This is a genomic window from Solibacillus faecavium (genome assembly GCF_014836905.1).
Classification (GTDB): domain Bacteria; phylum Bacillota; class Bacilli; order Bacillales_A; family Planococcaceae; genus Solibacillus; species Solibacillus faecavium.
Window position 1 is genome coordinate 1 of sequence record NZ_JACSPZ010000005.1, and the last position, 115,343, is coordinate 115,343.

104 protein-coding genes, 1 tRNA gene, 1 riboswitch and 1 other annotated feature (1 of these 107 running past the window's edge) are annotated in these 115,343 nt (G+C 36.9%); of the genes, 17 read left to right on the plus strand and 88 right to left on the minus strand.

What is annotated here, in order from left to right; translation table 11 throughout:
• Window positions 1-93 precede the first annotated feature (93 nt).
• The 12 genes from H9635_RS11625 to H9635_RS11680 all read right to left on the minus strand — a co-directional run bounded on the left by H9635_RS11625 (window position 94) and on the right by H9635_RS11680 (window position 15,105).
• Window positions 94-1,596: a T7SS effector LXG polymorphic toxin gene (locus tag H9635_RS11625; protein WP_225231286.1), complete on the minus strand. Its 1,503-nt coding sequence runs from the start codon at window positions 1,594-1,596 to the stop codon at window positions 94-96.
• A 55-nt stretch (window positions 1,597-1,651) separates the two neighbouring features.
• A complete protein-coding gene (locus H9635_RS11630; RefSeq protein ID WP_191700667.1) occupies window positions 1,652-2,101 on the minus strand; it encodes a DUF5085 family protein in 450 nt (149 codons plus the stop codon).
• The gene (locus tag H9635_RS11635; protein WP_191700473.1) at window positions 2,098-2,547 is read right to left on the minus strand and encodes a biotin carboxylase; all 450 of its coding nucleotides are present in this window, start codon (window positions 2,545-2,547) and stop codon (window positions 2,098-2,100) included. Before H9635_RS11635 ends, H9635_RS11630 begins: the two co-directional genes overlap by 4 nt.
• Window positions 2,548-2,560: 13 nt before the next feature.
• Window positions 2,561-3,346: an ABC transporter ATPase gene (locus H9635_RS11640; protein ID WP_191700474.1), complete on the minus strand. Its 786-nt coding sequence runs from the start codon at window positions 3,344-3,346 to the stop codon at window positions 2,561-2,563.
• 19 nt (window positions 3,347-3,365) lie between these two features.
• Window positions 3,366-4,937, minus strand: a complete 1,572-nt coding sequence (locus H9635_RS11645; RefSeq protein WP_191700475.1) for a ribonuclease YeeF family protein — start codon at window positions 4,935-4,937, stop codon at window positions 3,366-3,368.
• Window positions 4,937-5,239: a YwqI/YxiC family protein gene (locus H9635_RS11650; protein ID WP_191700476.1), complete on the minus strand. Its 303-nt coding sequence runs from the start codon at window positions 5,237-5,239 to the stop codon at window positions 4,937-4,939. The genes H9635_RS11645 and H9635_RS11650 overlap by 1 nt, the downstream gene beginning before the upstream one ends.
• A 49-nt stretch (window positions 5,240-5,288) precedes the next feature.
• Complete coding sequence (gene essA, locus H9635_RS11655) at window positions 5,289-5,729, minus strand: type VII secretion protein EssA (protein ID WP_225231287.1); 441 nt, start codon at window positions 5,727-5,729, stop codon at window positions 5,289-5,291.
• A gap of 70 nt (window positions 5,730-5,799) precedes the next feature.
• Window positions 5,800-8,523 carry a type VII secretion protein EsaA gene (esaA, locus tag H9635_RS11660; protein WP_225231288.1) on the minus strand — a complete coding sequence of 908 codons (2,724 nt, stop codon included), beginning with the start codon at window positions 8,521-8,523 and terminating at the stop codon, window positions 5,800-5,802.
• Between the two features lie 17 nt (window positions 8,524-8,540).
• On the minus strand, window positions 8,541-13,013 hold the full coding sequence (gene essC, locus H9635_RS11665; RefSeq protein WP_191700479.1) for a type VII secretion protein EssC: 4,473 nt from the start codon (window positions 13,011-13,013) through the stop codon (window positions 8,541-8,543).
• Between the two features lie 69 nt (window positions 13,014-13,082).
• Complete coding sequence (essB, locus tag H9635_RS11670) at window positions 13,083-14,411, minus strand: type VII secretion protein EssB (RefSeq protein WP_191700480.1); 1,329 nt, start codon at window positions 14,409-14,411, stop codon at window positions 13,083-13,085.
• Window positions 14,412-14,423: 12 nt separating this feature from the next.
• Complete coding sequence (locus H9635_RS11675; protein WP_191700481.1) at window positions 14,424-14,663, minus strand: EsaB/YukD family protein; 240 nt, start codon at window positions 14,661-14,663, stop codon at window positions 14,424-14,426.
• Between the two features lie 148 nt (window positions 14,664-14,811).
• Window positions 14,812-15,105 carry a WXG100 family type VII secretion target gene (locus H9635_RS11680; protein WP_191700482.1) on the minus strand — a complete coding sequence of 98 codons (294 nt, stop codon included), beginning with the start codon at window positions 15,103-15,105 and terminating at the stop codon, window positions 14,812-14,814.
• A 305-nt stretch (window positions 15,106-15,410) separates the two neighbouring features.
• Here H9635_RS11680 and H9635_RS11685 point away from each other — a divergent pair, with 305 nt between their 5' ends.
• A complete protein-coding gene (locus tag H9635_RS11685) occupies window positions 15,411-15,746 on the plus strand; it encodes a YwqH-like family protein (protein WP_191700483.1) in 336 nt (111 codons plus the stop codon).
• A 41-nt stretch (window positions 15,747-15,787) separates the two neighbouring features.
• Here the strand turns inward: H9635_RS11685 and H9635_RS11690 are convergent, their stop codons facing one another.
• From H9635_RS11690 to H9635_RS11705, 4 genes are all read right to left on the minus strand, one after another.
• A complete protein-coding gene (locus tag H9635_RS11690) occupies window positions 15,788-16,849 on the minus strand; it encodes a YkvI family membrane protein (protein WP_191700484.1) in 1,062 nt (353 codons plus the stop codon).
• A 192-nt stretch (window positions 16,850-17,041) separates the two neighbouring features.
• Window positions 17,042-17,695: an SIMPL domain-containing protein gene (locus tag H9635_RS11695; RefSeq protein ID WP_191700485.1), complete on the minus strand. Its 654-nt coding sequence runs from the start codon at window positions 17,693-17,695 to the stop codon at window positions 17,042-17,044.
• 195 nt (window positions 17,696-17,890) lie between these two features.
• A complete protein-coding gene (locus H9635_RS11700; protein WP_191700486.1) occupies window positions 17,891-19,033 on the minus strand; it encodes a cation:proton antiporter in 1,143 nt (380 codons plus the stop codon).
• A gap of 195 nt (window positions 19,034-19,228) precedes the next feature.
• Window positions 19,229-19,912, minus strand: a complete 684-nt coding sequence (locus tag H9635_RS11705; RefSeq protein WP_191700487.1) for an SGNH/GDSL hydrolase family protein — start codon at window positions 19,910-19,912, stop codon at window positions 19,229-19,231.
• A gap of 359 nt (window positions 19,913-20,271) precedes the next feature.
• Between H9635_RS11705 and H9635_RS11710 the strand changes: the two genes are divergently transcribed.
• A complete protein-coding gene (locus tag H9635_RS11710) occupies window positions 20,272-20,751 on the plus strand; it encodes a DNA polymerase III subunit alpha (RefSeq protein ID WP_191700488.1) in 480 nt (159 codons plus the stop codon).
• A 160-nt stretch (window positions 20,752-20,911) separates the two neighbouring features.
• Here H9635_RS11710 and H9635_RS11715 read toward each other — a convergent pair.
• From H9635_RS11715 to H9635_RS11765, 11 genes are all read right to left on the minus strand, one after another.
• Window positions 20,912-20,985: transfer RNA gene (locus H9635_RS11715), tRNA-Arg, on the minus strand.
• A 178-nt stretch (window positions 20,986-21,163) separates the two neighbouring features.
• Window positions 21,164-21,664 carry a metallophosphoesterase family protein gene (locus H9635_RS11720; RefSeq protein ID WP_191700489.1) on the minus strand — a complete coding sequence of 167 codons (501 nt, stop codon included), beginning with the start codon at window positions 21,662-21,664 and terminating at the stop codon, window positions 21,164-21,166.
• A gap of 114 nt (window positions 21,665-21,778) precedes the next feature.
• On the minus strand, window positions 21,779-22,372 hold the full coding sequence (locus H9635_RS11725) for an XTP/dITP diphosphatase (protein WP_191700490.1): 594 nt from the start codon (window positions 22,370-22,372) through the stop codon (window positions 21,779-21,781).
• Complete coding sequence (rph, locus tag H9635_RS11730) at window positions 22,369-23,124, minus strand: ribonuclease PH (RefSeq protein ID WP_191700491.1); 756 nt, start codon at window positions 23,122-23,124, stop codon at window positions 22,369-22,371. The genes H9635_RS11725 and rph overlap by 4 nt, the downstream gene beginning before the upstream one ends.
• A gap of 125 nt (window positions 23,125-23,249) precedes the next feature.
• The gene (gene racE / locus H9635_RS11735; protein WP_191700492.1) at window positions 23,250-24,050 is read right to left on the minus strand and encodes a glutamate racemase; all 801 of its coding nucleotides are present in this window, start codon (window positions 24,048-24,050) and stop codon (window positions 23,250-23,252) included.
• Window positions 24,051-24,066: 16 nt separating this feature from the next.
• Window positions 24,067-24,510: a MarR family winged helix-turn-helix transcriptional regulator gene (locus tag H9635_RS11740; RefSeq protein WP_191700493.1), complete on the minus strand. Its 444-nt coding sequence runs from the start codon at window positions 24,508-24,510 to the stop codon at window positions 24,067-24,069.
• Between the two features lie 73 nt (window positions 24,511-24,583).
• Window positions 24,584-24,805: a helix-turn-helix domain-containing protein gene (locus H9635_RS11745; RefSeq protein WP_191700494.1), complete on the minus strand. Its 222-nt coding sequence runs from the start codon at window positions 24,803-24,805 to the stop codon at window positions 24,584-24,586.
• 69 nt (window positions 24,806-24,874) lie between these two features.
• Complete coding sequence (locus H9635_RS11750) at window positions 24,875-25,318, minus strand: acyl-CoA thioesterase (RefSeq protein WP_191700495.1); 444 nt, start codon at window positions 25,316-25,318, stop codon at window positions 24,875-24,877.
• A gap of 169 nt (window positions 25,319-25,487) precedes the next feature.
• Complete coding sequence (gene sdhB / locus H9635_RS11755; protein ID WP_191700496.1) at window positions 25,488-26,264, minus strand: succinate dehydrogenase iron-sulfur subunit; 777 nt, start codon at window positions 26,262-26,264, stop codon at window positions 25,488-25,490.
• Window positions 26,265-26,280: 16 nt separating this feature from the next.
• Window positions 26,281-28,026, minus strand: coding sequence for a succinate dehydrogenase flavoprotein subunit (sdhA, locus tag H9635_RS11760; protein WP_191700497.1), 1,746 nt, complete (start codon window positions 28,024-28,026; stop codon window positions 26,281-26,283).
• Window positions 28,027-28,118: 92 nt separating this feature from the next.
• Window positions 28,119-28,736: a succinate dehydrogenase cytochrome b558 subunit gene (locus H9635_RS11765; RefSeq protein ID WP_191700498.1), complete on the minus strand. Its 618-nt coding sequence runs from the start codon at window positions 28,734-28,736 to the stop codon at window positions 28,119-28,121.
• A gap of 271 nt (window positions 28,737-29,007) precedes the next feature.
• Between H9635_RS11765 and H9635_RS11770 the strand changes: the two genes are divergently transcribed.
• Complete coding sequence (locus H9635_RS11770; RefSeq protein ID WP_191700668.1) at window positions 29,008-29,424, plus strand: YslB family protein; 417 nt, start codon at window positions 29,008-29,010, stop codon at window positions 29,422-29,424.
• Window positions 29,425-29,549: 125 nt separating this feature from the next.
• On the opposite strand, the gene H9635_RS11775 is transcribed toward H9635_RS11770, so the two are convergent.
• The 13 genes from H9635_RS11775 to zapA form a co-directional block, all read right to left on the minus strand.
• Entirely contained in the window at window positions 29,550-30,782 is a 1,233-nt protein-coding gene (locus H9635_RS11775) for an aspartate kinase (protein WP_191700669.1), read from the minus strand.
• Window positions 30,783-30,874: 92 nt separating this feature from the next.
• Window positions 30,875-31,053, minus strand: a riboswitch (Lysine riboswitch).
• 34 nt (window positions 31,054-31,087) lie between these two features.
• Window positions 31,088-32,878, minus strand: a complete 1,791-nt coding sequence (gene uvrC, locus H9635_RS11780; RefSeq protein ID WP_191700499.1) for an excinuclease ABC subunit UvrC — start codon at window positions 32,876-32,878, stop codon at window positions 31,088-31,090.
• A 98-nt stretch (window positions 32,879-32,976) separates the two neighbouring features.
• Entirely contained in the window at window positions 32,977-33,291 is a 315-nt protein-coding gene (gene trxA / locus H9635_RS11785; protein ID WP_191700500.1) for a thioredoxin, read from the minus strand.
• A gap of 171 nt (window positions 33,292-33,462) precedes the next feature.
• Window positions 33,463-34,440, minus strand: a complete 978-nt coding sequence (locus tag H9635_RS11790; protein ID WP_191700501.1) for an electron transfer flavoprotein subunit alpha/FixB family protein — start codon at window positions 34,438-34,440, stop codon at window positions 33,463-33,465.
• 58 nt (window positions 34,441-34,498) lie between these two features.
• Window positions 34,499-35,272: an electron transfer flavoprotein subunit beta/FixA family protein gene (locus H9635_RS11795; RefSeq protein WP_191700502.1), complete on the minus strand. Its 774-nt coding sequence runs from the start codon at window positions 35,270-35,272 to the stop codon at window positions 34,499-34,501.
• 60 nt (window positions 35,273-35,332) lie between these two features.
• Window positions 35,333-36,106: an enoyl-CoA hydratase gene (locus H9635_RS11800; protein ID WP_191700503.1), complete on the minus strand. Its 774-nt coding sequence runs from the start codon at window positions 36,104-36,106 to the stop codon at window positions 35,333-35,335.
• A gap of 15 nt (window positions 36,107-36,121) precedes the next feature.
• Window positions 36,122-36,703 (minus strand): TetR/AcrR family transcriptional regulator, encoded by a 582-nt coding sequence (locus H9635_RS11805; RefSeq protein ID WP_191700504.1) that lies wholly within the window; start codon window positions 36,701-36,703, stop codon window positions 36,122-36,124.
• A gap of 103 nt (window positions 36,704-36,806) precedes the next feature.
• Window positions 36,807-38,498: a long-chain-fatty-acid--CoA ligase gene (locus H9635_RS11810; protein WP_191700505.1), complete on the minus strand. Its 1,692-nt coding sequence runs from the start codon at window positions 38,496-38,498 to the stop codon at window positions 36,807-36,809.
• A 445-nt stretch (window positions 38,499-38,943) separates the two neighbouring features.
• Window positions 38,944-39,357, minus strand: a complete 414-nt coding sequence (locus tag H9635_RS11815) for a DUF350 domain-containing protein (RefSeq protein ID WP_191700506.1) — start codon at window positions 39,355-39,357, stop codon at window positions 38,944-38,946.
• Between the two features lie 68 nt (window positions 39,358-39,425).
• Window positions 39,426-41,789 carry an endonuclease MutS2 gene (locus H9635_RS11820; RefSeq protein ID WP_191700507.1) on the minus strand — a complete coding sequence of 788 codons (2,364 nt, stop codon included), beginning with the start codon at window positions 41,787-41,789 and terminating at the stop codon, window positions 39,426-39,428.
• Window positions 41,790-41,803: 14 nt separating this feature from the next.
• Window positions 41,804-43,519, minus strand: coding sequence for a DNA polymerase/3'-5' exonuclease PolX (gene polX / locus H9635_RS11825; RefSeq protein ID WP_191700508.1), 1,716 nt, complete (start codon window positions 43,517-43,519; stop codon window positions 41,804-41,806).
• 183 nt (window positions 43,520-43,702) lie between these two features.
• The gene (locus H9635_RS11830; RefSeq protein ID WP_191700509.1) at window positions 43,703-44,242 is read right to left on the minus strand and encodes a CvpA family protein; all 540 of its coding nucleotides are present in this window, start codon (window positions 44,240-44,242) and stop codon (window positions 43,703-43,705) included.
• Window positions 44,243-44,247: 5 nt separating this feature from the next.
• The gene (zapA, locus tag H9635_RS11835) at window positions 44,248-44,508 is read right to left on the minus strand and encodes a cell division protein ZapA (protein ID WP_191700510.1); all 261 of its coding nucleotides are present in this window, start codon (window positions 44,506-44,508) and stop codon (window positions 44,248-44,250) included.
• A 264-nt stretch (window positions 44,509-44,772) separates the two neighbouring features.
• Between zapA and rnhC the strand changes: the two genes are divergently transcribed.
• The gene (rnhC, locus tag H9635_RS11840; RefSeq protein WP_191700511.1) at window positions 44,773-45,705 is read left to right on the plus strand and encodes a ribonuclease HIII; all 933 of its coding nucleotides are present in this window, start codon (window positions 44,773-44,775) and stop codon (window positions 45,703-45,705) included.
• Between the two features lie 38 nt (window positions 45,706-45,743).
• On the opposite strand, the gene H9635_RS11845 is transcribed toward rnhC, so the two are convergent.
• Together H9635_RS11845 and H9635_RS11850 are read right to left on the minus strand one after the other, a co-directional pair.
• The gene (locus H9635_RS11845; protein ID WP_191700512.1) at window positions 45,744-46,115 is read right to left on the minus strand and encodes a VOC family protein; all 372 of its coding nucleotides are present in this window, start codon (window positions 46,113-46,115) and stop codon (window positions 45,744-45,746) included.
• Window positions 46,116-46,211: 96 nt separating this feature from the next.
• Window positions 46,212-47,735 carry a DHA2 family efflux MFS transporter permease subunit gene (locus H9635_RS11850; protein ID WP_191700513.1) on the minus strand — a complete coding sequence of 508 codons (1,524 nt, stop codon included), beginning with the start codon at window positions 47,733-47,735 and terminating at the stop codon, window positions 46,212-46,214.
• 229 nt (window positions 47,736-47,964) lie between these two features.
• On the opposite strand from H9635_RS11850, the gene H9635_RS11855 reads away from it, so the two are divergent.
• Window positions 47,965-48,858, plus strand: coding sequence for a TetR/AcrR family transcriptional regulator (locus tag H9635_RS11855; protein WP_191700514.1), 894 nt, complete (start codon window positions 47,965-47,967; stop codon window positions 48,856-48,858).
• A 63-nt stretch (window positions 48,859-48,921) separates the two neighbouring features.
• Here the strand turns inward: H9635_RS11855 and H9635_RS11860 are convergent, their stop codons facing one another.
• Both H9635_RS11860 and H9635_RS11865 read right to left on the minus strand, forming a co-directional pair.
• A complete protein-coding gene (locus H9635_RS11860; protein ID WP_191700515.1) occupies window positions 48,922-50,367 on the minus strand; it encodes a DEAD/DEAH box helicase in 1,446 nt (481 codons plus the stop codon).
• A 22-nt stretch (window positions 50,368-50,389) separates the two neighbouring features.
• Window positions 50,390-51,283: a LysR family transcriptional regulator gene (locus H9635_RS11865; RefSeq protein ID WP_191700516.1), complete on the minus strand. Its 894-nt coding sequence runs from the start codon at window positions 51,281-51,283 to the stop codon at window positions 50,390-50,392.
• Window positions 51,284-51,435: 152 nt separating this feature from the next.
• Between H9635_RS11865 and H9635_RS11870 the strand changes: the two genes are divergently transcribed.
• A complete protein-coding gene (locus H9635_RS11870) occupies window positions 51,436-52,626 on the plus strand; it encodes a coenzyme F420-0:L-glutamate ligase (protein WP_191700517.1) in 1,191 nt (396 codons plus the stop codon).
• Between the two features lie 49 nt (window positions 52,627-52,675).
• On the opposite strand, the gene H9635_RS11875 is transcribed toward H9635_RS11870, so the two are convergent.
• The 4 genes from H9635_RS11875 to H9635_RS11890 form a co-directional block, all read right to left on the minus strand.
• Window positions 52,676-53,563 (minus strand): glycine betaine ABC transporter substrate-binding protein, encoded by an 888-nt coding sequence (locus tag H9635_RS11875; RefSeq protein ID WP_191700518.1) that lies wholly within the window; start codon window positions 53,561-53,563, stop codon window positions 52,676-52,678.
• A 1-nt stretch (window position 53,564) separates the two neighbouring features.
• Complete coding sequence (locus H9635_RS11880; RefSeq protein WP_191700519.1) at window positions 53,565-54,428, minus strand: ABC transporter permease; 864 nt, start codon at window positions 54,426-54,428, stop codon at window positions 53,565-53,567.
• Entirely contained in the window at window positions 54,421-55,620 is a 1,200-nt protein-coding gene (locus H9635_RS11885; RefSeq protein WP_191700520.1) for a quaternary amine ABC transporter ATP-binding protein, read from the minus strand. The genes H9635_RS11880 and H9635_RS11885 overlap by 8 nt, the downstream gene beginning before the upstream one ends.
• 251 nt (window positions 55,621-55,871) lie before the next feature.
• A complete protein-coding gene (locus tag H9635_RS11890) occupies window positions 55,872-56,498 on the minus strand; it encodes a TrkA C-terminal domain-containing protein (RefSeq protein ID WP_191700521.1) in 627 nt (208 codons plus the stop codon).
• A gap of 319 nt (window positions 56,499-56,817) precedes the next feature.
• Here H9635_RS11890 and H9635_RS11895 point away from each other — a divergent pair, with 319 nt between their 5' ends.
• Window positions 56,818-58,203: an amino acid permease gene (locus tag H9635_RS11895; RefSeq protein ID WP_318245212.1), complete on the plus strand. Its 1,386-nt coding sequence runs from the start codon at window positions 56,818-56,820 to the stop codon at window positions 58,201-58,203.
• A 153-nt stretch (window positions 58,204-58,356) separates the two neighbouring features.
• The gene (locus H9635_RS11900; RefSeq protein ID WP_191700522.1) at window positions 58,357-58,899 is read left to right on the plus strand and encodes an ECF transporter S component; all 543 of its coding nucleotides are present in this window, start codon (window positions 58,357-58,359) and stop codon (window positions 58,897-58,899) included.
• 293 nt (window positions 58,900-59,192) lie between these two features.
• Here the strand turns inward: H9635_RS11900 and H9635_RS11905 are convergent, their stop codons facing one another.
• Window positions 59,193-59,732, minus strand: coding sequence for a hydrolase (locus tag H9635_RS11905; protein ID WP_191700523.1), 540 nt, complete (start codon window positions 59,730-59,732; stop codon window positions 59,193-59,195).
• A 126-nt stretch (window positions 59,733-59,858) separates the two neighbouring features.
• Here H9635_RS11905 and H9635_RS11910 point away from each other — a divergent pair, with 126 nt between their 5' ends.
• Entirely contained in the window at window positions 59,859-60,335 is a 477-nt protein-coding gene (locus H9635_RS11910) for a nucleoside-diphosphate sugar epimerase (protein ID WP_191700524.1), read from the plus strand.
• A 55-nt stretch (window positions 60,336-60,390) separates the two neighbouring features.
• Here H9635_RS11910 and pheT read toward each other — a convergent pair whose 3' ends face one another.
• The 7 genes from pheT to H9635_RS11945 all read right to left on the minus strand — a co-directional run bounded on the left by pheT (window position 60,391) and on the right by H9635_RS11945 (window position 69,822).
• A complete protein-coding gene (gene pheT / locus H9635_RS11915) occupies window positions 60,391-62,796 on the minus strand; it encodes a phenylalanine--tRNA ligase subunit beta (protein WP_191700525.1) in 2,406 nt (801 codons plus the stop codon).
• A gap of 17 nt (window positions 62,797-62,813) precedes the next feature.
• A complete protein-coding gene (gene pheS / locus H9635_RS11920) occupies window positions 62,814-63,851 on the minus strand; it encodes a phenylalanine--tRNA ligase subunit alpha (protein ID WP_191700526.1) in 1,038 nt (345 codons plus the stop codon).
• Between the two features lie 526 nt (window positions 63,852-64,377).
• Window positions 64,378-64,607: a binding site (T-box leader), on the minus strand.
• A gap of 68 nt (window positions 64,608-64,675) precedes the next feature.
• Window positions 64,676-64,957 carry a cytochrome aa3 quinol oxidase subunit IV gene (gene qoxD, locus H9635_RS11925; protein WP_191700527.1) on the minus strand — a complete coding sequence of 94 codons (282 nt, stop codon included), beginning with the start codon at window positions 64,955-64,957 and terminating at the stop codon, window positions 64,676-64,678.
• A gap of 3 nt (window positions 64,958-64,960) precedes the next feature.
• Window positions 64,961-65,560, minus strand: coding sequence for a cytochrome (ubi)quinol oxidase subunit III (locus H9635_RS11930; RefSeq protein WP_191700528.1), 600 nt, complete (start codon window positions 65,558-65,560; stop codon window positions 64,961-64,963).
• Window positions 65,560-67,524 (minus strand): cytochrome aa3 quinol oxidase subunit I, encoded by a 1,965-nt coding sequence (gene qoxB, locus H9635_RS11935; protein WP_191700529.1) that lies wholly within the window; start codon window positions 67,522-67,524, stop codon window positions 65,560-65,562. Before qoxB ends, H9635_RS11930 begins: the two co-directional genes overlap by 1 nt.
• 36 nt (window positions 67,525-67,560) lie before the next feature.
• The gene (qoxA, locus tag H9635_RS11940; RefSeq protein WP_191700530.1) at window positions 67,561-68,451 is read right to left on the minus strand and encodes a cytochrome aa3 quinol oxidase subunit II; all 891 of its coding nucleotides are present in this window, start codon (window positions 68,449-68,451) and stop codon (window positions 67,561-67,563) included.
• 609 nt (window positions 68,452-69,060) lie between these two features.
• Window positions 69,061-69,822: a TrmH family RNA methyltransferase gene (locus tag H9635_RS11945; RefSeq protein WP_191700531.1), complete on the minus strand. Its 762-nt coding sequence runs from the start codon at window positions 69,820-69,822 to the stop codon at window positions 69,061-69,063.
• A 128-nt stretch (window positions 69,823-69,950) separates the two neighbouring features.
• Here H9635_RS11945 and sspI point away from each other — a divergent pair, with 128 nt between their 5' ends.
• On the plus strand, window positions 69,951-70,160 hold the full coding sequence (gene sspI / locus H9635_RS11950; protein ID WP_191700532.1) for a small acid-soluble spore protein SspI: 210 nt from the start codon (window positions 69,951-69,953) through the stop codon (window positions 70,158-70,160).
• 267 nt (window positions 70,161-70,427) lie between these two features.
• On the opposite strand, the gene argF is transcribed toward sspI, so the two are convergent.
• Window positions 70,428-71,393, minus strand: coding sequence for an ornithine carbamoyltransferase (argF, locus tag H9635_RS11955; RefSeq protein ID WP_191700533.1), 966 nt, complete (start codon window positions 71,391-71,393; stop codon window positions 70,428-70,430).
• Between the two features lie 296 nt (window positions 71,394-71,689).
• On the opposite strand from argF, the gene H9635_RS11960 reads away from it, so the two are divergent.
• The gene (locus tag H9635_RS11960) at window positions 71,690-72,142 is read left to right on the plus strand and encodes a CoxG family protein (protein ID WP_191700534.1); all 453 of its coding nucleotides are present in this window, start codon (window positions 71,690-71,692) and stop codon (window positions 72,140-72,142) included.
• A 76-nt stretch (window positions 72,143-72,218) separates the two neighbouring features.
• On the opposite strand, the gene H9635_RS11965 is transcribed toward H9635_RS11960, so the two are convergent.
• The 3 genes from H9635_RS11965 to H9635_RS11975 form a co-directional block, all read right to left on the minus strand.
• Window positions 72,219-72,743, minus strand: a complete 525-nt coding sequence (locus tag H9635_RS11965; RefSeq protein ID WP_191700535.1) for a 4'-phosphopantetheinyl transferase family protein — start codon at window positions 72,741-72,743, stop codon at window positions 72,219-72,221.
• Between the two features lie 286 nt (window positions 72,744-73,029).
• Window positions 73,030-75,987: an amino acid adenylation domain-containing protein gene (locus H9635_RS11970; RefSeq protein WP_191700536.1), complete on the minus strand. Its 2,958-nt coding sequence runs from the start codon at window positions 75,985-75,987 to the stop codon at window positions 73,030-73,032.
• Between the two features lie 113 nt (window positions 75,988-76,100).
• Window positions 76,101-77,846, minus strand: coding sequence for a methyl-accepting chemotaxis protein (locus H9635_RS11975; protein WP_191700537.1), 1,746 nt, complete (start codon window positions 77,844-77,846; stop codon window positions 76,101-76,103).
• Between the two features lie 532 nt (window positions 77,847-78,378).
• Here H9635_RS11975 and H9635_RS11980 point away from each other — a divergent pair.
• Window positions 78,379-80,046 (plus strand): sensor domain-containing diguanylate cyclase, encoded by a 1,668-nt coding sequence (locus H9635_RS11980; protein WP_191700538.1) that lies wholly within the window; start codon window positions 78,379-78,381, stop codon window positions 80,044-80,046.
• Between the two features lie 51 nt (window positions 80,047-80,097).
• Here the strand turns inward: H9635_RS11980 and H9635_RS11985 are convergent, their stop codons facing one another.
• Window positions 80,098-81,186: a M42 family metallopeptidase gene (locus tag H9635_RS11985; protein WP_191700539.1), complete on the minus strand. Its 1,089-nt coding sequence runs from the start codon at window positions 81,184-81,186 to the stop codon at window positions 80,098-80,100.
• 90 nt (window positions 81,187-81,276) lie between these two features.
• Window positions 81,277-81,759 carry a dUTP diphosphatase gene (locus H9635_RS11990; protein WP_191700540.1) on the minus strand — a complete coding sequence of 161 codons (483 nt, stop codon included), beginning with the start codon at window positions 81,757-81,759 and terminating at the stop codon, window positions 81,277-81,279.
• Window positions 81,760-81,849: 90 nt separating this feature from the next.
• Here H9635_RS11990 and H9635_RS11995 point away from each other — a divergent pair, with 90 nt between their 5' ends.
• Complete coding sequence (locus H9635_RS11995; RefSeq protein WP_191700541.1) at window positions 81,850-82,230, plus strand: sigma-w pathway protein ysdB; 381 nt, start codon at window positions 81,850-81,852, stop codon at window positions 82,228-82,230.
• Between the two features lie 48 nt (window positions 82,231-82,278).
• Here H9635_RS11995 and H9635_RS12000 read toward each other — a convergent pair whose 3' ends face one another.
• From H9635_RS12000 to H9635_RS12095, 20 genes are all read right to left on the minus strand, one after another.
• On the minus strand, window positions 82,279-82,869 hold the full coding sequence (locus tag H9635_RS12000) for a peroxidase-related enzyme (protein ID WP_191700542.1): 591 nt from the start codon (window positions 82,867-82,869) through the stop codon (window positions 82,279-82,281).
• A 208-nt stretch (window positions 82,870-83,077) separates the two neighbouring features.
• Entirely contained in the window at window positions 83,078-83,347 is a 270-nt protein-coding gene (locus tag H9635_RS12005) for a DUF1294 domain-containing protein (RefSeq protein WP_191700543.1), read from the minus strand.
• Window positions 83,348-83,425: 78 nt separating this feature from the next.
• Entirely contained in the window at window positions 83,426-83,785 is a 360-nt protein-coding gene (rplT, locus tag H9635_RS12010; protein WP_191700544.1) for a 50S ribosomal protein L20, read from the minus strand.
• Window positions 83,786-83,861: 76 nt separating this feature from the next.
• Window positions 83,862-84,062 (minus strand): 50S ribosomal protein L35, encoded by a 201-nt coding sequence (rpmI, locus tag H9635_RS12015; protein WP_036156293.1) that lies wholly within the window; start codon window positions 84,060-84,062, stop codon window positions 83,862-83,864.
• A gap of 35 nt (window positions 84,063-84,097) precedes the next feature.
• Complete coding sequence (gene infC, locus H9635_RS12020; protein ID WP_191700545.1) at window positions 84,098-84,601, minus strand: translation initiation factor IF-3; 504 nt, start codon at window positions 84,599-84,601, stop codon at window positions 84,098-84,100.
• Between the two features lie 534 nt (window positions 84,602-85,135).
• A complete protein-coding gene (thrS, locus tag H9635_RS12025; protein WP_191700546.1) occupies window positions 85,136-87,067 on the minus strand; it encodes a threonine--tRNA ligase in 1,932 nt (643 codons plus the stop codon).
• A gap of 523 nt (window positions 87,068-87,590) precedes the next feature.
• On the minus strand, window positions 87,591-88,532 hold the full coding sequence (gene dnaI / locus H9635_RS12030; RefSeq protein WP_191700671.1) for a primosomal protein DnaI: 942 nt from the start codon (window positions 88,530-88,532) through the stop codon (window positions 87,591-87,593).
• 2 nt (window positions 88,533-88,534) lie between these two features.
• Window positions 88,535-89,899 carry a replication initiation and membrane attachment family protein gene (locus tag H9635_RS12035; RefSeq protein WP_191700547.1) on the minus strand — a complete coding sequence of 455 codons (1,365 nt, stop codon included), beginning with the start codon at window positions 89,897-89,899 and terminating at the stop codon, window positions 88,535-88,537.
• Window positions 89,900-89,918: 19 nt separating this feature from the next.
• Window positions 89,919-90,386, minus strand: a complete 468-nt coding sequence (nrdR, locus tag H9635_RS12040) for a transcriptional regulator NrdR (RefSeq protein ID WP_191700548.1) — start codon at window positions 90,384-90,386, stop codon at window positions 89,919-89,921.
• Between the two features lie 275 nt (window positions 90,387-90,661).
• Window positions 90,662-91,681, minus strand: coding sequence for a glyceraldehyde-3-phosphate dehydrogenase (locus H9635_RS12045; protein ID WP_191700549.1), 1,020 nt, complete (start codon window positions 91,679-91,681; stop codon window positions 90,662-90,664).
• Window positions 91,682-91,864: 183 nt separating this feature from the next.
• Window positions 91,865-92,461: a dephospho-CoA kinase gene (gene coaE, locus H9635_RS12050; protein WP_318245213.1), complete on the minus strand. Its 597-nt coding sequence runs from the start codon at window positions 92,459-92,461 to the stop codon at window positions 91,865-91,867.
• A 12-nt stretch (window positions 92,462-92,473) separates the two neighbouring features.
• Window positions 92,474-93,346, minus strand: coding sequence for a bifunctional DNA-formamidopyrimidine glycosylase/DNA-(apurinic or apyrimidinic site) lyase (gene mutM, locus H9635_RS12055; protein ID WP_191700550.1), 873 nt, complete (start codon window positions 93,344-93,346; stop codon window positions 92,474-92,476).
• Between the two features lie 12 nt (window positions 93,347-93,358).
• A complete protein-coding gene (gene polA, locus H9635_RS12060; protein WP_191700551.1) occupies window positions 93,359-95,989 on the minus strand; it encodes a DNA polymerase I in 2,631 nt (876 codons plus the stop codon).
• Between the two features lie 534 nt (window positions 95,990-96,523).
• Entirely contained in the window at window positions 96,524-98,206 is a 1,683-nt protein-coding gene (locus H9635_RS12065; RefSeq protein ID WP_191700552.1) for a methyl-accepting chemotaxis protein, read from the minus strand.
• Between the two features lie 56 nt (window positions 98,207-98,262).
• Complete coding sequence (locus H9635_RS12070; protein ID WP_191700553.1) at window positions 98,263-99,429, minus strand: ATP-grasp domain-containing protein; 1,167 nt, start codon at window positions 99,427-99,429, stop codon at window positions 98,263-98,265.
• A gap of 224 nt (window positions 99,430-99,653) precedes the next feature.
• Window positions 99,654-100,094, minus strand: a complete 441-nt coding sequence (locus tag H9635_RS12075; RefSeq protein ID WP_191700554.1) for a DNA polymerase I — start codon at window positions 100,092-100,094, stop codon at window positions 99,654-99,656.
• Between the two features lie 164 nt (window positions 100,095-100,258).
• The gene (gene hflC / locus H9635_RS12080; RefSeq protein WP_191700555.1) at window positions 100,259-101,332 is read right to left on the minus strand and encodes a protease modulator HflC; all 1,074 of its coding nucleotides are present in this window, start codon (window positions 101,330-101,332) and stop codon (window positions 100,259-100,261) included.
• Window positions 101,329-102,300: an FtsH protease activity modulator HflK gene (gene hflK / locus H9635_RS12085; protein WP_191700556.1), complete on the minus strand. Its 972-nt coding sequence runs from the start codon at window positions 102,298-102,300 to the stop codon at window positions 101,329-101,331. The genes hflC and hflK overlap by 4 nt, the downstream gene beginning before the upstream one ends.
• 246 nt (window positions 102,301-102,546) lie before the next feature.
• Window positions 102,547-104,085, minus strand: coding sequence for a two-component system histidine kinase PnpS (pnpS, locus tag H9635_RS12090; RefSeq protein ID WP_191700557.1), 1,539 nt, complete (start codon window positions 104,083-104,085; stop codon window positions 102,547-102,549).
• On the minus strand, window positions 104,085-104,795 hold the full coding sequence (locus H9635_RS12095) for a response regulator transcription factor (RefSeq protein WP_191700558.1): 711 nt from the start codon (window positions 104,793-104,795) through the stop codon (window positions 104,085-104,087). Before H9635_RS12095 ends, pnpS begins: the two co-directional genes overlap by 1 nt.
• A gap of 357 nt (window positions 104,796-105,152) precedes the next feature.
• On the opposite strand from H9635_RS12095, the gene H9635_RS12100 reads away from it, so the two are divergent.
• From H9635_RS12100 to H9635_RS12110, 3 genes are read left to right on the plus strand one after another with little or no spacing between them, the layout of a single operon-like run.
• The gene (locus H9635_RS12100) at window positions 105,153-105,926 is read left to right on the plus strand and encodes an ATP-binding cassette domain-containing protein (protein ID WP_191700559.1); all 774 of its coding nucleotides are present in this window, start codon (window positions 105,153-105,155) and stop codon (window positions 105,924-105,926) included.
• 13 nt (window positions 105,927-105,939) lie between these two features.
• Window positions 105,940-106,878, plus strand: coding sequence for a sulfonate ABC transporter substrate-binding protein (locus tag H9635_RS12105; protein WP_191700560.1), 939 nt, complete (start codon window positions 105,940-105,942; stop codon window positions 106,876-106,878).
• 11 nt (window positions 106,879-106,889) lie between these two features.
• Entirely contained in the window at window positions 106,890-107,657 is a 768-nt protein-coding gene (locus H9635_RS12110) for an ABC transporter permease subunit (RefSeq protein ID WP_191700561.1), read from the plus strand.
• Between the two features lie 50 nt (window positions 107,658-107,707).
• Here the strand turns inward: H9635_RS12110 and mdh are convergent, their stop codons facing one another.
• The 3 genes from mdh to citZ form a co-directional block, all read right to left on the minus strand.
• Window positions 107,708-108,646 (minus strand): malate dehydrogenase, encoded by a 939-nt coding sequence (gene mdh / locus H9635_RS12115; protein WP_191700562.1) that lies wholly within the window; start codon window positions 108,644-108,646, stop codon window positions 107,708-107,710.
• Window positions 108,647-108,872: 226 nt separating this feature from the next.
• Window positions 108,873-110,135 (minus strand): NADP-dependent isocitrate dehydrogenase, encoded by a 1,263-nt coding sequence (gene icd, locus H9635_RS12120; protein WP_191700563.1) that lies wholly within the window; start codon window positions 110,133-110,135, stop codon window positions 108,873-108,875.
• A gap of 79 nt (window positions 110,136-110,214) precedes the next feature.
• Window positions 110,215-111,330 (minus strand): citrate synthase, encoded by a 1,116-nt coding sequence (citZ, locus tag H9635_RS12125; RefSeq protein ID WP_191700564.1) that lies wholly within the window; start codon window positions 111,328-111,330, stop codon window positions 110,215-110,217.
• Between the two features lie 261 nt (window positions 111,331-111,591).
• Here citZ and H9635_RS12130 point away from each other — a divergent pair, with 261 nt between their 5' ends.
• The gene (locus H9635_RS12130) at window positions 111,592-112,560 is read left to right on the plus strand and encodes an AI-2E family transporter (RefSeq protein ID WP_191700565.1); all 969 of its coding nucleotides are present in this window, start codon (window positions 111,592-111,594) and stop codon (window positions 112,558-112,560) included.
• Here the strand turns inward: H9635_RS12130 and H9635_RS12135 are convergent.
• The 3 genes from H9635_RS12135 to pfkA form a co-directional block, all read right to left on the minus strand.
• A complete protein-coding gene (locus H9635_RS12135; protein ID WP_191700566.1) occupies window positions 112,544-112,933 on the minus strand; it encodes an FxsA family protein in 390 nt (129 codons plus the stop codon). The genes H9635_RS12130 and H9635_RS12135 overlap by 17 nt on opposite strands.
• Window positions 112,934-113,042: 109 nt before the next feature.
• Window positions 113,043-114,803, minus strand: coding sequence for a pyruvate kinase (gene pyk, locus H9635_RS12140; protein WP_191700567.1), 1,761 nt, complete (start codon window positions 114,801-114,803; stop codon window positions 113,043-113,045).
• Between the two features lie 27 nt (window positions 114,804-114,830).
• Window positions 114,831-115,343: the 3' portion of a 6-phosphofructokinase gene (gene pfkA / locus H9635_RS12145; RefSeq protein WP_191700568.1), read on the minus strand. It continues 447 nt past the right edge of the window; the window shows 513 of its 960 coding nt (coding positions 448-960); its start codon lies off the right edge, out of view; the stop codon is at window positions 114,831-114,833.

The following is a 115,343-nucleotide window of genomic DNA, read 5'->3' on the forward strand; positions in this document are numbered from 1 at the left end:
GTTGACACTCAAGCATCATACAAGAGGGCTTTTTTTATTTCAAGTCCCCGAAAATGTTTCTAACAGGAATGCTCCTTATACATCTTTACAATTTTAATCTCCGAAATAATCGTCGGTCAAGTCTTCACCTTTATGACTTCTATTAGAAGAAGGTAATTCAGGTCGGTAATGGTCTGGATTATTGTGCTCATCTAGAAACTCTTTTCTTGAGATACCTCTTTCTTGGGCACTCTGTTGATGCTTTCTAAATTCGTATCCTGGTTTATGTCCCATATCCCATGGTTCTTCTTTCTTCATTACTTTCTCAGTAACTGGGTCTATTACTTCACCATCTGCACCTTTGGCTTTTTCCCAAGCTTTATCCCTAACACCTTTTCTATAACCTGAAGGACGTCTATATGTTTTGTCAATTTTAGCCGTACCCTTATCAACAACCTCATCAACATCACTCTTCTTAACAACCTCACCCACATTACTATCTACAATTTTATCAATCGCTTTCGGGATTTTCAAAACTTTTCCTACTGGAATGAAGGATGCTAACGCAATTCCTTTATCTAGTAATGATGCATCTTTGTCAGCGAGCGTGTTCACATCGTCCAATATTAAGAAATCCAACAAACCTTTTCCGACTTTTGTAGCGCCACTTCCGACATCTCCTAGGAAATTAAGAAAACCATTCCCCTCATCTTTCACATTATCTACTGTTGTGGCTGTAGTGGAAAGCTCTTTTGCGATTTCTTTTTCTTTTTGCTTCATAAATGAAACGAAATTTGTTGAAACCATTGCGCCGCTGAGACCGAAAGTACCTAAAGGCTGTTGACCGGTTAGATAAATACCCGAAAGTGTGTAAGGATTCGCCCCTCCGATTCCTCCAGGATTAAATAGTGGATTCATATTAATCACTTGATCCAGCGATTGCGTTCGATAGGCCAGTGCAATCATTAACGGATTCTGACTAGCGAATGACTGCCATTGTTCTGCTGGGAAGTTAACATCTGTTACCCCTTCTGTCATCATCGTTTCTATGTTGGTAATCCATGTTTTCATGTGCATCAGGTCTGTTTGAATTGTCGTTAATGCATCGGTTTGGGACCCATCGAATTCAATCAGTTTTTCAACGGTTTCGTCCCGATGGCGTTTCGCGTCATGTACACCCAGATGGACTTCACTATCATCCAGTTTTGGCAAGCTCACGATATCTGACACTTGGTCCATGATATTATTGGTTTCGTCTGTTAGCTCTTCTGTCACTTGTTTGGCTCGGTTTAAGCCTTGCTCGATTTCGCCTTCCAATGCTGCTTGGCGAATAAAGCCTGATGAATCCGGTTCAAGTGATGAAAGGGCTGTTTTCATCTCTTGAAGAACACTAGTAAAGCTATTTTTAAAGGTATTGAAAAATGTGAGGAATGGCAAATGGCAACTCTCGTAATATGCACGTAATGCTTCTCCACCTTGACCTTTTAGCGATTCTTCTAATTGTGTGAGACCTTGAACAGCACTTTCAATTTGTTTCATTTCACTTTCCAGGCGGGTTAACTGATTAACAGTTCTTTCAAGTCCTTGCTGAAACTCATTTACATTCAATACCTTCAATTTATCACCATCTTTTTAATAGTTCCATCTAAATTGGCCAACCATTAATTATTAATTACCTTACTCCTACACTCATTTCCGCATATACTGTACCAGAATGGCTGCGCTTGTACTCCACAAAGATTGGGCTACTTTGATTAAAATTATTTTTTTGTAAGTGTTCCACTAGCTCCCAGTACTTCTCCTGAGACTGCGCATCAAATTCGTTCGTAATCCTTGTCATAAGCATGCGATTGACTGAAAAATAGCTTCTAAAATTGACATCTTCAGCAGCTTTCAAATCCGAAACATTGCTTTCCTCTATAGAACGGAATATTTCAGCTGTCATTACAGGAGCAGTAGGATCACTTATAATAGAAAAGAACATCGTGTCTTGAATATGAAAACCATTGTTTGAGAGAATTTGATCAAAATCCGCAAAAGCCAGATCAATTTCTTCTGGCACGAAGTTATAATATTTAGAAGCTACATTCCGGTAAGAAATTTGGTGATTTTCTACAATCATTTCACTTCGCTCCATTCTTTTAACGGGACGTATAAATCAATTAAATATTCTCCGTAAACATCCAATAGTACGCAAATGAATGAATTATCTACTGATATATTCTCAGTTGCTGCATAACTTTTGATTTTCTGGATAGCTGTACTAAAATCTTCCTCTTCCTGTGCCTGGCGCATTAATAGCGCTTTTTCTATACTAAATTGGTGGATATATTCAAAATCTGTAATACCTTCTTCAAATTCCACGGCATCATTTATCGGTAAATAATATGTGAACAGGCCTTCATTATCTTTTTCTTCTTCATAGGAAAAAAATACAGGACCATTTTGATACACTTCATGATTTAATGGGAAATCTTCTAAAATCTTAATCCCTTCTAGCCAATTTTCTTTTTTATCTCTTACTTGAAATGTAATTAAATGATCGAAATGTAAGCTGCGAATATCCATTAAATCCAGCCTCCTAATTATGTTTAACTTTTCTATTATTTTTAGCTACTCTTTCCGTGTACAAATAGCCACTTATATCAAAATTAAAGCTTTTAAAACGAATTTTACAATAAAGAATAACGAGCTGTTCGGGCAAGACAAAAATCAATGTGTAAAAAAGACCAAATGGTAAAAAAACAAACATTACTGTATCAAAGAAATCAGAAGATCCCATTTTCATTACGTATTGGATAATAAAAACAAGACTAATACTGCCGATTATTGCAATAGGGATATAAGATTTCGTTTCAAATTTTCCGCGCATTTCATCACTTTTAGATCCTTTGCGATAATAACCTTTCTGAAGGAGTATATAAAATCGAATAAACGTTGCGAGAAATAATAATACACCGATTGTAAGTGTAATCCATGTTAAGTTAACTAGAGATTCAACTGTTGCATCATCACTTTCTCCTAGATAAAAAAGCGCAGATAGGTAGAAAAAAACTGTGAAATTTTGAGTGACTATAATAGATAAGAAATACTGTACCTTCTCCGCTCTTTTAAAAACAGCTGGTATCGCAAAAACAACGGATAATAAAATTAAAATTGCTGTCAACCACATATGGATTGTTTGAATACTTTCGAAATTTGGATAGATTGTGTACTTACCAGCAACATAATAAGTAAGATAAAATACCAATGCCTGTATGAACATACCTAATATCAACACAGTAGCTAATGAATTTGGGCTTTGTCTACCAGATTCCAGCGGTCCTCTTAATACAGCGAAATCTTCTTCTGATAGTTTTTTTAACATGAGGTGAAGCCTCCTATTTTTAACGGAACCAGCCCTTTATTTTATCCATGGCCGATTCCCCTGTTTCTTTATCTTTTTTATTTAACAAACCATTGATAAATATACCAGCTGTAACACCAATTGCAGTCCCAACACCGGGAATAGGAACAGCTGCAGTGAAAAGTGCAACACTGGCAGCCTGAACCGCACCGCCGACTGCTGTATCTATCGCTGTATCTCTTATGGCACTCTTATGCAGGTCTCCGCCTGATAACCCGGCATCTTTCGCATTATGATAGTTAGCATAATAGTTGAATCCGGCTGAAATGGGCGCTAATCCCTTTGTAATTCCTTTTGTAAAACCATTCGTGAAGATACCTTTCACATCTACAATATCTTTAAATGATTTCCCGGCACCCGCCGCTGCTGCCTTACCGACAGTTTTTGCCTTTTCAGTAATACTTGCTTTATCATTCCAGTACTTAAGGGAAGAGTGGTCCTTTAATGCGGCTTCTCCCACTTTTGACCAGCCGGATTGCCCCTTCTTTTGTGTGCCGAATTTTAAAATTGCACTGTTATTAGCTTGCTGCTGATGGTGTTGCGGCTTCCATGGTTTGTCCCCTTTTGGTAGTTTATAATTTAGCTCTCTTAACGCTCTTGCATCTGGAGTAACCCTCAAATAGTGAAGTGCCTCTTTACTAGCACGTAAACGGTAAGCAGGTCGACCAGTACGTGTATCACGTACTAACTCCATTTTCAAACCACCCTTTTTACCCGCCATAAACATTCCAAAGCTTTCAACTGCTCCATTTAAAGCCGTATTAAATCTCCTAAAATTACCTGTGTCTTCCTTATATCCCATAATTGTTTCATCAGCTGATGAGACATTACCGGTCTGCTCTCCAGGTGCCCCTTCTGTTACTCCATCTAATGGGTTGGTTCTACTCGTTAACCCCGTAAGAAGCGCTGTCGTTGAAGCATACTGTGCCCAAAGCTCTTTAGGGAAATTCACATCTGTTAAGCCTTCCGCTATCATCGTTTCCAAATCTTTAATCCATGTATTCATTGCTAAAAAGTCACTCTCAACAGCTGTCAGAGCGGACGTTTGGCTATTGTCAAATGTATTTAGATCTTCTACTGTTGTATCGCGATGCTTTTTTGCTACCTGAATTTCATTATGAACTTCGGAATCATTTAATTGCGGAAGCGATACAATATCTGAAACGCTACCTATTATTGTATTTGTTTCATTTGTTAGGCTTTCTGTAATTTGTTTTGCATTGTTCAAACCTTGCTCCACATTATTTTCAAGGAATGATTGTTGAATATAACCATTACGATCAGGTTCTAGGCTATCAAGTGCTGACTGCATTTGCGTAAGAATATCCTGGAAATTGCCTTTAACTAAATAGAAAAATTGCAAAAAGGGCACATGACAGTCCTGATAATATGCTCGTATTGCACTGCCGCCTTGCCCCTTTAATGATTCCTCAAGCTGAATTAGCTCTTGAATGGATGTTTCAACTGTTTTCATTTCTGTCTCAAGTCTTGTTAGCATAGTTAGATTTCGTGAAATACCACTGTGGAAATTACTCGAATCTAGTATTTTCATTAATCTATTAGCCTCCTCGGACCAGAAACGGTGCCATTAATATTCGTCGAAATACGTTGATCCTGCTCCTTCATATATTGAACAGAATTTCTTGTAGTCTGAATATTATTTTGCAGCACCATCTGGTAACTTGTTAAGATTTGCTCTAATTGTATAGAGAGCTCGTTTAACTTTGTTACTACATCTAATGTATTTCCTTCAATTGGAAGTTCTGCAGTAGGCTTAAGTGATGAAGCTGCATTTTCAATCACAGATAGCTGTTCTTCTACATCCGCATAGACGATTTTCACTTCATTTGACAAATGTACTCTCTCCTTTCTAATGGAATCTAGACATTACTCCTACCATTTCTTATTTTTTCTCACTTTGCACCATTTTAGGTACAAGCCAAATTAGCACAACTAAAATACTTACTATTAATATACCAATATAAATAATTCGTAAATTTTTACTTTTACTTTGGTTAATGGTCGTTGCATTTGAAACTTGTTCTTTAGCAGCATTTAATTCGCTTGAAAATAATTGATATTTTGTTGATTCGTAAGCAATTGTTTTACGGTTTTCAAAGTTATTAATAAAGAGTTCTTCCTTTATTTTTTCATTGGAGTTTTTATCCTTTGGCAGGAAATCCAGTTTTTTTTGCTCTTCTCGAATATTTTTGCGAATCTCTAATAAAGCCTCATTATGAAGGTATTCCTTATTATGTTTAAACTCTTTTTCTTTATATTCGTTTGGATTCAATTTATACAGGTCGGTAGATGCATAGACAGTCATTCCAACTTTTAAATCCAACGGGAAGCTGGTTTCAAATATGAATCCAGCTCCCCAAATTAGAGATAAACTAAAGAAACCAACTATTACCTTACATTTCATACATAGGTTCCTCGTCTTGTTCATTGGAACGGTTTTTGATTTTCCCTGCGATATACGGTATTAATGCAGACACTCCAATAATCACCAATAGAACGATACTTGCAGGGATAATTAATGATTCCGGACCGTATTGAATCGATAAATAAACTTTTGACATCGGATCTTCATAATCTAGATTCGAAGCTAACAATGTCAACATTGGTGTTACGAAAAACGCGATCACTGCCACACTTACAAACCAACCGATTAAAGGTCCAATCGAGAAGCTTGCAAAAATAATTGTCGATACAGCAGCTAATAATAATATAGTGAAAATCGTCCACTCGATTGTTCCTGTTTCATTTAGAGAATAAATTTCCATGCCGTAAATACTTATAATCAACCCGACGATTAAGTTTAATAAAGAGAATAACGCGATACGTACGCCCGGTTTGTTATTGTTGAAATAGTAGCAGAAGTAGCCGATTAATAAACTACTAATTAATACAATGACAAGGACGATGACTGGCGGTACTTTATTCTCTTCTACCGTTGCATTTAAGCTAGTAGATGTAAGCGGAGTTGATAAATGATCATATATATGCCCATTTCTTTGTCCATCCACAAACGCATTATTTAATACGTTATGAATATCATTTCGGTATTTTTCTGTTGTACTAACGTTATCATTCCACTTATTATTTAGTTCATTTGTATCTGCGTTTACATTAGCTGCTTTTGCATATAAATCATTTGTAACGAGCATGATGTTATCTTGATTATCCATAATGCTGTTCATTGAGTTACTCATTGCTGTTAAGTTTTGAATAATACTATGTTGATTTGAAACTAATGCATTGCCGTCTGCAGGTGGTACTGAAAATACTGTGGAACCCGATATAAATGAATCCAAGCTTTTCTGCATATTGTTAGCACTTGTCTCAACAGCCTGTATTTGTGATGAAATTGCCTCATAGTCAGAGTCAACTTTTGCCGTATACTCTGTAAAGAAAGATTTAACATCTTCCTCTAAACTTACTAACTGTTCCTGGGAATCCGGAACCCCTTGTTGTAATTCATTTAGAATGCTTGAACCTTCATTGTTCATAACTAAAAGGTTATTTACACTTAAGTTTGTCTTTAAAATGGTTTCGTATTGCGCTAATGCCCCGTAATATTCCATGAGCATTGCTGTATTGTTACTATCAATAGTTTTAGAGAAAACACTTCTTAGCCTTTCCTTTTTCGCCCCATTCATCAATGGTGAATTCATAATTTCAGATTCTTTCCTCTTTACTTCTTCTACAATTGTGAATTCATTTATTTCAGGCTTCAGCTCATCTCCTTTGGCGTCTTCCTGAGATTCTTGAGACTCGATTAACTCCTCTTGCAGTTGTCTTTCTTGCTGTTGAATTTGATTAATATTTGATTCAATTACAGTTATCTGAGAAGACAGCTGTGAAAGTTGATCATTTACAGCTAGAATTTCTTTATTAGAATTTTCATCATTTATTTCAGATGTATTTCCCGAAGCAATGACTACTTCTTCTTTCACTGAATTAATATTTTGAATTAAGCTTATTAATTTATCTCTTTCAGAATCTAATGCTGCAATTTTAGAGGATGCGATAAATTGGCGCGTATTGTTTTTTACTTCTCCACTTTTTCTAGCCTGTATTGGTTGTACTTGACTAGGTGAACTAGTATTTAGCTGATCTTTTAACGTAATTAATTGATTTTCATATTGAACAAGTAATTCGCCTTCCACTTGATTTAAAAGGTCGATAATTTCCTCTCTCTGTTTAACGACCTGGCTAGTTAAGTTGTTTACACTCTCCTTATTTTTTGCCAGTTGTTCTTCAAGCATTTGGACGTTCTCATTAATGCTATCGTTGTGATCAATCAAATAATTTTTTGTTTCATTATATCGAGGTTCCTGATCATTTTTCATAAAGACTACTGAAAGCAAACTTTCCTGCTGTAGTGGCTGTAATAGCTGTTGTTGGGTCGTATGATATTCTTTGTAGTCATTTACATAAGATACAAATTGGGATAATAGCACTTCAAATTCTCCAGCTTCCTGAATACTTCCATCGATTGGAGTCCCACTTACAGTTGAAGCTAGATTTTCTAGCATTTGTTTTTGATTTTCAATATCCCCTACTACGCTCGCTAAATTTGGACGGTAAAATTCCGATATTGTATTTAAAAATTCTATTTCCTTTTGCAAAATCGTATCAAACTCATTACGTACCTTCTCTAAATCTTGAGATACATAACTCCAGTAAAGAGTAGCGATTTTCCCATTGACACGTGCAGTCGCTTTATCAATTTCACGTAAAACTTTCTCACGATTTGCTGCATTTAATTGACCGCCAACTGTATATTTAAATTCAGCCTTAACTGGTTGTTGTTCCTCATATGTCATAATATTTTTCGAAAAATTTGATGGAATATAGACGATTGCATCGTAATCTTGACCCGCCAACCCTTTTTCAGCAGCGCTACGACTCACAACAGACCAGTTGAAGTCAGAGTCTGTCGTGAGAACAGTCGCTACCTCTTTTCCGAATTCCAGTGCATTTTCTTCCTTTTCTGCACCTGTATCTTCATTTACAACAGCGATATTTTTCGTTCCATTTGATTCATCAAAAAACGGATTTTCACCTATTGCAAAGAAATAAATAATCGGGGCTCCGATAATCAAAATCATGACGATTGCAATTTTTAACATTAACCTCTTTTGAGACGTCATGAGTATATCTTCCTTTCAACATCACATAGTGGGAGTTGTATTTTGATTTCTTTGTTATTTAAAACATAATAACCAAACCCTGCCTGGATCTCTTCTTCTTTACGATCGTAAGGAAGTGTGAACAATGTTTGATCGGACTTCTTCATTAATAAGACTGCTTGTCTAATTTGTTTAACCTCAGCCGACAGCGAATCATAGCCCTTCAAAATATCTGACGCATTGCCTGTAACGATAACGTTAAATCCTAAATAACTAGCATTCTTCATCAGTTTCACAATATGTTCCTGTAATCTAGTATCCATAGCTGCGTTGAATCGTGCAAAGTCATCTATTACAAATAATATTGGCTCAAAATTGAGTTCTGATCGATCACTGAAATTTGTATTAGTGTAGGTCATTTCGCGCGCCGCTAGCTCTTCTTCAATTGCGGTCAACCATTGCTCAACTTGATCCTTTCCTTCTAGTTGTGTCACCAACTCATTCTCTGTTAACGTAGCCAAGCCTCTGTCGAAAGAATCATATACAGCAATGTGTCTTAATCCCTTTTGCAGAGCGGTCGTTATAATTAGCTTTAATACATTTGTTTTTCCTTTTTGCGCTTGTCCGATTATTAAGCAGTGTTTATTTGTTAATAGATTAATTGCGACAGGTTGAACAAATTCTTCGTCCAGTCCAATTGGTAGAAATTGTGGTTGCCCTTCCAGCCGGACATACTCAGAAAACTTCGTTAATGTTAAGTCATTAGGAAGCATTGGAATAGGCTGTGGGGCAGCATACTCGTGGTACTTGGCCTTTAATGATTTAACTGTTTCTTTTACTGCTTCAAGCATTTCAAAATCATTTGCCCCATTAGCCGGCAGGAACATTTGAGAGAAATGTACTTCATCCTTCTTTATGATGGCTCTTCCAGGAATTGTTTCAGGAGCTAGATTTGTTTTACCCAGCACTGAATACGCCTCACTGTGGTCCATTAAGTAATGAACTATTTTCGTTTTTAAATTGTTCATTACTGCTTGGCGAATTGCTGAAATACGAGTCGCAGTAAAAATCATATAAATTCCTAATGATTGTCCATCCCTTACAAATTGATTGAAATTTGTTTCGAAATCGGGCATTTCATCTTTTATAAAGTCAAAATTTTCTACAGCAACAAAAATTAACGGAAGCTTTTTCTCTGCAACACTGTTATATAATTTAATGTTACCGACTTCCAACTGTTGCAATTGCTGTTTTCTCCGGATAATTTCTTCCCGGATCATTCTCATAAACTTTTCCATTTTCCGCTTTTCTTCCATTAAGAAGAAATCCGCAGTATGGGGAAGTTGTTTTAATGGAAGCAATGATCCATTCCCAAAGTCCATTAAATAATAATGCACTTCTTCGGGACTATAGTTCTGTGCGATAGTTAATAGTAACGTAAGCACTGTCGTAGATTTACCATAACCGCTTGAACCGAATATACCGATATTTCCATCTTCCATTACTTGATAGTAATAAGGCGTTTGTTTTTGTTTTTCCGGTTCATCAACTAAAGCGATCGCAATTTGATATCGCTCCTCCGAAGTGTAGGAATTATTATAAATTCTATCTTCAAGCGGTGATAACCATGGACTTCTAAGCTTTTTGACGCCTAATATATTTTGTGTTTCTTCAATTTTAGAAACAACCGCTTCAATTTCGGAAATTGACTTTTGCTTATTTTCCTTCGCTGCTATATTCGATAAAGGAATGAGCCCCAAATCGGTTACAATAGCTATTTCGTCTTCACCACCAGAATGTTCTGAAAGATAAGGTGCTCCACTCCAGGCCGACTGGAACAAATCATACACTTCATTATTTCCCACTTGTAAATAACCTCTACCTGTAACAGTGATTGATGCAGCATCCGTATTTTTAAGTATTTCTTTACTGTCCGACGCATCCTGAACTTTTAAGGCTATTTTAAAGCGTGCATTACTCCAGATTTGATCATCGATAACGCCACCTGGCTTTTGAGTAGCTAATATAAGGTGAACCCCTAAGCTTCTTCCGATCCGGGCTGCACTAACTAGTTCGCGAATAAAGTCAGGCTCTTCATTTTTTAATTCCGCAAACTCATCAGAGATTAAAAATAAATGAGGTAGCGGCTCTTCTGCGAGTTGTTGTTTGTATAAATCGGTGTAATCGTTAATATGCGTTACATTATAACGGTCAAACAGAAGCTGACGGCGTTTTAATTCACTTCGAATGGAAGCAAGCGCACGATTTGTAAAGTTTACACTTCCCTCTATATTTGTTATCGTCCCTAAAAGATGCGGTAATTTTTTAAACGGTTGTGCCATTCCCCCGCCTTTATAGTCAATTAGTAAAAATGCTACTTCATGCGGGTGGAAATGAACGGATAATGATAAAATGTACGATTGTAAAAATTCACTTTTCCCTGAACCCGTAGTACCAGCAAGTAAACCATGGGGTCCATGAGCTTTTTCATGCAGATTTAGGTAAACAAGATCATCTTTGCCTTTAAGCCCAATTGGTACAGCTAAAGATTGGGAAGATTTATTCTCTATCCATTTATGTGCGATATTTAATTCTTCTACTTCTCTTACACTCATCATTTCAAGGAATGTTACACTATCTGGTATGGAGTTTGTCATACCCGTTTGATGATTTAAGGTACGTAACATCCGTGAAAAGCGTTCATTGTTTTCCTTTTGGTGACTATCTAATGTAAACGGTATATTTACCGCCTTTTTGTTCTGAATTAAAATATCGCCCTCCGTATCATTTAAGTACCGGACGAGTGTGTATATATTGTCAGATAAGCTTTCCTTTGCATCAGTTGCAGTTATGACAGAAATATTTAAATGAGTATGGTCGCCTTCCAAGTACTCTAAAATGACGTGATCTGAGATAAGCTGTTGATTTGTAACAATAAACACCAAATGTGGAGTAAATTGAATTTGCTCTTTTTCCTCTTTCAAATCACGATCACGAACCATTTCATAAATGGAGGAAAGCAGCTGATCCCTCGTTTTTTCGTTATAAATGAGTCCCCTTGCATACATATTAGGTATATTAAAATGCGGCAACCACTTCATCCATTCAAACTGAGCATAATCTTCTTCATCAAAAATAAAAATAAAACGGAGATCATGATAACTATGAAAAAAGGCGAGTTGACCAATTAGCTGTTGTATTTCCTTTTTTACTACTCGATCCTTACCAATTAATCCAATCGGTCCTTTCGCTAAATTTGCGATAACTGGCATGTCAGCGATTTCTTTATACACTTTTTCAAGTTTCTGAGACTGCTCGATTAAATTATCCATTTCGCGATTGGCCATATCATTTGAATTTAATGAAATGGAAAAGCTCGACGGAACAATACCAGTTCCTAATCGAAACTGAAGAAAATCCTCACTTTCTACAGATCGTTCCCAAATTCGATCGGATATTTGATTTGTTAAATACTTCATCCGTTCAAACGTAGGAAAGTGAAATTCCATTGTGAACTTCTGTTTATCTGCCAGCTCCTGAAGTTCATGGCGTTTGTTCTCAAGATAAGCTGTGTACACACGGATTCGCTTTTCTTTTTTTCTTTTTTCGTTGCTGCGATCTTTAAAATATTGCACCGATGATGTAATTAATGTCATAACGAACATAACCATCGTAATTAGAATAAAGATTCCTCGCGGTTGAATAACGGCTACAATTCCCATAACAATCAACATTACAAGCGGCGGTAAAATTATTATCCACAACCCTCTACCTGAAGGATCATTTTCTTGCGAAGGAAAAGAAAGTGTTACTTTTTCACTCGGAAGCTCATATACCATCCTTGGAGTCCTTCTATAAATTGGATACTTTTTTTTCATCTCTGAAGCAGGTTCGATAATATTGGAAAGCGTTGAATCGAAGTTTTCAAAACTGCTAATTTCGAGTACGTCCTCTTCCAAAAGTCGAATAATCAAAAAAGGTGTGAATATAATATCCCCGATTTGTATTTCCTTACTTGCAAACTTTCTTTGACCATTTATATATAGGTGATTCTCATTTGATATTTCGAGGAGCCATTTTTTCTCTGCTCTTATTAGTGAGAACGACTGCGTATTTCCGTAATTTTCTTCCCAGAAAATGTCTGCTTCTTCAAACTTAGTTGAAAACAGAATTTCCTGTCTATTTCCAATGAAATAAGTATTGCTGTTTGTTACGGCTAGAAAGAGAATGATTTTCAGTTTTTTATTGCTATTTTCATCTTGCCATTCAAAAAATTGCTTCGGATTTACCTTCCCAAGCAGTTTTTCATGCTGTTTTACTGTAAAGCCAAAGGAATCTTCGGTAATCAGTAGTGAGCCATTTGTAAATGGTAAGTTTTGAATCGTCACTGTATGCGATGAATCGGGACCAACTGTAACGGTTTTACTTTTCAACTGATCCAGTTGTATCGCTTGGTAATAGTTATCATAAAAAAACAAAAGCGTACTCATTAAATCACCTTCTAATAGGGACTTTTACTACTAAATAGATTAGTGCTGGAATAACTTTATTAAATTCAATTATTTTTCTGTAGAATTATCCGCGCTTTCCGTATCTGTAGAACCCGCAGTGTCTTCCTTATTTTCCTCTGCGGTTGGTTTGTTGGTGCTTGGTTTTTCAGACTTTATTTTCTCATTTTTGTTTGAATCTTTATTACTAGAACTTGCTTCCTCTATTTCAAGTTCTTCTTTTAATTGTTCAAGCTGTTCAGTTACTTCCTCTTTTTCAGTTTGAATTTTATCTAGTAACTGCTCTCGTTCTTCATTTTCCAGATCGAGGTTTCCTTTTACAGTTTCCTCATAATGCAGTAAAGCTAGCATTATTAAATCCAAATCCTCGAGTTGTCGGGCTAAGGCTAAAGCTTCCTCTGCCTGTCCACGGCCAATATAAATCCAATATTTAAAATAATTTGGATCTGTCTGCAACGTTATTGTCTTTAAGACATTTTCTTTCTGCTCTTCGGTCAATGTTTCATTTACGATATAAGCAAGCGATAACTCATACTGTATAACTTTAGGCATATGCTCAATATCATAATTTGTCAGTTTATTAATTACTTCACTATAATCTCCTTGAAGATAGGAATTCTGAACCTCCACAAAAGCTTCTTGACGAGGTTGAAGTACTAGTGCCGAATATCCTGTATATGCTCCTAGAGGTATAAGTGCCAATAAAAGACCTGCAATACCGTAACGTACCCAGCTCCATTTTGTTTTTGAAACTGTTACTAGCTTTTTTTCTTCATTTTTCAGTAGAGTTATTTGTTTTTTTATCGTATCATTTAGTTCATTTTCATCCTTTGCACTCATTACCTTTTCAGCGATGGGACTAAGTTCAATAGATTGAGAGAACTGAATATATTGTTCGAATGTATATTTAGGATCAATTGCAGCAGCAATAAGCGCTTTCGTTTCATTCCAAATTCTGTTACTGTCTTTTTCATAGGGAGGAATACTTTCCTTCACCCCGTAATGTAGAAAATATGGCATTAAGCTTTCATCGATTAATACATTTTCCGGGCATACAATAAGGTGGAGCCGGTTAAATGAATGGCGGCTTTGCACTTTTAAAACTTGTGAAGCAAACATCCAGCGACTTAGTTCTTTTAATTTCCGCAATTCTCCAAAAGTCATATAATTGGATTCTTTTTTATAAGTGAAAATTAATTCATCATCTGTTAATGTGATACTTTTATTTATGAAAGGGTTATGTTCTTGTAATAGTGCAATTTCTATTTCATTTGCTAGTTTTATTTTTTCTTTTTGAAAAATAATTGTGATCTCATCTTGTTCAAACTTGAGGGTAGCCTCTAATTGCTTTTCTAAATAGGATAGTTTCTTTTTTGACATCTGCTTGACTCCTTACAAGATTTCTAGTCGATCACCTGTAGTAACACCACTATTTGCCAATAGGTCATTTCCGGATAATACGGTTTGTTTATTTACAATTCGAATCCAATAACCTTCCTTTGGAGGATATGTTATTGACTTTGCCTGCCATACAATATTGACCAACTCTTTGACTGAATAGGAATTTGACAGACGTAAATCAAAACACTCCTCACTATAGTTTTTTAAGTCTATAGATACCTCTATGTACATTTTATATTCACCTCATTCAATCATATTAAGGTTGACTAATTCAAAGTGAAAGTCGTTTTATAGGGAACAAATACAAAACTGTCCAGCAAATGAAAAGAGCGCCTTCATCTGAATACGACGCTCTTTAAATCTTAATTCTAGATGAAACTTAACTGCGAATTTGCCCTGCAATTTGACGATCTGCATCTGCAAGAGCATGTGCAGTATTTTTCAGTTGTACAGAAACATCCTGTAAAAGTCGTTGCATATCTTGAATTGATGGACGTAAAGTCGTGTATTGATCTGCAAAGGCGCGACTTGATTCACCTTCCCACATAGACTGTAATTCTTGAATCATATTATCTAATCGTGAAATTTGCTCTTCAACCTGTGCACTTTCAGTTCCATAACGATTGGACATTGCTTCTAACTCAGCTGGGGTTACACGAATAATTCCTGACATAAATTTCTCTCCTTTTTCTTGTTTATTTAGGTATAAATTGTAAAATATATCCTGCAATTAAATACCCGTATTTTAATTTTATAAACCAAAAAATAACAAGGTCAACAAGATTTGAGTAAAAAAGGAGTTTTATACTAATTTTAAATTAATAAAATAAGCAAACTATATCAGTTTAAGATTTTTTAATTGTGATATATTAATGAGGTATAGTTCGAATTGGAGTCATATTTTAGAACTTAAAACTAACTAAAATAGTTAATTTAAAAAGCTAATCCGCAAAAACTAATAGATTATGAGGTGACGAAATGTCGTTAGGATATTGGTATTCTGAGTTGAATAAAAAGCAAAGTCATTTAAACCGTTTGGAAACGTGCAATTGTCAATTAACAGGAAAGCAAAATGAATTTTCCAACAATAAGCACCTTATGACAAAACCTGAATTAACAACAATGACATGGAATGGAAGTTTAGCAACACGATTTGATGATATTCGAAACAACGGAATTCTTAACAGCTATGAAGCTATACAAAATATACAATTGAATAACGTATTTGCCGCACTGTCGGATATGATGGATAAAATTCGTCAAGAAATCGAATCAATTCGAGCAATTATTGCCCGCCTTGAAGCAGCAATTTAAGAGTTAAATTTACCTAGCTGAGGAATTCATCATTTTATTTTTTATATTTTTCTCTTGTTGGTACGTAAAATACGTATTTGCGCCAATACAATAGCCACTATTAACACCATCCCGAGGTAGCCCATAATGGTATACAGTTTACCGACTAATGTTGTAAAGCCTATGAGGCTAGCTGCAAAACCTACTAAACTAAGCAGTATCACAATGATTTTCATCATGAGATTTTCTTTCTTTACAATTCTTACTGCCAGTATATATAGTGTGCCTACCGCTGTACTGTATATCATTGCTAGTAAAACGATGGACATAATATTCCCTACTGTCGGATGAATTTGTTTTGCTAGCTCAAGCGTTGGCATATCCACGCCTGCCACAATATCCATTTTCGCAAAAAGAGCTAAATTAATGAGCAATATTAATAAGCCAAGTACTCCCCCTCCTAAAGCGCCACCCATTCTTGCTGCTTTTCTATCTTTTGTCGTTCCTCCCATTAAAATAAGCATAGCCGCCCCTGCAGCAATATTATATGAAACATACAATACCGCGCTCGTTAGCCAATGAGAGCTTGCAGATGGTTGTTTTTTAGCTATAATATTCAGCTCGCTTATTGAGTAATCGACTGTAAATAAAGAATAAATCAAAAGAATAAAAATAATGCCCAGTAAGTATGGCATTAATGCCGCAATCATGTTGATGATGCTATTCGCATTTAGTAAAAGTGTAAAAACTACTGCAAGAGTCATTAGCATACTTCCAAACGATGGCTCCATATTATACATTTGATTAAATGTAGCTCCTGCACCCGCGAACATAACAATCGCAATTCCAAATAATACAATAGAAATTAATACATCCAGCACCGGACCAAAAGCACGACCGCCAATGTAATGAATGCCCTCCTTATGGGAAGTTGTCTGCAATTCCGATCCGATTTGCGCAAGTGTCATGCCTAAGAAAGCAAAAATGGCCGCAGCAACAATACAACCAAACACACTTACTAGTCCAAAGCTTGTAAAGTACTGCATAATCTCCTGTCCAGAAGCAAAACCTGCACCGACTACCAAACTGACAAATGTACCTGCAATTTGTATACTCTTTTTCAATACGCACCTTCTTTATTTCACTTTTTATCATTGTTACTTTATGTATACAAAGGATCCAATCATGCTTTTTCATGAAAGAATAAGCAATACAAAATAAAAACCAAACTGAAAAAGTCCTTAACAGTTTGGTTCATTTCTATTTTTTATTTGATAGAAAACGGAATTTAAAATTAGAATATCTAACTTACTGCGCTAATACTGAAATTTGACTTTTACAGTAGCTGTTACTGTTATCAAACCTGGTTCAATCGGTGTAACAGCCTGTTGGTTACTTAGTTGAAGCATTTTGTATGGAATAGGAGTAGCAGTATTTGTCTCTTCAATTATTTCTATAGGTAACGGTTCTAAAGTTGCATGCATCGTTTCAGCCATTGATTTTGCTTTACCTAACGCGTCAATCAGGGCATACTGAAGTGCCTGACGATAGTAAGTATCTACGTGCTCTATTTTAAATTGTATGCCCGATACATGGTTCGCCCCATTTCGTGTCGCTGTATCGATAACCGTACCAACTTGATTAATATCCACTATTTTTACAGTAATTGCATTTTGAACTTCATAGCCTCTTAATACTTGTTTTCCATCAATATAGTCATAGGTTGGAAATATATTATAAGCTGACGTTTGCATTTCATCTCTCCGAATATTTAAATTCAAGAGCGATTCAATAACCCGATTCATAATAATCGCATTTTCATGTTGAGCAGAACTGACATTATCTCCTTCTGTACGCACTTCAATTTGAATTTGCGCATAATCTGGTTGAAGCGTTATTTCCCCATTACCCGAAACTGTCATTTCCCGTGAAGTAGGTAATGGCTGATACTTCATTTGTGGATAATACATACCTCCCACCTTTCTTCTAATGTTTTTAACATACTATGCGAGTTAGTATTAATTCATTTTTATTTCTGATCTTTTTAATCTAGGTGTGTAAAAAAAATACAATTTTTCTCCGGAGAGAAAAATTGTATTTTGTAGGATAATTGTTTTTCGTTTTGATTACTCACGGGCACGGCCTAATTATGTCCTGTCCTCTTCTTACTCTATGACAATTCTCTTGCCAAAAATTGCTTTTAGTAAAGGCGGAGTAACAATTGTCGTTACAATAATGACAATAATAACGGAAGTATAATAATTTGCTGGTAATAATCCCCCTTCAAGTCCCATTGCAGCTAATATAAGTGCAACCTCACCTCGGGAAACCATTCCTGCACCAACGCCCATCGATGATTTCGTATTGAATCCAGCTAATTTAGCACCTAATCCGGAACCAACAAACTTGGAAACAACTGCAATAATTGAAAATACGACTATAAACCCAATTTGATCTCCAATTCCATCGAATGAAACCGCTAATCCGATACTTACAAAGAAGAACGGTACAAAAATTCCATACGCGATAGGTTCAACTTTGTGCTCAATTTCTTTTTTAAATTCAGTTTGTGCAATGGCAATACCGGCAAAGAATGCACCGATAATTCCCGCTATACCTAAAAATTCTGCAAAGTATGATAAACCAAAGCAAATAATCAAACCTGCACTCAATATTGATTCTGTAACTCTAAATTTCTTAAATGCACGAATAAAATGTGGAATAAACCATTTTGCAAGTACGATTAAAATTGCAAAGAACAGTATTTTTTTCCCTATTAATAATCCAATATTCGTATCCGAACCTGCAAAGAAACTCATTGCAATGGCAATTAAAATTACGACTACTATATCATCCAATACAGCAGCGCCCAGTAACGTTGAACCTTCTTTACTATTTAACCAACCTAGTTCACGCAGTGCTTGAACAGATATACTTACAGATGTAGCAGAAAGCAATAGTCCAATAAAAATAGATTCTCCTACAGACATTCCGTAGTATTGGGCTCCCGCGTAACCTAAAATAATCGGTAAAATAATACCGCCTAATGCAACATATATCGCTGCCTTTTTATTTTTATTCATTTCCTGAAGATCTGTTTCAAGTCCTGCCAAAAACATTAATAATAAAACTCCAATTTGACTAAATACTGTTAATAATTCTGTATCGTGAATCCATCCAAGTAATGCCGGCCCTAGAATGATACCAACAAGTATTTTTCCCAATACTGATGGTTGGCCTAACCTAGCAGCTAAGTGCCCTGCCAATTTTGTAGCAAATAAAATAATAACAATTTGTAAAATAAACATAAATTTCCCCTTTCAATGCAAAAAAGACAAGGAGGTGCCGTAGCTGACTACGACTCCACCTTGTCTTGCATTTATTAAATTTATTGTTCCTGTCTATATATTAATATATCATCTATTTTAATTGCAAGTAATGATTAATTATTTTTCATAAAAAATTACACATTTCGACAAAATACTTCATTACCGCACTTCATTTTAATCACTGTAAAGCAAGCGTTCTATTTCAGCCGTATATATGTCTGCAACAAGTTGTGCCCCAGTACTATTAAGGTGTATACCATCTAACGTAAGATGTAGCCCTCGTTTTTTGGATTTTTTATCAATCCTTGAAGGTTTCTTATAAAAAAGAACGTCGGTCATAACACTCAATACTTTTGTGCTGATGTAATCCGAGCTATTCACTGCTGAAAGATGATTCAGGAAAGCTGATTGGATATCTAGAAAACCAACATTTGTCTGTTTATGTGCTATGGATTGGATAAGGTGATTCAATTCTTTAATTTCATTATTGGGAGCATTATTAGTATTTTCACCAACTACAGTCGGGGTAACTGTTACGACTTTATTTGACGATTCTATAACTAGCGCTAAGACTTTCTCATAATAAGTCTGAAATTCATCATAATCTTTCGCAACCGGCTGCGCTTGAACGCTAAGCAGTTTTGAATAGACATCATTTACCCCAATCCATATGAAAGAAAGATCATAATCATCCCTTAACTTTTTTTCTAAAAGGCGCGTATATAAACTTTTCACTGTTTCCCCTGGTTTACCAAGGTTAACAAAAGTGATATTTGGAAATTTATCTTCTAATATCGTATGAAAAGGAACCCCTGGACGACCTGCAGTTAAACTGTCACCGATTAAAGCAATTTTCATTTTGTATCCCTCCTCTTAATACATTAGCTGTTTTTAGCGGCTCTTGTTCAAAGTTTTATCTAACTTATTCGTATTAGCCAATTCTTCTAATCAATTATATTCCATTTAACGGAAAATATAATTAACTCCCCTTTTCTATATCGTGGCACAATTCAATAAATCGCGAAAGAAGTTGGAAAAACGAATTGAATGTTATACCAAGGCGAAAAGCGTTAATCATCTATAAAAGGTGCTCTATAATTATTAAGTATTTAATCCGTCATATTCGACATATGTTAATTTATGAAACGAATAAAAAAAACCTTTTAAGGTTAGAATACTCATAATTTATAAATCAATGTAAAAAGGATGATTATTAAATGAGTGTTATGGTACTAGACAACAAAAGAATTCTTCTAAAAGGAATTAATAGGTACGAGATAAATTCTGATGAACTATATCATAGAAATGATACAGAAGAGGAACGTTTTTTTTTCATATTGCTCAATCAGGATGAACTTTGGAGTGAATATAGTTTCAAATATTTATATATTGAGATGCGTGATGGCAATTTATATAATTTTTATTCTGATAAAAAATTAGACTTTTTAATGAAACAAATGGCTGAATATTTTACAGAAATGGGCATTGATAGTGAAGTAGAAGACTGTATTTATGATCAAATTTCTAATAGTTATGATATTAGTGAAGAGTTAGTAGAGATACTTGAAGAAGATGAGGACCTAGAACAAGCTGTTGAAAGTTATGTAAGAATTAGAGATGCATTCACATTCATATTAGTTAATGAAGACATTTCAGCTATAGCGAATAGATTGGATAATGCTTTTGGAGTGATATAAGCATTAAATCGACCTAAATACTGTTTGTTGTTCTTCATTAAAGATTCCGATTAAATACGTTTTAAACGATCAGTCGTACCTTCTTTTTGTAAACACAAAAAAACCTCCTAACATTAAGTTAGAAGGTTAATTCGACGTGGTCTAAACCACAAATTATATACGTCCCCAGTAGGATTCGAACCTACGACCGCACGCTTAGAAGGCGTGTGCTCTATCCAGCTGAGCTATGGAGACAACTGCTTCAATAACGTAATTGGTATTAAAGACAATTTTTATTATATGGTACATTAACTAGAAAGTCAACAATCAATTTTATAAAAATTATTATTCAACTAAAATAAAATTCACTTTCCAGTGGCGACTATAAAAAAGTGAAGCCCCCTTGATAAAAAGTGGACTTCGCTTCTTCAATCTAACGTTCAAAAAACATTTTATCGATTAAATTATTATTATCATCATAGCAATCTAAAGTAAAATGGGTAGGAGTAATTGTTAGAGTAACAAAAGATTTTTCTTTAATGCCCCGGGGCTTTAATAAGCTACCTGGATTAATAAACAAAGTATCTTCTATATACTCCGCGGCTAACACATGTGAATGACCGAAGCACACTATTTGGGCACCAACTTCCTGAGCCCGATAGACTAACTTCATCGGAGAGTTTTTCACATCATATAAATGTCCATGTGTCACATACACACGGTCTCCATTTACTTGGAATAGAATCTCCTCTAAATAATTCGGATCATGGTCACAGTTGCCTTTCACACGCTCGATTTCTTGCATCGATGGATGGGTATACGGTAATTCGCTATCACCACAATGGATTATTTTATATGCGTCTGGATGGTAGCCCTTTACACGTTCAATGATATCCTCGTCACCATGTGTATCACTCATTATCAATAGCTTCATTTCGTAACCACATCCTTTCCATTTATATACATATTGTGACAGGAATGAATCAAAAATTCAATCGTTATTGCACAATTCTATTAACAGTTGTTTACAATGCAAGAAAAGTACTACTTATTTAAGAAATTCAGCTAACTGTAAAGCAAGCTTGCGAATCGCATTACCACGGTGTGATATAGCGCCTTTTTCTTCGGCTGAAAGTTCAGCCATATGCTTTTCTAAGGCAGGTACATAAAAAATCGGGTCATAACCAAAACCGTTAGTTCCCTTCTTCTCATGCGCAATCACACCTTCACATGTTCCAAATACCGTCTTCGTTTCTAAATTAGGACCTGCAATCGCCAACGCACAGCAAAAACGAGCTGTACGCTCATCTTCCGGTACATCTTTCATGTTTTCCAGTACTTTTACCATGTTCGCCTCATCGTCATGGTCTCCAGCATAGCGTGCAGAATAGACACCCGGTTCACCATTTAATGCATCTATAGCTAAACCGCTGTCATCTGCAATCACAATTTGCCCTAATAGGTTGGCTAATGTCTCCGCCTTTAAAATCGCATTTTCTTCAAATGTTGTTCCTGTTTCTTCAATTTCCACATCTGGTGCTACATCAAACATTGTAACAACCTTATAGCCGAATGGTTCAAAGAGCGCTTCAAAGTCTTTTGCTTTACCTTTATTTTTCGTTGCAATGACTACCTGTTTCATTTTGGTTCCACCTTCCCAATCAGTTGTGCGATTTCACCTAAAGTATTTTTTTGAATAATAATCAATTCTGAGATTCCTGATTCGCCTAAATCAAGCAGTTCATTCAACTCTGAACGAGTAAATGTCGATTCCTCTCCTGTACCTTGTAATTCAACAAATTCGCCAGCACCTGTCATGATAATATTCATATCGACTTGGGCTGCTGAGTCCTCAATGTAGTTTAGATCCAATACTGCACCAATTTCAGCTAGTTTCCCTACACTTGTAGCAGCTAAGTAATCAGTCACAGGGAATTTTGCGAATGGTTTTTCAGCATCTAATTTGGCTATCGCTTGTGTCATCGCTACAAATGCTCCAGTAATCGAAGCTGTACGAGTTCCACCATCGGCTTGAATAACATCACAGTCAATCCAAACTGTTTTTTCGCCTAATGCCTCTAAGTCTACAACAGCGCGCAATGCACGGCCGATTAAGCGTTGAATTTCCATTGTGCGACCACTTACCTTCCCTGCAGAGCTTTCACGGCGTGTGCGTTGCTCTGTAGCGCGTGGTAACATTGAATATTCAGCCGTAATCCAGCCTTTACCTTGTCCACGTAAAAAACCTGGTACTCTTTCTTCTATCGTAGCTGTACAAATTACTTTCGTTTGTCCAACCGTAATTAGTACCGAGCCTTCCGGATGCATTAAATAATTATTTTCAATTTGAACTGGACGTAATTCATTCACAGCTCGTAAGTCATGTCTAGTCATTCTTGACCTCCTCAATTTGTTCGCGCACTAATCTTAACACACTTTCAGAACGGTCAAAAGTGTAAACGCAAGACATAGAAGGAAAAAGGCCCAAATTAGACAAAATGCCTAATCTGAACCTTTAATTACTTTTCAAATGTAATTTTGCGTATATCCAGTTCATCATTCTCCAACCAACGTTCTGCAATGGAACGGAAAATCGGAACAGAACCGGAAGCATATAATATATGTTTTGGTGGTTCCACATCTGTACGCAACTGCCCTTTATAGCTTAAAATTGCTTCGACATCTTTGGCAGTTTCTTCAGCAGATGACAAAACATGAACATGTGGACCAACTGCTGCTTCAATTTGTTTTTGTAAAATAGGATAATGTGTACAGCCTAAAATGACTGTATCAAATCGCTCATCTTCCAATGGCTTTAATCCTTTTGCGACAAGATCATATGAAAACTGACCTTCATACTCGCCACTTTCAACAAGAGGAACAAATGTCGGACAGGCGAGTGGAATAATCGTTGCTTTTGTTGCTAACGATTTTACCGCCTGTTCATAAGCGCCACTTTTAACCGTGCCTTCTGTTGCGAGTACTACTACTTCATTACGCTTTGTCTTTTTTATTGCAGCTCGTGCCCCAGCATTAATTACACCTAGAACAGGAAATGGCATATGCTTTTGTAAACTTTCCAATGCAACGGCTGTCGCAGTATTACATGCTATGACAAGCATTTTCACATTTTTCTTTTCAAGTACTTTTGCCATTTGCCATGTAAAATTACGTACCTCTTGTTTCGTGCGAGGTCCATATGGACAGCGCGCCGTATCACCTATATAGTATATTGTTTCATTTGGCAATAGCTCCATAATCGCTTTTGCCACTGTTAAACCGCCAACTCCAGAATCGATTACACCAATTGGGGCATTCACTTGTACCGCCTCTATCCTATTTCATTAATAAATGTAGTTTTTGTAAAGTTCGTGATAATTGCTCGAATTCTTCTTCGTTAAATTCCTCTGTAATATCCCGTAAATAATCTTGACGCTTAAGAATCACTTCTTGAATAATTCGCTCGCCTTCGGATAAAAGATGAATACGTACAACACGGCGGTCATTTTCGTCACGCACACGTTGTACCAATTCATTTTTTTCCATCCGGTCTACTAAATCCGTCGTTGTCGAAAAAGCTAAATACATCTTCGTCGACAAGTCACCAATCGTCATATCACCAGATTCATGCAACCATTGCAATGCAATAAACTGCGGTGGGGTAATTGTATAATTGCTTAGTATTTCGCGACCTTTTTGTTTAATTAAGTGTGAAATATATCTTAATTCTTTTTCTAGGATTGCTACAGATTCAGAGCTATGTGTGCTGTGATCTTTCATCTACTCCATTCACTCCTCGATGCGTTTCATAGTTCTATTTTGAAGTTTTTTTTGTGAAATAGCAAGTCTTCAATCAGTATATTGACAATTCTTGAAGTCTTAACAGCTCCAGAATTGCTTGAGTACGACTTGATACACCCAGCTTTTGAATCGTATTGGAAATATGATTTCGAACAGTTTTCTCACTAATACCTAACTTTGCCGAGATTTCCCGAGTTGAATAGTCCTTTATTAAAAGCTCAAAAATTTCGCGTTCTCTTTTTGTTAACAGCGAACGATGCTGCGGACGATTCATTTTGCAACACCCTCCTATCTTCTTCCTTGTACATTATGTCGAATATACAAAGCAGGTGAGGGCATTTAACTATTTCCCGAGCAATAATTTTTTTTGGTCCTCTAATAAAGGGACACCTTTCCCCGTATTATGATTCAATTGTACAAGCGTTCCACGTGCTGTGTAGCATATTTCATCTTTTTTATTCGTCACCATATAATGCAAATCAAGTGATGATGTTCCGATTGATGCCGTTTTAACGAAAATTGTCAATTCCTCATCAAAAAACACTTCCTTCAAATAATCACATTGAATATCTGCTACTACAAACATACTTGTATCATCTGATCCTTCTATGAAATTAAAACCCATTGCTTTAAAGTACTCAATTCTTGCATACTCTAAATATGCAAACACTTTTGTATTATTTACATGACCATACATGTCTGTTTCCGAAAAGCGGACACGTACTTTTGTCGAAAAAGAAAATCCAGCCATCCACTCTTTCACATCTTGAATATATGTAGCTCGCATAAAAACATCCCCCTTTTTAAATAAATCATCATCCCCTGATAATGAATATGCATTCATTATAGCATAATTTGTAATTTCTTTTAAATACGAGAGCACGATAAAAGGAGTTATTCATACAGAAGTAAAAAAAAGACTCCCACCAAAGCGGGAGTCTTTTAAATCTATTAGATTAGTCAACCATATGGTCAGAACCGAAGAAGTTCTTGAACATTTGAACTGTTGTTGCACGGTTAAGTGCAGCGATAGATGTTGTTAAAGGAATTCCTTTTGGACAAGCAGCTACACAGTTTTGAGAGTTACCACAGTTTGCAAGACCACCGTCGCCCATAATTGCTGCTAAACGCTCGTCTTTATTCATTGCACCAGTTGGGTGAGTGTTGAATAAACGAACTTGTGATAATGGTGCTGGACCCATGAATGAAGCTTTTTCAGACACGTTTGGACATGCTTCCATACAAACACCACAAGTCATACATTTAGATAGCTCATATGCCCATTGACGTTTACGCTCAGGCATACGTGGACCTTCACCTAAATCATAAGTTCCATCGATTGGTACCCATGCTTTAACTTTCTTAAGTGCATTGAACATGCGCTCACGGTCTACTTGTAAGTCACGTACAACTGGGAAAGTTTTCATTGGCTCTAGGCGAATTGGTTGAGTTAATTTATCTACTAATGCTGAACAAGATTGTTGTGGACGTCCGTTAATAACCATTGAACATGCACCACAAACTTCTTCTAAACAGTTCATATCCCAAGTTACTGGTGTCGTTTTTTGACCGTCAGCAGTAACAGGGTATTTTTGAATATGCATTAGCGCAGAGATAACGTTCATACCTGGACGGTAAGGAACTTCAAACTTTTCAACGCGTGTAGCACCGTTCTCACTATCTTGACGAACGATTTCTAACTTAACTGTTCTTTCAGTATTTACTGTTTCCATTTTTTAGTTCCCCTTTCTACGCTGAGTAGTCGCGTTTACGTGGTGGAATTAACGAAACGTCTACTTCTGCATAAGAAATAATTGGTTCGCCCGTTGCAGGGTCGAACTTCGCCATAGTTGTTTTTAAGAAGTTTTCATCATCACGTTCTGGGAATTCTGGCTTATAGTGAGCACCACGAGATTCGTTACGTAATAATGCACCCTTAGTCATAACTTTAGCTAAATATAGCATGTTCTTTAACTGACGAGTGAAGTGGGCACCTTGATTCGACCATTTTTGAGTGTCGTTAATGTTGATGTTTTCCCAACGCTCTTGTAGCTCAGTTAATTTCGCATAAGTTTCTTCTAATTTTGCGTTCACACGTACAACAGTCATGTTGTCAGTCATCCACTCACCTAGCTCTTTATGAAGTAAGTAAGCGTTTTCTGTACCATCCATGTTTAAGATAGCTTCCCATTTTTCTGTTTCTTCTTGTACGCGGCGAGTGTAGATTTCTTCTGGTAAATCTTCAGCATGCTTTTGAAGTCCTTTAATGTACTTCACAGCATTTGGTCCCGCAACCATACCACCGTAAATTGCTGATAATAGTGAGTTAGCACCTAAACGGTTTGCACCGTGTTGTGAGTAATCACATTCACCCGCAGCAAATAATCCAGGGATTTCAGTCATTTGGTCATAGTCGACCCATAATCCACCCATTGAATAGTGAACTGCCGGGAAGATTTTCATCGGTAATTTACGTGGGTCATCCCCTACGAATTTCTCGTAGATTTCAATGATACCACCTAATTTAATATCTAATTCATGTGGATCTTTGTGGGATAGGTCTAAGTATACCATGTTTTCGCCATTAATACCCAGTTTTTGATTTACACACACATCAAAAATCTCACGTGTCGCGATATCACGTGGTACTAAGTTACCGTAAGCAGGGTATTTTTCTTCTAGGAAGTACCATGGCTTACCGTCTTTATAAGTCCAAACACGTCCACCTTCACCACGAGCAGATTCTGACATTAGACGGTTTTTGTCATCGCCAGGAATTGCAGTTGGGTGAATTTGAATCATCTCACCATTTGAATATGTTGCACCTTGTTGATAAACAATCGATGCAGCAGAACCTGTGTTAATAACAGAGTTCGTTGTTTTACCGAAGATAATACCAGGTCCACCAGTAGCCATAATAACTGCATCACCACGGAATGAACGGATTTCTTCGCTTTTTAGATCTTGTGCTACGATACCACGGCAAACGCCTTCATCATCAAGCACCGCACCAAGGAATTCCCAGTGCTCATATTTTGTAACTAAACCAGCAACTTCTTGAGCACGAACTTGCTCATCTAGTGCGTATAATAATTGTTGACCTGTTGTAGCACCAGAGAATGCTGTACGGTGCATTAACGTACCGCCGAAACGACGGAAATCAAGTAAACCTTCTGGCGTACGGTTGAACATTACACCCATACGGTCCATTAAGTGGATAATTCCAGGGGCTGCATCACACATACCCTTAACTGGTGGTTGGTTCGCTAAGAAGTCTCCACCGTAAACTGTATCGTCAAAGTGGATCCATGGAGAATCCCCTTCACCTTTTGTATTTACTGCTCCGTTAATTCCGCCTTGTGCACATACAGAGTGTGAACGTTTTACTGGAACTAACGAGAATAATTCAACTGCAGTACCAACTTCAGCTGCTTTAATCGTAGCCATTAAGCCTGCTAAACCGCCACCAACGACGATTACTTTACTCTTTGCCATGATTATTTCTCACTCCTCATTAATTGCTAATTACTTTTACTCATAATTCATCTGAACTGTCTTAATAACTGTATATTAGTGGTCAAGTTAAACTAAACAGCGAATGAAATGATAGCTGCAACACCTATGATTGCTAAAATTACGAAGAATAATAACGTAACATAAGTTGTAATCTGTTGAGATTTTTTAGACTGTGTAATACCCCAGCTCACTAAGAATGACCATAGACCGTTCGCTAAGTGGAATGCTGCTGATACGATACCGACAATATAGAATGCCAACATTAATGGGTTATCTACGATTTCTACCATCATATCGAAGTTAACTTCAGCGCCAAATGCTTTTTGAACACGCGTTTGGAAAATGTGCCATGCAATGAAGATTACAAGGAAGATTCCTGTGAAACGTTGTAAAGCAAACATCCAGTTACGGAACGTGCTGAAACGACCCGTATTGTGTGTAGATGTAAATGCAATAAACACACCATAGAATCCGTGGAACATTAATGGAATATAAATAATAATCCATTCCATTGCTAACAATAACGAGTGCGGAACTAATTCCATCATACCTGTTGCGTTATTGTAAACCTCTTCACCACCAACTGCAGTGAAGTTCAAAGACAAGTGGAACACCAAGAACAACCCGACAGGAACTACACCTAATAACGAGTGTAAGCGGCGCCATAAAAATTCACGATCTTTCGACAAAACTGTTACCCCCCTTAGTACTTGAAATACACAAGTGCAACGCCTCAAATTTGTAAACGTTGTGTTATTGACTGCGCATTTCATCATGGTACAATATTATGACATGTCCATTGTACTCTCAACAGATACTAGCGTCAAGGTAACGAGGGATATTTTATAATCATTTTAAAGACGGATTTTTGCTATATTAAGTCCAGTTTTTTCTACTTATAACTATTTTCTTCCTGAAAGAATGAAAATTATAAGAAAATTTATGAAAGAGGTTTTTAATATGGAGGGGTACAAAATGAAAACGATTCCAAGTTTTGGATATGAAATCCTTCGCGATCATCTTCTACCATCGATTTTAGGTAAGCATGAGGAAGATGTTTTATATTGGGCAGGGAAAGAACTAGCACGTAAATTTCCGCTATTTTCCATGGATGAGCTTCCTTCATTTTTCGGGGAGGCCGGCTGGGGTCAGTTAATTTTGGAGAAAGAAATAAAGGATGAACTTCATTACATACTTATGACGACCGAGGAAATGTCGATTAATATTGAGCAACGCTGTTTTCGTTTAGAAGCAGGCTTTTTAGCTGAGCAAAAGCAAAAACAACTTGGCTATTTAACGGAATGCTATGAAGAAAAAATCGAAAAGAAGAATTACGTCAAATTCATTTTAAAGTGGGATTTAAAAGAGAAGATTTGAGCGTAAATAAAAACTGCTGCTTTTTAAAAGCTAGCAGTTTTTTAGTTTCTTTAACATAGAAATATAGTTATATCATTCTTGATTACCACTAGTAAAGACTCTCCACTCTGTCTCGTATCTTTATTTTAAGAAGCGGGAACTTCTTTCATTGCTATATTAAATTCCTCATGCAAAGCATTGGCAGCGCGCACCATTTCTTCTTGTGGCACAACGACCGACACTTTTATTTCAGATGTGCTAACCATTTTAACCGGAATATGCTCACGTCCCAGACGCGCAAACATACGTGCTGCGACTCCAGGGTTTGAAGTCATTGCTGATCCAATAATCGATACTTTAGCCAATCCGATTTCAAAATCTGCAAAACTAAATCCAAGTGACAATTTACTCGACTCTAATACACGTAAAGCATCAGCAAATTCTTCTTTTGAAATTGTAAAAGAAATTGTAGGCTTAATCCCGTCAATAACTGCCTGCACAATAATATCAACATTAATATCATTTTCCGCTAAAACACTAAATACTTCGGCTAATGACGCTGTTTCATATGAATCATATCCGATCGTTAAACGAATAATATCAGATTCATATGCCACCCCGCGCACAAGTAAATTTTTTTCCATGTCTACATCCCCTTTTATTAATGTACCTTCTACGTCTTCGGTAGCTGAGCGTACAACGATTGGCATATTGTAATTTTTTGCAAGCTCAACTGCTCGAGGATGCAAAATTTTGGTACCTAAATTGGAAAACTCCAACATTTCATCATATGAAATTACAGATAATTTCGTAGCATCCTCCACTAGCTGCGGATCTGCCGTATAAATGCCTTCTACCGTTGAATAAATATCAACACGTTCCGCATTTAAGGCGATGGCTAATGCAACGGCGGAAGTTTCAGAACCGCCTTTCCCCAAAGTCGAAATGTTGTCTGTGTATGTTATTCCTTGGAATCCTGATACAACAACGATCTCTCCTAGTTCAAAATGTTTTTCAAAACGCTTATTAACTATAGAATCAATTCGGGCATTTCCATATTTTTCATTTGTTTGGATACCTGCCTGCCAACCGGCAAGTGACACTGCTTTTCCCCCATGCTCCTGAATTGCTAAAGCAAGAAGGACGCTTGTTATCTGCGCTCCCGTAGAGATTAATGCATCCATTTCACGCTTCGACGGTTCATGAGTAATTTCCGAGGCAAATTGCCGTAAATTTTGACGAATGGACGTCATCGAAGAAACGACAACGACTAAGTTTATGCCACGACCTTGCTCTTTTATCACCTTTTTTGCTACCTGTACTATTTTTTCTGTTGTTGCCAACATTGGTCCACCAAACTTTACTACAACTGTCTGCAATGTCTTCCACCCCTTATTTTTTTCCATCAAAAAAGCGACCTTCCATATGTTCATGGAAAGTCGCCGTCAATACAAATAAAAGTTTATATGTTTTTCAGGATAGCTCTCCAGAACATAAAGTTCTGACAATCTTACATTTCTTAAATGCAAAACCAGCAAAACACGTGAACAATACGTATTTCACTTCGGCAGAATTCCCTTTCAATTGCTGTCGCTGGAATTGTTCTTCCTCGAGCAATTTACTCTTAAATACTGCACCTCTATCGTTTATTAACTATTGAATTGTCTTTTATAGTAACACAACATTATTCTTTATTCAATGATGCTTCGTGAAAGTGACGATAAATTACTTCTGCCAATTTGGCAGGAACCCCGGCTTCTTGCAATTGTAACTCTGTTGCTTCCCTAATTTTTTTTACCGATCCAAAATGCTTCATAAGTTGCTGTTTACGTTTCGGTCCTATACCCGGAATGCCATCAAGAACGGATGTAATTGCATTCGTCTGATGTTGCTGACGCAAAAATGTAATGGCAAATCGGTGTACCTCATCTTGTATACGTTGCAATAAGTAAAAACCATCACTTGTCCGTTTTAAAGGTACAACTTCTGGTGGAGCGCCAAATAACAGTTGGGATGTGTTATGCTTATCGTCTTTTGCAAGACCTGCTATTGGAATCATTAATCCTAGCTCATCTTCTATTACTTCTCTTGCAACCTCCATTTGTCCTTTTCCTCCATCGATTAGGATTAAGTCCGGTAATGGCAAGCTTTCTCGTAATACCCGCGTATAACGGCGCCGAATGACTTCTTGCATCGCCCCATAGTCATCATGTTTTGCGGCTTCTCGTGTTTTATATTTCCGGTATTCCTTTTTTGCAGGCTTCCCGTCTACAAACACAACCATTGCAGAAACAGGATCAGCACCATGCATATGACTATTATCAAATGCTTCGATACGAAGTGGTAATGGAATTTGCATAGCTTCGGCAAGTGCTTCACAAGCTCCTACTGTACGTTCTTCCTGACGCTCAATTAACTGGAATTTTCCATGTATTGCAATATTGGCATTTTTCATAGCTAAATCGACCAGCTCTTTTTTTGTACCGCGCTTTGGTGTCTGCACCTTTACGTTTAAAAGCTTTTGCAAAATCGTACCATCAATCGTCTTTGGTACAAAAATCTCTTTCGGCAGTAAATGATGTGGCTGCTCGTAAAATCGTCCGACAAATGTTAAAAATTCTTCTTCTGCCTCGTTATATATAGGGAAAATCGATACATCACGTTCAATTAATTTTCCTTGCCGTACAAAAAATACTTGTACACACATCCACCCTTTTTCGACAGCATAGCCAAATACATCCCGATTGCTTAAATCATCCGATACGATTTTTTGCTTTTGCATAACCTGCTCGATATGTGCAATTAAATCCCGGAATTCCTTCGCCCGTTCAAATTCCAGCTTTTCGGCTGCATCGAGCATTTTTTGCTGAAGATCTTTCTGTATTTCTTCGACACCACCGTTTAAAAACTTTGAAATTTCACCTATCATTTCATCATATACTTGTTTTTCAATTTCTTTTACACAAGGTGCTAAGCATTGCCCTAAATGATAATACAGGCATACTTGATTTGGCAGATGTGTACATTTACGAAGTGGATATAAACGATCGAGCAATTTCCGCGTTTCATTGGCCGCATACGCGTTTGGATAAGGCCCAAAATATTTTGCCTTATCCTTTTTTACTTTCCTTGTCGTTATTATTCGAGGGTAACGTTCATTCGTTATTTTTATATAAGGGTATGTTTTATCATCTGTTAGCTTTACATTATATTTCGGATCATGTAATTTGATCAAATTCAGTTCAAGTATAAGCGCTTCGAGATCACTTGAAGTTACAATATATTCAAAGTCCTCTATTTCACTGACTAATCTGGCTGTTTTACCATCATGACTTCCCGTAAAATACGAACGCACTCGGTTTTTTAACACTTTTGCCTTGCCGACATATATAATCGTCCCTTGACGGTCTTTCATAATATAGCAGCCGGATTCATTCGGTAATATTTCTAGCTTTGCTTTAATATTTGCATTCATATTCTCACCTATTGGATATGTCATTCACTTTATTTTAACTGATAGTCCCATAAGAAAAAAGCCGTACACCTTATTAGGCATACGGCTTTGCAAATTGATTATTTGTTGTCGTTAATAAAGTCGATTAAAGCTTCTTTTGGCATGAAGCCAGCAGTTTTTGCTTTTAATTCACCATCAACAAATAATAATAATGATGGGATTGACATGATTTGATAATCAGCAGCAGTGCCTTGGTTGTTATCTACGTCAACTTTTACGATTTTTACTTCGTTACCGATTTCTGCATCTAATTCTTCAAGAACTGGAGCAATCATTTTACATGGTCCGCACCATGCTGCCCAAAAGTCTACTAAAACTGTGCCGTTTGAAATTTCCTGTGGGAAAGTTTGATCTGTACCGTGTACAATTGCCATAATAAAATAGCCTCCTTAAATAACATCTGGTTGTAGTATAGCATGTTTTGCCATTTAAAAAGTAGTAAAATGCTTGGGAATATAAACAGATGACATTTTACAGTAGTTTTTCATATTGTTTGCACTTATTTTGACATAAAAAGCTCCCCTCAAAACGAGGGAAGCTAGTCATTATGCGTTTACTTTAAGTGCTTTAAACTCTTCGATTAACATTGGTACTACTTCAAATAAATCGCCTACAATACCATAGTCCGCTACTTTGAAGATGTTTGCTTCCGGATCTTTATTAATGGCAACGATTACTTTTGAATTCGACATACCAGCCATATGTTGGATAGCACCGGAAATACCAGCTGCAATATAAAGGTCCGGTGTTACAACTTTACCTGTTTGACCGATTTGTAATGAGTAATCACAATATTCAGCGTCACATGCACCACGAGAGGCACCTACTGCACCGCCTAGTAAATTAGCAAGCTCTTTTAATGGCTCGAACCCTTCTTCGGATTTTACCCCACGGCCACCAGCTACTACTACTTTTGCTTCTGAAAGGTCAACACCTTCTGTTGATTTACGGACAACTTCCTTAATGATTGTACGTAAATTTGTTATATCAACTGATACCGATGATACTTCACCAGAACGAGAACCATCTTTCTCTAAAGGCGCGATGTTGTTCGGACGGATTGTCGCAAAAATTACGCCGTCTTTAATTTTTACTTTCTCAAATGCTTTACCAGAATAAATCGGACGGATGAATACAGTATCATCGCCAGACCCTTCAATATCTGTTACATCCGAAATTAAACCGGATTGTAAGCGAGAGGCAATTTTTGGTGATAAGTCTTTACCTAAAGATGTATGACCGAAGACAATTGCTTCTGGGCTTTCTTGTTCAACAACCGCTAAAATAGCTTGGCTGTAACCGTCAGATGTATAATTTTTCAAGTGTGGATGCTCAACTGTAATTACGCGGCTTGCACCATAGGCAACTAACTCTTGAGCTAAATCCGTTACTGAATCCCCTACTAATAATCCTACTACTTCTCCACCGTCAGCGATTTGTGAACCTGCTGCGATTGCTTCAAATGTAACGTTACGTAAGCTCCCATCTCGAACCTCACCTAACACTAAAACTTTCTTTGTCATAAAATATCCCTCCATTACCATCTTCGTAAAAATTTTCGTTTCTCAAGTTGATATTCTATTAGATTACTTTTGCTTCACTATGAAGTAAGTTTACTAATTCTTTTACCTGCGCTGAAAGATCCCCTTCTAATACACGACCAGCTGCTTTTTGTGGCGGCAAGTAAATTTCAACTGTTTCTACTTTTACTTCAACATCGTCTTCATCGATATCTAAATCATCTAACTCCAACTCTTCAAGCGGCTTTTTCTTCGCTTTCATAATGCCTGGTAAAGATGGGTAACGTGGCTCATTTAACCCTTGTTGAGCTGTTACTAATAATGGTAAAGATGTTTCTAATACTTCAGAGTCACCTTCAATATCTCGTACAATTTTAACATTTGTCCCATCAATTTCTAAGTTTGTAACAGTTGTTACGTAATTAATTCCAAGTAAATCTGCAAGACGAGGACCTACTTGCCCTGAACCACCATCAATTGCAACGTTACCAGCTAAAATTAAATCTGCTACTTTATCTTTTAAATATTCCGATAGAATATAAGCTGAAGAATACTGGTCAAGCTCATCTAAATCATCTTCTGTATTAATTAATACCGCTTCGTCAGCACCCATTGCTAAAGCTGTACGTAATTGCTTTTCTGCATCTTCGCCACCGATTGTCACAACTGTTACTTTACCGCCTAATGCGTCACGCTTTTGAATTGCTTCTTCAATTGCATACTCATCATATGGGTTGATGATGAACTCAGCACCATCTTCTTGAATTTTACCGCCTGATACGACGATTTTTTCTTCTGTGTCAAAAGTACGTTTTACTAATACGAAAATATTCATAATCTAGACCTCCTAAAAGCTTTTAATTTAATCCCGTAAAAACGGGGCGGATACATTTGTTTACTTTCCTGTAAATACTGGTTCACGTTTTTCAATAAATGCATGGATACCTTCTTTTGCATCTTCTGAAACAAATACATCCCCAAAGCTGTTCGCTTCTGCATTTACACCATCATAGTAGGACGATGGTTTTGAATAATTAAGCATTTGAATAGCTGCCTTTAACGCAATTGGTGATTTCTTTGCAATTTTCTTCGCAATTTTTAAAGTTTCTGTCAGGAGCTCTTCATCAGAGAAAGCACGATTTGCTAATCCCCATTCTACAGCTTCCTTTCCAGAAATCGGATCGCTTGTGAACATCATTTCAGCTGCTTTCGCAACCCCTACATAGCGAGGTAAACGCTGTGTTCCTGCAAAACCAGGAATTAGGCCAAGTGATAATTCAGGAAGTCCAAGTTTTGCGGATTCAGTTACGAAACGCATATGGCATCCCATCGCAAGTTCTAAACCTCCACCTAATGCTGCACCGTGAATGGCAGCAATTACAGGTTTACTGAATGTTTCAACACGTTCAAAGACGTCCTGTCCTTTTTTTGCCAATCCCGTAAACTCTTCACCTGTCTGTACATTTGTAAATTCTTTAATATCAGCGCCGGCAGAGAAGAATCGTCCCTCACCATGGATGACAATGACGCGTACAGTTTCATCATTTTCAACAGCATCTAATAGTGCATTAACATCTTGGATTAAGCCTTGTGAAAGTGCATTGGCTGGTGGTCTTGAAATAGTAGCAATAGCTACCCCTTCTTCTACTTTCCAACTTAGAAACTCCATTTCTCTACATCCCCTTTATGCTTTTAATGCATTTAACAATAATCGCTGTATTTTTGGAGCTTGTTCCAATAAGTTGTAACGATTGTCATTCATTACCCATGTCGTTGTAATTTCATCGATTGTCCCAAATACCATTTGTCTTGCAATACGAACATCCATTGCTTGATTAAATTCACCGTTAAGCATACCTTCAATTAAAATTTGATCTAGTAAAATCAAGTATTCTTTTAGAATAGCATTAATTTTCAGTCTAATTTCTTTATTCGATTGCCGTAACTCAAGTTGAGTTACAGTTGCCAGATGTCGATTGCTTGATAAAACGTGTAAATGATTCTCAATCATCTTACATAACTTATCAGAAGCAGTATCTCCACTTTTTATTATAGCCTGTAAATTGTCTACGAATATACCCATTTTTTCCTGAAATACAGAAATTAAAATATCTTCTTTATTCTTAAAGTATAAATAGATTGTACCATCAGCTACTCCAGCCTGTTTTGCAATTTTTGAAACTTGGGCTTGATGATAGCCGTTTTCTGCGATTGCTATGACTGCAGCATCTACTATTTGCATGTATTTGGGTTTGTTTCGTTTCAAGCTGATCACCACCAAAAAAATATGAAAACATGAATGACCATTCATTCATGTTTTCATATTATAATTTGTTCTACATTCTGTCAACAGTTTGCTCTACAATTAATTATTTTGCTTCTTGCTGTGTCATTTTCTGTTTTTCTTCATCAATAAGTGTACGGCGTAAAATTTTGCCTACAGCTGTTTTAGGCAGTTCAGCACGGAATTCGTAAAAACGAGGTACTTTATAGGCTGCTAAATTTTTACGGCAAAATTCATTTAGCTCTTTGTCTGTAACTGACTTACCTTCTTTTAAGACAATATAGGCTTTAACTGTTTCCCCGCGATACGGGTCAGGAATACCTGCTACAACACATTCCTGAATAGCTTCATGCTCATAAAGGACTTCTTCTACTTCACGCGGATAAATATTGAAACCACCAGCAATAATCATATCTTTTTTACGATCTACAACATAGAAATAACCTTTATCATCCATATAGCCTAAATCACCTGTTAAGAACCAACCATCAGAAAATGTCATCGCAGTTTCTTCTGGGCGATTCCAATAGCCTTTCATTACTTGAGGTCCTTTAACGGCAATCTCACCAATTTCTCCTACCGGTAAAATTTCTGCTTCACCAGAACGTAAAATGACAGAATCAGTATTTGGCCACGGTAAACCGATAGAACCATTTATACGATTTTCCCAAATTGGATTGGCATGCGTAACCGGAGATGTTTCAGTTAAACCATATCCTTCTACTAAGCGTCCACCAGTCAACGCTTCAAATTTCTCTTGCACTTCTAATGGCAGTGGTGCCGAACCACTTAAACAAGCTTTTATGGACGACAAATCATACTTTGCTAAATCGGGATGATTCAATAAACCAATATACATCGTTGGTGCACCCGGGAATAGCGTTGGCTTTTGCTTATCAATTGTTTTTAAAGCCTGTTCAGCATCAAACTTCGGCAATAATACCATTTTGCCTTGCTGCATTACTGATAAAATGAGTACTGTCGTCATACCATAGACATGGAAGAAAGGCAGGATACCTAGAATCGATTCTTCACCTTTTTTACATTTGTACATCCATGCATCACACATCATCGTATTGGCAATCAGGTTTTTATGTGTAAGCATAACGCCTTTTGGATAGCCTGTTGTACCCCCTGTATATTGCAATAATGCCAAGTCATTTTCAAAATCAAAATTTAGCTCGATCTTATCCATCTTAGCCATTTTCATAACTTCCGTGAATAAGTGATTTGTGCCACTATGTTCAACTTTTACGCTAAAGCCATATTGCTTCTTTTGAATAAACGGATAGATTAAATTTTTTGGGAACGGTAAGTAATCTTTTATTCCTGAAACAATAACATTTTCAATACTTGTTTCATTCATTATCTTCATGACACGTGGATACAGAATATCCATTACTAAAATAACTTTCGCTCCAGAATCCGCCATTTGATACTGCAACTCTCGTTCTGTATAAAGAGGATTTGTCTGAACAACGATTCCACCTGCATACATCGTACCATAATAAGCAATTACAGCCTGCGGACAATTCGGTAACATGATTGCTACACGATCACCTTTCTCCACCCCTAGAGAACGTAAATAATTCGCAAACTTCATCGCTGATTCATATAACTCTTTATACGTAACCTCGCGCCCCATAAAGTGAATAGCAACTTTGTTAGGTAAAGACTCATATGCCTGCGTTAAAAATTGATGCACTGGAAATTCAGGCAGTTCCAGTGTATGCGGAACTTCTTCCGGATAGCTCGAAAACCAAACTTTTTCTGTCATAAAACTTCTCCCCTTTGCTAAAGCTTTACTTGTTTTTATTATTATAAGTAAAAAAGGAAATTCTTTCAAACTATTTTCATAGATTTCTACATTTTATTCTCGTTTATACGTTTATTTTCTCATTATTTATTTTTGATTTTATAGTATTATCGTAGCAGATTAACCATCGATCCCTCATTTAGTATAGAAATATACTTTTTCAGTAAAATTTTTAATATTCAAAATTTTATTTCAATGATTGTATTAATTATAGTATTGATTAATCATTTTTATGAATAACATAATATTCCAGTGAAAAATCCAACAAAAAAAGCAAACAAACTAACAGTTATGTTAGTTCATTTGCTCCTAAGCCTAAAGGGTCATCATGTAGTAAATACCGACTACGAGAAATATTATGCAGACGGCTATTAGTATTTTCGATAAAGTTTCCATATTTAAACTCCTAAGATATACTTGCTCCTATTACAAAGGATAAACCAAGTGAAATCGTAAATGAAATAAAACCTACCGAGCGATTATCTGCCGCTATTTCTTCGTCAACATTAAACTTCGGTGTTAGAAATTCAAATAAAAAATAGGCAAAAATCAGCAGTATAAAACCGAACAAACCCCAGCCCAGCATTTCAATAAAGGATGTATGCTGGTTAATGGAATATCTGAAAATATTGCACACACCTAAAATTTTCCCACCGGTAGCTAAAGCGACTGCAACATTCCCTTTTTTTATTTCATCCCAATTTTTATACTTTGTTACAACTTCAAATAAGATCATCGATACGAATAAGCAAAGGACTACGACACTAAAATAACCTGCCGTTTCTACGAGAGGATGGTGCCAAAAATTTGAACCTAGCAATCCATTTTACCCCCTTTAAATTTTCTTCCTATTACTAATATTAGCGGATAATTAAAAAGGAGCAACTATTATTTTAGTTCCACGACAGTTACACCAAAGCCACCTTCGCCTGCTTCACCGTAACGGAACGATTTAACACGCTTATGATTTTTCAGGAAACTTTGAATTCCTTGTCGTAATGCCCCAGTTCCTTTTCCGTGGATAATCGAGACGCGTGGATAATTGGCTAATAAAGCATCATCCAGATACTTTTCTGTGCGAATGAGCGCTTCTTCATATCGCTCTCCACGTAAATCAAGTTCCAACTTTACGACACTATTGCGATTTTTCACATTCATCATTGGGCGGGTAACCTGCTCTTTTTCAGGTTTCATATATTCTAAATCAGATTCAGGTAATTTCATTTTTAAAATACCAATTTGAACAACCCACTCATTGCCAGCCTTTTGAAGAATTGTCCCTTTTTGTCCGTAGCTTAATACTTTTACTTCGTCGCCTACTTGAAGGTTTTGCTTACGTTCTCGGGCTGCAACTGCCTTTTGCAGTACTTTGTTTTCGACTGGTGTTGCATTGTCCAATCGTTTTTTCGCCTCAATTAACTCATGCTCTTTTACAGTTAATGCTGCATTTTCTTTCATTTTTCTTAAATCTTCAATTACCGATTCGGCTTCTCTTTTTGCTTCATCAATAATTTTACGTGCCTTTTCTTTCGCCTTTTTCTCTAAGTTATCTTTTTTCTCATCATAAATTCGAAGGCGTTCTTCCAGTTCTGCACGAATCTGTTGAGCTTCTTCGAGTAAAATATGTGCTTCGTCCGCTTCACGCTCGGAGCGCAAACGGCTTTCTTCAAGCGACGCAATCATTGACTCAACTTCATGACGGTCTGTACCTGTGAATGATTTCGCATGGTCAATGATATTTGTTTTCAAGCCTAAACGTTTGGAAATTTCAAATGCGTTTGAACGACCTGGTACACCGATTAACAATCGGTAAGTTGGGCTAAGTGTTTCTACGTCGAATTCTACACTTGCATTGACAACTAATGGTCGGTTATATCCGTATGCCTTTAACTCAGGGTAGTGCGAAGTTGCCATAACACGTGCACCACGATTTACTGTTTCATCTAAAATGGCAATGGCCAGCGCTGCACCTTCTTGAGGGTCTGTACCTGCTCCAAGCTCATCAAATAAAATTAAAGACTTCTCATTAAACTTACTTAAAATATCTACTATATTAACCATATGAGAAGAGAATGTTGACAAGGACTGCTCAATCGATTGCTCATCACCTATATCTGCAAAGATTTGCTCAAATACAGCTAGCTCCGAACCGTCAAGAGCCGGGACTGGCAAGCCGCACTGTGCCATGATCGTACAAAGCCCCACTGTTTTCAAAGTAACCGTTTTACCACCTGTATTTGGTCCAGTTATTACAATTGCTGTCACATCACGCCCAAATTCAATTGTATTGGCAACTGCTTCTTCAATTGGTAAAAGAGGATGTCGGGAACGTATGAGGCGTGTATAGCCTTCATTATTCATCTTTGGCATTGTACATTTATTCGCTTGTCCATATTTCCCTTTTGCTAAAATCACATCGATTTCTCCAAGTAATTGTACAAGAACAAATATTTCATGTCCGACTTCCTGTACCTTTAATGTAAGCTCAGATAAAATGCGTTCGATTTCTGCCTTTTCTTTCACTTTTAGACGTTGCACTTCGTTGTTCGCTTGAATCACTGCATCAGGCTCAATAAACAATGTTTGACCCGAAGCAGACTGGTCGTGGACAATACCGCCATAATGTGAACGATACTCCTGTTTGACTGGGATTACGAATCGGTCATTACGAATAGTAATAATCGCGTCTGACAGCATTTTCGTTGCATTCGACCCACGTGTCAGACTTTCCAGCTTTTGACGTACTTTGGACTCTTCTGATCGCAATGACTGTCTAATCGAACGTAGTGTAGCACTTGCAGAATCAAGGACTGTCCCGTTATCATCAATACAATCATTAATTTCATGCTGTAATGCCGTCAATACAGGCATTTGTTCTTTCCGTTCGATAAAATGAGGAATGTCAATCGCATTCTCAGATTCAATATCTTCAATGAAATTACGTAAAATTCGGCTTGCACGAATTGTACTTGCGATTTCCATCAACTCCATCGGACTTAGCATACCGCCAATTTGAGAACGACGTGCATGAGGGCGTACATCAAAAATTCCACCCATCGGTACATTGCCTTTTACTCGTAAAATGGCTAAGCCTTCATCCATTTCCTCTAATAGTTCCACAACTGTATCATAGTCCGTTTCTGGTACTAGCTCATCAATCGCTTGTTTCCCTATAGAGTTTGTACAAAATACCGCTACTTGCTCACGCACTTTATGAAATTCTAGTGTTTTCAATGCTCGTTGTTCGATCATGAGAACACCTCCTATTACTTTTCTTTATTTTTTTTAATAAATGCTTCGAATTTTTCTTTAGACCATGTATTAACGATTAATTCTCTCTTTAACCATGCTTTTTGTGCATATTTAACACCAATATCCATGTAGCGCAATTGGTCAATTGCATGTGCATCTGTATTGATTGCGATTGGAACATTCTTTTCCATCGCTAACTGTAAAAACTCGATACTTAAATCTAAACGATAAGGACTTGCATTTAATTCTAATATTTTTCCATTTTCTGCTGCCCACTCAATTAAAAGGGGAACATCCGGATCGTAGCCTCCGCGCTGCCCTACGATTCGCCCAGTCGGATGTGCAATCATATGGACATATGGATTTTCAATGGCTGTTTTTAAACGTGCCATAATTTTATCCTGGGATTGTGTAAAACTCGAGTGAATGGAAGCAATCACAAAATCTAAATCTTTTAATACATCGTCACCAAAATCAAGAGTCCCATCTGGTAAAATATCCATTTCTGTTCCACGGTATAGTCGGAAGTCAGGGTTCGCTTCGTTAAAAGCATAAATATCTAGCTTCTGTAATTCTAATCGTTCTGGAGTTAAACCATTTGCTACTTTTAAATATTGTGAATGATCGGTAATGACAGCATATGAATAGCCCTTTTCAGTTAAAGCATGCCCCATCTCACTGACAGAATGCGCACCATCAGACCAAGTTGTATGCATATGCAGATCCGCGACAATATTATCTAATGCAACTAAGTCCTGAAGTTCATCCAAGCGATCAAGTTCCTTCCCGCTTTCCCGTACTGTTGGTGGGATAAATGGTAAATTAAAATGGGCAAAAAACGCTTCTTCTGTTTCAAAAGTTTCGATCGTACCATCCTCTTGTTCCACACCGTACTCACTAATTTTTTTCCCCATTGATTTAGCCAATTGACGCATACGCACATTATGATCTTTTGAACCTGTAAAGTGATGAAGTGCTGTTGCATACTCTTCTCGTTTTACTAGCCGGAAATCTACACTTACCGGGTCTTCCCGGTCTAAAATCACAGATACTTTTGTATCACCAGCAGCAACTGTCTCTAATATTGCCAGGTGTTTTAGAAGAGCCTCTCGAACAACTTCATATTCGTTAGTAGCCACGATAAAATCTATATCTTTACTTGTTTCCGCAACTCGTCGGAAACTTCCTGCCACTGAAAATAGCTCGACTTCAGGCAGGCTTGCCAAAAGCTCATTAATTTCCAATACTACAGGCTCAAGTTGCCAAATTGGTAACCGTTCTGCTCGGGTCCCAAAATTCTCAAGTTCCTTTAGGATCTTTTCTTCAGTTTTTGCCGCAAAACCAGCCAACTCACGTACTTTTCCTGTTTCACACGCTATCTTTAATGTTTCTGCATCGACAATGTGAAGCTCCTGATAAAGTTTCGCAAGTTTTTTTCCTCCTAAACCCGGTAATTTCATAAGCGGTACTAGTCCTTTAGGTACGGCTTCTTCAAGCTCCTTTAATACACCAGATTCTCCCGTTTCCATCAGTTCTGTAATAACTGACGCAGTACCTTTACCTATCCCTTTGATTGCAGTAATATCATCAATTTCACTTAGACTACGCTCGTCCGCCTCAAGGGCAGCTGCCGCTTTGCGGAATGCAGATACTTTAAATGGATTTTCTGCTTGTAGTTCCATATATAACGCAATTTTTTCTAAAGTACGAATAATAATTTTTTTGTTCATTAATAATTGCCTCCCCTTTAAAAAAGCTCCTCCCGAAAATCGAGAGAAGCTTTCGCATGATTTTCAATCCATTACATCCGGGTGCATTTGGCACCTAGACGTAGGTAAGTCAGCTGTTATTGTATATAGCAGCTGATTTTCTTCAAGAACTTCATACTGAATGTAGGACACTAGCTAAAAAAGTTAGTTTTTATAAATATACCACCAGTTTTGAAACATGCTCGTAATAATTGGCGTATGCTCCAACATCATTCCAGCTAGAATAGATCCGTCAATAATAGATTGGATGGATTCAATCGGCAGTAATGCAACGACATATAATCCAATAAATAAAATAAGGTACATTTCAACAAATCCAAGTACTGCGCCCAATAAATAGTTTAAAGAACTCAGCACAGGTAAATACGTTAAAAAATCAAACATTGAGCCAACAATTTGTAACGCTATTTTTACAGCAAAGAAAATGATGGCAAATGCAAATACGCGATAAAATGTACGATCGACATCAAGTGAGTCGAGTACTAATGTCATCGTTGCACCTTCTGTAAACCCTGGATACGGTATCCACAGTACAAATTTTTCTGCAAGCGGCTTATAATAAATTATGGCCACAACTAGGGCAATTATAAAACTACCGATATTTATTAATTGGACAACGAGCCCTCGTTTCGCTCCAATTATAAGGCTAATGATAAAGACAGCTAAAATAAATATATCTAACATGTATGTCAACCCTTCAATTGTTTCAATTGTTCTTCTAATTTTTCAAATTGTTTTTTTAATAGTAAATAATCATGAACTGAATTAACTGCTGTAAGTACAGCAAGTTTCGCTGTATCCAATGATGGATTATGTGCACCGATTTCCCGCATTTTGTCATCTACTATTGAAGCAACAAGACGCATATGACCCGATGATTCTGTTCCTACCATTTTATATGTATTGCCATATATTTCTACGGAAATGCGATTCTTCTCTTGCTCAGCCAAAATAATCCCTCCAGAAAGAATATGTAAACAGTACGAAAATACTTTTTCAATTCTTACTTAATGAAATGGTTAAAAGCAAACCCGATTGCTGTTATTTTATAAAACGATGCTATTTTCATATTGTACATCATATCATTTCCCATTTCACTATCGCAACACCATGACGTTAATGTTCATCGAAACATTAAATGAATTTGTTATTTCCCCTTTCTTTCGTCAAAAGTTATACTACTTAAAAATGAATGTTTTTTGAAAGGATTACTTATGACAAATATCGTTCTACTATGTAGTGCTGAACAACAGCAAACAATTAAACATTTCTATAAAGACGCAATCATCGAACGAAAGGCTCCTGGAGTTTTATTTGCAGTAAAACTTGCCGATACCGCAATTACCGCCTATAAATCCGGCAAAGTCATGTTTCAAGGCGCTGGTGCGGAACGGGAAGCTGCACGCTGGGGGCAAGTAAGTTCCCAAACTACGAAAAAAGTTTCCATTAAAGGGGATACGCTACCGGATAATTTTGCAGCATTATCGGTAATTGGTTCAGACGAAACGGGAACAGGAGATTATTTTGGACCTGTTACGGTGGCAGCAGTGTATGTTCCAGCCGACAAAATCGCACTCGTAAAGGAATTGGGTGTCAAAGATTCCAAACAATTAACAGACGACTATATGCGCAAAATTGCACCGGATTTAATGAAAGTATGTGCCCATAGCATATTGACACTTCGCAATGACAAATATAACGAAATCCAGGCACGCGGGTATTCCCAAGGTAAAATAAAGGCAATGCTTCACAATCAGGCTATCAAGCATGTCCTAACTAAAATAGCTCCCGAGAAGCCTGAATATATTTTAATAGATCAATTCGCAGAACGCGGGATTTATTACAATCATATTAAAAATGAGAAAGAAATTGTGCGGGAAAAAGTCCTGTTTTCGACAAAAGCAGAAAACCTGCATGTAGCTGTTGCAACAGCATCGATATTGGCAAGGTATGCTTTTTTAAAGGAAATGGATCGTCTCTCAAAGGTTACAGGTTTTCCCCTTCAAAAAGGAGCCAGTGGTAAAGTGGACGAAATGGCAGCAAAAATTTGGCTGAAATTTGGAGAAGAGACACTTCGTTCTATGACAAAGTGGCATTTTGCCAATACAGAAAAAGCACGTAAACTTCTCCAAAAAAGAAAGCAGTAACGAAAAAGAGCTGTGACCAATAGGCACAGCTCTTTTCGTTATTTCTCCATAACAGCAAAGTAATTTTCTTCATCATCGGCAAAGTTAAATACTTTACCAAAAGGCATTTCCATAAACTCTCCAACTGTAATTCCTTTAGTTTGATAGTCTCTATATAACTCATCTAAATTTTCAGCATAAAACATTAAAGAAGGTGTCGTTAAATTTAACTCGGGAGACATTTCCGCAATCTTCTTTTTATCATGTAAAACAATACTTGTTTGTGCATTTTCATTTGGCACTATTGTAATAATACGCATTCCATTATTAATATCAGAAACTACGGTAAAGCCTAATTTTTCAGTCCAAAACTTTTTTGATCGCTCCTGATCCTCTACATACAACATTACTTGCCCTATTTGTCCAATCATTTTTTTACTCCTCTTTTATAAAATATAATTTTACCAATTATATCAAATAAAAAACGGCAGGAGCAAAAAACTCCCGCCGATTGATCCGATTATTTATTATTTCTTTTGTGGCACTGGACCTGTATAGTCCTCACGTTTCGTCACGTCAACACGCTTAATAAATAATGCTAACACTAAAGCAACTACTGTTACAGCTGCTGCTACGAAGAAACTGAATGTAATGCCGTCAAGCATTGCTTGTTGCATTACCTGTGCCTGAACTTGCGCGATTTGCTCTGCTGTCGGTTGGACAGCAGATGAAGCATTTGCTTTAAGATCAGCCGCAATTTCTGCTGCACGTGTTTTTGTATGAGAGTTGAAGACAGTTACTAGGACAGCTGTACCAATCGCTCCAGCAACTTGCTGAGCTGTATTGTTCATTGCTGTACCATGTGGATTCAAACGGTTAGGTAATGCATTTAAACCGTTTGTCATAATCGGCATCATTACCATTGAAATACCAAACATACGAATTGTATATACCGAAATGATATATAAATATGATGAATCGACATCCAAATAACCTAAACCTACTGTCGCCAATGTTGTAATAGTTAATCCTATAACGGCTAGAATACGCGGTCCGAATCGATCGAATAACTTCCCGGTAATTGGTGACATAATCCCCATCATAATTGCACCAGGCAACATCATTAATCCTGCTTCAAATGGTTCGATTCCACGAACATTTTGTACATAAGCCGGTGTTAAAATCATCCCTGAGAACATAGCTACAGATAGTACCATTGATACGACAGAAGCCAATGCATACGAAGGGTATGTGTAAATTCGTAAATCTAGTAATGGTTGTTCTAAGTTGAATTGACGTACGATAAACCATGCTAAACCAATTGCCCCTGCAGCAATCGTACCCCATACTTCTATTGCTGACCAGCCAGCTGAACTTGCTGTACTGAAGCCGTATAACAATCCGCCAAAACCGATTGTAGACAATACAATAGAAAGTATATCGATTTTAGCATCACGATTTGGAAGGACATCTTCCAGTTTCCAAACTGCCAGTAAGAGTGATAAAACGGCAATTGGAAGAATCATTTTGAACAGAACGCTCCAGTCGTAATGTTCCACAATCCACCCTGATAGTGTTGGTCCGATTGCTGGTGCCAGTACCATAACTAAACCGAACATCCCCATTGCCTGCCCGCGCTTTTCAACCGGAAAACTAATCAGCATTACGTTCATTAAAATTGGTGCCATCGTTGCTGCACCAGCAGCTTGAATCATACGACCCGCTAGTAAAAGTGCGAAGCTAGGCGCAAATGAGGCCAATGCTGTACCAATAACGAAAATCGCCATCGATAAAATGAACAAAGGTCTTGTTCTGAACTTTGTAATTAAATATGCCGAAGCAGGAACCAATACCCCACTTACAAGCATATATCCTGTTGCTAACCATTGAACAGTTGAATAATCTTGAATATCAAACGCTACCATAATAGATGGTAAGGCTACGTTTAATAATGTGTTATTTAAAAATGCTACAAACGCCCCGACAAATAATACAGCAATCATTAAATATGGAGGTTTTTTAAATGTCTTTATATCTTGTGTTTTATCCATAAATTTTATTTCCCTTCTTTATACGTTCAAACTTCCTATTTCTATACTCGAACTATTTTATACTCGGAGTCCAATAAATACAACAATTTTATACTCTAAGTCTAAAAACATTGCTAATACGCGTTTCAGTCAGTAGAATAGGAGTATAAATCAGCGTATATAGAAATGTTTTTTTCTATTTATTTTTTATATGCACACTGAATCGGATATATTTATTTGGAGGAAACTCATGAATCAACGAAAAAGACAGGTGCTCGACAATGCATTACAGCTTTTTATTGAAAAAGGCTTCCATGAAACATCAATACAAGATATTTTGGACAAAGCACTTATTTCCAAAGGAACTTTCTATAATTATTTTTCTTCAAAAGTAGAATGTTTTACAGCAATTATGGAGCAAACCCGTTATGAAGCGAGCTTGTTACGCCATGAAATGCTATTAAACCAAGATAATACAGATGAAAATTTATTGTTGGAACAAATACTCGTACTTATGCAAATAAATAAGAAACAAAATCTAGCATCCGTGTTTGAAAATATTTTTCAGTCGAACGATAAGGAGCTCAGGGAATTATTAGAGCGCTATCGCTTACTGGAAATTGAATGGGTATCTAATCGGTTCACCGATATTTTTGGCGAAAAAGTACGCCCTTATACTCTTGAGCTCGCTATTTTGTTTTTTGCGATGGTGCATCATTTAACGTATTGTCATCGCTTATTTTATAAGGATATGATTGATCCGAAGAAGATTTTAAGGATTGCACTTCGCAATATTAAAGCAATTTACCCTTCCATGTTGGAAAATGGCGAAATATTAATTACTCAAGATGCTCTTCAACTAGTTGAGGAGAAAAAAATTTACCAATCGGTAACAAAGAGCGATTTAATTGAAAAAGTGCAAGGGTTTCTTGACCAGTTAAAATTGGATGCCGCAAATGGGGTAGGAGCTCAATTTACGGAAAGTATTCTAGATGAGCTACAGCGCGATGAATTACGTATTGCCGTCATTGAAGCATTGCTAAAACCATTTCGTGAAGCTTTTGCAAATACGCCTCATGCTGGGGAAAATGTCGAGCTCGCAAATTTATTATGGTTTTATATCAAAAACGCGGAAAATAATTAAACTTCCTCATAACAAATAAAAGTCGTATTGAACGTTATATAATGTTCAATACGACTTTTTAAACTATTTACCGCTCGTCGAAATATGCACTTTTAATTGCTTACCTTTTATTGGCGTTGTTTTCATCGCTTTTAATACGAGGTTGCCCTTCCCATTTAGAATTTCCACGAATGAGGACGTATCTAAAATTGTAATAATGCCGATATCTGCAGCAGTCATGCCAGGAATTTTTGCAATCGTCCCGACAAAATCAATGGCACGTAGCTTTTTCTTCTTACCGCCATTAAAGTAGAGCTTTGTAATGTTTGCATCAACCTTAGCATTCTTTTGTTTTTTCTTCTGTGGTCGACTTTGCATTTTTTTATCAAATGCTTCTGCCTTTGCTTCTACTTCTTCATGTGTCGGCAAATTCACTTTTGGAATTGTAAACCCAATCAATTCTTCAATTCCTGCTAAAAACTCATGTTCAAACGGTGTAATAAACGTGACAGCCTTCCCTTGCTTGCCAGCACGCCCTGTTCGACCTGTACGATGGACATAGGCTTCTTTTTCCATTGGTAAATCATAGTTAATCACTAGTGAAATGTTCTCAATATCAATACCACGCGCTGCAACATCTGTCGCCACTAAATAACGGAAATCCCCACGCTTGAAATCATTCATGACAAGTAAACGCGTAGACTGATCCATCCCGCCATGCAGTTTATCGACACTGTACTCACGGTCGTATAAATAATCATGGAGAGCATCAACACGGTCTTTCGTACGGCAGAAAATAATACATGTATCCGGATTTTCTACAACCGCAATTTTTTCTACAGCTGCTGTTTTCTCCTCATCGTGTACTTCTATCACAGCATGCTCAATTTTTGGAGCAGCCTCCTCTGAGTGTACTTCGATATCAATCGGAGCCTTTAAATAATTGGATGCAAGTTTTTTTATCGTATCTGGCACAGTTGCAGAAAACAGCATCATAACTTCACGATGTTCAACATGTGCTAAAATTGCTTCTACCTGATCAATAAAGCCCATGTTAAGCATTTCATCTGCTTCATCAAGAACTACATAGCGAATTTTATCCAGTTTTAACGTGCCCTTTTCAATATGATCCAATACGCGTCCTGGCGTTCCTACTGCAACATGTGTTTTTTGTTTTAGTTCATCTTGCTGATAACGGAATGGTTGCTTCCCGTACAATGCTGTCGCTTTAATACGTTTGTAGCGTCCAATATTTGTGAATTCTTCTTTTACTTGGACAGCTAGTTCACGTGTCGGTGTTAGTACGAGCGCTTGTGGCTTGTTTTCAATCCATTCTATATTTTCGCAAATTGGAATCGCGAATGCAGCAGTTTTTCCACTTCCTGTTTGTGCTTTTACGATTAAATCTTCGTCTTTTAAAGCATGGGGCAAAACCTTTTGCTGTACTTCAGTCGGTGTACTGTAATCCAAATCTTTAAGTGCACGCTGTAATTCTTGTGATAATGAATAGTCGTTAAAATTAGTTGTCATATTTATTCCTCATTTTCTTCTATTAATGAATGATTCCCGGATCAACAATAGCGATAAATTTTCTCGTTGCTTTTGAAAGTGAAACATTTTTTAAATGGACAACCCCTAAACTGCGCTTAGGAATTGGCTGTTGGAGCTCAATTTCATATAAAAGCCCTTTTTTTAAGTAGTCGGTTGCAAACTCTTTTGTTACGCTCGCGACGCCTAAATTGATTTTAGCAAATTCCAATACTAAATCATGAGAGCCCAATTCGAATTCAGGTGAAATTGTATAGCCTTGTTCTTTTAGATAGTTTTCCACATAATTACGGGAATTCGCCTTTTTTTCAAGAAAAATCAATGGCAGCTTCATAAGCATATCGAACCGAATCGGTTTTTTCGTTAAGTTTTTATATTTTTGTCCGCACACTAATATATCATGAATCTCCTTACAAGGGATAACTTGAAGCTGAGGATCTTGTATTGGCAGATTACAAATGCCTAAATCCGCTTCCCCAGACTTAATAAAAGCTAATATTTCATTTGTTGTACCGTTTAGAACCTTTAACTTAATGCCAGGATATTTAATATGGAATGCCTCTAAATAAGGCAGTAAAAAGTACCTTGAAATTGTATCCCCGACACCAATACGTAAAACGCCTGTACGCAAGTTTTTAAATTCGGCAATTTTTTCTTCCCCAGCGTCTAAAATACCAAGAGCGGAATTAACATATTCATGTAACAGCTCGCCTTCTTCTGTTAATGTTACCCCTTTTGGAGTTCTATTAAATAAAATGATATCAAGTTCTTTTTCAAGTTTTGAAATGGACTGACTAACTGCTGGCTGTGTCATGTATAACGCTGCCGCTGCCTTTGAAAAACTTTTATTTCGACTCACTTCATTGAAGATACGATAAGCTTCCAACTTTATAATCATATAACCCTCACTTATATCTGATATTAGAATTATTAATTTTACTTATATCACATGAACGGGTTATAGTAAATATTGTGAGATTTCTTAAGTTTTGTTTTATCGAAAGCAAAACCATTAAAATATAACTTACAGCTATTGAAGGAGAGATTATTTTGGAACGTGTAGTAGGAACGGTTGTACGAGGTCTTCGTGGCCCAATTATTAATGAAGGGGACGATATTGTTCAAATCGTTGTTGATACAGCGTTAAATGCAGCAAAGACAGAAGGCTATGCTATTGAAGATCGTGATATTGTTACTGTAACAGAGTCTGTTGTAGCACGTGCACAAGGGAACTACGCAAAAATATCAGATATCGCATCAGATGTACAAGCCAAATTTGGAGATGATACAGTAGGTGTTATTTTCCCAATTCTTTCGCGTAATCGCTTCTCAAACATTTTAAAAGGAATTGCAGGAGGTACAAAGAAAATCGTCCTTATGCTAAGCTACCCTTCTGATGAAGTAGGTAACCACTTAGTTACTTTGGATGAGCTTGATGAAAAAGGAATTAATCCTTGGACAGATGTGCTAACTGAATCTGAATTCCGTGGCCATTTCGGTTACAACAAACATACATTTACAGGTGTGGACTACATCGAATATTATAAAGAATTAATCATTGAACAAGGCGCTGAAGTTGAAGTAATTTTCTCAAACAACGCAAAAACGATTTTAGATTATACGAAAAATATTTTAACATGTGATATTCACTCTCGTTTCCGTACAAAACGTATTTTAAAAGCTGCCGGTGCAGAAAAAATCTACGGTCTAGATAATATTTTAGCGGAATCTGTGAACGGATCTGGTTTTAACTCTAACTACGGCTTACTTGGCTCGAACAAATCGACAGAAGATAGCGTAAAATTATTCCCGGATAACTGTCAACCAATCGTTGATGACATCCAAGCAAAAATTTTAGCTGCTACTGGTAAACTTGTAGAAGTAATGATTTACGGCGATGGAGCATTTAAAGATCCTGTAGGTCAAATTTGGGAGCTTGCAGACCCTGTTGTATCTCCTGCCTATACGCCAGGCCTTGACGGTACTCCGAACGAGATCAAGTTGAAGTATTTAGCTGATAATGATTTTGCAAATCTACACGGTGAAGCATTAAAAGAAGCAATTAAAGATTATATTAATAACAAAGAAGAAGATTTAACTGGTAATATGGCTGCTCAAGGTACTACACCTCGTAAGCTGACTGACCTTATCGGCTCATTGTCTGACTTAACTTCAGGATCAGGCGATAAAGGAACACCAATGATTTATATTCAAGGCTACTTCGATAACTACACAAAATAAAAAGAAAGCAGAATGGTCGCTATATCAGCTTCCATTCTGCTATTTTTTATTATTTTTCAATACCTTCTGTCCATTTATTCACACGGTCTTCATTGTTTTCAATCCATTTTTGGGCCGCTTCTTTAGGTTTAGTCCCTGAATAAATATCCAGCATTACTTCTTCTATATCTTCTGTAGTCCATTCAAAGGCATCTAAAATTTTAAATGCATCTGGTGCTTCTTGTTCTAGGTTTTGACGAACAAAAGTGTGAATACTTTCTTCCCCACCGAATACACGTTCAGGATCTTCCAAATATTTTAAATCGTAATTGGCAAATTTCCAGTGTGGGCTCCAGCCTGTTACAACGATTTCTTCTTCATTTTTAATCGCTTGCTCTAAAGCAACCGTCATCGCACCTGAAGAAGATGGTTGTAATGACCAAGATTCTAGGTTTGGATAAGTTTCTAACGCTCTTTCCGCAGCCGCAACTACTCCAGCACCTGCTTCAATACCCGTAATTGTTGATGCTGCTTCTGTCGACAGATCCGCAATCGATGCAACTTCCATATAGCTCGGTACAACTAAACCAATTTTTGCACCTTCTAAATTTGGCCCTAAATCCTCAATATCTGCACCATATTTTTCATATTGTGAAGCATGTGTTGCAGGTAGCCAGCCAGATACCATGGCATCTGACTCACCTTTTGAGACAGCCTCCCACATAATAGCATTATCTAAAGGTGTAATATCGACATTATAGCCAACACTTTCTAATACTTCTGCAACTACATACGTAGAAGCAACTTCTGAATCCCACTCAACATAGGCTAACTTAATTGAATCTAAATCTTTTGAAGCTGAAGTATCTTTTGTATCCGTTGTTTCATCTCCACATGCACCTAATAAAAGTGCTGCGCTCAGTGCAGTAGCTGCCGACATCCATTTGAATTTTTTCATTTTATTTTCCCCCATTTGATTTATCTTTATTTAAACTTTGTGTTAATCGGTCTACGATAATCGCAAAGATAACTAAACTAATACCCGCGACAAATCCGTTACCAATTTGTGCGCGTTGCAATGCTGATAATACTTCCCGACCTAATCCCGGTGCACCAATCATTGATGCAATAACAACCATCGATAAAGATAATAGTACTGTTTGGTTAATACCGGCCATTATAGTAGCTTTGGAAAGAGGTAGTTCAACTTTTAATAACTTTTGTGCAAACGTACTACCATAAGAGTCCGCTGCCTCGATTAAGTGCTTTGGAACTTGGCGAATACCTAAATTCGTGAAGCGTACAGTTGGTGGTAATGCGAAGATTACTGAGGCAAATACACCTGGTACGACACCAATTCCGAAAAATGCAACCGCTGGAATTAAATAAACAAATCCTGGCATTGTTTGCATGAAGTCTAAAATTGGTTTTAATATTTGTTCAACAATTTTTGATTTAGACATTAGTATTCCAAGTGGTATACCGATTACAATTGCAAGTAAACTTGAGAACAGTACAAGCGTAAATGTGTTCATAAGTTGATTCCATAGCCCTTGGTTTAAAATGAATAATAAACCTAGTATTGAGAAAATCGCTAAACCAAATCTTTTACCTGTTGCAAAAAATGCTAAAATAGCTACGATAATAATAAATACGTATGGTGGTATAGACGTCAATCCTGATGTGACGAGATCCATTAAGTCCGCACCATTATTTTGTATAAAACGGAATTGAGCTGAAAGTGTATCCGTAACTATGTCCATTAAGTCTTCTACTCTATCTGCTACTGGTATTGGAGTTCCAAAATTTAATAGTTTACTCATGATCTACACCTCCGTTTTTTTCAGAGGCTAATGACTCTAGTACTACACCGCGGATAAGTACACCGCGCAGTTTCCCCTCTTCGACTACAGCAACAGGTGTCGGAGAATCGGAAATAACCGATAAAATATCCTGTATGACTGTAGATGGTTCAACAATTGGCATATCATTGCGTAGAATCGATTGCAATGATTTTTCACCGGATTGCGCAAGCTCAAGTGCATCATTTGCAGTAATATAGCCTAAATACTTTCGGGCTTTATCTACTGCTAGCAGGACACTTACTTTATCTTCTCTCATACGCTGCAACGCAACTTTTGGCCCTTCATGATCAATTTGAATTGTCATTGGACGAATCATCGCATTTTCCGCCGTCAATACTTTCGAACGATCTACATCTTCCAGGAATGATCGGACATATTCATTTGCAGGGTTAGTCAAAATTTCTTCCCCTGTTCCTACTTGAATGATCTTACCATCCTTCATAATGGCAATACGATCGCCAATACGAAGTGCTTCATTCAGATCATGTGTAATAAAGACAATCGTTTTTTGTAAATTAGCTTGTAATTCCAATAGCTCATCTTGCATTTCTTTTCGAATGAGCGGATCAAGAGCAGAAAAAGCTTCATCCATTAAAATAATTTCTGTATCATTTGCTAACGCACGTGCAAGTCCTACACGTTGTTGCATACCACCTGATAATTGATCTGGATATTGATCTTTATAGGAGAGCAATCCTGCATTTTGTAAAGCCTTTTCTGCTTTTAATCGTCTTTCCTCTTTTGGAATGCCTCGGATTTCCAGGCCATACTCTGCGTTTTGCAAAATTGTACGTTGTGGGAATAATGCGAAGTTTTGAAACACCATGCTCATTTTTTCTCTTCGAACAATTTGTAAGCTCTTTTTATTCAAGTTTGTAATGTTCTGGTTATCTATATATATATCACCGCTTGTTGGTTGAATTAATCGATTTAACAGTCGTATTAATGTTGACTTCCCACTTCCTGAAAGCCCCATAATTACGAAAATCTCACCTTCTTCAATCGTTAAACTAGCTTCATATACACCTACAGTGGCATTTGTTTCTTTTAAAATCTGTTCTTTAGATTTTTCCTGCTTAACTAACTTCAATGCTTGTGATGTATTTTTCCCAAATACTTTCGTGACTCGTTCAATATTAATTTTCCCCATAATCCACTTCCTATAATTATAAATTTCTCACAAGTAACAACTCTTTTATTCTATCAGGTTGTTACAAGCAACAACTCCAATACTAATGAACGTTGTTACTTTTGTCAAATAAGAAGTATCCATTCGAAAATTTTCAGAAAGAAATAGTTTACATTAAACAGAAAAAACTACTACCGAACAAGTTTTCGGTAGTAGTTTGTTTTTATTACAAATATGACAAGCTTCACTAAAGCTAAATGAAAATGGTTACTTTATAGTTGTAAAAAGTGTTTCACATTTGAGTAGCATTCATCTTTACCAATAAAAAATAAAGTGTCTCCAGAAGAAATTGTAGCGTACGGACCAGGAGAAACAATTAGTTCATGATCCTTTTTAATGCCTATAATTGTTGCTCCAGTTTGTTGCCAAAAGTTAATTTCCCCAATATTTTTTGATAAATAAGGACATTGCTCTGTAATATCAATTTGAAAAGGAACAAAAGGATTAATGGATTGATATCTGCTTGTCCGATTAACCATCTCCTCTAGCGTATCCTGGAAGTTATTTAATTCATCAATTTGTTTGCCAATACTATCTGTTAATTGCTTTTGTAAATCCCGTATTGATTTTACTCCCTGCAATCGCTGAACGTAATTGGCGGCATTTTCGTACGAAACGATTACAACACCGCTTCCTTTTGTTGCTTCGACGATATTTAAATCTTGTAAAACGGCAATCGCTCTTCTCGCTGTTTCCGAAGATACATTGTATTGAGATGCTAATGATGAACGTGCATAAATTTTTTCTCCGACAATATATTTTTTTTCAACAATTTTTGCTGCTATATCCTCTGCAATCACTTGATACTTCGGCTGTTTAATTTGGATTTTTTTCTCCATTATTTGCACTCCTTTGTGCTAGGTTCAAAAGATGAGTAAATTTCAATATCTTCACTCTATCGAAATTATATCTGTTTTTTTCATAACCGCAAATTTACTTTTTAATATTCTTTATTTAAATAGTATTTATTTTACATAAAACTTTAAATATAAACAAATAATACTTTTATCTCTGTCATTTCATTCTCTCTTTAACACCATATTTTTCTGCTTTTAGAAAGGAAATCTCACTTTAACGCTTCAACTTGATAAACTTCTTTATTATTCCGATTAATGATGATAAAATTTTGATATTGTTAAATTAGAAATAGGTGAAATAGTGAAAAAATTATTTAGAAAAAAACCCATTGAGGACCTTTTGCATAAAAGCAATAATTTGCAACTCCCAAAAACATTAGGCGCATTTGACTTAATTTTACTCGGGGTGGGTGCAATTGTTGGAACAGGTATATTTATCTTGCCTGGAACAGTTTCAGCTCTACATGCAGGACCCGGGATTATATTTTCCTTTGTCATTGCAGCTATAGTGTGCGCATTAGCCGCGCTCTGTTATTCAGAATTTTCTTCAACTGTCCCCGTGACAGGAAGTGCTTATTCTTATAGTTATATCGTTTTCGGTGAAATCATCGCCTGGCTCGTTGGGTGGTCGTTGCTACTGGAATATGGACTCGCTACAGCGGCTGTAGCGACTGGATGGTCAGGTTACTTTATTTCCTTATTAGAAGGGTTAAATATTCACATTCCGTTAGCTTTAACCGGACCATTCAACCTGGAAGATGGCACTTATATTAACTTACCAGCAATTTTTATTATTTTTGTAATCGGAATTTTACTGACATTAGGTATGAAAGAGTCCGCAAGATTTAATGCATTATTAGTTGCGATAAAAGTAGGGGTTATTTTATTATTTATTGCTGTCGGGGTATTTTATGTAAAGCCAGAAAACTGGACACCTTTTTTACCATTCGGTATGAGCGGTGTATTTACTGGTGCAGCGCTCGTGTTTTTCGCTTACTTAGGATTTGACGCAGTGTCATCTGCAGCTGAAGAGGTTAAAAATCCACAGCGAAGTATGCCTATTGGTATTATCGGCTCCTTATTTATTTGTACATTGCTTTATGTCGTGGTTTCTTTAGTATTAACTGGTATTGTCCCTTACACAAATTTAAATGTGACAGATCCCGTTTCCTTTGCCATGCAAGTAATCAATCAGGAATGGGCAGCTGGCATTATCTCATTAGGTGCAGTGATTGGGATGATGACCGTTATTTTAGTAATGATGTATGGAGGCACTCGTCTATTAATGGCATTTGCCCGGGACGGTTTAATGCCTAAAATATTTTCACAGTTAAGTCCAAAGCGTAAAACCCCTGTGAAAAACACATGGTTTTTTACAATTGTCATTTCTTTCTTTGCTGGATTTGTTCCATTGGAAACATTAGCAGAATTAGTAAATATGGGAACATTAGTTGCCTTTATATTCGTTTCAGCTGGAATTTTGAATTTAAGAAAAAACAAAAACTTGCCGCCTAATGGATTTAAAGTACCGTTTTATCCTGTGTTGCCAATCGTATCGCTAGTTCTATGTATATTCCTCATTACACAGCTGTCAATGCAAACTTGGGCTGCTTGTGGTATCTGGTTCATAATAGGACTCATTATTTATTTCCTTTATGGAAAAAGAAAATCAACTTTAAATTCATAAAATGACCTAAGCCTTATGTTAAATGATCATTCATTTGACATAAGGCTTTTTTAGTGCAATCTGACCTTATTAAATTGTTTAATTTTGAACCTTTTAGAGATGTCAATATGTTGCTAAGATGATAGATAATTTCAAATAGAAGGAGAATTATCTATGCAAACAACAACAAGGTCTGTTTCTACCTCGTCAGACAAAACAAAAGATTTAATTATTACTAGCTTACTTATTTCTCTAGTCTTTATTGCTACATTCTTCATTAATATTCGATTGCCTATTGCAGCAAACGGCGGCCTCGTCCATTTAGGATCGGCAATGCTGTTTATAGTAGCGATAATATTTGGTCCGAAAAAAGGGGCAATTGCAGGAGCTTTTGGAATGGCATTGTTTGATATTCTATCTGGCTGGACATTGTGGGCACCCTTCACTTTTATTACACGTGGTATTCAAGGCTATATCGTAGGTAAAATTGCTACATCTAAGGGCAAAAATGGTGAGAGTTCGATTTATAATATCATTGCGATTTTTGTTTCGATTCCCTTTATGTTGGGCGGTTATTATATTTGTGAACGTGTGTTGTATGGAAATTGGATTATTCCGTTAGCTTCTATTCCCGGCAACCTTGTTCAAAATACAGTCGGACTTATTATTGCTATACCTGTTTGCATTGCATTGAAGAAGCTGTCGATTTTTAAATAATGAAAAAGAGCCTTGGACAAAACAAAAAATATCCATTTCCCCAAAGAAAAAATGGATATTTTTCTGCTTCTATCAAAATTGATTTCCGTTCCGGGGACGCTTTCCGGGGGCACGGCCTGAGCCTGTAGTCTCAGGCGTCGGTGCTCCTGCGGTTACTCGTCGCAAAATAAATTTGCTGTTCCCCCAGGAGTCGCCCCTTCACTCCAATCAATTCATATAGTATCAGTTTCTTAATAAGAATATTCCCTTATCCAAACAAATTTCTACTTATGTCCCAGGCTCCCTTCTCTCTATTATTTTACTAATTTACTGATTGCTTTAAAAACGTCGCCTTTTGCCACTTGCTGCATTTCAAATAAGGCCATTTCTACGCTTGTAACGGTAGCCCCAAGTTGTACCATTTTCTGAAGACCTATATTACTGTTAGCTGCAGTACGTGAAGACACACAATCCGCCAACACTTCCACCTCATAGCCATTAGCAAGTAAATGCGCAGCAGTTTGATAAACACAAATATGTGTTTCGATTCCCGCTAGTAGAATTTTTTTACGCCCTGTCTGCTCTAAAGCTCGTACAAATTCCTCTGTATCATAGGCACTAAATGTAATTTTTTCGATTGGTTTTTCATCAGTTAAATGCTCTGCAATACGTTCATCGGTTGGTCCGAGCCCCTTAGGGTATTGCTCAAGCCATAAAATCGGTAACTCGAGTAGTTTTGCTCCTTGTATCACATTGGCAATATTTTTTATGATAAATTCACTTTCATCAACAATTTGCGCCAATTTCCCCTGGATATCAATAAGTACTAGTACCGCTTCTTCTTTTTTAAGCATAAAAATTCCTCCCCTTTACATCATTCTACTATATTATACTGAATTTAATGGATAAAAGAATCCTATATGCTTCATTGAAACGAAATGGAGTACCATGTATAGTGAATATAGAAATGGAGGATTTACATGCTACGTCTTAGTTGGCTCATAAGTTTGGGCATTAGTTTATTTGGTGTAATGATTATTCAGCACTTTTTTACGGTTAAGCCAGATGATGTTGCCGATGGCGGTAATCTTGGTGCACTTGGTTTAGCACTTGTCGCACCATTTATATTATTAAGTTTATTTATTACATATCGTTTTTTTGTTGTAAGTTCACGCAATGCGAAAGATCATATAATACGCATGATTTACTTTATATTTGGCGTTGCACTGCTCGTCGTTTTAATTTTCTATGCAATTGATTTTAAAGATAGTGTGTATGCTTCCCTTGGAGGCGACACGACTACACCCGGCTCTACCATTTTTGGTTTTCCCATTTTAAATGAATATACAAACCATGTTTTTTTAAACTTTTACACATTTGGCATCATACATACAATTAGTGGTCTAATCGGCACAATTGTAGGAATGGTGAAACCAGATAAACAAATTCAACCATAAATAAAACCCGAATGCCTAAAATTGCTGCATTCGGGTTTTAAAATATTTTATGATATTATCGTACTTCCGCGCCAGCTTGTGCTAATGCTTTTAATACTTTATTATGTGCTGCGACTACTTCTTCGTCTGTTAATGTGCGCTCTGGGTCATAGTATGTTAATGAGAATGCTACTGATTTTTTACCAGCCGTCATTTTTTCCCCTGCATATACATCGAATACTTTTACATCTTTTAATAATGAAGTGCCTGCACCTTTAATAATGCTGACGATTTCACCTGCTGGAGTTGCTATATCCAGTTCTAATGCGATATCACGGCTCATTGCCGGGAAGCGCGGAATCATTGAATAAACAAGCTCTTCTTGCGTCGCACTTAAAATGGCATTCAAGTTTAATTCAGCCACATAAGTTTCTTTTACATCAAATGCTTTTTGTTCTTGCGGATGAAGCTGGGCAATGACACCCACTTTTTCGCCATCTAATAAAACATCAGCTGTACGACCAGGATGTAAGCCGTCTACTTGCGCTTTTGCATAGCCTACACGAGATGTTAAGCCTAATTTTGCAAATACCGCTTCTACAATACCTTTTGCAACGAAGAAATCAACGTTTTTCTTCTCGCCTTGCCATGTATTATCAATCCATTTACCTGTTAATACAAGTGCCAAGTGCTCTTCTTCAAATGGAAGTTCTTCCGCAGTTTGACCAAGGAATACAGAACCAATTTCATATAATGCCACTGTTTCTGCTTGGCGGGCTACGTTATAGCTTGCCGCCTCTACTAAGTGAGGAATTAAACTTTGGCGTAGTGTAGAGCGCTCTTCAGACATAGGCATTAATAACTTTGTCGTCTCTTCAGCTTTTAAAGCAAACTTTTGAGCATGCGCTGCTGAAGTTAAAGAATAAGTTACTGCTTGATAAAGACCGGCACCTTCCATAACGTTGCGTACAATACGGCGTCCTGCTTGATATGGCGTTAAGCGGCCAACTTGATCACTCGCCGGTAAGCTTACAGGAATCTCATCGTAGCCATACATACGTGCTATTTCTTCCACGATATCTTCCGGAATTTTAATATCCTGACGTCGTGTCGGAGCATCAATGATTAATAACCCATTAACTGCTTCCACATCAAATTTTAAGCGCTCTAAAATAGACAGCATATCCTCTAAAGATATCTTCATACCTAAGCGGCCATTAATGAAGTCAGGTGATACAACTACACGGGCTGGTGTCTTATCCAACTCATCAACTAGCACTGTACCTTCTAGTACTTCTCCTCCTGCTAATTCAGCAAGTAACTGTGCTGCACGTTCAGCAGCAGGAAGGACACGGTTTGGATCTACACCTTTTTCAAAACGTGCAGAAGAATCCGAACGTAAGCCGATTTCTTTTGAAGTACGACGGACAGATGCCGGGTTGAAGTATGCAGATTCGATTACTACTGTCGTTGTAGTATTTGATACTTCTGATTTAGCACCGCCCATAACACCTGCTACTGCTTCAGCTTCTTGACCATTTGTAATAACAAGGTTATGTGGTTGTAATTTACGTTCCTGATCATCAAGAGTCGTCATCACTTCGCCATCACGAGCCATACGTGTAACGATTTCACCAGTTGCTAACTTGTCATAGTCGAACGCATGTAATGGTTGACCGTACTCCATTAACACATAGTTTGTAATATCGACTACGTTATTATGTGGACGTACTCCCGCAGACATAAGCGCATGTTGCAGCCATAATGGAGATTCTTTTACTTCAATATTTTTCACAACTTTCGCTGCGTACATTGGGTTTGCTTCTTTATCTTCTACTGTTAATTTTAATACATCTGCCGCTTTTTCAGCTGAAGCTGTATAATTAATTTCCGGTAATTTTACATCTTGAGATAAAATTGCTGCTACTTCATAAGCAACACCAAGCATACTTAATGCATCCGAACGATTAGGTGTTAAACCAAGCTCAAGTACTGTATCACATAAGCCTAAAACTTCTAATGCATCCGCACCTGGCGTTGAATCTGAAGGTAAAACATAAATCCCTTCAGCATAAGCTTTTGGTACAAGGCGACCTTCAATGCCTAACTCTTGAAGTGAACAAATCATACCGTTTGATTCTTGACCACGTAATTTCGCCTTTTTTATCTTAATGCCTCCAGGTAATTTCGCACCTGGACGCGCTACGATTACTTTTTGACCTGCATCTACATTTGGAGCACCACAAACGATTTGTTGAAGTTCTTCTTCGCCAACGTCTACTTGGCACACATTTAATTTATCTGCTTCCGGGTGCTTTTCTTTTGATACAACATGACCCACTACAACATTTGACATGCCTAGTGAACGATCGATTACTGCATCTACTTCAATCCCCGCACGCGTAATTTTTTCTGCTAATTCATTTGCTTCTAAAGAAGAAATATCTACATATTGACTTAACCATTTTAACGAAACTAACATTTATATTGTCCTCCTTCTTACACTTCTGCCTGGTGGAATTGTGATAAGAAGCGCGTGTCATTTGTATAGAAATGACGAATATCATCCACACCGTATTTTAACATTGCGATACGCTCGGCACCGATTCCGAATGCGAAACCTGAAACTACCGTTGAATCATATCCAGCCATTTCAAGTACGTTCGGATGTACCATACCAGCACCTAAAATTTCGATCCAACCAGTTTGCTTACATACGTTACAGCCTTTACCTGAGCATTTATGACAAGATACGTCCACTTCTACAGAAGGCTCTGTGAATGGGAAGAATGATGGACGTAAACGAATTTCACGCTCTGCACCGAACATTCTTTTCGCAAGGGCATCCAAAGTACCTTTAAGATCGGACATGCGAATATTTTCACCAATTACAAGACCTTCAATTTGCATGAATTGGTGAGAATGCGTCGCATCGTCTGTATCACGACGGAATACTTTACCTGGACAAATTACACGAATCGGCTCGCCTTTTTTGGCTTCCATTGTACGTGCCTGTACAGGTGAAGTGTGTGTACGTAATAATGTTTCTTCTGAAATGTAAAATGAATCCTGCATATCACGTGCTGGATGGCCTTTTGGTAAGTTCATCGCTTCAAAATTATAGTAGTCTTTTTCTACTTCCGGACCTTCTACAATTTCGTATCCCATTCCTAGGAATAAATCTTCAATTTCTTCAATAACACGTGTTAAAAGATGGCGGTTTCCTGCACGTACTTTTGCACCTGGTAATGTTACATCGATCGATTCGTTTTCAAGCTGTGCTAAAATTGCAGCTTCTTCTAATACAGCTACCTTTTTCTCAAGCTCAGCTGTTACATTTTCACGTACTGTGTTTACAAGGGCACCCATTTTTGGGCGTTCTTCTGCAGAAAGTTTCCCCATTCCTTTTAAAAGATCCGTGATTGGTCCTTTTTTACCTAAGTACGCAACACGAACGTCGTTTAATGCTTTTAAATCGGCAGCGTCAGCAATTTTTGCTAATGCTTCTTGTTCTAATTGCTTTAATTGTTGTTCCATTTTACAAAGTCCTCCTTATTTAGTTAGAGAATAAAGTTAGCTTCTTCAATACGTTGATTTCCATTTCGGCGGACGCTTTCCACGGGCACGGCTCCAGCCTTCTCCCTCGCTTCGCTCAGTCCGGGTGCTTCCGCTCGTGCTGTTCCCGTAGGAGTCGCCGCCTACATTCCAATCAACTAAGTATCTCCAAAAACCACAAAATTCCTACTCATTAGAAATAGCGACATAGTGCCTGTTCTGAACCCGTTGCTTTCCGTTCCGGGCGAATGCTTTCCGCGGGCAAGAATTAGAGTCAAACTTGTTTGTCTCTAATTCTTTGCGCCGAGGATGGCGGTTATTTATTGCGGCCACCGCAGAAGCACCGTCACGCTTTTCCCACAGGATGCTCTGCATGTAGCGAAAGGCTTTAGCCGTCAGCTACACTCATCGCCCTCCACTTCAAGCAACTAGTGTTGGCTTTAATAAATTTACATATATGCACTATAATAATCACTATTTTTGAAAATAAAAAAACCTCGTCCCCTAAGAAAGGGACGAGGACGAGTTTCGCGGTACCACCCTAGTTATTGCTTTAAAGCAATCACTTCATTGGAGCTAACGACTATGTCTAGCCGGCAATCCTTTCACCACAAGTGGCTCCCGGATGCTGCTCGCGGGGTGAACTTCGCTATACAATTTGTTAGCAAGCTTTCAGTCATGGCTTGCATTCCCTAAAACAAATGTTGTATACCTACTCTTCCCGGTCAAAGCATTTCGTAATATATTCTCCAACTAGTTTAATGTATAACTGAATACTTTTCAACTAGCTGGAGAAATTTTAACGATTACATATCCCAGATTAGAATTAATAATGTACCTAAAATAGTAAGTACGATTAAACCAATACCGTAAATGATGTTTGAGTAGATAGCCCATTTGTCTTCTGTTTCACCAGCATGCATGAATACCATGAACTGTAAACCTGCTTGAATGAATGCTGTTACTAGCAGGATGATCATTCCAGTTGTGAATGACATATCTGTGAAGTAAACAAGCATTGCAATCACTGTTAAAATCAGTGAAAATACGAAGCCCATAATTTGGCCTATTGGAAAGAACTTTGCCATAGATTACATCATTCCTTTCAAGTAAATGAAACTGAAGATGAAGATCCAAACTACATCTAGGAAGTGCCAGTAAAGTGAGAATACGAATGCTTTACCCGCTGTTACTGAAGTCAGACCACGTTTAGCGATTTGAATCATAAGGAAGATACCCCAGAATAAACCGAATGTTACGTGAAGACCATGTGTTCCTAAAGTTGTCAATAAAATAGAAGTGAAGGCACTTACAGTAATACCTGCACCTACATGTGCATAGTGTACAAATTCATAAATTTCGACAGATAAGAATGCCGCACCAAGTAGTAATGTAATACCCATAAATGTCAACGTCGCTTTTTTACTACCAAGACGCATCGCATGAATGGCTAGACCAATTGTAAAACTTGATGTTAACAGGATGAATGTCTCTGCTAATACTGGAGTAATTTCGAAAATTTCCGCACCAGTTGGACCGTTACCTGTACGATCCACTAGTGTGAAGTATGATGCGAATAATGTACCGAATAACATAATCTCCGCACCTAGGAAAGTCCAAAAACCAAAGATTTTTAAGCTATTTTCTTCAGTAGAATACTCTAAAGGAACATTGTTATTTACTTTACCCATTATTTCGCACCTCCTTTTTTGTCATAGCTTTTTTCTGTTTCTTCTACTTCATGTTTGTGGATATGATAGCCATGGTCGTCCTCCATAGAACGGTAACCCATACAAGCTAAAATTCCGATTAAGCCGAAGATTGCCAAGTACCACATACTGAATACTAGAGCGAAACCAGCGATGAAGAAGAATACTGATAAAATAAATGTTTGACCTGAGTTATTTGGCATGTGAATATCTTTAATTTCACCTTTGAATAACTTCGTGCCGTTTTTCTTAGAATCCCAGAATGCTTCTGAAGTTGAATCAGTTACGTCTGGAGTAATTGCAAAGTTGTAGTGCGGAATTGGTGTATGTGTCGCCCACTCTAGACCACGTGCATCCCATGGATCTGATCCAATGTCGCGTGGAGAGTTTTTGAAACTGTACCAAATGTTCCATACAAGCATTAAGAATGAAACAGACATAATACCAGCACCAACGAATGATACCATGTTTAACATGCTGAATCCTGTTGATTCTGAATATGTGTACATACGACGAGCTTGTCCGTCTAAACCAGTAATATACATTGGAATGAATGCAAGTACGAAACCTGTAGACATTACCCAAACAGTAGCTTTACCGATACGTTCATTTAACATGAAACCAAACATTTTCGGCCAGTAGAACGTTAAACCAGCTAACATCGCATAAACAACACCAGGAATGATTACGTTATGGAAGTGAGCTACTAAGAACATAGTATTGTGGTATTGGTAGTCAGCTGCTGACATCGCAAGCATAACACCTGTTACCCCACCTAGTGTGAATAAAGGAATGAAGTGCATCGCATATAACATCGGCGTTGTCATTTCAATTTTCCCTTTATACATTGTGAATAACCAGTTGAAAATCTTAACCCCTGTTGGGATGGCAATAGCCATTGTTGTAATTGAGAAAATCGAGTTCGTGAATGCACCTTGCCCCATCGTAAAGAAGTGGTGAGTCCATACAGCGAACGAGAATACTGAAATTACGATCATAGACCATACCATTGAGTTATAGCCATATAAGTTACGACGTGAGAATGTCGAAATAACTTCAGAGAAAATACCGAATGCCGGTAAAATTAAGATATATACTTCAGGGTGACCCCAAACCCAGAATAGGTTGGCCCAAAGCATGTCCATACCACCGTCGCCGATAGTAAAGAACTTAGTATCAAATAGACGATCCATCGTACCCATAGCTAAAGCTACTGTTAATACTGGGAACGCAAATACGATAATTAAGTTTGAGATAAGCGCTGACCAAGTGAACATTGGCATTTTGAATAATGTCATACCAGGCGCACGCATTTTAAAGATTGTCGTTATGAAGTTAATACCTGTCAATAACGTACCAAGACCCGCGATTTGCAGCGAGAGCATGTAGTAGTTTGTACCAACGGATGTACTGAACTCATTACCCGCTAATGGGAAATAAGAAGTCCATCCTGAATCAGGTGATCCACCGATAATGAATGAGATATTGAATAATCCCATACCCATGAAGAATAACCAGAATGCTAAGTTGTTTAAACGTGGGAACGCAACGTCACGTGCCCCGATTTGTAATGGTACTAAATAGTTAAAGAAGAAAGTAATGAATGGCATTGCCATGAATAAAATCATTACTACCCCGTGAGTTGTAAATACTTCGTTATAGTGTTGAGCATCTAAGAAGCTGTTTTCTGGAACAGCTAACTGTAAACGCATCATTACGGCATCGACACCGCCGCGGAATAGCATTACTAAAGCGACGATTAAATACATGATACCGATTTTTTTATGGTCAACAGTTGTAATCCATTCACGCCATAAGTAGCCCCATAATTTAAAGTAAGTAACAACAGCTACTAACGCGATACTTCCTAAAACTATTGAAGCCATTGCGATATAAATCAAGGTACTTGGGTGTGGAACTGCAAACTGTGCAAAAAATTCCGACATAGTAGTTACTCCTTTCAAAAGTGCTTACTTTCAAAATTAATGTGAAGAGTGATCCTCTTCTTCTTTTTCATCATCTTCATCAGAAGAATCGTGGTTGTGTTCAGGAGCTGGTGAGAACTCTAAATGAGTACCTGTATAAGTTGACTTACCAAGATGACCTGGCTCCAATAATTCTTCAAACTTCTCTTCTGTTAGAGGTGCAGCCGTTTCATGAACTTCTGTTACCCACTCGTCAAATTCTGCTTGCGTTAAGGCTGTTACATCAAATATATTTTCTGCTGTACCACGACCTGAGAAGTTCGCGTTACGTCCCCAGAATTCGCCTGGATTATCAGCAGCTAAATGTAAAGTTGTTACCATGTCTGCCATCGCGTATTTCTGACCACCAAGTTGTGGAATCCAGAAACTTGTAATTGGACCGTAAGAATATAGTTTAAATTCAATTGCTCGTCCAGCAGGAATGTATAAGTAGTTTACTGTTTCAATCCCTTGCTCTGGATAGCTGAAATGCCATTTCCAGTTAGATGATGAAGCGTAAATTACTAATGGCTCCTGATCTTCGTATGCTTGAGGAACATTTTCTACAATATAGTTACTCTTTACAGATACGAACGATAAGAAAATAACGATAATTACAGGAATACCAATCATAATTGACTCTACAAGCCAGTGACCGTGAATGTGCGGTGGCTCATAATCTGGACTTTGTTTTGAAGCGCGGTATTTAACTAACATAAATACCATAATTGCTAATACTGCTAGAACAATCCCTGACATTAGATAAATTAATAACATTGTGTCGTCGGCTTGTCTTTGAGCTTGAGGACCTTTAGGATCAAGTACTGCTAACTTGTCGTTACAGCCTGCTAAAAGAATAGCTCCTAATCCCATGAAAGAGAGTAATGTTCCCTTCATATTTACTTTCATAGTTGGACTCCTTTCCAATTAAATAAAGCTTGTTAGATCTTGCTTAAGCGCTTTCATCTGAGAGCGAAAATAAAATAGTGAAAATAGTGCAATTCAATTGAATAAATTCACTTACAACTTTTAACACTATGCATATAGTGTTAAATATAATGGATAATCCCTCAATCCATCATTACCACGTTGGAATTTTAGATTGAAGTCCATAATTAACAGTTTGCACAATTTTTTCGAAAGCATTATTTTATTTTTTCGTGCGGAAACTTCAAGCGCTTGTCTAACCTACTTAGATTTTAGTTAAACAACAAATAAGTGTCAAAACATCAAATTGGAAAAAACCCTTATTTCTTACTATTTTCGAGCTTTTTTTAATTGGTATTTTAAAATAATAATGAAAAATACAGTAAAACTGCGCAATTGCGAGCGAATAAACAGCTCGATTTCAAAAATGACATTTCTATGAACATAATGAAGTAATTCTTTTGGGACTAATCAGAAAAATCCCTTTGCCCTATTTCACTGGATTTATTTACATAAAAATGCCTGTAAATACCAAAAATACAGGGGTTTCATAGCTGAAGATACTATGAAATCCCTGTATTTTTTGTTGTATTATTTAACAAATGCGTATAATAAAATTCCAGTAGCTACTGCTACGTTCAATGATTCTGCACCACCTAAAATTGGAATAATAACATTTTGGTCTGTTTTTGCCAAAATTTGCGGATTTATACCGCTGCCTTCATTTCCTACTATTAGTGCAAATGCATCGCTTTTTTCAATATCTCTGTAGGATATTGATTCTTCCAATGAAGTACCGTATACACGAACTCCATCTGCTTGTAAATTTTCAATCCACTCCATTAAATCTCCTCGGATAACAGGAATATGAAAATGTGAGCCCTGTGCAGAACGCAATGATTTCGGATTAAATGGATCAACACATCCTTTTCCTAAAATGACGGCATCTATTCCGGCTGCATCAGCAGTACGGATCATTGTACCGATATTGCCTGGATCTTGCACGGCATCGACTAAGAGAACTTTACGCCATTCATATTGTTCATCCTCTGAAATGGGGCGTTGTTTACAATGCGCAAATACACCTTGTGATTTTTCTGTTTCTGCAATTTCCTTTGCAACTGCATCGTTAACGTATACTATTGTTACTTCATCAATCGCCCATAATAAAGGCAAATCAACGCCTTCTCGAACAATAATTTGAACAATTTGCTCTTTGTGTTTTAATGCTTCCTCTACTAAATGGAAGCCTTCTACTATATATTCTTCAGTTTTCTCCCGCTCTTTACGCTGAGTAACGAGCTTCTTCCAATGCTTCACTAGACTGTTTTGTGTAGATTCGATTCTTTTCATAATTTCCCGTCCTTTTTCAGTACTCGAATTTACATTCTATCATAAATTTTTCGTAATCTATACCGCCATGCAATGTATAAAGTTGATAAATTGGTACAAAGTATGGGAAAAGGAGGTTTCATATTTATATGGATTTTCAAATTCGGCAAGCTATTACTGCAAACGTAATGGGTTCAGATGCAGCAGAATTTCAGGATATTGTTAATGATGCAATTGCACGAGGTGAGGAACATTTGTTACCTGGACTCGGTGTATTTTTAGAAACATGGTGGAAGAGCGCAAATGAAAATGAGCGCAATGAATTCACTAAAAAATTGGCCCAACAATTTGTTAATTAAAATTAGTATGTCCTATTATTAGTATATAAAGCGATTTTTAAATAAAAAACAAAAAGCAATCTGGCGTCTCCCAGATTGCTTTTACTATGTAGCGATGAAGCATTCCATCTTGAATACAAACATCACTTGTAGTCTTTTATAAATCGTCACAGCGTCTCCCGTTGTTATTCATATTGGACTACTACATAATTTGCTCGCCCTACCTGCTTGCAAATCTGTACGAAAGCAGATGTGCCTGCAACCCGCAGGACACCATCTCCTAGATCTTTATGCTAATAAAGATACTAAAACTGCTTTTTGAGCATGCAAACGATTTTCCGCTTGCTCAAATATATAGGAATTTGGTCCATCAATAACTGATGTCGCAACTTCTTCCTCACGGTGTGCCGGTAAACAATGCAAGAACATATAATCTGGCTTAGCATGCGCAACGAGTGCATCATTTATTTGATAACCAGCAAAGTCTTTTAATCGTTTTTCCGTTTCTTCTTCTTGCCCCATCGATGTCCATACATCAGTGTATATGGCATCAGCATTAGTTACAGCTTCTACTGGGTCATGCGTTACAAATATTGTCCCACCATTTTGGGAAGCAATGTATTGTGCTTTTTCAATAATGCTGTCGTTACATTCATATCCTACAGGAGTAGCAACGGATACATGCATTCCTACATGTGCAGCGGCAACAATAAGTGCATGTGCCACGTTATTGCCATCTCCAATGTATGCGATTTTCAATCCTTTTAGTTCACCTTTATTTTCGGCAATTGTTTCAAGGTCAGCCAATGCCTGGCAAGGATGATCGATATCTGTTAACCCGTTAATAACCGGCACAGTAGCATACTCGGCTAACTCTTCAACCATTGCATGGGAATTAGCGCGAATCATAATACCATCCAAATAACCGGATAATACTTTCCCAGTATCGGATATTGGCTCTCCGCGTCCAATTTGCATATCACGGGCATTCATATACATACCATAGCCACCTAATTGTTGCATGCCAACTTCGAAGGATACACGAGTACGAGTTGAGCTTTTTTCAAAAATCATACCGAGCGTCTTACCTGCCAGTAGACGTGGACATTTTCCCGCTTTAGTAATTAATTTTAGTTGTGTAGCGAGTTGAAGCAATTGCTTTACTTCCTCACTTGTATAGTCAAGTAGCGTTAATAAGTCTTTTCCCTTCAGACTTTCAACAGGCTTTAATTGAACCTCTTCCAATAATTTCATATAACACACCTCTGTAAGCTTTATATTGATTTTTATTATACATATGCATAATTATAAAATCAAGCGAATTAATATAAATTTTTATAATTAATTAAATTATTTAATAATTATATATATTCACTAATTAGACAGTTATAATGAAAAAATTACTCAAACGACAATTACATGCTTTACAGGTAGAAATTTATTAATTTACCATTGAATTTCCATTCACTTTTAAGCATAATATTTTAAAGGATTGTTTTTTGTGAAAATTCACTTAAAGCAAAAGTAAAGTATTATAAGGAGGAATCATTATGCCAAATGCTACACATACAGTTGATTTACCATTATCTAATCAAGTTACATGGGACTTTTTAAAGGATTATAATAATTGGGCACCATTAATGCCTGGTTATATAGCACACGAAGTACAAAATGAGTCTCAATTTACGTGGATTTATTTAGCGGATTTAGGCTTTACGAAAAAGACAATTAAGCTTCAGGTTGATATGAATGAATTTACCGAGCCATCGGATATAAAATTCGGCTTAAAGGGGCTATCCGATAACTTTGAAGGCAGTGGTTACTTTAAAATTCAAGAAAACAGTAGCGATAGTGTGCAGGTAACGGGAAGTTTGGATCTATCTGCAGGTGGATTTATGGGCATAATGATTAATTCTGTTTTAGAAACCTTCGTACCTCAAGCAACAAAAGATTTAATCAATTCCATTGAAGCAAAGCTCACTGAGTTACATAGTGTAAAGTGACTATAGTGTGAGGATAAAATAAAAAACATTAATTTTTTCCTTCCGAGAAAATTAATGTTTTTTACGTTAACTTCAATTACTCTATGTTATAGGATGTTGTATAATCCATTAAAATTTCAATTTCCTCATCAAATTCACTGCATATACTAATACATAGATTATTCATAAAAACTGTCTTTACAGTGAATTTCATCTTTTGGTAACTACTGAAATCACCCATGTTTTCATTAATCCCTTCCCCCGTACATTTTAAAATGGCTTCTTTCCTCGTCCAAATCTCAGAAAATGTCGTTCCTTCTTTTAATTTTTGTATTTCATCTTTATGCAAAATCCAGCCGTACAAATGCTCATTATAGATCAAATCATCTTTTTCTATATCGATGCCTACTTTACCTTTCTCACTTAATACATAGATTAACGTATCATCATTATGTGACCAATTTATAAAAGAAGAAGAATTTAAAATAAAAGGCTTCCCATTTGAATCTTTTTGAATAGCAACATTACCTAACCGTTCTTTTATTAATTCGGTCGCCCAAATTTCTTTTGGCTTGTTTTGATTTACTTTTGCTGCCCAATTACTTACTAAATATACTTTCACAATATGATATCTCCTAAAAAGGATGAGACTGGGACATAACCCCAAAATGCCATTTTTCTCTATGAGAAAAATGGCATTTTTTTGCTGGCGTAAAAATTGATTTCCATTCCGGGACGCTTTCCGCGGGCACGGCCTGAGCCTGTAGTCTCAGGCGTCGTGCTGTTCCCGCAGGAGTCGCCCTCCATTCCAATCAATTTTATAAATTATAAAATATCCGTTTTATAATAAGTGTCTTTTCCTTATCCAATGAAATTTCTATATCTGTCCCAGCCCCACCCCATGTTTTTTATGCGTATACAGCTAGTTTAATAAACTGCTGCTCTGAAGCATACTGAATTAATTTACCGATATACTCTTTTTCTATTTTAGGTAAATGCTGAATTTTAAGCAGCTTCATCGTTTGTTGACTATCAAACACTGCGTTTGTATCACTAGCACCGTCGCCATCCAATTGTGCAACAGCTAGGTTTTTAATTTCCTCACTCATACTATCACTTAAAATATAATCTTCATAAAATGCTGTTTCGACCATTTCAATTGATAAATCAAGCTCATTTAATATCGAAACGAATTGTGCAAACGGTATCGGATCTGGGTGACAAACATGGTATACACGTACTGTATGCTCGGCTGTCAATGCTGATTTCACTACTACATCCGCCGCAAAGTCAATTGGTGTGAAATCCACCATCCACTGAACATTTGGCGCTTTATTTACTAAAATCATGAGCTTTAGCATTCGATAAAATGCATTTTCATCAATATTGCTTTGGAAATGTCCATCACTATAACGACCTGCTAAGTTACCCATTCTATATACGAATACTTGCTTCCCTACTTTTGCCTGGTCCAAAATCCATTTTTCAGCCTTCATTTTCGTATCTGTATAAACACTATCCAACTGTAAATCTTCAGGGATGTTCGACATATCTTTTACGCTATTCCATTTTCCCTCTGTTAATAAATCCTGGACAACCCCTACAGTTGAAATATGGTGGAAAGTGATGTCTGCGTTTATATTTACCAGCTCGAATATATTTTTAGTCCCTTGTACATTTACTTTTTCAAAATGTTCCCGGTTTCCAAAGTGTCTCACATCTGCTGCAGAATGGATAATGGCGTCTATGTTGTTGGCCAGTTCTGTAAAGTCTTCTTTCGATAACCCTAAAAATTTTTTAGTTAAGTCCCCGCTAATAACTGTAATAAGCGGATTCGTATTACAGTTGAAGTATTTTTGCATTGTTTCACTTACTCGTTGCTCCGCATTCTCGCCGCGCACAAGTAAAAATACTTCTTTGCCTTCTTCCAGCAATTTTTGAGCAATATGACTACCTAAAAACCCGGTAGCTCCGGTTACCAATATTTTATTAACTTCTCGTACTTGTTCTTTAATGGGCATTACTGGCCATTCCGTTAAATTTGTAAACTCACCATTAAATTGGATGTCTTGATTCAGTGATGTATTGATAACTTTTTCAGCTAAATTTTCAACCGTTTTTAAATCGAAGAAGTCCTTTATCGTCAAGGCAGGATATGTTTGCTTTACATGCGCTAAAATCTCAATAACCTTTAAAGAATGTCCACCAATATCAAATAAATTATCCTTCACACTAACAGCATCAATTTTCAGTACTTTTTTCCAAACATCGATAAGATCTTTCTCTATCTCATTGCGCGGTGCAATGATTTCCCGTGAACCCACTAACGACACGCGATCCGCTTCCATTTTTCCTAGTGCTTTTCGATCTACTTTGCCCGTTGGTGCAAAAGGAATATCCTCCAGTTGTTTCAATTTAGTCGGGAGCATATAGCTCGGTAAATCTGTCTTTAATGTTTCTATAATTGCTGTGTGCTCAATACGTTCATTTGAAGTGAAAAAGGCTTTTAATATTTGATCATCGCCTTCTTTTTCGACAACTACAACTGCATTATTTACTCCATCCACTTCATTCATCTTTGTTTCAATCTCTGCTATTTCAATACGATGACCACGAATTTTCACTTGAGTATCCTTCCTTGAAACAAACTCAATATTGCCATCAGCCAATTGCTTCACAAGATCTCCAGTTTTATAAACAATGCCTTCATAAATATTGGCATCGAAAGGATTTGGGATAAATACTTCTTTTGTCTTTTCTTCATTATGTAAATAACCTAAGGAAATTCCTATGGAAGCTACCCATAGCTCTCCAATTTCATTTTCCTTGCATTGTTTTCCGTCCTCATTGACTATATATACTTTATTTCCTGGTAATTGTTTTCCGATTGGTACACTATATACATCATTCGAAAGATCTTTCGGCACTTCATACGCTGTAGCCATGACCGTAATTTCAGTAGGACCATATAAGTTAAAGAATCTTATTTGATCACCAACAAATGATTTGAATTTTCTTGCCAAGTCGCCTGTTAGTAATTCCCCGCCAACACCGACTAATTTAACAGAAGCAAATAAATCCGAATTTTCTTCTGTTAAATGATTCACAATTCGATTAAAGAAAACAGTCGGCAATACCGGAATAATAGTAATCCCTTCACTTTTTACAACGTTCAGGAAGTTGCTTTCAGACATACGCTCTTCATCATCTATTAAATACAGCATAGAACCTGTTAATAATGATAAAAATGTATCTAATACAGATGCATCAAAGCTATATGTGGCGAATTGCAATATTTTATCTTGGTCATTTACTTGCCAATCTTTTTGCATATAATCTACTAAATTCATTATTCCCTTTTGGCGAATTAATGTTCCTTTAGGCTTTCCAGTTGTACCTGATGTGAAAATCGTATAACACGGATCTTCTACATTATCATTTATATTCAAAGTTAAATTAACTGCCTTATTAGCATAAATATTTTCCAATTGCAAAATATTCATAGAAGGATCAAGCTGTAAGGAATCCAGATTTTGCTCTGCATCTGTATTTGTAATAATGAATGAAGTATTAATATCATCAATAATATAGCTGTTACGCTCATTTGGATGTGATGGATCTAAAGATACATACACACCACCAGCTTTAATGATACCTAATAAAGAAATGACCGTATCGATGCTTCTTTTTAAATAGATTGCTACAAATCCACCCTTTTCAAGACCATTATCTATTAAATAACTAGCTACTTTATTTGATTCATTGTTCAGCTCAGTAAACGTTAATTGACGATTTCTCTCCTTTAAAGCAATTGCATCTCCTTGCTTTAAAACGATTTCATTCAATTTATGTAAAATAGTATTCATTCCTAAACAACCTCTCGTAAAAAATCTATTTAATATTCAACTGTTTAAACTAACTGAGGAGGCATTTAAAATTCAAATGCCTCCTCTGAAATTTATTATGCGATTAAATCCTTTTAATTTTTAATCGTACTTACAACTTCTTCTAATTTCTCGGAAGTAATTTTTAGATTTTCAGACATATTTCGGATATTGCCTAACGTTCCACGCTGGTTTTCGACATTTGTAGCAATACCTTCATAACCATCTACAATTTCACTTGCATTTGTAGATAATGTAATAATCATTGCTGTAGATTCTTCTACACCGGCGGAAATCTCTTCTGTAGCCAAAGATACCGATTGCAATTTATCTGTTATTTCTTTGTTGAATTCATAAATCTTGTTGAAAATTTCGTTTGTATGCTGAGTAGAGGCTTTTCCTCCGTCTACGCCTATTTTTATGCTCTCCATAAACTTTTGTGCTTCTTTAACCGCTTCTCGTACACGCCCAATTAGCTCTTGAATACCTTCTGTTGATTGAGCTGATTGCTCAGACAGTTTTTTGACTTCCTGTGCAACGACGGCAAACCCTTTTCCATGTTCTCCAGCACGTGCTGCTTCGATACTTGCATTTAGCGCCAATAAATTAGTGGCATCCGAAATATCTGTAATGATTTGCAGAAACTTCCCAATCTCATCAGATAAATTTACTAAAGTTCCAATATTTTGATTTGAATTTTCTACATTCTCTACAATGGATTCCATTTGATTCGTTACATTTGCTATTGCTTTGCTGCCGTCATTCGAATGTGAAGTAACGTCTTCAGCATATTTGTATACATCTGTTATATCTACCGCGATTTGTTGGACTTGGCTAGACATCTCTTCCATCGATAATGCTGCCTCTTCAATTGAAGTTTCCTGCCCTTTTAAATTTGTTTTCATATTTGTAACTGCACCAGTAATTGAATCAAATGTATTAAACGTTGATGTAAAGGCATTCTCGAGTTGGAGGGAATCTTCTTTTACTTTACCTGCAGATTCATTCACACCGTTTACAATATTACTTAATGAGTCAATCATCTCATTGAATCGTGCATTTACAGTGCCTAATTCATCTCTTCCTTCAGGTAATTTAACCGTTAAATCCCCTTTACTTGCTTTATTAATCCCTGCCAATAAATATGTTAGAGGTTTTAGTTGCGATTTAATAATGAAGTACTGAACAATAATCGCTATGACTAATAATATTGCCAAAATGATCGATGACCACATTAATAGTCCCATTTGACCTTCGCCAACACTTGAAGCATCTACATCAATGGCATAATAAGCAATGAGATCGTTTTGGGCATTAAAAATTGGATACATAAACGTTACCCATGTACCATAGTCATCTTTATAAATCTCTGTAAATTGAGGTTCACCCGTCTCCTTTAATGCTTTTAATCCATCAACTACAATGGCTGGCTGTTCGTATAAAGTACCTGGTTGTAGACCTTCCTCTTTAAACATCTCCCAAATCGTATCATCAAATGAAATTAATGAAGTTTCATTACTATTATCCCCTGATAATTCGACTCCATAAATATAGCCTTGTGCTACTACAGGATTATATTCACTCATTTTGTTGAACATATCTGTATATTTTTTATGTATAGGACTTTGAATATTTTTTTCCTGAATTAATTGTTCCACTTCATTGCCATCAAGCTTTTCATACCAAGATTCCGAAATTTCCTGGGTTTGTTCACTTAGTTGATCTTTTAATAAATATCCTTGTACAAAATAACTTAGACCAATAAGAACTGTTCCTACACATAAAATGGTTATGATTGTAACTAATATGTTTTTTGTGAAAAATGTTAGATTTCGAAACATTATTTTCCCTTCCTTTATAAATTATTATTTTTATTAATTCCACCGCCAAATAAATTGACAATAAAATCATGTAATTCCATTAATCTCAGTTATAAACTATACCATTGAAACTAATTCACTACGAGTGAATATAGTCCCTTTGTAATGTTTTTAAATTTTTAAAAAAACTATAAAAACAATATAAAATACCTATAAATTTTGATTCTCAACTAAATTTTATAAAAAAGGCCAAAAATTTGGTGCAATATAAATGGTTATTTATAATTAATTGTGGGTATATACAAATTAGTATTTTAGTAGGCAAAAAGGATTTATATTTTTATATCAAATTACTCATAATTACGAATATTGAATCAATAGAATAAGGCATATCGAGTTCACTCGCTTACATACTCCCTTCTATTACTAATATTTTGTATACATATATACGATTTTAAAAATTAAAGAAGCTTTTATGAGGAACAATTTAATAAAATTAATCAAATATCTACTAAAAAGATGGAGCATTTTATTGTTAAGGGGCTGTTGCATTATGAATAATTTTTTTGAGGAAGTATTAATGGACGGTATTACTGATATGATTTTTGTATTTAAAGTGATTAATAAGGACGATTTTCAATTTCAGTTTATTAATAAATCCGCGAAGGAACGTATAGGTACATCCAAAGATATTATTGGTTTAAGTCTTAAGGAAGTTGAGAAGCGTTTAGATAAATCAGAATTTTTATATGAACTATTTAGAAAAGTTGCTATAAGTCAGACAAGTTTTACATACGAAGATACTTATGAAATTAATGAAGAACGACAAAAAACGCTCTACTTTGAAACGGTTTTAACACCGCTATTAAACAAACATGGTTTAGTCGATCGACTTGTTGCAGTTGTACGGGATATTACAAAAGAAAAAGAAACTCTTTCTTCTGTGAAGGAAATGGCAAGTAATGCTATAGAAAACAATGATCGTTTCCATTCTTTATTTTTTCATAATACAGATGGCATTTTTATTCTAAATAATATGGGGTATATTACAGATGGGAATGAGGCGAGTGAAAAAATTACTGGCTATAAAATCGAGGAAGTAGTCGGGAAATCCTTTAATACACTAGTAGAATTACAGGACATAGAGCTAAAAAGAGTAATAGATGATGCAATTAACGGAACAACTAAAAGCTACAACATAATTATTAAAAATAAAAGTGGAGACTATGTAAATATCATTTATAAAATTGTACCCCTTCTCGTGGATGGTGTAGTCATTGGATTGTACGGCATATTAAAAGACGTAACAGACTTGATGAAAAATAGTGAAAAGTTAGAGGAAAGTGAAAATCGATTTCGAATTATTGCAGAAAACGCCAATGATTTAATAACACTCGTTAATAAGGATGGCAAAATTATTTATGTTTCCCCTTCCTATAAAAATGTATTAGGCTATCAAAGTAACGAATTTCTCGGGAAAGATTTTGTACATAATATTCATCCTACTGATCAGGAACGCATAAAAGATGTAGCTAAGAAATCCATACAATCAGGGGAAGCCTTCACTATTGAATTTAAACAGAAAAATGCGAATGAAGAAATGCTCTGGTGCGAATCCATTGGGAAACCAGTTTTTAATCATAAAAATGAGTTGCAGCATTTAGTTATTCTTACAAGAGATATTACATTAAGAAAAGAGTACGAATCAAAACTTAAATATTTTGCTTATCACGACGCTTTAACGGAACTTCCGAATCGTATTCTATTCAATAAACGATTCGCATCAGCTAAAAAACAGTTTTCAAACAAAAACAATAGTTTAGCAATAGTTATTTTAGACATAGATCATTTTAAAGTAATTAATGATACTTACGGCCATGATATAGGCGATGCAGTTATTAAGGAGTTTGGGGCTCGAATCCAACAATCTATTAGAAGTCATGATACTGTGGCAAGAATGGGTGGTGATGAATTTGTTATTCTTTTACCCAACATACAGAATATCGAAAATGCCGTTGAAATTGCGAAAAGAATTAAAATTAAAATGCAGCAACCATGGAAAATCAAAGGACAAAAATTAACGGTTACTACAAGTATGGGAATTGCAATGGCGAAATTTTCTCAAAAAATCACTAAATCCGAGTTAATTAAAAACGCAGATATTGCATTATACGAAGCGAAAAATAGTGGTAGGGATAACTATAAGTTATATATAAAATAAAAAAATTGGTGTATTCAGGAAAGGTTAAACCCTTCCTGAATACACCCTCTTTTACTCAAACGTAATTTTATTTACTGTCTCACGGTCTAATCGCTTGATTACTTCTACGATTAGTTTTACGGCATTATCATAGTCATCACGATGTAAAATACCTGCATGTGAGTGAATATAGCGTGTAGCAACACCGATTGCTAATGATGGAACACCGTTTGCTGTAATATGGATACTTCCCGCATCCGTGCCTCCGCCTGCCATTGCTTCGAATTGATATGGAATGCCAGCTTCTTCTGCCACATCAAGTACAAATTCGCGTAAACCTGTATGAGAAACCATTGATGCATCAAATACAACAATTTGTGGACCTTCACCCAATTTTGAAGTAGATTCTTTTGATGTTACACCTGGTGTATCTCCAGCAACACCTACATCTACTGAAAAACCGATATCCGGTTGTACTTTAAATGTTGATGTTTTTGCACCGCGTAAGCCGATTTCTTCTTGCACATTTCCTACACCGTAAACGATGTTTGGATGATTTTCGTCTTTTAATGCTTTTAAAACATCGATTGCAATGGCACAGCCAATACGGTTGTCCCATGCTTTAGCTAAAAGATGCTTCTCATTTTTCATTACATGGAATTCGAAGTACGGTGTGATCATATCACCAGGACGCACTCCCCACTCCATCGCTTCTTCTTTGGAAGTAGCTCCGATATCAACGAACATTGACTTAATATCCACTACTTTGTTGCGGACATCTGCCGGTAAAATATGTGGTGGTTTTGAACCGATAACCCCAATAATTTCTTCCCCTTTACGTGTTGTAATTGTAACACGTTGAGCAAGCATAACTTGACTCCACCAGCCGCCCACTGTTTGGAAAAATACAAATCCTTTGTCATCAATGCGAGTTACCATAAAACCAACTTCATCTAAGTGGCCAGCAACCATAATTTTTGGACCATTTTCATCGCCCACTTTCTTTGCAATTAAGCTACCTAAGTTATCAGTTTCTATTTCATCTGCAAATGGCTCAATATACTTTTTCATTACTTCACGTGGAGCGCGTTCATTTCCCGGAATTCCGTTTGCATCTGTTAAATCTTTAAACATTTGTAATGTAGCATCTAGCTTTGTCATGTGGATATCCCCCTAATAGTTACTCTTACCTATTATAGCGCCAATATTTCGAAATGTGAAATAGTTTATTGCTGACTAATTAAAACTATTTTAATAGCCGTTACGTTGACGTTCATAGTTTTTTTCATTTTTTAGTTTATATGCCTCTATAATATCCTCTACCGTGAAACCTAAATTGTAGGCAATTAAGCTATACTGCGTCCAAATGTCTTTATAGTTTTCCTCTGTTTGATGCTGCAAGAAGGTAAGAACAGTTTGTGTTGCCGTAATAAAACACTTTGTTAAATCCGCTTTCTCCATTACAACAGGCCACTCATCCAGTTTAAAATCACGCATATACCCAAGTGATAGCATGAAATGAATGGAGTCTACAAACTCCTCCAAAATGACATTTCGCTCAGACGGACCTTTTGTAGACCAGAATTTAAAACAGCGCGTCTCATTTGCCAACTCTCCAAGCTCAACCAATAACGCCAGTCCTTTTTCATCAAAAACGTCATGTTGTATATTTTGTGTTTCTTCAATATAGCGGTCAAGCTGCTTCTGCATTTCAAATAATTGACTAAATTCCATAATAAAATCCCTCTTTTGCTAAAAATATTGAAACTTTTTCTACTACTTAATCGTATAGCAGAGAAACACCGCTAGCAAGGAGGAAGTTTTATGGCTATATTATTACGGTTTGCCATTATCCTTCTCATCATTTACATATTTTACAAAGGGGTACGCTATTTAACTGACCCGAAGCGTAAATTAGATGAGGCCTATGAAAATGGACACTATTATTTTTATGATGATGTAAAGAACATTCGGAAAAACTTTTTCATTACGTATAAAGGAGCATTATTTGAAGGTGAAAAATATTTAGGTACGACTGAAAATGCATTTGATGTCGTCAGCATTTTCGTCTTCGTCCATGATTCGATGAAACTTCAAGGCTTCACGAAAGAGGATTTTTTATATTTGGAAAAAGAAATTTTAATGAATTATCCTAACGCGAAAATTAACTGGAAAAACCCAATTGAACAATTAATGCAAGATTGAATACTTTGAACGAATCAGGGTGCTACATTAAACTGTAGCACCCATTTTTTATCGATTATGTCCGTAATGACCTTCATTTGCAATTGCACCTATTGTACTTACCCAGCGGTTTGTATAATTGAAGAAGCCTACTGTAAATGCCGCTTCTAAAACTTCATGATCATTAAATCCAGCTTCACGCAATAAATCTACTTCTTTTGTAGTAATTTCATTCGGATAACGTGTAGTACGGTATGCATAATCACATAATGCTCGCTGCTTATCCGTCAGTTTTGCAGAACGATAATTATATGTAAGCTGGTCTACCCAACCTGGATTTTTTGTCAGCCCTCGCAATATATCGCTATGCGTTGTTAAGCAGTAGCTGCAACTGTTTGTTGAAGACACAACAAGTCCAATCATTTCTTTATCTGCTGTTGATAAATAGCATGTTTCTTCATTAAACAAGGAATATTTAAAGTCTAAAAACCCTTTATATTGCGCAGCATTTAAAGGAAGCACTTTAAATAAGTTATTCACGAAGCCATTTTGCTCTAATTGCTTTTCAACATGACCATCGAAAATTTCCTGTAGCTCCTGTGGAATTTCCTTTTCATTAGGCACTTGTAAATGCGACAGCTGTTCATTGTATTTGCTCATCATTTATTCCCATTTCCCCTAATTACTGATGACTGTATGAAATTTGTAGAGACTATCAAAAAAAATCCCCCTAAAAATAGTTTTCTGAATATATTATAAATTATAGCTATTTATAATACAAACCAATTATGTAGGAATAATGAGAAACAATAAATGCCCCATAACAAAAAACACACTAAGGAAAATAATACTTCCTTAATGTGTTTAATTAAATACTACTATATAGCTGAACTATTAGAAAAATATGTACTGCTGCCATTAATGGAAAGCCGAATGCAAATGCATTGTGCTTTGTTTTGTGCCGGAATAAATACATTCCTAACACACCACCGCATGCTCCACCTAATAATCCAAGCGTCAGCAATGTTTTTTCTGAAATGCGCCATTCCTGTTTCTTTGCACGTTCTTTATCAATATACATATAAATGCACAAAATGAGTGAAACGACTACTAAATATGAAAGTGCTGCCAATGCCATAAACAAATTCCCCCTCAATTTGAAAAAAGACTGATAAGGAAAATTCCCTACCAGTCTAATTATAAAAGTAAGTGCTAATTATTTAGCGACTGCTTTTTTAGCTGCGTCAGCTAATTGAGTGAATGCTGCGCTATCAGTTACAGCTAAGTCAGCTAACATTTTACGGTTAACTTCGATACCTGCTACTTTTAAGCCGTGCATTAAACGAGAGTAAGATAAACCGTTCATGCGAGCAGCTGCGTTGATACGAGTGATCCATAATTTACGGAAATTACGTTTCTTTTGACGACGGTCACGGTATGCATATTGACCTGATTTCATTACTGCTTGGTTAGCTACTTTGTATAATGTATGTTTTGAACCGTAGTAACCTTTAGCTAATTTTAAAACTTTTTTGCGACGAGCGCGTGTTACTGTTCCGCCTTTAACGCGTGGCATAGTAATTACCTCCTGCTAATTCTTTCGAATGTAGTTGTTTTTTAGTTTTTTTAATAATCTTTAAAACGGTCAAAGATTACTTCATGTAAGTTAATAATGTACGGATACGTTTGAAATCGCCTGAAGATGCAACTTTCGCTTTACGTAAGTGACGTTTTGCTTTAGTTGATTTGTTAGCGAATAAGTGAGAGCCATAAGCACGGTCAAATTTTAATTTACCAGTACCTGTTTTTTTGAAACGTTTCGCAGCTCCACGGTGAGTTTTCATTTTTGGCATGTCGATTTCCTCCTAAACTTGTTTATACATAAGTATTATTTCTCATTCTTTGGTTGAAGAACTAAGAACATGCTTCGGCCTTCCATCTTCGGTTTTTGTTCAACCGTAGATACTTCAGCACACGCTTCGGCAAAGCGATCTAACACACGTTGACCGATTTCTTTGTGTGTAATTGCACGACCTTTAAAGCGAATTGATGCTTTAACTTTGTCACCTTTTTCAAGGAACTTAATCGCGTTACGTAATTTCGTTTGAAAATCATGTTCATCGATCGTCGGGCTCAAGCGAACCTCTTTCATAACGATTACTTTAGAATTTTTACGAATTTCACGGTCTTTCTTTTGCTGATCAAACTTAAATTTACCATAGTCCATAACACGAGCGACTGGTGGTTTGGCTTGAGGGGCTACAAGGACAAGATCCAAGTTAGCACGAGCAGCAATCTCCATCGCTTCTGTACGCGTTTTTAGACCTAGTTGATCACCGTTGTGGTCGATTAGACGAAGTTCGCGTGCGCGAATGCCTTCGTTTACATACATGTCTTTGCTAATATTAATCCACCTCCAAATGTTTGTCGGAATACATGAGTTGGTGTAAAGTATAACCCGGTCGAACGGTACACCTCTGCGTTATGTCCATATGTACTTTTTGTTTTATTCAAACAAAAAGGACGGACATTTGAGATGTCCGCCCGCTATATGTGCATACGCAGTCCTGCGCAAAACAATTCAACGTGTCTAATACCTGCTCGTAACTTATAAAAGCACTTAATCAGGTGAGAAGCGGGCAGCCTCTACTTGCAAACTTTTGTATTCATAACTTAAACAATCTTATCATGCTTTAAAAATAACGTCAAGCTTTTTAGTACGCTTTATAATATAATCTTTTAAGTTTAAAAAGTTTTTTAATTTTCAATGTTTCTTCTTCGATATCGATGTTGTGAAAAAATCATAATCCTCTTTGAAAAATCGGACTGAGTCTATTGATAATCTCAAGGCACAAAAATAAAGCAGTTCAAATTTACTCATAGTAAAATTTGAACTGCTTTTATTATGGAGTTCTAAGTTGCTATCTTATTTTTTTATTTCTTCAGTAATATCTGCAAGGAATTGCTCAAAGCTGATTGTCTCAGAATCCTTCGAACCGTAGCGACGAATATTTACTGAATTATCTTCTACTTCCTTATCTCCAAGTACGAGCATATAAGGAATCTTCTTCATTTGAGATTCACGGATTTTGTAACCTAATTTCTCTTCTCGATCATCCATTTCAACACGTACGCCAGCAGCTGCTAGTTTTTCCTGAACTTCACGAGCGTAGTCATAATGTACGCTGTTTGATACAGGAATAATTGTTGCCTGAACTGGTGCTAACCAAGTTGGGAATGCCCCTTTGTACTCTTCAATTAAGAATGCTACAAAGCGTTCCATTGTCGATACAACACCACGGTGAATAACTACTGGACGTTGTGGCTGACCGTCTTCACCAATGTAAGAAAGGTCGAAGCGTTGTGGCAATAAGAAGTCAAGTTGTGCAGTTGATAAAGTTTCCTCTTTACCGATAGCTGTTTTTACTTGAACGTCTAATTTCGGACCATAGAAGGCTGCTTCATCTTCTGCGATGAAGTAATCATAACCTAGCTCATCCATTGCCTCTTTTAACATTGCTTGTGCAGTTTCCCACATTTGATCGTCATCAAAATACTTCTCTGTGTTATTCGGATCCCGGTATGAAAGACGGAATGAGAAATCTTTCAATTCGAAGTCTTTGTATACTTCAAGGATTAATTCAACTACTTTTTTAAATTCAGCTTTAATTTGATCCGGGCGTACGAAAATGTGCGCATCGTTTAAAGTCATTCCTCGTACACGTTGTAAACCAGATACGGCACCTGACATTTCGTAACGGTGCATTGTACCAAGTTCCGCGATACGGATTGGTAAGTGACGGTAAGAGTGCAGACCGTTTTTGAATACCATCATATGGTGAGGACAGTTCATCGGACGTAAAACAAGTGTTTCATTGTCCATTTCCATTGGCGGGAACATGCCGTCTTGATAGTGCTCCCAGTGACCTGAAGTTTCGTATAATTTTTTCGAGCCTAATACTGGTGTGTATACATGTTTGTAACCTAATGATAATTCTTTATCTACAATATAGCGTTCAATTGTACGGCGGATTGTTGCACCGTTTGGTAACCATAACGGTAGGCCTTGCCCTACTGTTTGAGAAGTCATGAATAAATCTAATTCTTTACCAATTTTACGGTGATCACGCTCTTTTGCCTCTTCAAGCATTTGCAGGTGATGTTTCAACTCGTCTTTTGTAAAGAATGCAGTACCGTAAATACGTTGCAGCATTTTATTATCCGAGTTACCGCGCCAGTATGCACCAGCTAAAGATAAAAGTTTGAACTCTTTTAATTTCCCTGTAGACGGTACGTGTACACCACGGCAAAGGTCAAAGAAATCGCCTTGGTAGTAGATTGATACTTGGTCATCTGCTGGAATTGCTTCAAGTAATTCTAATTTATACTCGTCGCCAACTTCCTCGTAAATTTTTTGTGCTTCATCACGAGATACATTTTTACGCTCGATTTCGATGTTTTCAGAAATGATTTTTTTCATTTCTTTTTCGATTGCTGGTAAATCTTCAGCAGTAATCGGAGTTGGTGAATCGATATCATAGTAGAAACCTGAATCAATTACTGGACCAATACCTAATTTTGCATCTGGGTATAGACGTTTTACTGCTTGCGCTGTTAAGTGAGCAGTTGAGTGACGAAGGATTTCTAACGCTTCATCTGATTTGTTAGTAATGATTTCGATTGCACCATCTTGTTCAATTCCTGTTTTTGCATCGATAAGTGTACCGTTGATTTTACCGGCTAATGTTGATTTTTTTAGACCTGGGCTAATAGAGCCTGCAACGTCTAATGTAGATGTTCCTTTGGCAAATTCCTTTACTGCGCCATCCGGGAAAGTTAATTTGATCATTTCTGACATGTTATTGTCCTCCTTCATTATTTAAAACTAATTTATTTTGGAACGAAGGGCATTTTGAGACCCAACTAGTTGATTGGAGTGAAGGCGGCGACTCCTGGGGGAATAGCGTGACGCCTGAGACTACAGGCTCAGGCCACGCCCCCGGAAAGCGTCCGCCGTAACGGAAATCAACGATATTAGTAGCTTCACCTATTTTAAGGCAAAATAAAAAGCACCGTCCCTATAAAAGGGACGATGCTGTATGCTCGTGGTGCCACCCTTCTTCCTTCTTCGTCAATACGAATTAGAAGCTCTCGGTCAGTTAACGTACTGAGAAACGTTGACGGATTGGCCCCGTCACTGCTCGAAGGTAGTAAAGTGAAACGCTTGTGCTAGGAAGCTTGCAGCCATGGCTCCCCTCTCTATAAGCTAGTTCGTTAAACTTGTTGTCCTTTTCAATGCATTTTTTGTTTAATTACGTACAAAGTATACGCTCGATTTATAACAATTGCAACTGGTAAAAAGTAAATTTTCTTGTTATTTTTTATTCTCGGCGATTGACTCCATCCATCGCAACCGGAATTGTCACAGCTTTAATTCGTTCCATAATACGAGCAGCCTTTACGACTTCGATATCACCACGTTGTGATTGCGCTAAATGATGCTCCAGCCCTTTATAATCAAAGTTCGATGTAATAAATGTCGGTAATTCTTCACTCATTCGGTAATGTAGAATCGTCCCGAGTATTTCATCACGTGTCCATGCCGACATCGTCTCTGCACCGATATCATCCAACATTAATACAGGCGCCTTTTTGACATAGTCTATTTTTTCATTCAAAGTATTGTCGCTAATCGCATTTTTCATTTCTCGTAAAAACTCAGGAACAAATACGACAACTGTTCTTACCTTTAGTGTTGCAAGCTCATTTGCAATCGCTCCAAGTACAAAGGATTTTCCAACACCGAATTTACCGTACAAGTAAAATCCTTTTTTCGGTAATTCTCCCGTTCGCTTATAAGTCGCGACAAATTCAGCTGCTTGTTCTGCAATACTAAGTCGGGAATGATTGTCGATTGCCAAATCTTTTAATGTTGCCTTTAATACATCTTTTGGCATATGCATGCTCGAAATCATATTGGCTACATCACGTCGTTCATCTTCGCGAAGCTTTTGCTCACAAGGAACATACGTAATATCAATGACATTATGCGTTATAAATAATTTTGGAAGATAACCTTGCAATAAATTTGTACATTGTCCTGTATGTCCATTTCCGCAACATCCTGTTGACTGTGAAATAAATTCGTATAATTTAGGTAAACTAATTTCAACCATTTCTTTCGTCACTTGCTGTTCATGTTCACGTAAAAACTGTTGAACTTTCGGATGTTCGATCGTCTCTCTGCGCATCGCTTCAAAACGTTCTTCAAAAGAGGGCATTTTTTTCTTAATTTGATTTAATTGATTATTAATCGGTTCTATTGTTATTCACCTGCCCTATCAAGCTTTTGTAATATTTTTAGGCGCTCCTGTTCGAAATCCACTGTACTGTCTTTTTCTGGTTGCTGCTGCTCATTGCGCTTGTAAAACCAGTCAGGAACTTGTTCATCTCGTCCACTTTTACGATTGTACGAAGGCTTCTTTTGGGAAGTAGCCGGTTGTTTGACCACTGAACTTTCCTGTTTCCATTTCGTATATTTATCGCGTTCTTCACGTGCTAAATCCATCGCCTCTTTAGCCGTCTTCAATTGCTTACGATTCCAGTGATCTGCAATTTTTTCTACATAGCTTTTCGGTAATTTCATATCTGTCGATAACATGACATATTCGAGCAGTACATTAGCTACTCCTATAGGCATGCTATACTTTACAACTAAATCTTCTGCAAGTTGAATTGAAGAAGGAATTGGTTCTTTTCCATTATTGATGTCACGCAACACTTGAACCGGTGGCGTTGTTTCCAAATAATGCAGAAGTTCTTGTTCCTTCGTTAAGTTTTCCGCGTGTAAAGTATCATTATTTTTGCCCTCGAATACTTTTGTCATGACCGGGGCTTCTGTAGAAACGGTCAATTTATAATAATCTGCTGCACAACGTTTTAAACGATCGGTCGTTAGTTTATTTTGCTCGTCCAATGCTTGTATTACCACTTTTTGCATTTGCAATGGCGTGAGATGATACAAAAAGGCAAGCTTTGCAATTGTTTCCTTTGCTTTCACAGTTAATGCTGCACTCGGTATTAACTGCTCAGATAGGCCAGCCTGCAGTAGCTTAAAATCAAATTGCTCATAATAAAATGGATAATCAATTTGCTTCGGTGTCACTGTTTCCAACTCATCCTGAGGCAGATTTTGATTAATCGGACGATACACATCCATAAATGTACGTGTGACCTCTTCAAACTGTTCTTTATTTGGCTGAGTCAAAAAGCGCTGACGTAATTTCCGATAAGCTCCCTCGCCAATTTTACTAAATAAGAACATCGATAAAAGCGGGTCTTTAAAAAAGCTCGGTGCATCGAGTGGTCTTACTAATTCATATATAAAATGACGTTCATTAGCAGTATCCTTTCGCCAAGTACGCATTAAACCAATCGCTTCTAATGCAATTCGCGCTTCAAAAATCTTCTTCAAAGGCATCGACAATACATGCATCAAATAATAATGATTATATTGCTGAGGTGTATGATTTTCAGCTTCCGCCCATAGTGTTAAAAATAAACTTATCGGCTCCGGTCCTGTTAGGGGCTGATAAAATAGCGTTAATAATTGACGTTCATTTGTAGATAAGGCGTGAGGGAGCGTTATTTCAAAATGATCTGTTGGCTGTATTTCTTTAAAGTGAACCATTTTGTCCCCCTCCTAAAACTTATTTGTCACTTGACTGACGTGTCATAATTTCTTTTAGTTCCTCGATAAATACAGTAATATCTTTAAATTGTCGATAAACGGATGCAAATCGTACATATGCAACTTCATCAACTGTTGCTAGGCGATCCATTACCATTTCACCCACATCTTCCGAACGTACTTCTGCATTGCCAAGTCGACGTAATTCCTTTTCAATTGATAATACAATCTCTTCCAATTGATCTAAAGCAACCGGTCGTTTCTCACATGCCCGTATTAGTCCTCGCAATACCTTTTCACGGCTGAATTCTTCACGCGAGCCACCTTTTTTCACAACGATTAAAGGTGTTTCTTCTATTTTTTCAAATGTCGTAAAACGGAAAGCACACGATTCACATTCACGACGTCTTCGAATTTCTTTATTATCATCAACAGGTCTTGAATCTACAACACGTGTACCGTTGTATTGACAAGCTGGACATCTCATATTTTATTTCTCCTAAATGTTAGTTTATCTATATTATAACAAAAACAACGCGCGTGAAATAGTTCTTCATGCGCGTCGAAATTTTCCAAAAGGAAAGTGATTCAATTATATAGTGCCCTATCGATTCACACAATAGAAAATGCCTTTTGTAAAAATAAATATTCTACAAAAGGCAATAGTTTAGTTATATCCCGGCACTATATATGCCGAAAGAATCACTTACCGAATTTCCAATCAAGACTTTTCATTCTTTTTACTCGTAAAAAGAAATTAAATTATGCATTCACCGCTACTAATTCTTTGGCGATTTTATTTGCTAAGTCTACTACACGTGCAGAATAACCCCATTCGTTATCATACCAAGCAATTACTTTTACTTTACGGTCGCCTAAAACGATTGTTGTTAATCCATCAACTGTAGAAGAATATGTTGTTGTATTGTAGTCTGAAGATACTAATGGCTCCATTGAGAAGTTTAAAATACCGTTCATTTTGCCTTCAGCAGCTGCTTTAAATGCAGCATTTACTTCTTCTACTGATACATCTTTTTCTAAATCTACAACTAAGTCCACTAATGATACGTTTGGTGTTGGTACACGTAAGGCCATACCGTGAATTTTGCCATCTAACTCTGGCAACACTAAGCGTAAAGCTTTAGCTGCACCAGTTGAAGTTGGAATAATTGACGATGCACAGTTACGAGCACGACGTAAATCTTTATGTGGGTTATCAATGTTATTTTGATCATTAGTATAAGCGTGTACAGTTGTCATTAAGCCGTTTACAATACCAAATTCATCATTTAATACTTTTGCTACTGGAGCTAGGCAGTTTGTCGTACAAGAAGCGTTTGAAATGACATCGTGTTTTGATAAATCTAATTTATCATCGTTTACACCTAACACTACTGTAATATCTTCATTTTTACCTGGAGCTGTTAAAATAACTTTTTTCGCGCCAGCTTCTATATGCTTTGCAGCGTTTTCACGGTCATTGAATTTACCAGTAGCTTCAATAACAATATCTACACCCATTTCAGCCCATGGTAATTTTAAAGGATCGCGTTCACTAACTAGCTCAACACGTTTACCGTTTACGATTAATGCACCTTCAACCGCTTCAACAGTACCTGGAAATACACCATGATTTGTGTCATACTTAATTAAATGTGCTAACGTTTCAGATGGGTAACTTGCATTTACTGCTACGATATTAACATCACCGCGCATCATCGCTTGTCGGAATACCATACGACCAATGCGGCCAAAACCATTAATTGCAATAGAAACTGTCATATTATTTAAATCCTCCTAAAAGTACGATTCATTCGTTTTATTTATTCGTTGATTAGTATAACACATATTCTAAAAAGGTGAACATATTTAACACATATAAAAAAAGTTGTTATTTTCAGATAATACATACCCTAAAAATAAATGCCTTAACCCGCTTCAAACAAAAACGGGCAAGGCATTATTTTATTTCAAAACATTCCATTCATATAAAACATTTTGCAATTGAAGGGCAGTATCTTCCAAAGAGCCATTATTATAAATAACTATATCAGCTAGCGCTTCTTTATCTTTTACAGGAATTTGCGTAGCAATACGTGCTTTGGCTTCTTCTTCTGTCAAGCCGTTTCGTTCCATTAAGCGTTCTAGTTGAACATCCTCCCTTACCGAAACTACAATAATCCTTTCAACAAAATGCTCGAGCTTGCTTTCGAATAATAATGGAATATCCATAAATACGTTTTTTTCACCGTATGAAATAAACTCATCACGCTGGCGAATCATTTCTTCACGAATAGCTGGGTGAATGATGGCATTTAGTTGTTGACGCTTCGATTCATCATGGAAAATAAGATTCCCTACTTTTGCGCGGTCCATTGTACCATCTTCAGAAATGACATCCTGTCCAAATACTTCGGCGATTTTCAAAAGCGTTGGACTTCCTGGCTCTACGACTTGTCGTGCAACTTGATCGGCATCAACAATTGGTAAGTTATATGACTGAATCATTTTTGCGACTGTACTTTTTCCACTTGCAATACTTCCTGTTAAACCTATAATCACAGTAATTCCCCTTTACTTTTGACATTGAGGACAATATGTTGACGTCCTTCCCCCGATAACGATGGACTCTGTATTTGCTTCACATATTACACATTGTTTTTTTCCGTACATTTTTAAGCGATGCTGCATCGTACCTGCCCCACCGTTAATACTCCGATAGTCAGATATTGTAGAGCCGCCTGAGTCGATGCTTTCCTGAAGTACATCACAAATCATTTGAAAGAGCTCCATTTTTTTCTCTCTATTTAAGTCACTTGTCACACGGCCAGGATGAATGAATAATTTAAATAAAGCTTCAGTTGCATATATATTCCCGCAGCCTGAGATAACTTGACCGTCCATAATGACTTCTTTAATCGCCTTTTTCGCAAATTTCGGCTTTTCACTTTGCGTTAGGAAAAAATCACATGCGCTTTCATCAAAAGGCTCCGGTGCCATTTTCAGTAAAGGTGGATGGTCTGCTAGTTCTTTTATAAAGCGCAATTCACCAAAACGGCGGATATCAGCATAGACAAGCAATTCTCCGCTTGCCAATGTAAATATCGCATGGATATGCTTACGGAATTTTTCTTCCGTTATCTCCACCACATCATTCACAACAAACCATGCGCCACTCATCCCTAAATGGTTCACTAAAATAAAACGTTCATCATTTTTCTTTAGATGAAAGAATATATATTTTGATCTGCGCTCCAATTTATCGATTTTCATATCGCGTACTAATAGTTCAAATTGAGAAGGCTTTGCGTTTTTTACAATCGCCTGTTTCCCTGCCTCATGCGATGTATAAACGACATCCGATAAAGAGACAGATTCAATCGTCTTCCCTTCTACGATTGGCCGTAAATCACGTACGACCCCTTCTACTTCTGGTAATTCTGGCATAAATGGTACTCCTTATTTCGCATCGTACCATGTAGGACCATATGAAAATTCAACCTTTAACGGCACGCTCAACTTAATTGCATTTTCCATAACTTCAGGTACGATACGTTCTAAAATTTCAATTTCTTCTTTTGGTGCTTCAAAAATAAGCTCATCGTGTACTTGTAACAACAGCTTCGTCTGCAACCCTTCTTGTTCAAGGCGAGCATCCATGTCAATCATTGCTTTTTTAATAATATCCGCTGCACTTCCTTGAATCGGCGTGTTCATCGCCGTACGCTCTGCAAAACTTCTTAAATTGAAGTTCGAGCTTGTGATGTCCGGCAAGTAGCGGCGGCGATTTAAAATCGTTGTAACAAAGCCGGCTTTCTTGGCCTCTTCAATACTTGTATCCATATAGTTTTTTACACCAGGGAAGCTTTGCAAGTAGTTTTCAATGAAAATCCCAGCTTCTTTACGTGTAATATCAAGGCTTTGTGATAAGCCATAATCACTAATCCCGTATACAATACCAAAGTTTACAGCTTTTGCTGTGCGACGCATTAAGCTTGTCACATCATCCGGATTTTCAAGATTAAACACATCCATTGCCGTCCGTGTATGGATATCCATTCCTTGCTGGAATGCCTCTACAAGCGCATCATCACCGCACATATGAGCCAATACGCGCAGCTCAATCTGTGAATAGTCCGCCGCAAACAAAATCCAATCCTTTTTCGACGGAACAAATGCTTTTCGAATTTTACGTCCTTCTTCTAAACGAATCGGGATATTTTGTAAATTCGGGTTTGTTGAGCTTAAACGCCCAGTTGAAGTTAAAGCCTGCTGGAATCGGGTATGCACTTTTGAATCTTCTTTATGCACTTCTTTTATTAAACCTTCAATATATGTTGATTGCAGTTTCGCAAGCGTACGGTACTCAAGAATATGCTTCACAATGTCATGCTCGGACTGTAACTTCTCCAGTACATCGGCTGCTGTTGAATATCCTGTCTTTGTCTTTTTAATGACAGGTAAGCCTAATTTATCAAATAAGATAACACCAAGCTGTTTCGGTGAATTAATATTGAATTTCTCGCCTGCCAGTTCATAAATTGTCGCTTCCATTACTTCGAGCTTTGTCTTCAGTTCATCACCCATTTGACGCAATGTATCGATATTGACTGTTATCCCTTCGCTCTCCATTTTCCCTAAAATATGTGCAAGCGGCAGCTCCAGCTCTTTATATAATTCAAACTGTTCATTTTCTTTAAGTGTTTGCTCTAAAACTGGCTGCAGCTTCCATACTGCTACTGCTTTTCGGCTTACATGTTCTGCTACATGATCTGCCCCCGGAACAATCCACTTTGCCCCTTTTCCGTAAATCGCTTCATTGGATTGTACATCCTGATAACCGAATTCTTTTGCAAGTGTTGCAACATCATCACCAGAAATCGACGGCTTTAAAATGTACGAAGCTAACAATAAATCGAACTCCACACCTTTTAGCTCAATCCCTAAACGATGGAGCATTGCTTGTGTCGCTTTACTGTCTACCATATATTTTTTCTTTGTTTCATCTTGGATCCATGCTTTTAAATCTGCATTATCCACTACATTATCAATCGCTGTATATACCGTGCGTTCCCCGTCTGTCAAGGCTAAACCGAGGGCATTACAGCTATGGTAATGTTCATTTTCCAACTCCAGATGAATTGCCATCGTATCTTTTAACATGTCAGCTTTAATAGACTGTACATTTTCAAATACTAGTTCAGCTTGTTCAGTTTCTACTGCTTCAAAATCGCTCTTTTCGATTAAAGATTTAAACCCAAGCTCTTGCCATACATTAAGAAGTGATTCCTCATCCGGACCTGAATAAGCTAAATCATCCAGTGAAATTGTTAGTGGTGCATCTGTATGAATTGTCGCAAGTTTTTTTGATAAGTGTGCCATTTCTTCATTATCTACCAGCTTTTCCTTCATTTTCGATGCTTTCAATGAATCCATCGCTTCATATAGTTTTTCAATTGTACCGTGTTCCTTCAATAATTTAATCGCTGTCTTTTCACCAACGCCCGGAACTCCCGGAATATTATCCGATTGATCGCCCATAAGCCCTTTCATATCGATAATTTGCTCCGGTGTCAGTCCATACTTTTCTTGAATATGTGCCGGTGTATATTTTTCAATATCGGTAATCCCTTTACGAGTTATATAGACTGTGACATCTTCTGTTGCTAGCTGCGTTAAATCTTTGTCTCCCGAAACAACGATAACTTCTATACCTTGTCCGGCAGCCTGTTTCGCTAGTGTTCCGATAATATCATCTGCTTCGTACATTTCCAGTTCATAGCGTTTAATGTTGTATGCATCAATCAGCTTACGAATATAAGGGAATTGTTCGGAAAGCTCTGGCGGAGTTTTTTGACGTCCACCTTTATATTCACCGAACGATTCATGACGAAAAGTCGTTTTCCCGGCATCGAACGCAACAAGCATTTGTGTCGGATTTTCCTCACCGATAATTTTTTGCAGCATCGTTGTAAATCCGTAAGTAGCATTTGTATGAATCCCACTGTCATTTGTCAGCAGCGGCAATGCAAAAAAAGCACGATAAGCCAATGAGTTTCCATCTAGTAAAAGTAATTTTTGTTTTGTCATGCGCGTTCCTCCATTAATCAATTTCACCTCGGGGTGATTACGCCCGGTTTCGGGTCAGGTTCACAGGATACGGATCAGTCACCCGACACTTTTAACCGGATTTTCTTTTAAACACTCTTTGCCGAATCTGTTGCTCCACCCAGAGGCATTAACTTCTGGCGTGTGTTCAAAACGCACTGTAAGAAGTTAAGTTACGATTGTATGTTCTCCTTCTACTTTAGCGATTATTGCGATGAATTGCCAACATAAACGCAAACTCTTCTGCAATAAAATTCTTATTCGCCACAATTATGCAGGACGCCAAAGTGAATGTCCCTTCCAAGAACTTAACATCAGCAGGCAATACCCTCTATTCGCAATTCATCGCAAACTCCATCTTATAATCCTTATGCAAACAGAAACCTTCCGCAATATGTATTTCCCGCCTAAAAAGAAAAAATCCAGATGAATGCAAAATAGCATAATCTGGATTTTTCCATCATTGAATTAAGTTCATATTAGTTTAGAAGTTATTTATATAACTAAAGAAAATCTTTATAATTTGAAGTGATTAATTTGTCCTTTTAACTTAATAATCATTTCATTCAATTCGTGTGCGATGCTCAACATTTCTTCAGTCGATGCTGTCTGTTCTTCTATTGATGCAGCAATACTTTGAGAATGCTCATTGGTTTCTTCCAATGAGTGAACAGTTATATCCGTTGTTTCAAGTACCCGATTAGAGTCCGTTGCGATTACTTGGAATGCATCTGTTACATTTTGAATTTCATTTTTCATATTATCCACTAATTTAGATATTGTATTAAATGTTTCAACAGCCGAGTAGATCGTCACGCTTTCCTGCTCGATTTTCGTTACAACATTATTAATTGCAACAACAGATTCATTTGAATCTTTTTGCATTTCATTAATCAATGTCGTAATATCACTCGCCGAATTCGCCGATTGTTCTGCCAATGAACGAACTTCATCCGCTACTACTGCGAAACCTTTCCCGTATTCCCCAGCTCTTGCCGCTTCGATTGCCGCATTTAAAGCAAGTAAGTTGATTTGATCTGAAATACTTGAAATAATTTTCGTGATTTGACCAACTTCTAAAGAACGGCTATTCATTTGTTCTGTTTTCATTAATGACATTTTCGCCGTTTCATTAATTGTTTCGATTCCTGCAACAGACTTATGAATAACTTCTATTCCTTGTGTTGCGACAGTATTGGTATCTATCGCCTCCTGTGCCACTAATTTCGTAACATTAGAAATTTCTTCAATTTTGAATGCGATCTGTTCCACTGCCACCCGGTTTTGTACAGCGCCTTCTGTAATTAGCTCAGTGCTAGAAGCAATTTCCTGAATCGCGCCCGATACCTGATTCGATGTAATTGTTAACTGTTCTACCGTCTCTTTTAATATCGAAGAACCTTCCTCAACATGGTCGGATGTGTCGGTTACATGGTAGATAGTCTCTCTCAATTGCGTTTGCATATCCGAGAAGCTAGTTGTTAAACGCCCGATTTCGTCATCACTGTATACTTCCAATTGTTTTGATAAATCACCCTGTGCCACAATTTCAGTGTGGTTTAAAAGCTGATTTAAAGGATTCACAATTTTTTTTGAAACCATAACCGCTATAATTGAGCCTATAATCAATGCAACAAGCAGTGAAGCAACTATAATTATAATTAACAATCTATTCAATTCATCAATAAAATCCGCATCCGCATCCAATCCCAGAACAGAATCCGTCCCAGGAATTTGAAGAAAGGTTGATTGATGTTTACCATAATCATCTTCATAGATCTCGCTCGCCACTGTTTCCGTTGTGGAAAGTGCCGCTGTCTGTTCTTCTGTAAAAGCAAGCGGTGTCAGGTAATCTTCCGAATTCCCCAATACCAGAATAACTTCCTCTCCATCGACTTTACTCATAATATAGGCATTTTCTAAATCAAAATCATTTTGGAAATCGGTTGTGGCTTCCAGTAATTTTTCATATGAAGCCTTGTTTTTCTTAGCATCATTCACTATATCCGCGTCAAAAAGCGTACTGAATTTTTCCATACTCAACAATAAGTTTTGGTTGTGCTGCGGAATGATCTGGTTATTAATTAAGTTGCTGGAAACCAAGAATAGAAGTGAACTAAAAACAACACTTAATAAAATAATTGGAACTAAAATTCCTAATAAAATCTTGGTTTTTACTGAATTATATTTTTTTAACATTTACATTGCTCTTTAAAACAATTATGAAATTGTTTTAACCAAGCTTCCCCCCAAATTTAATTTTTCACATACAACTTTTCTTCTTTTTCTACATATTCCATAAAGTCCAACGATAAGATATGGTCATTTTGTGCCAACGATTCACTGCTAAAGAAAATGACAGCAAACGTTGCACCCTGACCGTACGGAATATGACGATATTCTAAAATATGGTGGAATTGTTTCTGCAATAATTCATGGTGTATCACAAGCCCGTCATCAATCTTTATCTCACCTTCAAACTCGGCACAAGTAAAGCTGTAAATTTTATTGTCCATTGTATTTCTTAAGGTAGCCCAATCCGGTTTTTTCTGTTCGAAGAAATAGTCGTACGAGTTAACCCCATATGCAAAACTTCCCAATTCGGTCGTACCTGCACCAGCAAAGCGTAATGGATTCACTTCAATTGGTACAATTGTTCCTTCATCATCCATGCGCAGTTCTACGTGCAGCGGCATTTTCCGTAAATTGAAGATTTCCCCAAGTCCTTGCAGATACTCGGTAATCGGAGTTAAGTAATTTTGCAGCACTTGCTTGCTCGTATAATAAATACGATCACTCATATCTTTTTCGTCTTTGAACATACGCGCAAATAAATTGAGCACAACCGGATCATTCTTTTCGTCGAAGAAAAGATCGATTGCAAATTCCTGCCCCTCAATATAACTTTCAATGATAAAGGTTTCACTACCCAAAATATCCTTTGAATCGTCTTCACTCGACTGTTCCATCGTTTCTTCCATCTTATCGATTATACTTTGGAATTCTTGTAGATTCTCTACTCTGTAAACCCCAACACTTGAGTATCCGACTGTCGGCTTAAAGATTAACGGATAGGGTAGTGAGGATAGATCAAGTTGCCCTAATTCACCTGAAGTAGTTTCTAAAAAGAAGAAATTAGGATAACTCTCAGCTAAACGCTTTCTGAATGCAAATTTATTTTTAAATAAATTCGCTGTTTTTGTTACATGCGATTCTGCATAATATTCATTTAGAATCTGAATGGCTTCTTCAGAATTCATAATGATTAAATCCTCTTGTTGAAATACTTTCACCAGATTTTGCTCATCTTCTGATTTGTCATTTAGAATCAACTGTTGTTCAATATCTAAAATCTTTACTTTCTTTTCGATCAATGTTTCTGCTAAGAGCGGGGATACATAAGCTGTATCTAATAGAATCAAAACTTTCACTTCCTTATATGTATAGAGCATTAATTAAACAACGCGCATTATTACCTAATTTTTCTGAATATATAAGCATTTATACCCTAAAAAATTATTACAATATATGCAAAAAAGACTACGCTTGTTATATTATACACACTTCTTTAAATTTTTCCATTTTATTTAAATAATCTTGCTATAATAAAAACCGCGTGGAATAAAATCCCGCGCGGTCTAAATATCTATTTAATTTTATTTTTGAACTTCACAACATGTACACTGTTTTTCTCTTCTTTATAAAAAATCTCTTCAAAAATAACTGTTAGTAAAAATGCATTTAAAAATGGAATGATGATATACATTGGCATACCACCTAAATCGTATTGCATTAATCCACGTGCAAATACCTCAACAAAACCAATTTGGGAAAAGTAAAAAATCATTCCTACTCCTACCTGCCAAATCGGACGCTTGTCCTCACGTTTTTCAAACCATAGTACTTTTTTAAACGAATTACGGACATCTTCTGCTATAAAGGCACTTAACAATAAAATCACAATAAATAAAATAGGTATATGATAAATTTCCACTTTCATGAAACTTAAATTCGTTTGATAAAATAGTGCTGTCACTGATGTTGCCATAATGAAAGCAATTAAACTATTTTGTATTTTTCTACTCAAATTTGCTCCCCCTTAATTATATTACTCACTTATTATAACAATAAAATAATAATTTGAAATAATATAATTCAAATTTTCAGTGAAGGTAAATATTGTAAAATAAATCCACCAATAAAAAAGGCTATTTAGAATGGGTTTACATTCTAAATAGCTTTTTTCTGCTTTTAATCTAATTGACCTGATAGTAATTTCGCATATGGTGAATCAGATGGAATAATAATCATTGTCTCATTACCAATTGTTTTCTTGTATGATTCCAATGTTCGGAATAAACTGTAGAACTCCGGGTCTTTCGAGTAAGCGGCATTATAAATTTGAGCTGCCTGTGCTTCCCCTTCTGCACGGATTACAGACGCTTCCTTATTTGCTTTTGCAAGTGTTACCTGTACTTCCTGATCAGTCTTTGCCTCTTTACTACGCTTTTCCGCATCCCCTTCAGACAGATACTTTTGCGCAATCGATTGACGTTCCGAAACCATTCGTGTATAAACAGACTGTTCGTTCTCCTCAGGTAAATCAGTACGGCGAATACGCACATCAATTACTTCAATACCGAAATTGGCAGATTCAATTAATTCATTGACACGTTGTGTAACACGGTCATTAATGTTCCCGCGTTTCGAATCTTTTTCATTAATAATATCTCCGTACTCCGTTTGACCGAATTCTGTACGAAGTGCCGAATAAATAAACTCCTCCATACGATTTTCCGCATTGAGCAACTGTCCTGCATTTGAGATTAACGCTTTTGGATCCGTAACACGCCATACTGTATAATTGTCGATAATAATCCGCTTTTTATCCTTCGTGCTGATCTCTTCTTCTGTCATATCATGAGTCATTAAATTTCTTGGAAGAGTCGTCACACTTTGGATGAATGGGATTTTCATATGAAGTCCCGGTTCCCTTTCGTACTTCACTACTTCCCCGAACTGACGAACTACTTTATATTCATTTTCTTTTACAATATACAAGTTCGCAACTACGACAATTAATGCAGCAAACACAACCGTTAATACAATAGCAGAAGTAACCCATTGCTTAACATTTAAAGGCTTTTTATCTTTTTTTAATGGTGTTGGTGCTTTTTTTGTATTTAAATCACCGTTATTTACTTGTTGATCTGGATCATTCGCTTTCGGGACTTTCTTTACTTCTTTCGATCCGTTTTTATTGCCGAATAGTTTTTTCACAAATTCATCTAAATCGCCGTTAAAATTATTTTTGTCGTTACTCATTCACTTTTGCTCCCTTCTTTTTTCTCTTCTGTAGAAGGTGGTGTCGTTTGCATTGGTTGAATCGGCAAGTACTTCATCGTACCGCTGCCATCATCATTCATTATATAAATTTGGGCATTCGGTAAAACTGCCTCCAATGTTTCTAGTACTAATCGTTCACGTGTAATATCTTTATTCAGGCGATATTCTTCATAAAGCTGATTAAATAATGCCACTTCACCTGTAGCTTGCTCAATACGTGAAGCCTTTTCCCCTTCCGCTTTTGAAAGAATTGCCGCTGCTTCACCAACCGCTTCACTTACACGCTGGTTTTCATACTTTTCTGCTTCGTTAATCTTTGTATTTTTTGTCTCACGCGCATCGGTAACATCTGTGAATGCTGCACGTACTTCCTGATTTGGTACTTCTACATCTTGCAGCTTTACGCCTACAACCCCAATACCGATATCGTACTTATCGATTAACGATACAAGCAACTCACGTGTTTCTGCTTCAATATCCGCTTTACCATCCGTTAATGCCTCATCGATTGTTGAGCTGCCAATGATTGAACGAATCGCACTGGATGTCGCATTATGTAAAATCGCTCGCGGCTCCTGTGAACTAAATAAGTATTTTTTCGGGTCAACTATTCGCCATTGAACAACAAGATCTGTTAAAACAATATTTTCATCACCTGTAATCATTTTTGTTTCTTTATCGAATGCTTCCACCGTACCGTCCGGATTTTGCTTATAGCCGAACTGTAAACTGTATGTTTCCTTTGATAAAATCTCTACTGCCTGTACTGGCCATGGTAATTTAAAATGAAGTCCTGAATCTTGTATTGTCTCATCCGCTTGACCAAATGTAATCACTACTGCCTGTTCCGATTCATCTACTGTATACCACGATGTCGTAACAACAATAATTGCCACAACGGCAAACAAGGCAAGTGCTACCCATAGTAATGTTCTTTTTACACTCATCGTAAAGAACCTCCTTTTTTATTTTCCTTTTATTCTACGCTCCATCTATTGTAAAAGTTTCATATTTTTTGAGAAACATAAAAAGGTAGAAGAAAATCAAAAAACCATGCAAATAGCGCAAAGCTTTTTGCATGGTCGCGTGTACCATTGTGGCATATTACCTTTTTTGAAACGGGGGTTTCTATAAAAAATATATCACCCCAATATAAAGGCTATATAACATTATTGTAAAGCTACTGTTAAGCTTTAACGTTGTAATGGCAGAAATACTTTTATGCTGGTACCTTTGCCAATTTCACTTGCTACTTGAATTTTCCCATTATGAGCTTCTATTAAATGTTTCACGATAGATAATCCAAGCCCTGTACCACCAGAATTACGGCTACGTGCACGATCCACCCTGTAAAAGCGTTCAAAAATACGTGCAATCTCTGCTTTTTCAATGCCGATTCCTTCGTCCTTCACTTCAAAAATTCCGTATTGTTCATTCGCACTAATACATAGTGTCACGGTAGTTTCTTCTTTTGAATATGCAATGGCATTATTAATTAAATTCGTAAAAATCTGCATCAATCGATTAACATCACCTAAAATAACCGCATCCTGCTCAATTTTCACATCAAATTGCATATTTTTACTTTCCAGCTGCGAACTCGTTAAATCAACAACCCGCACTAAAATATCCTGAAGCTTCGTTGGGGTCACATCAAGCGTAAAGCCGTGGCGCTCAATTTTGGATAGCTCGAGTAAGTCATTAACAAGAACCTGAATTCTATTGCTTTCATCGTAAATGATATTCAAGAAAGAAAGCAACATTTGCTCGTCTTTAAACGCTCCATCCAGAAGGGTTTCCGAAAAACCTTTAATCGATGTAATCGGTGTACGCAGCTCATGGGATACATTCGCCACGAAATCTTTTCTAATCTGCTCCAATCTTACAAGCTCACTTACATCATGCATGACTATAACTACACCTAGCCAACGACCGTGCTCACCAACAACAGGTGCCCCATATACTTGCTCATAATATTCTTCGTCAGCAATTTCCATTACAAGCTGCTGGCGATATGGCAATTCCGTTAAAAACACATGGTCGATAAATTGCTCCAGTTCCTTTGGTAATCCTAGCATCATGAAATTTTTACCGATAAGCTGTTCTGTGGGGAGCTCGAAAAGTGTTTGGAACTTTTTATTAACAATAGAAATGTTCCCTTCACGGTCTATCATCATTAGCGCACTACCCATATTTTCAATTAATGTCTTTAAACGTTCTTCCTCGATTGCCCGCGTCTTCGTTATATCCTGTAAATTGCGTGCTAAAATATTGATTGAATTTCGTAATTCCACAATTGTTTTTGGTCCATTTGCAAAAGCCCGCGCCCGATAGTTGCCTTTCGATAACTCCAGTGCCGTCTTTGTAATATTGATAATCGGCGTTATAAAATTACTGGCAACGCGATGAGCCATAAAACCCGTTATAATAAATCCACCTAATAACATTGCCGCTATAAGTACATACATTTTTTGCTTAATATCTATTAAAGACTCTGCCTCAACATCAATCCTAGAGGCATCTATAATAGCTTGTTTTTGACTTGCCGTTAGCTCAATCTGCTGTTCCTCTACTATCTGTGCTAATTTGTTTTCTGAGACATTTGTCGCTTCGTTAATATATTCATCAATAAAAAAAGGAAAAAGCTGCCCTATGAACAGCCCTAGAACAGCTAAACTTGATCCAATAACAAAAATAAACGAATAAAACAAACGATTTTTCATTCCGTTCATTATTTTTTTGGCTCCTCAAATTTATATCCTAAACCACGAATTGTTTTAATATAAAGTGGTTTACGACTATTTTCTTCAATTTTATCTCGAAGATGGCTAATATGGACGTCTACAATACGTGTATCTCCTGCAAAATCATAGTTCCAAACAGCACTAAGTAATTGATCACGTGTTAATACCCGATTTTTATTTTCAAGTAAGTATACTAGTAATTCAAATTCTTTCGGTGTGAACTCCAAAGATTCTTCATCAATAAATGCTTCAAATCGCTCCGGGAATACTCTTAAATTTCCAAACGAGTATACGACTTCATTTGTCTCAATTGCCTCTTCTACAACTGGTCCTGAAAAACGTCGCAATACAGCCTTAACACGTGCGATTACTTCTCGAGGGCTAAATGGTTTAGTCATGTAGTCATCTGCACCCAGCTCTAAACCTAATACTTTGTCGAATTCATCATCTCTAGCTGTTAACATAATAATTGGTATATTTATGCGTAAACGTCGTAATTCTTTACATACTTCCACACCATCAAGTTTCGGCAGCATTAAATCCAGTAATATTAAGTCTGGTGCTTGCTGAACTGCCGTATCAAGCCCAGCCTGACCATCATGTGCTAAAAGAACTTCAAAGCCAGCTTGCTCCAAATTATATTTCAATAATGTTGCGATTGGCATTTCATCTTCTACTACTAAAACCGTTTTAACCATTTTAAGTTCCTCCAAATCGATTTGAAACCCCCATCTCAAAATCAATTTTCCATGTGGTTGACTATCAACTATTTCTATAATTATGTACTGCTTAGAAGCACTATCTTCATAGTAGCAACTTTTTTTGAAAAGTACAATTATTCATATGTGAAGACATCATTTTACTGACTAGAATTTCATATACCTTATTATTTCGATAGGTAAAATAACATTTCTTATTGACCGAATATTTGTTATTATGTTAACATTTAGAAAATTATTTATATGCGCACGGAAGATAAGCGTATGTAAATTTTTTTAATATTAATTCCGAGTATTTCAATATGTTAAGTATAACAATAGAAAGCAGGTGCTTCCATGGCAAATGGAATCAATATTGAGTTAATTAATTTAACGAAAAGTTTCGGTGAAAAAGAAGTATTAAAGGATATTAACTTAACAATCCCCGCTGGACAATTTGTCGCAATTGTCGGGAAAAGTGGTTGCGGAAAGAGTACGCTTCTACGAATCATCGCAAATTTAGATCAAAAAACAGCTGGCGAATCTTTAAAGAACGGGATTCACCAAGATGATTTCTCAGGCGTTCGCGTCATGTTTCAAGAGGATCGATTACTCCCATGGCTGTCTGTTTTAGAAAATGTCGGGGTTGGCACAGAGTTGAAAAAGGATTGGCAACCGCTCGCATTAGAAGCGCTTGAACATGTTGGGTTAAAGGACCGCGCTAAAGAGTGGCCACATGTATTGTCAGGTGGGCAAAAACAAAGGGTTGCACTAGCGCGTGCACTTAGTGCAAAACCAAGACTCTTGTTATTGGATGAGCCGCTCGGGGCATTGGATGCTCTGACACGATTGGAAATGCAAAATCTAATCGAACAATTATGGTTAAACCAAAAATACACTTCGTTGCTCGTGACACATGATGTGGCAGAAGCAATTACATTGGCGGATCGAATTATTCTAATAGAAGACGGGATTGTAGCACTGGATTTGCCAGTTAACCTTCCCCGCCCTAGAACACGCTCAAATCCAAAATTTGCGGAGCTAGAGGAAATACTGCTTCAACAGTTATTAGGACAACAAATAAAAACAGAATCACCAACTAAACAAAAACAATTACAAGCAATTATTTGAGGAGGTATTACTAATGAAAAAACTACTCTCTATCTTTTTTCTCTTAACTCTATCCATTATTTTAGTCGGGTGCTCAGCATCGAATGCAGAAAATAAAAAGGTGCGAATTGGCTACCAAAAAAACGGTACAACATTATTATTAAAAGCGAATGGTGAACTTGAATCACGTTTAAAGGAATTAGGTTATTCAGTGGAATGGTCTGAATTCAATACGGGCAGTTCAATTCTAGAAGCATTAAACTCCGGAGCTATTGATTTTGCCAATGCAAGTGATGCCCCATCAATGATGGCATTATCAAAAGGAATGAATTTCAAATACATCGCAGGTGAAGAATCTTCTCCACAATTCGAGGGGATTTTAGTAAAAAATGACAGCCCTATCCAATCAATAGAACAATTGAAGGGAAAAAAGATTGCGTACAATAAAGCTTCCATCTCCGAATATTTATTAGTTACTGCTTTGGAAACAGTTAATCTGACACTGGATGATGTAGAATCTGTTATTTTAAGTCCTGCAGATGCGACTATTGCATTTCAAAACGGTGAGGTTGATGCCTGGGTTACTTGGGATCCGTATATGACGGTTTCCGAAAGTAAAGGCAATCAAATTTTAGCTACAGGAGAAGGCATTGTGGAACACCGCGGATTCTACTATGCATCTGATAAATTTATTGAATCCAATAAAGATGCTGTCGTTGCCTATGTGGAAGAATTATCTAAAGTCGGTGAAGCTATTGATACTGATTCAAGTGATGCAGCAGAAATTCTTGAAGAGAATACAGGTATCGCCGCAGATGTTTGGGTAACAAGCTTAGCCCGACGTTCATCTGTTGCTACTTATTTGGATGAAGATGCACAAGCAGATTTACAAAGATTAAATGAAGATCTTTATGACATTGGATTAACAACTAATCTTGTAGAAAATCTTGAAAACTATATTTGGAAACCATAAGAGGTGAGTAAATGAAGAAGAAAAAATGGATTCATTTGATTGAGCCGTGGATCATTCCTATTTTAATTATTATCATTTGGGAAGTATCAAATAAAACAGGCATCCTTGCCAATACAATATTACCTGCCCCCTCTGATGTAATAGCAGCAGGTTATCAACAAGCAGCTTCAGGGGTTCTGTTTGAACATCTTCAAATCAGTACAACACGTGCTTTAATCGGGTTTCTGATCGGCGGAAGTATTGCTTTTATTATCGGTATTTTGAATGGGATTGTTCCATTCGCACAGCGGTATTTAGATACAACTATTCAAATGCTGCGAAACATTCCGAATTTGGCACTCATTCCATTAGTTATTATTTGGTTTGGTGTAGGCGAAGAAGGAAAAATCTTTTTAGTGGCAATAAGCGTTTTTTTCCCTATTTACGTCAATACGTACCACGGAATCCGTAATGTAGATCCGCGGTTAATCGAAATGGGGAAAATATATAATCTTTCGAAATACAAACTGTTTTTTAAAGTAATTATTTTAGGAGCAATGCCATCGATATTAGTCGGTATTCGCTATTCATTAGGAATAATGTGGCTTACTTTAATTGTTGCAGAAACAGTAGCGGCAAGTTCAGGTATCGGTTATATGTCAATGAATGCACGTGAATATATGCAACTTGATATTGTTGTATTGGCAATTATTTTATATGCCATTTTAGGAAAAATTGCAGATTCTATTGCAAAACTATTAGAGAAAAAATTATTAAAATGGAATCCCGTGTACCAATAAAAAAATGAAGGGCTTCGGTATAAACTACCGAAAGCCCTTTTTGCTTTATATTATTTCAATGCTTTCATAACGTCTACAACTGCATCCGCAGAATGATCCAACGCTGCTTTTTCATCATCTGTCAGTTCCAGCTCATAAATTTTTTCAATTCCATCGGCACCTAATAATGTTGGTACGCCTAAATAAATGCCATTATAACCATATTCACCTTCTAAGTAGGCGATTGCTGGCAAAATTCGCTTTTGATCCTTTAAAATCGCTTCCGCCATCTCCACCATTGCAGCTGCCGGTGCGTAGTACGCAGAACCGTTTCCTAATAGATTAACAATTTCTCCTCCACCAACACGTGTACGCTGTACTATTTCCTCTAAACGATCCGCTGGAATCAAGCTATGTAAAGGTACCCCTCCAATGGAAGCATATCGCGTTAATGGAACCATTGTGTCACCATGACCGCCTAATACTAAAGCCGAAATGTCTTTTACCGAAACATTTAATTCCTCTGCAACAAACGCGCGGAAACGAGCAGTGTCCAATACACCCGATTGACCAATGACACGAGTTTTCGGGAACCCCGATTCTTTAAACACTGTATAAGTCATCGCGTCTACAGGGTTTGTTAAAACGATAATAATTGCATTTGGAGAAGTGTTTGCAATTTCCTTTGCTACAGTTTTCATTACACCTTGATTAATTTGAACTAAATCATCACGACTCATACCCGGCTTACGTGCAACACCCGCAGTAATTAATACGATATCCGAGTTAGCTGTATCCTCATAAGATGATGTACCTGTCACATATGAATCAAATCCTTGAACAGGGGCTGCTTCCCACATATCCAATGCTTTTCCCTTTGTAGGATTTTCAGCTGCTGGAAGGTCTACTACTACAATATCGCCCAATTCTTTTTGTGCAGCTAAAAATGCTGCTGTTGCTCCGGTAAATCCACTACCAATTACTGAGATTTTTTTGCGTTTAAGTTTCATTATGAATCGCTCCTTTAGAATAATAATCTTAGCATCATAAAAATATGTACAAAAAAGGGAGAAAACATTACGCTCTCTCCCTTTTGTAACTATTATTAATTTTGGAACGAACAACTTATAAAGTCAATTATTACCTCTATCATTTTGAAATTATTAGAACAATACTATTCATTACTAAACAATTTGTTCATAATTTCACATATAAAGGTAAAAAATTAAGCTTTAATTAGAAGTTTTCGATTAATTTTGTAGCGAATTCAGAACATTTAACTTCTGTAGCGCCATCCATTAAACGTGCGAAGTCATAAGTTACATATTTAGAAGAGATTGTTTTCTCTACAGAATTTGTAATTAAGTCCGCAGCTTCTTGCCATCCTAAGTGCTCAAGCATTAATACGCCTGATAATAATACTGAAGATGGGTTTACTTTATCTTGACCAGCATACTTAGGTGCAGTACCATGAGTAGCTTCAAAAATAGCGTGTCCAGTTAAGTAGTTAATGTTAGCACCTGGAGCGATACCGATACCACCAACTTGAGCAGCTAATGCGTCAGAGATGTAGTCACCATTTAAGTTCATAGTAGCTACTACGTCGAACTCATTTGGACGAGTTAAAATTTGTTGTAAGAAGATATCAGCGATAGAATCTTTAATTAAGATTTTACCAGCAGCTAATGCAGCAGTTTGTGCTTCGTTAGCAGCAGCTTCGCCTTTATCAGCTTTGATAGCATCGTATTGGTTCCAAGTGAATACTTTGTCGCCGAATTCAGCTTCAGCTACATCGTAACCCCATTGTTTGAATCCACCTTCAGTGAACTTCATGATGTTACCTTTGTGTACTAAAGTAACAGATGGTTTGTTGTGTTGGATAGCATATTCGATAGCAGAACGTACTAAACGCTCAGTACCTTCTTTAGATACAGGTTTGATACCTAAACCAGAAGTTTCTGGGAAACGGATGTTTTTAACACCTAGTTCGTTTTGTAAGAATGCTAATAATTTCTTTTGCTCGTCAGAACCAGCTTTGTACTCGATACCAGCATAGATATCTTCAGTGTTTTCACGGAAGATTACCATGTTTACGTCTTCTGGACGTTTAACTGGTGAAGGTACACCGTCAAAGTGACGAACTGGACGTAAGCATACATATAGGTCTAACTCTTGACGTAATGCTACGTTAAGTGAACGGATACCGCCACCGATTGGAGTTGTTAAAGGACCTTTAATAGCGATTAAGTATTCGTTAATTTTTTCTAAAGTTTCTTTTGGTAACCATTCACCAGTTTGGTTGAATGCTTTTTCACCAGCTAAAACTTCTAACCATTCGATTTTCTTTTCACCGTTATAAGCTTTTTCTACAGCTGCGTCGATTACGCGAGATGCTGCTGCCCAGATATCTGGACCGATACCGTCACCCTCGATGAAAGGGATTACTGGATTGTTTGGAACGATTAAAGAACCGTTTTCTACTACGATTTTGTTAGTCATTGGAAATTTGCCTCCTAATAATCATAAATCTAGGACTGTGTCAATTCACAGTCCTAGATATTTTAACATACTTTTTTAATTAGCGCTCGTTAATTGGTACGTATTTTTGCATATCTGGACCAACATATTCCGCACGAGGACGGATTAGGCGGTTGTTTGCATACTGTTCTAAAATGTGCGCTACCCAACCTGAAGTACGAGAAACTGCAAAGATTGGTGTGAATAAGTCATGCTCGATACCTAAAGAATCATATACTGATGCTGAGAAGAAGTCTACGTTTGCAGGTAATTTCTTTTGTTCAACAATCATATCGTGAATCTTAACTGACATATCATATAATTCTGGTTTACCAGTTAACTTAGTTAACTTTTCAGACATTACACGTAAGTGAGGTGCACGTGGGTCTCCACCACGGTATACGCGGTGACCGAAGCCCATGATTTTTTCTTTATTATCTAATTTGTTTTGTACCCAAGATTCAACTTTATCGATAGAACCGATTTCAGTTAACATTTTCATAACTTGCTCGTTCGCACCGCCATGTAATGGACCTTTTAATGCGCCGATTGCTGAAGTTACGCCTGAATATACATCAGATAATGTAGCAACACATACACGAGCTGTGAATGTAGAAGCATTTAATTCGTGGTCAGCGTGTAAGATTAACGCTTTATCGAATGCTTCAATTTCGATTGCTGCTGGTTCTTCACCTTTCAGCATATATAAGAAGTTTGCTGCATAACCTAATTCTGGTTTTGGAGCAACTGGTTCTTTACCTTGACGTACACGTGCAAAAGTAGTTACTACTGTACCAATTTTTGCTTGTAAACGGATCGCTTTACGGTAGTTAGCTTCCGCATCCATAACGTCTGCTTCTTCATCAAATGCACCAAGCATTGATACAGCAGTACGTAATGCAGCCATTGGGTGTACTGTGTTTAATGGCATAGATTTGAATAAATCTGTAATTGCCGCCGGGATATCCATGTTGTTAGCTAATTCTTGTTTTAAGTTAGCTAATTCTTCAGCGTTTGGTAAACGTGTGTTCCATAATAAGAATACTACTTCTTCAAAAGTTGCATTGTTAGTAAGATCGTCGATTCCATAACCTACGTATGTAAGTGTATCATCGATAATTGAAGAAATTTTTGATTCTGCTGCTACGATACCTTCTAAACCTTTAGTTGCTGACATAAAAATCGCTCCTTCACTTAATAAATTAATTTTGTAAGTGCTTTCTTTTCAGTCTATTAAAAAGAGGCACACTCATATCGTTCTGCTCAGTTGAACCTATAAGTAAATCGCTTACATATTTCATTATAATAAATTTTGACGTCTTTGTGAATGAATTACTCGGATTTTAAGAAAAATTAGCATAGATGATAGATTTAGCGCATGAGAGAGAATTTATCGTTAACAACGAGATATATATGGCATAATTTAGGAGTGGTATAAGTGGATTATACAAATAAACCAAATCAATTGCTAGTGAAAAGTAGGAATATTATCATTCTACTACTTTATTTTACCCTTTTTTATTTCATACCGCCTATAATTTTCGGACTATTTTTTGCTTATTTATTATTTCCTGTCTTCATCTTTTTTAAGGAACAGTTTAAACTACCGTTTTTTCTTGTTGTAATTATTTTATCTGTTTTTATATTTGCAGTAGTGGTATCGATTATCTTATTGCTTATCCATAGCTTCATAACATTACTACCTGTCATCCAATCAACACTTCTATCTTTGGAAGACAATTATATTAAACATCCCCTGCTTCCGTTTATTATAGAAAAACTCCAAAATTTTTTAAATGAATTTTTATTTTTGATTGTTACTATGTTGAAAAATAGTTTTCAATCGTTGTTTGAATTTTTTATATTCGTTGTAACATTTTATTTTGCCTTATTTGAAAGCTATAAAAATAGACTATGGTTTTTTGCTTATATTCCTAAAGCATATCGAGATGCCTGGTCACGATATTTTCAAAAAGGAATGGAGCTTATTGGAAGCTTTATCGTTGTAGAATTGCAGTTATTTACTATAACGTTTCTGCTTCTTTGTGGTTCTTTTTACTTTTTAAATTTTGAATCATTTATTATAAAAGCATTTTTAATTGCTGTAGCAGACTGCTTGCCTTTTTTAGGTATCGGTATTTTCTTAATACCAGTCGCCATTTATTATTTTATTATCAGCAATCCACTTATGGGAGCAACTATTATAGGCATTTACTTTATTGTACAAACAATAAGACAGCTAACTGAATCGATGCTTTGGTCCCATACATTGCATTTACGTATGATCCACACATTTTTAATCAGCGCTGCCTCAGTCTTATTATTTGGTTTTTATGGAATTATCGTCAGCCCAATACTTTTGATGATTGCTATTAAATTAAAGCAGCATCCTACCTTTGCAAGATGACAACCTGTCCTTTTTTCATTCTTTTGCGTAAAAAATAGAAAATTACAGGTTTAAATAACTTTCTTGTAATGCCCAATATGAAAAGCAAACCAATAATATCTGTAATAAACCCTGGTAATGCTAATAAGGCACCACCTATAAAAATCATGAATGTTTCAATCATCGCAACTGCAGGAGGTTGTCCTTGCTGCAAACTCTTCTGAATATCCTGGACAGATTTTGTTCCACGTTGTTTTGCAATAAGCAGCCCAACTACAGAAGTGGAAATGATTAAAAGTAAAGTATATAAAACACCGATTGCATTCCCAATTACGATAAACAAGGCAATTTCAGCGAATACAAGTGCGAGTAATCCAAATAAAAATTTCTTCATTAAAAAAGCCCCCTCTTCTACTATTTAATACGTTTAAGGAGTGAAAAAGTTTCAAAATAAAAGCTACTCATGTAAGTTTACACTTATTTGAGTAGCTCCATTTATCTTATTATAGAACGCTTGCATGTCCTTTATAAATGACACCTGTTTCAGCATCCATTGTAATTTCCTGACCGTGGCGAATTAATGATGTAGCTTCTTTCACTCCGACAATTACCGGAATTCCTAAGCTTAAACCAACTACTGCGGCGTGCGATGTTAAGCCGCCTTCTTCTGTAATAATACCTGCACAGTTTTCTATTGCTGGCATCATTTCACGGTCTGAACCAACTGTTACAATGATTGCACCTTCTGTATCATAAGTTAAAGCTTCGCCTGCATTTTTTGCGACAATTGCCTTACCGACTACAGAAGATCTTCCAATACCTTGCCCACGAGCTAATAGGTCCCCAATTACGTGAACTTTCATTAAGTTTGTTGTACCTGCTTCTCCTACTGGAACACCTGCTGTAATGACAACAACATCTCCATGGCTAACATATTCATATTGCAATGCTTCGTCTACCGAAAGCTCCAAAATTTCATCTGTCGTCGAAACACGTTGCGTTAAAATTGGTCTTACACCCCAAACTAACGTTAATTTTTGAGCTGTCGAAGGTTGGCTTGTTACAGCAATAATGGATACACCCGGACGGTATTTTGCAATCATTTTAGCAGTATTTCCACTTTCTGTTGGAGCTAATACGGCTTTTACACCAAGATTAATTGATGTGTAGGCAACAGCTTGAGAAATAGCTTCTGTCATGTTCGCTTCTTTTTCGCGACTACGTTGTGCTACAATTGCTCGGTAATCTAGCGCATTTTCTGTACGGTTAGCAATTTTGTTCATCGTTGCTACCGACTCTACAGGATATAAACCTGCTGCCGTTTCTCCTGAAAGCATAATTGCATCTGTACCATCCATGATTGCATTGGCAACATCGGATGCTTCAGCACGAGTAGGACGAGGATTACGTTGCATAGAATCTAGCATTTGAGTAGCCGTTATTACAGGTTTACCCACTTGGTTACATTTACGAATTAATGATTTTTGTACTAACGGTACTTCTTCTGCTGGAATTTCTACACCCAGATCCCCACGCGCTACCATTAAACCATCAGAAACTTCGATAATTTCATCAATATTATCTACGCCTTCCTGGTTTTCTATTTTAGGAATGATTTGAATATGGCTTCCTTCATTTTGTTCCAGTAACTCACGGATTTCCAGAACATCCTTCGCTGTACGTACGAATGAAGCAGCGATAAAATCAATACCTTGGTCAATACCAAATAGAATATCGGCTGCATCTTTATCCGTAATACCTGGTAATTTGACAGATACGCCCGGTACGTTAACACCTTTTTTATTTTTCAAAACGCCGGCGTTTTCAACGATTGTATGGATTAATCCTTGTTCCAAGTCTTTAGCCAACACACGCAGTTCAATTAAACCGTCATCTAATAAAATTTTATCATTTTGGTCAACGTCTTCTATTAACTGGTCATAAGTCACCGAGAAGCGTGATTCATTCCCCAACACTTCTGTCATTGAAATATCGATAACTTGTCCTGAAACTAGGTGAAGCTCTCCGTTTTCCATCGAATGTGTTCTAATTTCCGGACCTTTTGTATCCAATAATATTCCTACCGGTTGTTTCTTGCGTTCAGATGCATCGCGAATAGCTGCAATACGTGCAGCATGTTCTTCATGGTTTCCATGTGAAAAGTTCAAGCGTGCCACATTCATACCTGCTTCGATTAACTTATCTAACATTTCTGGTGATTCACTTGCTGGTCCAATCGTACAAACAATTTTAGTTTTTCTCATAGTTTCGTCATCTCCGTTTTATGCACTTTAAATTGAAAGTTCTTTTGATAATGTATACAAACTCAAATCTGCCTTGTGCTTTGTTTCAAATGCTTCCCTTAAATCATAATCTATTACTTCATGATTTTTCACGCCAACTGCTCTTCCGCCTTTATTTTCCAATAATAGCTCAACCGCTCTTGCACCGAATCTGCCTGCTAACACACGGTCACGGGCAGATGGAGAACCACCGCGTTGTATATGACCTAAAACAGATGTACGTATTTTTACACCTGTACGTTCTTCCAGTTGTTTTGCCAGCTTATGACCATTCATTACACCTTCAGCTACAATAATTATACTATGTCGCTTGCCACGTGCTGCCCCTCGTTCAAGACGGGTTACAATATCCTCTATTTCAAATGACTCTTCAGGAATTAAAATAGATTCGGCACCTGCTGCTAAACCTGACCACAATGCAATATCTCCCGCATCACGACCCATTACTTCAATAACAAATGTATTTTCATGGCTTGTTGCAGTATCACGAATTTTGTCAAT

Coding starts and splice junctions, on each gene's coding strand:
- H9635_RS11995 (WP_191700541.1), top strand. CDS start 81,850: ATGGCTATATTATTACGGTTTGCCATTATCCTTCTCATCATTTACATA.
- H9635_RS11750 (WP_191700495.1), bottom strand. CDS start 25,318: ATGCGAGCTACATATATTCAAGATGTGAAAGAGTGGATGGCTGGATTT.
- H9635_RS11980 (WP_191700538.1), top strand. CDS start 78,379: ATGAATAATTTTTTTGAGGAAGTATTAATGGACGGTATTACTGATATG.
- H9635_RS11710 (WP_191700488.1), top strand. CDS start 20,272: ATGAGTGTTATGGTACTAGACAACAAAAGAATTCTTCTAAAAGGAATT.
- H9635_RS11960 (WP_191700534.1), top strand. CDS start 71,690: ATGCCAAATGCTACACATACAGTTGATTTACCATTATCTAATCAAGTT.
- H9635_RS12005 (WP_191700543.1), bottom strand. CDS start 83,347: ATGGCATTGGCAGCACTTTCATATTTAGTAGTCGTTTCACTCATTTTG.
- H9635_RS11800 (WP_191700503.1), bottom strand. CDS start 36,106: ATGGAGTTTCTAAGTTGGAAAGTAGAAGAAGGGGTAGCTATTGCTACT.
- thrS (WP_191700546.1), bottom strand. CDS start 87,067: ATGTCAGAAATGATCAAATTAACTTTCCCGGATGGCGCAGTAAAGGAA.
- H9635_RS12000 (WP_191700542.1), bottom strand. CDS start 82,869: ATGAGCAAATACAATGAACAGCTGTCGCATTTACAAGTGCCTAATGAA.
- sspI (WP_191700532.1), top strand. CDS start 69,951: ATGGATTTTCAAATTCGGCAAGCTATTACTGCAAACGTAATGGGTTCA.
- H9635_RS11875 (WP_191700518.1), bottom strand. CDS start 53,563: ATGAAAAAATTCAAATGGATGTCGGCAGCTACTGCACTGAGCGCAGCA.
- mdh (WP_191700562.1), bottom strand. CDS start 108,646: ATGAAACTTAAACGCAAAAAAATCTCAGTAATTGGTAGTGGATTTACC.
- H9635_RS11985 (WP_191700539.1), bottom strand. CDS start 81,186: ATGACAAAGCTAGATGCTACATTACAAATGTTTAAAGATTTAACAGAT.
- polA (WP_191700551.1), bottom strand. CDS start 95,989: ATGACAAAACAAAAATTACTTTTACTAGATGGAAACTCATTGGCTTAT.
- essB (WP_191700480.1), bottom strand. CDS start 14,411: ATGTCAAAAAAGAAACTATCCTATTTAGAAAAGCAATTAGAGGCTACC.
- mutM (WP_191700550.1), bottom strand. CDS start 93,346: ATGCCAGAATTACCAGAAGTAGAAGGGGTCGTACGTGATTTACGGCCA.
- H9635_RS11910 (WP_191700524.1), top strand. CDS start 59,859: ATGCTACGTCTTAGTTGGCTCATAAGTTTGGGCATTAGTTTATTTGGT.
- rph (WP_191700491.1), bottom strand. CDS start 23,124: ATGACTAGACATGACTTACGAGCTGTGAATGAATTACGTCCAGTTCAA.
- H9635_RS11845 (WP_191700512.1), bottom strand. CDS start 46,115: ATGATTGGACAAATAGGGCAAGTAATGTTGTATGTAGAGGATCAGGAG.
- H9635_RS12100 (WP_191700559.1), top strand. CDS start 105,153: ATGGCAAATGGAATCAATATTGAGTTAATTAATTTAACGAAAAGTTTC.
- polX (WP_191700508.1), bottom strand. CDS start 43,519: ATGAACAAAAAAATTATTATTCGTACTTTAGAAAAAATTGCGTTATAT.
- H9635_RS11905 (WP_191700523.1), bottom strand. CDS start 59,732: ATGCTTAAAAAAGAAGAAGCGGTACTAGTACTTATTGATATCCAGGGG.
- H9635_RS11630 (WP_191700667.1), bottom strand. CDS start 2,101: ATGATTGTAGAAAATCACCAAATTTCTTACCGGAATGTAGCTTCTAAA.
- rnhC (WP_191700511.1), top strand. CDS start 44,773: ATGACAAATATCGTTCTACTATGTAGTGCTGAACAACAGCAAACAATT.
- pnpS (WP_191700557.1), bottom strand. CDS start 104,085: ATGAACGGAATGAAAAATCGTTTGTTTTATTCGTTTATTTTTGTTATT.
- icd (WP_191700563.1), bottom strand. CDS start 110,135: ATGACTAACAAAATCGTAGTAGAAAACGGTTCTTTAATCGTTCCAAAC.
- trxA (WP_191700500.1), bottom strand. CDS start 33,291: ATGGCAATTGTACACGGTACAGATCAAACTTTCCCACAGGAAATTTCA.
- H9635_RS11695 (WP_191700485.1), bottom strand. CDS start 17,695: ATGTATTATCCACAAATGAAGTATCAGCCATTACCTACTTCACGGGAA.
- qoxA (WP_191700530.1), bottom strand. CDS start 68,451: ATGAAAGTAAATATGAAGGGAACATTACTCTCTTTCATGGGATTAGGA.
- nrdR (WP_191700548.1), bottom strand. CDS start 90,386: ATGAGATGTCCAGCTTGTCAATACAACGGTACACGTGTTGTAGATTCA.
- H9635_RS11790 (WP_191700501.1), bottom strand. CDS start 34,440: ATGACAAAGAAAGTTTTAGTGTTAGGTGAGGTTCGAGATGGGAGCTTA.
- pyk (WP_191700567.1), bottom strand. CDS start 114,803: ATGAGAAAAACTAAAATTGTTTGTACGATTGGACCAGCAAGTGAATCA.
- H9635_RS11890 (WP_191700521.1), bottom strand. CDS start 56,498: ATGGAGAAAAAAATCCAAATTAAACAGCCGAAGTATCAAGTGATTGCA.
- sdhA (WP_191700497.1), bottom strand. CDS start 28,026: ATGGCAAAGAGTAAAGTAATCGTCGTTGGTGGCGGTTTAGCAGGCTTA.
- H9635_RS11675 (WP_191700481.1), bottom strand. CDS start 14,663: ATGTACATAGAGGTATCTATAGACTTAAAAAACTATAGTGAGGAGTGT.
- H9635_RS12065 (WP_191700552.1), bottom strand. CDS start 98,206: ATGTTAAAAAAATATAATTCAGTAAAAACCAAGATTTTATTAGGAATT.
- uvrC (WP_191700499.1), bottom strand. CDS start 32,878: ATGAATGCAAATATTAAAGCAAAGCTAGAAATATTACCGAATGAATCC.
- H9635_RS11685 (WP_191700483.1), top strand. CDS start 15,411: ATGTCGTTAGGATATTGGTATTCTGAGTTGAATAAAAAGCAAAGTCAT.
- H9635_RS11990 (WP_191700540.1), bottom strand. CDS start 81,759: ATGGAATTTAGTCAATTATTTGAAATGCAGAAGCAGCTTGACCGCTAT.
- essC (WP_191700479.1), bottom strand. CDS start 13,013: ATGAGTACGCTTTTGTTTTTTTATGATAACTATTACCAAGCGATACAA.
- H9635_RS11830 (WP_191700509.1), bottom strand. CDS start 44,242: ATGTTAGATATATTTATTTTAGCTGTCTTTATCATTAGCCTTATAATT.
- H9635_RS11855 (WP_191700514.1), top strand. CDS start 47,965: ATGAATCAACGAAAAAGACAGGTGCTCGACAATGCATTACAGCTTTTT.
- sdhB (WP_191700496.1), bottom strand. CDS start 26,264: ATGGAAACAGTAAATACTGAAAGAACAGTTAAGTTAGAAATCGTTCGT.
- H9635_RS11975 (WP_191700537.1), bottom strand. CDS start 77,846: ATGTTTCGAAATCTAACATTTTTCACAAAAAACATATTAGTTACAATC.
- H9635_RS11820 (WP_191700507.1), bottom strand. CDS start 41,789: ATGATCGAACAACGAGCATTGAAAACACTAGAATTTCATAAAGTGCGT.
- qoxB (WP_191700529.1), bottom strand. CDS start 67,524: ATGTCGGAATTTTTTGCACAGTTTGCAGTTCCACACCCAAGTACCTTG.
- H9635_RS11945 (WP_191700531.1), bottom strand. CDS start 69,822: ATGAAAAGAATCGAATCTACACAAAACAGTCTAGTGAAGCATTGGAAG.
- H9635_RS12135 (WP_191700566.1), bottom strand. CDS start 112,933: ATGAAGAAATTTTTATTTGGATTACTCGCACTTGTATTCGCTGAAATT.
- H9635_RS11705 (WP_191700487.1), bottom strand. CDS start 19,912: ATGAAAATTGCTTTAATCGGTGACAGTTTAACTGCAGGTCGTCCAGGG.
- hflC (WP_191700555.1), bottom strand. CDS start 101,332: ATGAGTAACGACAAAAATAATTTTAACGGCGATTTAGATGAATTTGTG.
- H9635_RS11795 (WP_191700502.1), bottom strand. CDS start 35,272: ATGAATATTTTCGTATTAGTAAAACGTACTTTTGACACAGAAGAAAAA.
- H9635_RS11970 (WP_191700536.1), bottom strand. CDS start 75,987: ATGAATACTATTTTACATAAATTGAATGAAATCGTTTTAAAGCAAGGA.
- H9635_RS11770 (WP_191700668.1), top strand. CDS start 29,008: ATGGAGGGGTACAAAATGAAAACGATTCCAAGTTTTGGATATGAAATC.
- pheT (WP_191700525.1), bottom strand. CDS start 62,796: ATGTTAGTTTCGTTAAAATGGTTAAGTCAATATGTAGATATTTCTTCT.
- H9635_RS11900 (WP_191700522.1), top strand. CDS start 58,357: ATGCAAACAACAACAAGGTCTGTTTCTACCTCGTCAGACAAAACAAAA.
- H9635_RS11740 (WP_191700493.1), bottom strand. CDS start 24,510: ATGAAAGATCACAGCACACATAGCTCTGAATCTGTAGCAATCCTAGAA.
- H9635_RS11880 (WP_191700519.1), bottom strand. CDS start 54,428: ATGAGTAAACTATTAAATTTTGGAACTCCAATACCAGTAGCAGATAGA.
- H9635_RS12105 (WP_191700560.1), top strand. CDS start 105,940: ATGAAAAAACTACTCTCTATCTTTTTTCTCTTAACTCTATCCATTATT.
- H9635_RS11700 (WP_191700486.1), bottom strand. CDS start 19,033: ATGTTTATTTTACAAATTGTTATTATTTTATTTGCTACAAAATTGGCA.
- H9635_RS11860 (WP_191700515.1), bottom strand. CDS start 50,367: ATGACAACTAATTTTAACGACTATTCATTATCACAAGAATTACAGCGT.
- H9635_RS12095 (WP_191700558.1), bottom strand. CDS start 104,795: ATGGTTAAAACGGTTTTAGTAGTAGAAGATGAAATGCCAATCGCAACA.
- H9635_RS11885 (WP_191700520.1), bottom strand. CDS start 55,620: ATGGGGAAAATTAATATTGAACGAGTCACGAAAGTATTTGGGAAAAAT.
- rplT (WP_191700544.1), bottom strand. CDS start 83,785: ATGCCACGCGTTAAAGGCGGAACAGTAACACGCGCTCGTCGCAAAAAA.
- H9635_RS11720 (WP_191700489.1), bottom strand. CDS start 21,664: ATGAAGCTATTGATAATGAGTGATACACATGGTGACGAGGATATCATT.
- H9635_RS11680 (WP_191700482.1), bottom strand. CDS start 15,105: ATGTCAGGAATTATTCGTGTAACCCCAGCTGAGTTAGAAGCAATGTCC.
- argF (WP_191700533.1), bottom strand. CDS start 71,393: ATGAAATTATTGGAAGAGGTTCAATTAAAGCCTGTTGAAAGTCTGAAG.
- H9635_RS11725 (WP_191700490.1), bottom strand. CDS start 22,372: ATGAAACAGGTAGTCATTGCAACGAAAAATAAAGGTAAAGCAAAAGAC.
- hflK (WP_191700556.1), bottom strand. CDS start 102,300: ATGAGTGTAAAAAGAACATTACTATGGGTAGCACTTGCCTTGTTTGCC.
- H9635_RS11645 (WP_191700475.1), bottom strand. CDS start 4,937: ATGAAAATACTAGATTCGAGTAATTTCCACAGTGGTATTTCACGAAAT.
- citZ (WP_191700564.1), bottom strand. CDS start 111,330: ATGTCAGCAACTAAAGGTTTAGAAGGTATCGTAGCAGCAGAATCAAAA.
- H9635_RS11745 (WP_191700494.1), bottom strand. CDS start 24,805: ATGAATCGTCCGCAGCATCGTTCGCTGTTAACAAAAAGAGAACGCGAA.
- infC (WP_191700545.1), bottom strand. CDS start 84,601: ATGTATGTAAACGAAGGCATTCGCGCACGCGAACTTCGTCTAATCGAC.
- pheS (WP_191700526.1), bottom strand. CDS start 63,851: ATGGAACAACAATTAAAGCAATTAGAACAAGAAGCATTAGCAAAAATT.
- H9635_RS11930 (WP_191700528.1), bottom strand. CDS start 65,560: ATGGGTAAAGTAAATAACAATGTTCCTTTAGAGTATTCTACTGAAGAA.
- H9635_RS11640 (WP_191700474.1), bottom strand. CDS start 3,346: ATGTTAAAAAAACTATCAGAAGAAGATTTCGCTGTATTAAGAGGACCG.
- H9635_RS11810 (WP_191700505.1), bottom strand. CDS start 38,498: ATGACAGAAAAAGTTTGGTTTTCGAGCTATCCGGAAGAAGTTCCGCAT.
- qoxD (WP_191700527.1), bottom strand. CDS start 64,957: ATGGCAAAGTTCTTTCCAATAGGCCAAATTATGGGCTTCGTATTTTCA.
- H9635_RS12035 (WP_191700547.1), bottom strand. CDS start 89,899: ATGGTTCACTTTAAAGAAATACAGCCAACAGATCATTTTGAAATAACG.
- rpmI (WP_036156293.1), bottom strand. CDS start 84,062: ATGCCAAAAATGAAAACTCACCGTGGAGCTGCGAAACGTTTCAAAAAA.
- H9635_RS12045 (WP_191700549.1), bottom strand. CDS start 91,681: ATGACAGTTTCTATTGCAATTAATGGTTTTGGCCGCATTGGTCGTATG.
- H9635_RS11635 (WP_191700473.1), bottom strand. CDS start 2,547: ATGGATATTCGCAGCTTACATTTCGATCATTTAATTACATTTCAAGTA.
- H9635_RS11865 (WP_191700516.1), bottom strand. CDS start 51,283: ATGATTATAAAGTTGGAAGCTTATCGTATCTTCAATGAAGTGAGTCGA.
- H9635_RS12110 (WP_191700561.1), top strand. CDS start 106,890: ATGAAGAAGAAAAAATGGATTCATTTGATTGAGCCGTGGATCATTCCT.
- H9635_RS11850 (WP_191700513.1), bottom strand. CDS start 47,735: ATGGATAAAACACAAGATATAAAGACATTTAAAAAACCTCCATATTTA.
- esaA (WP_225231288.1), bottom strand. CDS start 8,523: ATGTTAAAAATTGCAATCGTCATGATTTTGATTATCGGAGCCCCGATT.